The organism is Anaerobiospirillum sp. NML120511, from assembly GCF_023050955.1.
Classification (GTDB): domain Bacteria; phylum Pseudomonadota; class Gammaproteobacteria; order Enterobacterales; family Succinivibrionaceae; genus Anaerobiospirillum.
The window spans coordinates 1-115,343 of record NZ_JALKIK010000010.1; the positions used below are offsets into that span (position 1 = coordinate 1).

General features: G+C 53.3%; 52 protein-coding genes, 3 tRNA genes and 2 pseudogenes (1 of these 57 running past the window's edge). 24 read left to right on the forward strand and 33 right to left on the reverse strand.

Features of this window, described 5'->3' with window-relative positions:
- The 5 genes from MXE39_RS04405 to MXE39_RS04425 form a co-directional block, all read right to left on the reverse strand.
- Positions 1 to 5,026 (reverse strand): hypothetical protein (locus MXE39_RS04405; RefSeq protein ID WP_246977589.1); only part of this gene is annotated, 5,026 nt, incomplete at its 3' end.
- A 1,338-nt stretch (positions 5,027 to 6,364) separates the two neighbouring features.
- Positions 6,365 to 7,252, reverse strand: coding sequence for a hypothetical protein (locus tag MXE39_RS04410; RefSeq protein WP_246977588.1), 888 nt, complete (start codon positions 7,250 to 7,252; stop codon positions 6,365 to 6,367).
- 406 nt (positions 7,253 to 7,658) lie between these two features.
- A complete protein-coding gene (locus MXE39_RS04415; protein WP_246977587.1) occupies positions 7,659 to 8,558 on the reverse strand; it encodes a hypothetical protein in 900 nt (299 codons plus the stop codon).
- A 402-nt stretch (positions 8,559 to 8,960) separates the two neighbouring features.
- Entirely contained in the window at positions 8,961 to 9,692 is a 732-nt protein-coding gene (locus MXE39_RS04420; RefSeq protein WP_246977586.1) for an NAD-dependent deacylase, read from the reverse strand.
- A 205-nt stretch (positions 9,693 to 9,897) separates the two neighbouring features.
- The gene (locus MXE39_RS04425) at positions 9,898 to 11,259 is read right to left on the reverse strand and encodes a hypothetical protein (RefSeq protein WP_246977585.1); all 1,362 of its coding nucleotides are present in this window, start codon (positions 11,257 to 11,259) and stop codon (positions 9,898 to 9,900) included.
- Between the two features lie 686 nt (positions 11,260 to 11,945).
- Here MXE39_RS04425 and MXE39_RS04430 point away from each other — a divergent pair.
- The 4 genes from MXE39_RS04430 (at position 11,946) to MXE39_RS04445 (ending at position 18,109) form a co-directional block, all read left to right on the forward strand.
- A complete protein-coding gene (locus tag MXE39_RS04430; RefSeq protein WP_246977584.1) occupies positions 11,946 to 13,271 on the forward strand; it encodes a UDP-glucose/GDP-mannose dehydrogenase family protein in 1,326 nt (441 codons plus the stop codon).
- 175 nt (positions 13,272 to 13,446) lie between these two features.
- Positions 13,447 to 14,421 carry a UDP-glucuronic acid decarboxylase family protein gene (locus tag MXE39_RS04435; protein ID WP_246977583.1) on the forward strand — a complete coding sequence of 325 codons (975 nt, stop codon included), beginning with the start codon at positions 13,447 to 13,449 and terminating at the stop codon, positions 14,419 to 14,421.
- Between the two features lie 466 nt (positions 14,422 to 14,887).
- A complete protein-coding gene (locus MXE39_RS04440) occupies positions 14,888 to 16,147 on the forward strand; it encodes a glycosyltransferase (protein ID WP_246977582.1) in 1,260 nt (419 codons plus the stop codon).
- 15 nt (positions 16,148 to 16,162) lie between these two features.
- Positions 16,163 to 18,109, forward strand: a complete 1,947-nt coding sequence (locus tag MXE39_RS04445) for a hypothetical protein (protein WP_246977581.1) — start codon at positions 16,163 to 16,165, stop codon at positions 18,107 to 18,109.
- 241 nt (positions 18,110 to 18,350) lie between these two features.
- Here the strand turns inward: MXE39_RS04445 and MXE39_RS04450 are convergent, their stop codons facing one another.
- From MXE39_RS04450 to coaE, 15 genes and pseudogenes are all read right to left on the reverse strand, one after another.
- On the reverse strand, positions 18,351 to 25,742 hold the full coding sequence (locus MXE39_RS04450) for a hypothetical protein (protein ID WP_246977580.1): 7,392 nt from the start codon (positions 25,740 to 25,742) through the stop codon (positions 18,351 to 18,353).
- Positions 25,743 to 26,206: 464 nt separating this feature from the next.
- Positions 26,207 to 29,296 carry a hypothetical protein gene (locus tag MXE39_RS04455; RefSeq protein WP_246977579.1) on the reverse strand — a complete coding sequence of 1,030 codons (3,090 nt, stop codon included), beginning with the start codon at positions 29,294 to 29,296 and terminating at the stop codon, positions 26,207 to 26,209.
- A 2,115-nt stretch (positions 29,297 to 31,411) separates the two neighbouring features.
- Positions 31,412 to 32,308, reverse strand: coding sequence for a flagellin (locus MXE39_RS04460; protein ID WP_246977578.1), 897 nt, complete (start codon positions 32,306 to 32,308; stop codon positions 31,412 to 31,414).
- A 395-nt stretch (positions 32,309 to 32,703) separates the two neighbouring features.
- On the reverse strand, positions 32,704 to 33,639 hold the full coding sequence (locus MXE39_RS04465) for a flagellin (protein ID WP_246977577.1): 936 nt from the start codon (positions 33,637 to 33,639) through the stop codon (positions 32,704 to 32,706).
- 602 nt (positions 33,640 to 34,241) lie between these two features.
- Positions 34,242 to 35,462: a glycosyltransferase gene (locus tag MXE39_RS04470; RefSeq protein WP_246977576.1), complete on the reverse strand. Its 1,221-nt coding sequence runs from the start codon at positions 35,460 to 35,462 to the stop codon at positions 34,242 to 34,244.
- A gap of 105 nt (positions 35,463 to 35,567) precedes the next feature.
- Positions 35,568 to 36,773 carry a hypothetical protein gene (locus tag MXE39_RS04475; protein WP_246977575.1) on the reverse strand — a complete coding sequence of 402 codons (1,206 nt, stop codon included), beginning with the start codon at positions 36,771 to 36,773 and terminating at the stop codon, positions 35,568 to 35,570.
- A 370-nt stretch (positions 36,774 to 37,143) separates the two neighbouring features.
- The gene (locus tag MXE39_RS04480; RefSeq protein ID WP_246977574.1) at positions 37,144 to 38,364 is read right to left on the reverse strand and encodes a glycosyltransferase; all 1,221 of its coding nucleotides are present in this window, start codon (positions 38,362 to 38,364) and stop codon (positions 37,144 to 37,146) included.
- A 201-nt stretch (positions 38,365 to 38,565) separates the two neighbouring features.
- Positions 38,566 to 39,840, reverse strand: a complete 1,275-nt coding sequence (locus tag MXE39_RS13075; RefSeq protein WP_246977573.1) for a methyltransferase — start codon at positions 39,838 to 39,840, stop codon at positions 38,566 to 38,568.
- 350 nt (positions 39,841 to 40,190) lie between these two features.
- Positions 40,191 to 40,961 (reverse strand): annotated as a pseudogene (rsmA, locus tag MXE39_RS04490) (16S rRNA (adenine(1518)-N(6)/adenine(1519)-N(6))-dimethyltransferase RsmA); the annotation flags it as partial.
- Between the two features lie 260 nt (positions 40,962 to 41,221).
- On the reverse strand, positions 41,222 to 42,403 hold the full coding sequence (pdxA, locus tag MXE39_RS04495; protein ID WP_246977572.1) for a 4-hydroxythreonine-4-phosphate dehydrogenase PdxA: 1,182 nt from the start codon (positions 42,401 to 42,403) through the stop codon (positions 41,222 to 41,224).
- A gap of 711 nt (positions 42,404 to 43,114) precedes the next feature.
- Positions 43,115 to 44,479 carry a peptidylprolyl isomerase gene (locus tag MXE39_RS04500; RefSeq protein WP_246977571.1) on the reverse strand — a complete coding sequence of 455 codons (1,365 nt, stop codon included), beginning with the start codon at positions 44,477 to 44,479 and terminating at the stop codon, positions 43,115 to 43,117.
- A 725-nt stretch (positions 44,480 to 45,204) separates the two neighbouring features.
- A complete protein-coding gene (gene lptD, locus MXE39_RS04505) occupies positions 45,205 to 47,892 on the reverse strand; it encodes an LPS assembly protein LptD (RefSeq protein ID WP_246977570.1) in 2,688 nt (895 codons plus the stop codon).
- 1,663 nt (positions 47,893 to 49,555) lie between these two features.
- Positions 49,556 to 49,894, reverse strand: coding sequence for a DNA gyrase inhibitor YacG (gene yacG / locus MXE39_RS04510; RefSeq protein ID WP_348647466.1), 339 nt, complete (start codon positions 49,892 to 49,894; stop codon positions 49,556 to 49,558).
- The gene (zapD, locus tag MXE39_RS04515; protein ID WP_246977569.1) at positions 49,891 to 50,637 is read right to left on the reverse strand and encodes a cell division protein ZapD; all 747 of its coding nucleotides are present in this window, start codon (positions 50,635 to 50,637) and stop codon (positions 49,891 to 49,893) included. The genes yacG and zapD overlap by 4 nt, the downstream gene beginning before the upstream one ends.
- A 458-nt stretch (positions 50,638 to 51,095) precedes the next feature.
- Positions 51,096 to 51,968, reverse strand: coding sequence for a dephospho-CoA kinase (gene coaE, locus MXE39_RS04520; RefSeq protein ID WP_246977568.1), 873 nt, complete (start codon positions 51,966 to 51,968; stop codon positions 51,096 to 51,098).
- Positions 51,969 to 52,557: 589 nt separating this feature from the next.
- Here coaE and MXE39_RS04525 point away from each other — a divergent pair.
- From MXE39_RS04525 to MXE39_RS04535, 3 genes are all read left to right on the forward strand, one after another.
- A complete protein-coding gene (locus MXE39_RS04525; RefSeq protein WP_246977567.1) occupies positions 52,558 to 53,136 on the forward strand; it encodes a pullulanase in 579 nt (192 codons plus the stop codon).
- A 983-nt stretch (positions 53,137 to 54,119) separates the two neighbouring features.
- Positions 54,120 to 55,034: a site-specific tyrosine recombinase gene (locus tag MXE39_RS04530; protein WP_246977566.1), complete on the forward strand. Its 915-nt coding sequence runs from the start codon at positions 54,120 to 54,122 to the stop codon at positions 55,032 to 55,034.
- A gap of 619 nt (positions 55,035 to 55,653) precedes the next feature.
- Positions 55,654 to 56,568: a hypothetical protein gene (locus tag MXE39_RS04535; RefSeq protein ID WP_246977565.1), complete on the forward strand. Its 915-nt coding sequence runs from the start codon at positions 55,654 to 55,656 to the stop codon at positions 56,566 to 56,568.
- Positions 56,569 to 56,878: 310 nt separating this feature from the next.
- On the opposite strand, the gene MXE39_RS04540 is transcribed toward MXE39_RS04535, so the two are convergent.
- Complete coding sequence (locus MXE39_RS04540; protein ID WP_246977564.1) at positions 56,879 to 57,709, reverse strand: sulfite exporter TauE/SafE family protein; 831 nt, start codon at positions 57,707 to 57,709, stop codon at positions 56,879 to 56,881.
- 772 nt (positions 57,710 to 58,481) lie between these two features.
- On the opposite strand from MXE39_RS04540, the gene MXE39_RS04545 reads away from it, so the two are divergent.
- The 3 genes from MXE39_RS04545 (at position 58,482) to MXE39_RS04555 (ending at position 58,767) form a co-directional block, all read left to right on the forward strand.
- Positions 58,482 to 58,558: transfer RNA gene (locus MXE39_RS04545), tRNA-Arg, on the forward strand.
- A gap of 27 nt (positions 58,559 to 58,585) precedes the next feature.
- A tRNA-His gene (locus tag MXE39_RS04550) sits at positions 58,586 to 58,661 on the forward strand.
- A gap of 22 nt (positions 58,662 to 58,683) precedes the next feature.
- A tRNA-Leu gene (locus MXE39_RS04555) sits at positions 58,684 to 58,767 on the forward strand.
- Between the two features lie 146 nt (positions 58,768 to 58,913).
- Here MXE39_RS04555 and MXE39_RS04560 read toward each other — a convergent pair.
- The gene (locus tag MXE39_RS04560; RefSeq protein WP_246977563.1) at positions 58,914 to 59,156 is read right to left on the reverse strand and encodes a hypothetical protein; all 243 of its coding nucleotides are present in this window, start codon (positions 59,154 to 59,156) and stop codon (positions 58,914 to 58,916) included.
- A gap of 391 nt (positions 59,157 to 59,547) precedes the next feature.
- On the opposite strand from MXE39_RS04560, the gene MXE39_RS04565 reads away from it, so the two are divergent.
- The 4 genes from MXE39_RS04565 to MXE39_RS04580 all read left to right on the forward strand — a co-directional run bounded on the left by MXE39_RS04565 (position 59,548) and on the right by MXE39_RS04580 (position 67,062).
- Positions 59,548 to 60,540 (forward strand): flagellin, encoded by a 993-nt coding sequence (locus tag MXE39_RS04565; protein ID WP_246977562.1) that lies wholly within the window; start codon positions 59,548 to 59,550, stop codon positions 60,538 to 60,540.
- A 183-nt stretch (positions 60,541 to 60,723) separates the two neighbouring features.
- Entirely contained in the window at positions 60,724 to 61,650 is a 927-nt protein-coding gene (locus tag MXE39_RS04570; RefSeq protein WP_246977561.1) for a flagellin, read from the forward strand.
- Between the two features lie 242 nt (positions 61,651 to 61,892).
- Positions 61,893 to 62,276, forward strand: a complete 384-nt coding sequence (locus MXE39_RS04575; protein ID WP_247073813.1) for a hypothetical protein — start codon at positions 61,893 to 61,895, stop codon at positions 62,274 to 62,276.
- Complete coding sequence (locus MXE39_RS04580) at positions 62,269 to 67,062, forward strand: DEAD/DEAH box helicase (RefSeq protein WP_246977560.1); 4,794 nt, start codon at positions 62,269 to 62,271, stop codon at positions 67,060 to 67,062. The genes MXE39_RS04575 and MXE39_RS04580 overlap by 8 nt, the downstream gene beginning before the upstream one ends.
- Positions 67,063 to 67,250: 188 nt before the next feature.
- Here the strand turns inward: MXE39_RS04580 and MXE39_RS04585 are convergent, their stop codons facing one another.
- The 7 genes from MXE39_RS04585 to dacB all read right to left on the reverse strand — a co-directional run bounded on the left by MXE39_RS04585 (position 67,251) and on the right by dacB (position 90,664).
- Positions 67,251 to 71,429: a S6 family peptidase gene (locus tag MXE39_RS04585; RefSeq protein ID WP_246977559.1), complete on the reverse strand. Its 4,179-nt coding sequence runs from the start codon at positions 71,427 to 71,429 to the stop codon at positions 67,251 to 67,253.
- A gap of 546 nt (positions 71,430 to 71,975) precedes the next feature.
- On the reverse strand, positions 71,976 to 72,143 hold the full coding sequence (locus MXE39_RS04590) for a hypothetical protein (RefSeq protein WP_246977558.1): 168 nt from the start codon (positions 72,141 to 72,143) through the stop codon (positions 71,976 to 71,978).
- Positions 72,144 to 73,063: 920 nt separating this feature from the next.
- On the reverse strand, positions 73,064 to 77,269 hold the full coding sequence (locus tag MXE39_RS04595; protein ID WP_246977557.1) for a S6 family peptidase: 4,206 nt from the start codon (positions 77,267 to 77,269) through the stop codon (positions 73,064 to 73,066).
- A gap of 726 nt (positions 77,270 to 77,995) precedes the next feature.
- Positions 77,996 to 79,210, reverse strand: coding sequence for a pyridoxal phosphate-dependent aminotransferase (locus MXE39_RS04600; protein ID WP_246977556.1), 1,215 nt, complete (start codon positions 79,208 to 79,210; stop codon positions 77,996 to 77,998).
- Between the two features lie 760 nt (positions 79,211 to 79,970).
- Positions 79,971 to 84,110 carry a S6 family peptidase gene (locus MXE39_RS04605; RefSeq protein WP_246977555.1) on the reverse strand — a complete coding sequence of 1,380 codons (4,140 nt, stop codon included), beginning with the start codon at positions 84,108 to 84,110 and terminating at the stop codon, positions 79,971 to 79,973.
- 948 nt (positions 84,111 to 85,058) lie between these two features.
- Positions 85,059 to 87,701 (reverse strand): autotransporter domain-containing protein, encoded by a 2,643-nt coding sequence (locus MXE39_RS04610; protein WP_247073815.1) that lies wholly within the window; start codon positions 87,699 to 87,701, stop codon positions 85,059 to 85,061.
- A gap of 1,457 nt (positions 87,702 to 89,158) precedes the next feature.
- Positions 89,159 to 90,664, reverse strand: a complete 1,506-nt coding sequence (gene dacB, locus MXE39_RS04615; RefSeq protein WP_246977553.1) for a D-alanyl-D-alanine carboxypeptidase/D-alanyl-D-alanine-endopeptidase — start codon at positions 90,662 to 90,664, stop codon at positions 89,159 to 89,161.
- Positions 90,665 to 91,984: 1,320 nt separating this feature from the next.
- Here dacB and fabV point away from each other — a divergent pair.
- The 3 genes from fabV to MXE39_RS04630 all read left to right on the forward strand — a co-directional run bounded on the left by fabV (position 91,985) and on the right by MXE39_RS04630 (position 98,678).
- Positions 91,985 to 93,184 carry an enoyl-ACP reductase FabV gene (fabV, locus tag MXE39_RS04620; protein ID WP_246977552.1) on the forward strand — a complete coding sequence of 400 codons (1,200 nt, stop codon included), beginning with the start codon at positions 91,985 to 91,987 and terminating at the stop codon, positions 93,182 to 93,184.
- 339 nt (positions 93,185 to 93,523) lie between these two features.
- Complete coding sequence (gene folD, locus MXE39_RS04625) at positions 93,524 to 94,381, forward strand: bifunctional methylenetetrahydrofolate dehydrogenase/methenyltetrahydrofolate cyclohydrolase FolD (protein WP_246977551.1); 858 nt, start codon at positions 93,524 to 93,526, stop codon at positions 94,379 to 94,381.
- Positions 94,382 to 96,437: 2,056 nt separating this feature from the next.
- Entirely contained in the window at positions 96,438 to 98,678 is a 2,241-nt protein-coding gene (locus tag MXE39_RS04630) for a hypothetical protein (protein ID WP_246977550.1), read from the forward strand.
- Positions 98,679 to 99,906: 1,228 nt separating this feature from the next.
- Here MXE39_RS04630 and accC read toward each other — a convergent pair.
- From accC to aroQ, 3 genes and pseudogenes are all read right to left on the reverse strand, one after another.
- A pseudogene (accC, locus tag MXE39_RS04635) lies at positions 99,907 to 101,241 on the reverse strand (acetyl-CoA carboxylase biotin carboxylase subunit); the annotation flags it as partial.
- A 469-nt stretch (positions 101,242 to 101,710) separates the two neighbouring features.
- Positions 101,711 to 102,193, reverse strand: a complete 483-nt coding sequence (accB, locus tag MXE39_RS04640; protein ID WP_246977591.1) for an acetyl-CoA carboxylase biotin carboxyl carrier protein — start codon at positions 102,191 to 102,193, stop codon at positions 101,711 to 101,713.
- 1,212 nt (positions 102,194 to 103,405) lie between these two features.
- Complete coding sequence (gene aroQ / locus MXE39_RS04645) at positions 103,406 to 103,858, reverse strand: type II 3-dehydroquinate dehydratase (protein WP_246977549.1); 453 nt, start codon at positions 103,856 to 103,858, stop codon at positions 103,406 to 103,408.
- 1,449 nt (positions 103,859 to 105,307) lie between these two features.
- Between aroQ and glyA the strand changes: the two genes are divergently transcribed.
- The 7 genes from glyA to MXE39_RS04680 all read left to right on the forward strand — a co-directional run bounded on the left by glyA (position 105,308) and on the right by MXE39_RS04680 (position 114,563).
- A complete protein-coding gene (gene glyA, locus MXE39_RS04650) occupies positions 105,308 to 106,564 on the forward strand; it encodes a serine hydroxymethyltransferase (RefSeq protein WP_246977590.1) in 1,257 nt (418 codons plus the stop codon).
- 293 nt (positions 106,565 to 106,857) lie between these two features.
- On the forward strand, positions 106,858 to 108,759 hold the full coding sequence (gene ribD, locus MXE39_RS04655) for a bifunctional diaminohydroxyphosphoribosylaminopyrimidine deaminase/5-amino-6-(5-phosphoribosylamino)uracil reductase RibD (RefSeq protein ID WP_246977548.1): 1,902 nt from the start codon (positions 106,858 to 106,860) through the stop codon (positions 108,757 to 108,759).
- Between the two features lie 190 nt (positions 108,760 to 108,949).
- Entirely contained in the window at positions 108,950 to 109,609 is a 660-nt protein-coding gene (locus tag MXE39_RS04660) for a riboflavin synthase (RefSeq protein ID WP_246977547.1), read from the forward strand.
- Between the two features lie 427 nt (positions 109,610 to 110,036).
- Positions 110,037 to 110,513 carry a 6,7-dimethyl-8-ribityllumazine synthase gene (gene ribE / locus MXE39_RS04665; RefSeq protein WP_246977546.1) on the forward strand — a complete coding sequence of 159 codons (477 nt, stop codon included), beginning with the start codon at positions 110,037 to 110,039 and terminating at the stop codon, positions 110,511 to 110,513.
- 436 nt (positions 110,514 to 110,949) lie between these two features.
- On the forward strand, positions 110,950 to 111,387 hold the full coding sequence (gene nusB / locus MXE39_RS04670; protein ID WP_246977545.1) for a transcription antitermination factor NusB: 438 nt from the start codon (positions 110,950 to 110,952) through the stop codon (positions 111,385 to 111,387).
- Between the two features lie 582 nt (positions 111,388 to 111,969).
- Positions 111,970 to 113,082 carry a thiamine-phosphate kinase gene (gene thiL, locus MXE39_RS04675; protein ID WP_246977544.1) on the forward strand — a complete coding sequence of 371 codons (1,113 nt, stop codon included), beginning with the start codon at positions 111,970 to 111,972 and terminating at the stop codon, positions 113,080 to 113,082.
- Positions 113,083 to 113,804: 722 nt separating this feature from the next.
- Positions 113,805 to 114,563 carry an FKBP-type peptidyl-prolyl cis-trans isomerase gene (locus MXE39_RS04680; protein ID WP_246977543.1) on the forward strand — a complete coding sequence of 253 codons (759 nt, stop codon included), beginning with the start codon at positions 113,805 to 113,807 and terminating at the stop codon, positions 114,561 to 114,563.
- 753 nt (positions 114,564 to 115,316) lie between these two features.
- Here MXE39_RS04680 and pseI read toward each other — a convergent pair.
- Positions 115,317 to 115,343: the 3' end of a pseudaminic acid synthase gene (pseI, locus tag MXE39_RS04685; protein WP_246977542.1), read on the reverse strand. Its footprint extends 1,020 nt past the window's final position; only the last 27 of its 1,047 coding nucleotides appear in the window; the start codon falls outside the window, past its right edge — the gene reads right to left on this strand; its stop codon occupies positions 115,317 to 115,319.

Below are 115,343 nucleotides of genomic sequence, written 5' to 3' on the forward strand. Positions count from 1 at the left end.
TACGTACTACGTCCTCGAGGAACCCGTTGTAGGCCTTCTCGTAGGCTACATACTGAGGAGCCTCAGCAGTACCAGTATTTACGGCAACGAAGTTGCTCAGAGGGTTGGCCTGCTTGAACTCTTCAGTAGCATCAGCTGAGTAGGCGATGTTACCACCTTCAGCGCTAATCATAGGGCTGGCAGTGGCACCAAGCAGAACCTCAGTCTTTGCGCCATCAACGGCGTTGGCAACGTCATACCAGTTCTTGTCCTGAGCGGTGTAACCGATGAGGAAGTCTCTCATTGGCTCTGAAGCTGCGGTAAAGGCAGTATCAACGCGCTTGGTATCCAGCTTGAGGTTATATCCCTTCTCTTCAAGTGCCTTGCCGGCCTCGAGAGTGAAGTACATCAGACCATTGAGAGACTCAACGCGGATGTCATCCTTACCGGTCTCACCCAGAACGGTTACGTTCTTGGCGCTGCCTGGAACAGCAGTATCTGGCTGGCCCACAGTACCAGCCTTAGCACCGGCGGTGAACAGGGTGATGTTGCGGCTCTTGAGGAAGTCCTCACCGGCCAGAACAATCTTACCCTGCTGGGCCTTCTTGGCATCTGCTGAGGCAGGTGCGTAGATAGCAGCCTTTTCGCCTGCGAATTCAATAGCACCGTTGATAGCACCATTGCCAAGGGCAAGGATAGAACCGTTGCCGATGTACAGGTCAGCCATTTCAGTGGCATCAACCTTGTCGTTTGCGTCGGCATCGTAGCCATAGGCAAACTTGGAGCTGGCATCACGCAGAACAGCTACAGAGTCATCGAGGCGATTCTGACCATCGAGGATAATGCGGCTACCCTTGGCTGAAGCAATCTTGCCATCGATATAAAGAACGTTGGCTACGCCGTCCTTGGACAGAGAGCCGTCAGCATCCTGGTACTGAGCAACGAAGTTCTTAACAGTATCCAGGTTTACGGACTGACCAACACCAAGAGCAGCGTTCTGGCTGACAACAACGTCACCGCTGACAGTACCGGCATCGTTAGCATTGAGCAGGTTGAAAGTGCCTGCACCGAAAGCACCAACTGCAGCTACAGAGGTCTTCATGCCGTACTCAGGGTCTACAGCCATGATGCCGCCATTGAGGTCAACCATCTTGGCGTAGAGATAACCGGTGGAGCCGGACTCTACAACAGTCTTGCCGTCAGCAGCATATTCGTGCTCGGAACCAACACCCAGGTAGGACTCTGCACCCAGCTTGATTGCGCCATCAACATTCAGAACAGCGTTATCGAGAACCTCGACACCGTTGTCTACAGCCTTGGACACGTCAATGCCAAGCATGCTGCTTACAGTAGTAGTACCGTTCTTGAAGGTCAGGTCACTGTCCTTGCCGGAAGCGTTCATTAACAGGAAGTTGTTATTGTTACCTGCAAAGACAGTTTCACCAGCAAAGTTAACCTGAACATTTTGGGCGTTTACGCTGCCCTTGAACTCAGACAGTGCTTCTGCATTTGACAGAGTAAGGCCGGTTGCGCTCTTGGAGCCCTCAATATTCAGAGTGGTATCTGCAGAGGTCTTAACAGAGCCTGCAGTTACACCGCCCTTAACATTAAGAATACCGGAAGCTACCTGAACCTCGGTGTTTAAGCCCTTTGCAGAGATCTTGGCTACATCGGTAGTTACGTTTGCAGAACCGCCGGAGATGAGCAGGGTGGTGCCACGGGAATCACCGTTGCTCAGAATAACCTCACCGGCCTTGCCACCGTTATTCAGACCTAACATGCCGCTCTTATTAACGGTAATCTTAACTGCATCACCAGTAGCCTTATCGTAGGCAAAAGCACCGCCCTTGCAGTTGTTGAGGGTAGCTACACCAACGGTTACTGAGCCTTCTGCTGTCTCGAGACGGCCGACATTGCCGTTAACGGTACCATCAACGCCAGTGATAGTGGCATCCTTAAGGTCACCAACTACAAAGTCAGTGAAGTCCTTAAACTTGTTGAGCTCGGTAAATGCCAGAGTACCGCCGGAAGGGGTTACACCATCAATAGTGGCATTGCCAAGGGAGATAAAGCCGGTATCAATGGCTTCGTCTTTGCCAAGGAACTCTTTACGGATTGCCTTGAGCTGATCCAGAGTGAACTTGTCACCGCTGCCGAAGCCCAGCTTAAGGGTACCAAAGTCCTCAAGGGTAATTTTGTCAGTTACGAGATCGAGAGCAGAACCGCTGGAGGTATTGTCAGTAGTCTTGTAGTTAACCTTTACAGTCTTGCCATCTACAGAGCTATCGATAGAAGCGACAGCTCCCATAGCCTCTGCGCCAAAGGTCAGAGATGCGTTAGCACCAGATACTGTGGCAGCCTTAAGGCTTACACCATAGCTCTGAGGAACCGCTGCTTTGTCATTAGCAGAATCTGCTGAGCCGGTTACAGCTGCTTCATATGGAGTGTGCTTGCCTTCGATAACAAAGGCGCCTTCAATGTTGAGAGTTCCGTTAGTCTGATTAATCTCAGTAAAGGTAGCGGTTGAGCCACTGTTTAAGGTGATTGCACCTGAAGCCTGAGTCAGCTTGCTTCCTGTTACTTGAGCGCTGATAACGTTATAGTTAGCATCTAAAATTTCAGAGCCGATGCTGACCTGACCGTTAGCAACCTCAAGAGAGGTCTTGTTGTTGCCCCACTTGCCAGTAACAAAGTCGACCTTGGCCGTACCGTCGTTGAGCTTGAGGCTCATGTTGGTGTTGCCAGCAGTGGTTACTGAATAGTTGTTGCCATCAGCATCCTTTCCGATATCACCAAGCTGTAAGGAGGCGTTCTGACCAAGCTCAAGAACGGTGCCGTTCTTTTCGGTCAACAGCTCTTCGGTAACAATATAGTTACCTGAACCGAGCTTGACTGGCTGAGCAGTGCCTGAGTTATCAATGTTGTTAAGAGTAAGGCTGGTGGCAGAGATAGTGGAACCATTAACATCTAAAGCAGTGGTTACATCGTTGATAGTAAGGTTGTCTGCTTCAAGCTTGCCTGCACCTGTAAATGCAATCTTCTTGTAATCAGGAGATGTTCCAATATTTGAGGCCAGTAATTCAACATCACCTGAAAGTGACAGGGTTCCGCTTTCAGCAATGGATGTTTTTAACTTGTTTCCAGTACCAGTAATAAGCTTTACCTGGTCATTAGAAAGAACAAGGGTACCTCTCTTGTTAACAGTTATAGTGCTGTCCTTAGAGTTGCTGATAGTAAGATCACCGCTGGCAATTTTGCTCAGGTCTAAAGTAGCAGAAAGAAGCTTGTTAGGGGTAGATGCGCCAACAGTAACGGTACCGGAAGTTAAGGTCAGCTTTGAGCCCTGGTTGAAGATAAGGGCGGCTGCGGTTGAGTTAGTATTATCTGCCTTACCAACCTGTACTGTAGCACCTGATGAGTCACTTCCCAGAACCATGTCGATATTGCTGTTCCAGGTACCGTTATCAATATTAAGTGCTGCACCATCCTGGTCAAGGGTCAGCTTGCCGTTTGCAACACCCTGAGCAGTTGAGATGGTACCAGCCTGAGACAGAAGCTCGGCTTTGAGATCTTCGGTTCCCTTGTCATTTGCGTGCTTCTTGTTGATAGCGGCAAGATCACCAGCTGCGAGGGTAACGCTCTTTATGTTGGTATCCATGCCTAAATTCAAGGCAGAACTGGCCTGAATTGAAGTCTTTTCCAGTTTGTTCTTATTTACTGTTACAGTCTGACCGATTAAGGTACCAGCAGCAGCAAGATCATCATTTACAACAAACTTCTCGGACTTGATCTTGGCGCCAGCATCAAGACCTACAGTACCAACTGCAGAGGTACCAGCAAAGGTAAGTCCATCGGTACCGCCAATAACCATTGCGTCAGTGCCACCGACCTCAAGGGTGCCTGCTAAAGTCAGAGGAAGTTTGCCGGCAATGGCTTTAGCATGAGTAAGGTCGTCAGCATATACGGATGCATCGCCGCTAACCTTAATACCCTTACCGCCTGCACCTAAAGTAACATCCTTTAAGTCCTTGGCAAACTTCAGGGTACCCTTACCTGTTACTACCATGTCGGTAGCCAGGTCAAGAGTACCACCATTGATGGTAAAGACCTTCTCAACTGCAGTTTCACCAGACTTCCAGTCACCGGCGGCAAAGTTCAGGGTAAGCTTCTGGTCTGAGGCCTTGGTACTTGTTGTCTTAATGGTGCCAGAGTCCATCTTACCATTAACAATGTTGATAGTTGCTTTTACGCCTTTTGCATCAGCGGCGGAACCGCTATGGCCGGTTAAAATCTCACCGCCATCAATATTTAAGGTCGCTGCATTGATTACAATACCAGTTAAACTGTTAGCTCCAATATCAGGTTTTGTGCCAATGCTGCCGCTCTTATTCAGGTTAATGGTGCTATAGTTTGCAAGATTCTTGGTCTTAGCACCGTCGATACCATTACCGTCAAGAGCATAACCAACAACTGTATTAGAGTCAGTCTGAATCTTGGCAGCAATTGTGGCATCGGATTTACCAACGGTAATAGTCGGGGCCTGAATGATGGCATTGCCAGCAGCATCGCCGGACATAACAATGCTGCCAGCGTCCACTGTAATATTTTCTTTAGCTGTTAAAGTATGAGCCTTATTGGAGGCGCCACCAGTGATGCTAAGGCCTTGTGCTGCTGCTTTGGCATTAATAGTCAGATTTTTTACGGTGAAAGTAGTAGCAGCTTTACCGCCGGAAAACTTGTTTGCGGTAGAGTTTCCACTGGAAATTAACAGGTCGTAATCTCCAAAGTTTGCATCACCACTTACAGTGAGAGCATTATATTTACCGGCTGAACCGCTTGAGCTGCCATCGGCAACGATTTCAATCTGAGTAACATCAGCTTCAATTTGAGAGTCTTGCTTTAAAGGCTGAGCAGCAGCCTGAGCTTGGCCGGCGGCCAGGGCGGAGGTCAGGATGACGGCAGTTGCAAGGCCCTTTACGTAGGCGTTCTTGTAGATTGCACGATATTGAGCCATCAGGAATTTGATGGCGTTGTTAGAAAGTTTCATCTGTTTCGTATTGAGTTTGAAGTGCGTTCTGTCCCGGGCTCCGTGCGCAGGTCTTGCCTGTGCCGGAGTGGGCTGCTTCACTTCAGGGGCAGCCCTGTGGCAGGGGCGGCCGCAACCGTGTTTGGCTGGGCTGCTGCCTGCCGGAGGGATGGTTCATCTGGGTCTGTTGTTTAGCCGGATGAACCCTGCTGGACAGGATGACCATGGCCGGTGTACTGACGGCGTCTGGCCATTGTGTGTCGTGTGCTCACACGGTACCGTGATGCTTTTTTAGTGATATGAGGTGCCGGCATGGGACGCCAGCAGGCTTTGTTGTGCAGTTCGCTGCCAGCTTGCTCTGCCGGGCCAGATTCCGGACGCAATTCGGGACGTAGAGAGTCCTTGTTTTGTGTCGCGGGAGTGGTCTTGAGAGCTGTGACAAGCAGCCGTAACAGGGGCGGTCGGGACAGCCTGGTCCTGTGCTCGTGCTCGTAATCAAGCTTAATCTCAAGCTTAAGCTGGGGCAGAGCATGGGCAATACCTGCAAGGAGTCGCACGTGCTGCTTGGGCAGACGTGTTGGGCAGGCTGTTTTTTTAAGGGAGGTGTGCTCGTGCCTTATGTGTTGGGCAGAGCCGAGGTGACCGGTCAGCAGTGCTGGCTCACCAGGCGCAATCTGAGATGACTGGACCATGGTTGTGGGCCTTATGCTTGACTTGAGGCTGGAACTGACTTGGTGGGGTACGGTACTGAGTCGCAGGGGACTCGGTGTGAATGACTGCTGTTCATCGTGATGATGGGGCAGTACGGCGATGCCGGGAGGCATCTGACAACTACATATTAAGGCAGCCAGAAGATTACAGTTGCAAGGAGTCGTGGCTCATTGCTGGGGTATGCAGTTCCTTCCGGGCCTTATTATCCAGGACGGATATGAAGGGACAGAACATTAACGCAGACATTCGAAAACGGCCAGAAATGGCTTAAATATCGAATGCGTTCCGCGTATTCAGGAACGGCCGCACCGGTGGTTTCGCGAAAAAAAAAAAGCATACTTTATGCCAACTTACAGTTCATAAGTAAATATTTTTATTCTTAGGGGCTTTGTGTGCTATTTTCTGTTTTTACTTTATGGTTAGGTCAGAATGCAGTTTCATGCCTTAGGCACTGTTTTGATGCATTTTATGGCTATTTTAACAGTGATTATGTGATTTTGCACTGTTTTGTGTCTTGAGCTTTTCCTGTTCCTTGTGACTGGGGCAGTCATCTTCTCGGGTAATTATGCTTTACAAATTATGAAGTAAAGTTGTTTGGCAGGGCGGCGCGCAGCGCCGCCCTGTTTGAGGGGGCTGCTGTATGGGTGACTAAAATATTGACCAGCCGAGGTACTTTTTGACGCGGTTGCTTTTGATGGAGCCGCTCATATTAAAGTATTCCTCGAGGTCATTGGCGTAACAGCACATCCTGGTGGTGAAGCTGCCCTCGTTGTCAAACTTAATGTCCTCAAAACATGATTTGTCTGCAACCCTGCTGGCATAAGTGTAGCGCATCCATAAGTCCTCTCCCGCTTCGTACTTTGCCATGAATTCCTCATCGGTGAGCAACCAGTGCACTTTATCCTTGAGCATGTTTTTGACGGCTGAGCGGACAAGGCGGATATACCAGTCGGTGTAGCGCGCATAGAACTGCAGGGCATAATCATGAGCAACGCTGCACGAGTCAGGGTTGTCCTTGTCACAGTCAAGAATATTAATACATGGTCCGAGCCAGTAGTCGTCAAGTGGCCCATCAGTCTGCATAACAAATTTGTTAATCCATGGATTGAGGACGAATGTGCCCAGCGGGCTTTCAAACTCGGCTGGCTTTTTCAGGTAGCGTTCACATGCATTAGTAAGTATAGAGTTTTCAGCCACCTCACCCTTGGACTGACGTATCAGGAAGCAGTCGCCTTTTAAATATGACGGGGCATTTTCTGATGCCCGGCTCAAGACCATACGACAGGTGCGGTTGAGTTTAAAGGGATCTTCAGAGGCAGAGCCGTCAGATTTTCTGTCCACCTTCCAGTAAAGTGCAGGGCTCTGCTCCCATGTAATCAGCTCACCCTTATCATTTATCAGAGCGCCAAACCTGGCAGCGCCCTGATAAGTGTCCCTTGTTACAGGTTTACATTCATAAGCTTTTTCATCACCTAAGACAATAACGTCGGTCTCAAATGTCTCTTCTTCAAAGTAAGATTCAAGTTCACTGGACATAATCACTTTTCTCAATCATTTTGAACAGTTGCGGCATCATGCATAACAGCCTGGTCGGTCAGTACCTGGGTGCCTGACTTTAGATGTTGAGGCAGGTTTGCTGTTGAGCCAGGTCTACAGCTGAGCCAGGTCTGCATTTGGGTGCAGACACTGGAGGTTTGCTGTGGTTATCTGGGATGATTGCCCTTGGCGAATAGACCTGGCTCCACTGTAGTTAAAGGCCGGAAGAGGCTGCTGGACCTCTATCAGGTGCTGTTGGGGCGGCAGTCACTACGTGTGGGGCAGCGTGAGCCGCCGATAAGTCGGGGCAGCGTGAGCTGTCAGCCTGTGGCAGGTCCATTCTGGTTACATGCACCCTGGGAGAAAGGAGCATGAGGCATGGTGCAGGGATGGAAAGGGCGTCGCATTACCATTCGGTCAGTTTTTTAACACGGTTGGTTTTGAGCGAGGCGGTCATGGTGAAGTATCCATCGATATCAACAACTGAGCAGCAAAGCTTTGCAGTTACGTTACCTTGGCTGTCAAAAGAGAGCTCTTCAAACCATGTTTTGTCAAATACGCGGCTGGCATAAGTGCAATGCATCCATCCGCCGTCGTCGTTGTCAATCATCTCTCTGTATTGCTCATCTGTGACCAGCCAGTCCACCTCCTTCTTAAGCAGGTTCGGTATCGCTCTGGAGATCAGCCTGTAATGCCAGTTATAGTAGTTCCCGTAGAACTGCATGGCATAATCAAGCGCCATTTTGCATGACTCTGGGCTTTCAGGGTCACACTCAAGAACAGTAATACATGGGCCAAGATAAAACTCTTCTTTTGGCTCTTCAAGCTCCAGTACAAACTTTTCGACCCACGGGTTGAAACGGAAAGTACCAATTGGGCTTTCCATCTCGGCATGTTTGCCCTTGTAACGCTCTGTGGTCGAGACCAGCAGAGGGTTATCAGCCACAATGCCTTTTGACTCACGTATGCAGTAGGTGTTCTTAAACTCTTTTGGCACCTTCTTTTTGGCGCGGCTTACAACCATGCGATAGGTGACAAGAGTGTCATAACGGCGCTCATTGACCAGTCCGAATCTGCCGACTTCCTCTGGCCAGTACAGTACTGGTTTTCTGTGCCATGAGATGACCTGACCATGCTCGTCAATCATAGCTCCAAACTGGGAGTAACAGCCGACATCCTCAGGGTTATCAGGGTTGCGATACACTTCGACCGGATCATCTCCATAATCATATGTTTCACTTCTTATAAGAAAGACATCAGTCTCAAAGGTTTCATCTTCAAAGTACTTTTCAAAGACGCTGGTCATCAGGGAACTCCTTAATATGACGGGGCAGACAAGTTGTACTTATCATACCCGAATGCAGGTATTTCCCGCTGCTGGTGCTGCAGTGCAGCAGACAGTGGCAGGGTTAAATCTTGTATTTACTGCTGATGTGCTCATCAGCAGGTGATGAGATGGCATGGCTGACTCCATGGCCTGGTAATCGGACTTTGCTCCGAAGCCTGGCTCCGTACGGCCTGGCTATAACTTATGGCCAGGCGCTGCATGGCATGGTTTGGGCCGTGGCCATGGTTGGGTCCATGGCATGGTTTGGGCCGTGGCCATGGCTGGGTCCATGGCATGGTTGGGGCAGTGACCATGGTCATGGCTGGGGACGAACCCTGGACAGGCCGTTGGAGGGCCTTGGCGGACCATGCAATGGTGCGATCAGTTCAGGGTGTCGGGAAGGGCGTCGTGCTCTTTGAGATAGGCGACAAAGGCTGGCAGGGTGGTGCCGGCCTTGCCGTAGAAGGCTTTGTCAAACTGGGAGCGTACGGCGCTTGGTTCGAGGTTGAACTCAATGGTTGGCTTTCTCATGCGGTGGCAGATAGAAACGAAGCCGGCAGCCGGGTAGACCACGCCTGAAGTGCCTATGGAAATAAAGAGATCGCAGTCGAGCAGTACTGATTCAATGGTGTCCATCTGGTAAGGCATCTCACCGAACCACACAATGTCAGGGCGCATGGCCTTGCTGTTACAGTGCGGGCAGACGCTTTGCGTGGTGGAGCGCTCATGAAACTCAATGCGCTTGCCGCAGTGCTCGCAGAGCAGGCTGTTAAGCTGACCATGCATGTGGATGATGTTCTTGCTGCCGCCGCGCTCATGCAGGTCATCAATATTCTGGGTGATGAGGGTGAAATTGCCCCCGTTGGCGGTTACATATTGCTCAAGATCGGCAAGGGCCCTGTGTGCTGGATTAGGCTCTTTGGTCTTGAGGCTCTCACGCATATTGTTGTAGAAATCGTGTACCAGAGTTTTGTTGGCCTCAAAGCCCATGTAGGTAGCTACGTCCTCAACTCTGTGGTTCTCCCACAGGCCGTCTTCGCTGCGGAAAACAGGCACGCCTGACTCAGCTGAAATGCCGGCTCCGGTCAGCACGGCTATATTCCTGAATTGCATATATCCTCCTGATGAAAGTACGGCCCGGCTGTTGTCAGACTTGCTGACGGCAGCGGGCCGTTTGGGCCTGCAGCTCTGTGCTGCAGGCTTATGGTCACGGCCCAGTGCATGGTCCGGGCTGTGGCCAGTGGCCTGGCGTGCAGGCCTGCATGGCCGGTCAGCCAGGCGCTTTTGCGCGTGGCTGCGCCGGGCAGGTGGCTGGGAATTAGTACTGGGAGCCTACAATCCAGTGGGCCAGGGCGTAGATAGTGTTGCCGGTTGAGCCTGGGGCCAGGTATGGGGAGCTGTCGCTCTGGTAGGCGTTGGACAGGTCAATGTGGGTCCACTTCTGCTCAGGCTTTACAAAGAAGGACAGGAAAGCGGCAGCGGTTGAGGAGCCTGGGGCACCGTCACCGTGGCTGGTGTTGCAGATATCGGCGCGGCGGGCAGTGATGTAGCGCTTGTGGTATTCACGCATAGGGAGCATCCAGTACTCTTCACCTGTGTAGTCAAAGGCCTGCTGGAGCTGCTCATCAATGCGGTTTTCACGGCACAGTACGGCACACATGTCACGTCCTACGGCAATCTTGGCAGCACCGGTAAGGGTGGCAGCATCAAGCAGGAAGGATGGCTTCTTCTGACAGGCAAGCAGCAGGGCATCAGCCAGAATCAGACGGCCCTCGGCATCGGTATTACCAATCTCTACAGTTACATTGTTTGGATAGGTGATGATGTCACCTGGAACCATGGCATTGCCAGAGACCATGTTCTCAGCACATGGCATATAGCAGCGGATGTGCTTGCTGGTACCCATGGTGGCAGCAAGAGCGGTAGCGGCAGCACAGTAGACGAGGCCTGACTTGTCAGTGCGCATGGTCTCCATGAACTTGGAGCCCTTGAGGTCATAGCCGCCGGTATCAAATGCAATGCCCTTGCCCACCAGAGCAATGTCCACGCGATCCTCACTGGCACCAGGGCCTACATAGTCGATAACTGCAAGGCATGGCTCATGAACAGAACTCTTACCTACGGTCTGCAGACCACGGCAGTTGAGATCAAAGAGGCTGTCTCCCTTCTTGTAGAGCTCAAAGCTCATGGTGCCCGAACCGCCAAAGCGCTCAAAGGCACTATTGAGCTCCTTGAACAGGGTCTTGACCAGATCGGTGGTGTGGTACTGATTGTTGGAGCTGTTGGCAAAGATACGGCCAAGGGTAATGAACTCAACATCACGGCGTACAGAGTCGAGAATGGCATCATTAAGGTCAAAGGCTACAGACATGCCGCTGCGCTCCAGACCCTCAGAGTACATGCCAATAACAAACTGGGCAGCACGAATGGCATCGAGGTTCAGGCCATCAGCAGTATCTACAGTGACGCGTACCTTTTTTATGCCCAGAGAACCGACAGTGCGGCCAGCTTTCTGGAAGCAGCGTGCATCAGTGCTGTCCACAAAGACAAGATAGCCGCCAGCCTCAGGAACATAGCCGGTATTTTCCACGAAGGCATCTGAACTCTTGCCCTTTGCAAGGCGTACGTTTAAAAAGGATACATCAGCTTTAGCGCTGTTAACAATCTCAATCTTAATCATAGAAAAAACCTTATATCCAGGTGGAAAAAACGGCAGCCATGCCCTCATGGCGCCTGAGCGGCGCGGCCATGAGGGCTGGCCTGAAGCTCATCTGCATGCGCATCTGCCTGCACAGCAGGCGCTGCGGCACCTGATGGCGGGCCGTCATAGCGGCGGCTCACGTCACTGCATGGCAGCATGCACAGCAGCATGGCCTGCATAGGCTACCAGCCGGCCCCTTTGCCTTGTATTGAATTGCCTGGCCCGGTCAGTCCGGTCTTGCGGGCTGGACCGTTCGGTCAGGACCTGCATGGCTGGACGCCCGAGCAATGAGGGTTGCAAAGTGGTGGCCTGCATAGCTGCCGGGCATTAGGCCTGCAGGTGCGGGGCTGATATAATAGCGGTCGGTCAGCATTGACCTTATAATGCTGGCGGTCAGCATGCCTGTACAGCCGGGCTGTTTGCCTTGTGCCTCTGATCCTTGCGCTGAGCGCAGCTCAGCGAGCAAGGGGCAGTGCGCCCAGCGCTCTGGCGCTGTGTGCCATCCGGCACGCAGCGGCTGCTGGGGCACGGCGCGTGAGCGGTGCAGCTTCTATTGTAAGGCTGTTTGAGTCTGATCTTCAGAACAAATGTTTTCATCAGAGGGCTGTGATGTGCAGACAGTCTCTGATTTTTGAGTTTAGTCAAGTTTATTTGAGTTTTGTTTTATGAGAGTTGCAATTATTGGAACTGGTTATGTGGGCCTGCCAACAGGTGTGGGCCTTGCTGAGCTGGGTCATGAGGTTATCTGTATTGACCGTGAAATCAGCAAGATTGAAAAGCTCAAAGCCGGAGAGGTAACTCTTTATGAGGAGGGCCTTGAAGAGCTCCTGCAGAAAAATTACCAGGCAGGCACCATTTCCTTTACCACCTCCATGAAAGAAGGCATAGCCGGTGCATCCCTTGTAGTAATTGCTGTAGGCACCCCGCCTCATCCTGTAACTCATGAGGCCGATCTGCACTATCTGTACAGCGCCGCAACTGAACTTGCCCAGTGCCTGGATGGCTACACCGTGGTGGCCAACAAGTCCACCGTACCTGTAGGTACAGGCGACAGCGTGGAGTCCATCATCTCCAAGTCCCGTCCTGATGCCCAGTTTGATGTGGTATCCCTGCCAGAGTTCCTGCGTGAGGGCTATGCTGTCTACGATTTCTTCCATCCTGACCGCATTGTGGTAGGTGCCGATACCCAGCGTGCCCGTGATGTGATTGCCCAGCTCTATCAGCCTCTGCTTGAGCGCAGCCCTGATACCCGTGTGCACTATGTCTCCCGCCGCTCCAGTGAAACCATCAAGTACGCCTCCAATTCCTTCCTGGCCGTAAAGATTCACTTCATCAATGAAATGGCCGATTTCTGTGAAAAAGCCGGTGCCAATATTTATGAGGTGGCTGCCGGTATGGGTATGGACAGACGTATTGGTCCTGCTTTCTTAAACCCAGGTCCTGGCTTTGGCGGCTCCTGCTTCCCTAAGGACACCATGGCAATGGACTTCATGGCCCGTCAAAATGATGTGGACATGTCCCTGATTCATGCCACCATCGAGGGTAATAACCGCCGCTTCACCAAAATGGCCCAGCGCATTACTGACAGTATTCCATCATGTGAGGAGGATCCGGTAGTGGGTGTGCTTGGTCTTACTTTCAAAGAGGGCACCGACGACTGCCGTGTTTCCCCGGCCATGCAGATTCTCCAGCAGGTGCTCAAGGCCAATCACCGCATCAGACTGCAGGTCTTTGACCCAAAGGGCATGGAAAATGCCCGCTCTCTGTTTGGCAACAACCTATCCCGTGTGACCTTTATGGACAGTGCCCAGGACGTCGCCACCGGTGCTGACGTGCTGGCCGTGCTTACCGAGTGGCCGGAGTTTTCCAGACTCGACCTGCAGGCAGCCCACGCTGCCATGCGCCGTCATGAGCTGGTCGACTGCCGCAACATGCTCGATAAGGAGCATGCCCTTATGGCCGGCTTCAACTACCGTGGCGTAGGCCTCTAACCAGCCAGCCGCAGCCATGCCCTGTCCGGCATGGCCGGGCCGCGCCCGGCGCCTTGCCATACCGGGCCTGGCAGGCTGCCATGGGCCAGCAAGGGCGGATGGCCTTGCCCACGGCGCCGCCGAAGCAGCGCTGTGGGGGCTGTATGCAGTCAGTTATGATTTTGTGAGTATAGTGATGAGAATTCTTGTAACCGGCGGTTCGGGCTTTATTGGCTCCAATCTGGTACGTGTGCTGCTCTCTCAGGGCCACAGTGTTATCTGCCTTGATAACAATTACACCGGCCGTATGAGCAATATTGAGGAGCTGCTGGATAATCCGCGCTTCACCTTTATCAGGCATGATATCTGTAACCCTCTGATATCTTTACCTGAGCTCTGTCCTCAAAAAGGTGTTATTGACCAGATTTACAACCTTGCCTGTCCGGCCAGCCCTCCTGCCTATCAGGGAGCCCATGCTCTTGACACCACCCGTACCTGTACCATTGGTGTGTTCAATGTGCTTGAGCTTGCCGTAGCTCATAATGCCACCATCTTGCAGGCCTCAACCTCCGAGGTCTATGGTGACCCTCTGGTACGTCCTCAGCCTGAAAGCTACCGTGGTAATGTCAATACTCATGGCATTCGCGCCTGCTATGACGAGGGCAAGCGCTGCGCCGAAAGTATTTTCTTTGACTATGCCCGTATTTACGGACTGAAAATCAAGGTAATCCGTATCTTTAATACCTACGGTACCTTTATGGACCCTGATGATGGCCGTGTGGTCAGCAACTTTATCTGTCAGGCCCTGCAGGGCAAGGACATCACCATCTACGGTGACGGTCACCAGACCCGTTCATTCTGCTATGTCGATGACCTGGTCGCAGGTATGACAGCCACCATGAACTCCCCGGCCGACTTTACCGGTCCTGTGAACCTTGGTAACCCCAATGAGTTCACCATCAGGGAGCTGGCTGAAAAGGTTACAGCCCGTATCAAAAACGGCTCCCAGGTGGTCTACCACGACCTGCCTCAGGACGACCCGCAGTTCCGCTGCCCTGACATTACCCTTGCCAAAACCAGACTCAACTGGGCCCCTACCATCATGCTCGATGAGGGCCTTGAGCGCACCATCGAGTGGTTTGCCCGCTGCCTGAACATCAAGGCCAACTAATCCTCAAAGCTCAACAGCCCAGAACCATACTCATGCCGAGCGACGCTCATGCTGAACCATGCTCATGCAGCCCCGCATGAGCATGTCTTTACCAGGTTGAGCATTGCTCAGCCTGGTAAAGCCCGCATCACGGCAAGGCCATGCCCGCCACCCGGGCATTCCTGCCGGGGCCAATGGTCAATAAGCCTGGGCCATGCCCAGCATGGCCCAGCCGGACCAGCCGGGAGCGTTCATGTCCATGCCTGGCCAGGTCGGATTTATGGCTGGCCGTGTGCCCGGTTGGGGGGCTGGCTACGCGCTGGTGGGGCACGGCTGCCGCGCTGGTGCGGCGCTCTGCGCCATGGCTGCGGACCAGCCGGGGTGAGTTTGCCGGGGCTGGTGCCTGGTCTGTTGTGGAGCAGGGGCTTAGTGGGGAAAATTCGGGTAAAATGGGCATATTCTTAATCACTAACCGTAAGGACTGAACATGCCGCGTATACTCTGGATGTCTCCTTTCAGCCTGCATGACACTTCATCAGGTGCTGCAGTTAACTGCCGTCATATGCTCAAAAGTCTGTATGACAGGGGCTTTGAGGTATGGGCATGCTCTTCATTTATTTTTGATGCCAAAAATGGCGCTCAGGCCTTTGGCGATCTCAAAAAACTCCTTGATGAGGATGACCATGACGTCTTTGCCTTTGACGAAGACGGCATTCACTATGTCTATACCCGTACCGATGGTACCGATGAAGCCGACATGACCTTAATGGAATGTCAGCTCTTTTACCGTACCTTCTGCAGCTGTCTGTCTTCATTCAAGCCTGATGTGGTCATTGGTTTTGGTAACAGCCCTCTGGCCATGAACTGCTTTGCCGAAGCCCGTTCACGCTCCATCAGCACAGCTTACATGCTCTCCAACGGTACCTGGTCTACCTATCTCTTCCCTAATATCGATCTTATCCTCACTGATTCCTATGCCAATGCAAGGCTCTATGCTGAGCGTGATGAGATCAATACCGTGCCTGTAGGTGCTTTCTTTGATCTTGAGAGTATTGTCGCTGCCGAGCATCAGAGACGCTTTGTCACCATGGTCAATCCATCTGACTACAAGGGTGTTTCCATCTTTGCCCGTCTTGCCGAGATCTGCCGCAAGCGCATGCCTGAGGTCCAGTTCCTTACCGTTAATACCCATGAGCGTTTTACTGAGGTGGTAACCCGCCTGCACACCAAGGGCAATCCTGCCGAGCATCCCTACCATCAGGATGACTTCCCTAATGTCTTCATGGTAGAGCAGCAGGTAGACATGCGCTCTATCTACGCCATCAGCTCAGTAATGCTGGTACCCTCACTGTGGTTTGAGGCCTGGGGACGTACTGCCAGTGAGGCCGTGTTCAACAATATTCCTGTGATTGCAGCTAATACCGGCGGCCTTGCTGAGGCCATTGCCGGAGGCGGTGTATTGCTTGAAACCCCTGAACACTGCCGTGAGGACTACATGAGCCTGCCTGATGATGAGGAAATGGAGCCATGGCTCAATGCCCTTGAGGTACTGCTCAGAGAAAACTTTGATGCCGAGCTTGAGGCTGCCCGTGCCCGCCTGTCTCAGGAAAGTGCCGTCAACCGTCTGATTGAGGCTCTGCAGCCTCTGATTGAGCGCACCACCGCTGCCCGCAATCCTGGTAATTCCATGGTCAGCTCGCTCAATGCTCTGTCCAATGACGAGCTTACTGATATCAGCTTTGAGTGATTGCCGGGGGATTAAATGAACAAAATTCTGTGGATAAGCAGCTGCTGCGTACACGACCTTGCCAGTGAGTCCGCCCTGCAGGTGCGCAATATGATAAGTGAGCTTGCCGAGCGCAATGCCTCAGTAGTGTGCCTGAGCACTGATGTCAGAACCTCAGCTGACCTGCAGACAGTCCATCCGGCTGCCCGCAAGGAGCTGCAGTTTGCCCGCAACAAGGTCATGTTTGAAGAGGGTAAGGTCCAGTATGTCTATACCATGACAGCTCAGCACCGCCTTGCGCAGATGACCACCTATGAGCAAAGTCTTTTCTATAATGAAATGACTCCTGTTATCTGCGGCCTCAAGCCTGACGTAGTGGTAGTGTCCACCAGTGACATTCTCTCCATGGCCTGTCTCAACCTGGCCCGCAACAGCGGCATACCATGCGTCTTTGCTCTGCTTGAGCCTCCTGCTGAAGACTTCTCTTTACGCGATGTGGACCTGATTGTTTCCACCTCTCGCAGCCTGATTGACGATTTTGTCACCCCGGCAGGCCGCGAGGCTGTCTATCTTGGTCCTTTTGTCAGCTCCAATGGTCCTTTAATGGACTCCTACTTAAAGGCCCGCATTGAGCATGACAAGACAGTTATGGAAGCCCGTGAGCGTGCCGCTGCCTCCATTGAGTCCGTATTCCTGACTCAGGATGCCGCCAGCCGTGTCCACGAGGCTGCCCGTCAGACATCCTCATACTACAGCTCCATTCTCTCCTCCATACCGGAGCTCAAGGAGCTTAATGATTCCCTTGATAATCTGAGCGCCACAGTAAGCGCATCCCGCACCGCCTCAGCTGCAGGCGCAGCTGTGGCCGGTGCCGCCGGAGCCGCAGGCACGGCTGGCACCCAAGGCGCTGCCGCAGCAGGCTGCCCTGAGGGCATGCCGGTGCGTGACCGCGACGCCATCTTACGAGAGCGTGCTGCTGCCATTGAGGCAGCTGCCGCTCAGGCTCAGAGCGAGGTACCGCCAATTGACTGGAGCCGTGTGCCTTTCCCTGATGTCTCAGAACGCCGCTACATTGTCATGGTGTCTCCTAACCATGAGCATGGTCTGGGTATTTTCCTGGGCCTTGCCCGTGAGTGTCTTAAGGACAGCCGCTTTGAGGGTTACAAATTTGCTGTCTACGAGACTGAGGACAATCAGTTTGAGCTCTGTGCCCTTGATTACTACTTCAGGAACTCCTCAGGTCAGGCTTATGACAGAGAGCTAATTAACTCCATTGAAGTCATCAATGACAAGGACTTTAACGATCTCATGTCCATGACCCGTGTGCTGGTCATGCCTACCCTGTCCTATGTCTCCAACAGCTCAGTAGGTCTGCAGGCCCTGAGCCATGGTACAGCAGTGATTACCACAGGTCAGAATGTATTAAGAGAGCAGCTGCTGCAGGCAGGCCGCTATGTTGAAGTCGACCAGGAGCTTATCGACAATCTCCATCAGGCTCCGGATGAGAGTCAGATAAAGCCATGGGTAGAGGCCCTGTATGCCGAGCTTACCAGCCCGGTAGAGCCATGCCGCTACTGGGATGTCTTCAGTCAGACTGATTATTACTGCTGCGCCATGCGCCTTGCTCATGCCATGGCTCCGCTGCTGCGCCGCAGGGCCGGTAACAGCCCTCAGCTGATGCGCCGTGGTACCTTCTCCCTGCGTGCCATTATCCAGTCAGAAAACGAGGCCAAGAAGCGTGCCGCCCGTCTGGCAGCCCTCGTCTCTGCCAGCCTCTTAAGCCCTGCAGATGACGCCCCGGCCAACGACAGCGAAGACGCCATTATCCTGTCTCGTGAGCTCGATGCTGCCAGTGCTGCATCCTCCTACAGCTCACTGACTACCAGCCGCAGCATCAGCAGGTCCACGGCAGCCCAGCGCTCCATGACCGCCAGCGCCGCCGCCGTCGACGAGGACGACCTCGTCCTCAGCGCCGACGACTGACCCCTACACACAGCGCATAAGCGTCCTGTGCCGCCCCTCAGCCCTGCGACGGCCTCGCCGCCGCAGGGCTGCCAAGTCACTGTCCATTCCTGGACAAACTAAAAAAGCCACTGGCTCACGCCCGTGGCTTTTTGACTTTTGGGGACCGGTAAAAGCAGCCCCCGGTTTGACCGTTGCCAGGCCGACCAGGCTGCCTGGCTGGCCGCATAAGGCCAGCCGGGCATGGCCTTGCGGCTGGGCATCAGCTGGTGAAGCTGATGGCACTGCCGCAGAAAGGACAGACCTGCTCTGTGCCGGACAGGCGGTTATAGGCACCGTCACAGATAAAGGTCTCATGGCCGCAGCTGCAGCGGAACATGAAGGCATGGCCGTGGCGCAGCTGGTCAAGGCAGCGCAGCAGGACAGCTATCTGAGGCAGACGGTAGCGCCTGAATATGCCCATTTTTTCATTGTCATCAGCTCCCGGGATGAGGCTGCCCTTTGGGGCATTGCGCTCATCGCTGGCATCCCTGTCAGCAAGATGGCAGTACATGTCATGGACAGCAAGAGCCCATGGGATATTAATGGCTCCGCAGTGGCCGCGCTCTCTGTCCCTGGTCTGCTGGCTGCGCAGGGCATTAAGACGTGACTGGGCACTGACTGCTGAGCTTTTGAGCTTTTTGTGGCTCACCAGAGCATGGACACAAAGCGGCAGCCATTTAACAGCAGGAGTACGTCCTTTCGGGGCTATACCTGCAGCCAGGGCAGCAAGGCTACCATCAGGTCCGCCTGAGCTGCCCTGGCCGCCATCGCGGCTCAGGGCAGACCTGGCGCTGAGCATACTGAGCAGGTCCAGTCTGTTGAGGTCACGGTAGCGGTCGCAGCCGCCATAAGACTGCCGGCCGCCATTCCAGTCCCAGCTGCCCATATTGCTGGCAGCATGCTCATCATACTCACAGCTGCACAGATAATCATAAAGGGCCCTCATGGCAGGACGTCGTCTGTAGTCAGCAAGGGAATAAAGCCCCATACGATGACCATCAACCGTGGCCACATTGAGCACCTCAATAAGCTCCTCGAGCCCCTCAGAAAATCGCCCACCCTGATGCTGACCATCATCACCGCCACAGCCCCCGGCTGCCCCACAGCCACTGGCACTGCCAATAGCCATATGGCCAGCAGTGCCACTGCCCAGGCCATTGCCATGGCCATGGCTCTGGCCACGGCCTGATTTGGCGTCCTTGCCAGCACTGGAGGTCTTTATCGAAGGCTCACAGCAGGATTCTGAACCTGACCCTGAACCGCATTCTGCATCAGAGCTCTGGCACTGGTCACTGCGGCTGTCAGCATGTCCAGCAACCATGACATCTTCGGCAGTGCTGTCTGCAGGGCCTTGGTTCTTACTGGAGGCAGAGGATTGAGCTTTTGCTTTTCGGCCGCGCTTGCCAGTGCTCTTGCTGACTGTAGAGTTCGCAGCTGCAGCAGCTGCATCAGTGTCAACAGCTGCGGTCAGAACATCATCACCAGACTCAGCCGCAGTCTCTGTCTCATTAGCAGCATGGCTTGTCTTTACCTGGTCAGTATAGTCGTCGGCTGTAGCGCAGGCAGAGGTGCTTATTGCATCATGAGTGGCTTTTGAGGCTGCCCCGGCATCATCAACTGAAGTGGCATAAGAGCAGGCTTCAGTGGCTGCGACTTCGTCAGCATTAGTAGCTGGTTGCGCAACGGCAGCGGCGCCTTTGGCAGCAGCTGCATCAGCAACAGCATCAGGGCCATTGTCAGCACCAGTACCAGCATCAGCAGCTACGTGAGCACCATCATTGGAGCATCTTCCTGCAACAGGGGCAGCCGCGTCATGGATTGAGGCTGCATCAGCACCAGCATCAACCCCAGTTGCAGCACCTGAATCAGGGCCAGTACTGTCAGAGCTGTCTTGAGTATTGCCCTCGGGACAGAAGTCAGGTCCGGCATCATGGCCGGCATTGTCAGGGCCCGAGGCGGCATTACTGCCAGCATCAGCACTTGCATCAACCCCAGTTTCAGCATGTGAATCAGAGCCAGCACTGTCAGAACCATCATGAGTGCAGGCCTCTGAGCAGGAGTCAGCTCCTGCATCATGGCTGTCGGTGTCAGTGCTTTTTTCGCATGAAACACCGCCATGCTCATCAGTAGCTGGGTAGCTTGCAGAGGCTATGGAATCTGCATTTGCACTTGCTTTGGCAGAGGCTGCTTTAGTGTCCGAGACAGTTGCAGAGTCAGTTGGTGAAGCAGCATCGTAACCGGTGCCCGTGCTATTACTGATTTCGGTGTCCTTTGCCTCATGGTCCAGACCGCCGTTTTTGTTGCAGTTTCTGTTGCAGTGGCTGTTGCTTGTGCTGCTGGTAGCGCTTTTGCCCCTTGTCGGGCCATGGCTCTTGCTCTGTCGGTCAGTGTCATGCTCAGTGGTGCAGGCAGTGCTCGAGTGCTGCGGAGCCTGTACTTGCAGGTCAGGCAGGTCGTCAGTGGCGCTTACTGTGTTTAGGGTTACGGTTATGTGGCCATCCTCATTGCTGATCGATGCCATGGCAAGACCGCCTGCCCGTCTGAAGCTGTCAGCAAAGATCAGGCTCTGCATGCGCTCTGATTCTCCGCCCTCACAGGACAGTACATAACGCTCACTGTAGAGCAGGCCCTGATCACGGTGAAAGGCAAAGTACAGTCTGATCATGTTATCAAGGGCCATTTTGCTTACCGGATGAGTAAGCTCTGCACCCATACTGCGTCTCTGACCGCTGATGGTGTTATCAGCCAGAAGCTTCCTGAGCATGGAGCTGTCCATGTCCATGCTCATTGAGCTGCCACCGGTCCATGCAGCAGCATCTGCAGCGGCATCAGCGCCGCCGCATGTGCCAGTGCCGGAGCCGTAACCGGCCGTTTCATGGCTCCAGGCCTTATTGTGCGCATCGGCACTGTGAATAACCTGGCCTGACCAGCTGTGCTGCACCTGGCCGCAAGGCAGCTCACAGGCCAGCCGGGGCAGAAAGTAACTTACCTCCTCACTGGTCATGCCTTTCATGCTCAAGGCCAGAGCAAGCATCTGCAGCTCACGGGCATCAGACCTGCCATGACTGCAGGTACGTCCTGCCTTGCGGCTGTCATCAGCAACGCTGCTGCAGCCGCATGCATCTGCAGGCTGAGCTGAGGCATGCTGGCTCTTAAGCCTGTGCACGCCTGTGGCCTGACTGTCAGCATAGTCGGTCCCAGCTTTTTTCCATGTACCTGTGCTGTTAGCTGTAGCTGTACCCAAACCGGCATCAGAACCTGCAAATGTTCCAGCCACATTGCCATCAAATCCATGGCCTGCTGCGCAGCCTGAAGCTGCAGGAGCAGCTGAGCCAGCACAGCCATCCGGGGCTGCTGCGCTGTGAGCTGAGCAACTGGCAGCCTCAGTAATGGAACCAGAGAGCTGGGCATGGCTGTAAGCTCCCGTACGGGACCGGGAGCGGCTCTTTCGGCTCTTTATGGTTTGCCAGAATGTCATGGAGGTCAGACATTTGCCCTCAGCAAGATGATTGAGTCCTGCTGAGCTGGAGGTGTCCAGGGCCTGACTCGGGTGCCGGCTCTCGTCACTGTCAGCCGCAGCTGCAACACCATCGTTGTGGCCATAGCCATGGCTCAAGCTTTCAGGGGAGTAACTGAGCTCAGAGTCATTTGCGCAGTTCAGACCAGCATGAGCAAGCATGCTCTCATAGCTGGCTGCTTGAGCATTTATGTCAGAGGCTGGCCCTGCAGCTGTTGAGGCTGATGATGAGGCTGAGGCGGATGATGAAGCTTGAGCGTCTGATGAGGCTGATAGCGCACCTGATGTACCTGTGCTTTCAATCTCCCTTGTGGCGAGGCTGCGGTCATGAGCATGAGCTTTAGCCACAGCCTTTGCTTCGGTCGGGACAGGCGTGGCGGCCAGAGCAGCAGCCGGGACGGCACCTGGGCGGCGTACGCCCTTACGGGCGGCGCCGCCACCAGGGCCGAGATTGCCGGTTCTTACTGCGGCCGCACGGCGGGCTGACATGGAGGCTGTGCAGGCGCGCAGCATGCACTCAAGGGCATTATCAGGCTGGCTGAAGACACCATTGAGGTGGACTACATCACAGGTGGCCAGTGTGGCCTCCTCAAGGGCACTTTTGTATACCTTACGGGCTCTTTTATCATGCGGACCACCCTCAGTGCCCAGAGAGCTGTTAAATGCCCTTATCAGGGAGCTGATGATGAGCTGCTCATCACGGGCATTATCAATAAGCCCGGCCGCCCTGGCCGAGCAGCGCTCTGCCTTACCCCCTGCACCAGCACCGTTATCAACAGAGCTTTCAGCCGAATGACGGGTTCTGTGTCTGTCCGAACGGCCGCCAGGAATCTCATCCCACCAAAAGGTACCTTTGCTGCTGGCTATGGCAGGGCCACAGTCAGAGTCTGAGCCCTCATTACAGCCATAGACAGAGTCAGCTCCGGCAGTACAGTCAGTGTCTGTGCAAGCCGTACTGGATGAGCCTGACACATGCGCAGAGTCATTACCTTGGGAGCAGCAAGATTTCCCCTCGATCTCAACATCACCGTCCACTTCAATTTCACTGACGGAGTTGCCTCCCAAAGGACGCTCAGTTTCACTGTCTGCATGGTCATTATTTGCTGCAAGGAGAGCAGCGTTCTGGCTATGGTCATGATCCTGCACCTTGCCATGCTTATGGCCTTTTCCTTTGCTATTTGGCTTGCTGGTGTTACTGCTGATGGAGCTGCAGTCACTGCCTTCATGGTCGTCATTGCCAGAACGTCCAGTATTGCTGTCAGTGCTGTAACTGTCAGCCGGTTGAGTGGCCTTATCAGTCTCATTGCAGGCAACAGCCTGCTTGACCTGTTCCCTGGTAACAGCCCACGCATCCTGGCTGTCAGTACTGGAGCTACAGCCAGCATCAGTGCTGAGCTCGTCCTGCTGAGCACACAGTTCATCTCCCAGAATGGCTATGTTGCCCTCATTACACAGAAAGGACTTGTACAGGGCTCCGGCAGGAGCAATGCTCTGAGAGTACTGTGAGCTGTGCTGACCACTGCCGCTGCCTGCAAGGGCAGTATCAGCAGTGCAGGCAGCGGCACAGGCTGCAACTGCATCAGGCTGTGAGTATGCGTCAGCCTCGTTGCTGCTGCAGCTTGCATCACTGGCTTTGTCAGCAAGGCCCGCTGCATCATCAGCAGTGCTCTGTGCATGGTCATCGTTAATCAGGTCATAATCGCAGCTGCCTGGCAGTCTGGCTGGGCTCTTACGGCGGGCAGGGGCAGCTTGTTCTGGCGCAGCATTGCCGGCATTGCCGGTCTGGTCAGCAAGGGCACTGTCGGTATCGACTCCAGCTTCAACAATCCCGCCACAATCATCAGCATCAGTGCCATTACGCAGCTTACTGCTGCCGCTGCGGCCCGCAGCGCCGCAGCTTGAGCCTCCAGTGGCCTTTGCTGAGGGCTGGCCTGATTCAGGGTGGTAGTTATCTGTTTTGAGCTCATGGCGGCTTTGACGGGTATTAATCTCATGGAGCAGTGTCTCAAAGAGAGCTCTACGCTCAGGCAGGTGTCGGGCTGTGAGTATTCTGGTAAGCATGGTCTCCAGATATTCACTGGTCTCGACACCGAGGTCTGCCATGCTGTGCAAATTGCTCAGAGCGTATTGCGCAGCTGTGCTGCAGCTGTCGCTGGCGCCGCTGATGGCGGCGCCGCCGCTATGGAGCTGCCATTGAGGGCCTGGGGCCAGTTCACAGAGCCTGGCCAGATCACCTGAGCTTTCAAAGCTGGCTGCGTTGAGTACTGAGCGGTCAGAGAGCAGCTGATAGAGGGCTTCGCTCAGCTCTGGCCATGAGGCAAGATGATCACAGTGCTCCATAAGCACACGGGCAAGAGTGCCACAGCTTCCTGCCATCTTGAGCTCACTTTCACTGGCTGTACCATCTTCAAGGGCATCAACAGCCAGCTCCAGATGCTGCAGTGATCGGTGAATCATCAGAGAGTCGATATCGAGGCTGTAAAGACTGTCAGCTACGGCTCGCTCAGAGCCCTTAAAGATCTTACGGGTAGAATTTGGTCTTCCCGGGTCTGATGCCAGATGCTGCTCATAAGTAAGATACTTGCCACGGGCACCGCCCTGAGCTTCACCTGGGGGATCGCTGCAGGCAGCGCCATCCACCTGGCTGCTCTTATCTCCAGGCCTATCAGCATCAGCAGCTGGCTGTGCAGCCTCATCAGGGCTGCTCTCATCCAAGCGGCTCTCATGCTCAGCACAGTCTGCACTTTCTTCACTGCTGTCGTGGCCAGCATCGACGCTGATATTGTCGCTGTCGTCATCGACACTGATACTGTCGCTGCTGCCACTTACCTGATCTGCAGAACAGCTCTGCTTCTCATCCTGTGCCTGTGCCTGTTCCAGTGCAGTGGCTTCAGCATGGTCATGCACCTGTGCCTGCTCATGCTCAGGTTCATGTTCATGGCTGTCTGCGTCATGGGCATCCTGCGGCATGCTGGCAGATGGATGGTGGCCTTTGTCATCATCGTCATTAACAGGGGCAGGGTCAGCACCAGCAACGCCATCGCAGCTGTCGTCGAAGCCGTCGTTACTGCGGCCTTCAGGAGAGGAGCTGACCACACAATCGATGCTGGCACCGACACTGCTGTCGCAGCTGTTGCGGCTGGCTGTGACACTGTCGTCGTGTCTGTCGCTGCAGGCTAAGAGACAGTTTTCGCCGCTTACTGTCTGAGCTGAGATGCATGACTGTGCAGGGGCTGGTTCTTTTGCCAGTGCCAGTAACATTGCAATTGCCTTCTCCTGGACATCTGAAGGTATGGCAGTGGCCTTTGGGCCATTTGGCTTGCTGCTGGAGTGAAGGCTGGTTTTGGCCTTTGCGCCAGAGCTGGTCTTTTTAGCTTTTGAGCCAGACCTGGTTTTTGAGGCATTGGAGCCAGAGGTGGCGTCCGGGGCATTGGAGCAAGAGTGAGGCTTTCTGGCTTTGCGGCCTGACAGGGAATTTGGTGCCTTGCTGCTCGCATGCTCAGCACTACCAGAGTGGTCTTTGTAACCGCCGGTCTCGCTGCAGGATGCGCAGCCGGATGGTATGCCCCTGCTGGTGACAGCACTGGTAACGTAGTCTTGTGCCTCAGCATGGGCATTGGCATGGCCATGGACCATGGCCTGGGCCTGAGACCTGGATGGAGAGTTAGCCTTTGCCTTTGCTTTTGTTGTGGCCTTCTGCTTTGGCTGAGTCATGGTCTTGCTCTGTGAGCCCTTTAAGTTCTTTGAGGTCTTTGATGATGTGGCGGTCCTGGCATTTGCCTTTGGCTGGCTGCAGCGGGGACGCAGGTCATTGGAGGCGGCTAATGCATAAGCATGTGCTGGCTCTGCTGTCAGCTGCTGTTCGGCGTCATGGGTATGGGCTGCAGGGTTACGCTTTTCACAGAGTTCAAGGTAGCAGGCAAGAGACATTGGGATATCACTGTCGGCATCCGGGCGGATGGCTAAACGACCTTTGAGCCTGTTGCCCTTACGGTTCTTTTGATGACAAGTGATTTGTCCATCAGGCAGGAAAGTGGTCTGTGCAGATGAGTTGTGACCCTCTCCTGGTATGAAATGGTCCTCAATGAAATGCATGATGAATGTCTCCTGGGAGAGTGGTCAAAGGGAATCAAAAAGGTACAGGTACAGTTAAAAAAGGCACAGCTCGGCCCGGCTATCCATAAAAGGACAGGCCTGGTCTGGCTGCGCTCGACAAAGTACCAAGGATAAAAACTTAAGACAGGAGCAAAGGCCATTGCAGCTCTTTGCTCCCTTACTGGTGCTGTCAGAGACAGCGCTTATGTGTTTGTTTGACTGGGCAGTCATGCCGTCATGTGACTTGCATGACTGCCATACTTTTCAAAGCTATGTGCTTCAGAACTTAACTGACTTAGCAGTATCGGACCGCATTGGCTTACAGGGCTGTCATCAGCTGTTGACAGCTGTGACAGCCGCCTGCAGGCCAGCCGGCAGGGTCGCCTGCTGTGCATCTGTGCTGTCTGAGCCCTGAGGGTCTCATGACAGCAGCCTGGTTGCAGGGCCACGGCCGGCTTGCTGCGTCATGGCTTCAGGCTCTGACGCTTGCAGCAGGCAAGGTGCATTAAGGCTGCATAGTCGCTTACTGCACGGGCAGCCTCATCACGGCGCAGCTGTGATGGCAGGTCAAAGACCAGAGCACTGTGAGCAAGTCCTGTCAGCTCCTGATTGCTGACAGAGCTGAAGCTTGCAGACTCTCTGAGCTTTGCCATACGGGCATAGACCTGACCCTGAATGTTTGAGTAAACATTGCAGCAGCGCAGGGCACCTTCGTTCTGGAAGATTTCTGAGCTTTCAATAAATTTATGAGCTGACGGCCTTGCATGAGCACAGCCTGGCTTACGGCCATGGTGTTCACAGGCGGCAGCTACAGTTCCGTAGTGATTGCGTTTTTGCAGTACATCCAGCAGAGCCAGAGGTACTTTAGGGGCACGACAGGAAGTGCTGACTGACAGGTCAGCCAGTTCAGGCATCTCATTGCCTCGGGTAAGGCTAAGGCTGCCGGACTGACGGAGCTCAGACTGGCTGCTCACAATGCCCAGAGCTGAGTTCAAAGTCATGCCGGAGTGAGCAAGGTAATTATTCTGCAAGCCGCTGTTGCCACAGTCTGCAGGGGCTTTCTGGCCGACAGACTTTCCGGCAAGACCGGCTGTGTTCTTCTTGCGGCCACACCTTGCCTTGTCTTTGATTACAGGCATGCTCAGCACTGTGCTCAGTGAGCGGGTCAGTGGCGCAATACTGGTGGCACAGTCTGTGGTGTTCAGTCTTTCCAGAGCTGTTCTTAACTTTCCGGCATTGCGGCTGTGCAGAGTGGTTTTAATCAGGACGTCATGCAGTCTGGCTGCAGGCCTGAAAAACATGCCGGTAAACTCCCTGCGCTGCTCATTGGAGAATCTGAGCTTATGGCAGCTTGCCTGGGAAATCAGGGAAATACGCTTTCCACCCCCGGCAAAAGCAAAGCTGTCAAAGTCACTCTCTTTTTCACTGTCAAATTCACTTCCCAGATAAGCCTCTGAGCCATAATCACGTCCTGTATCTTTATAGTCGACACAGGCACTGTCGGCTGTAGAGCCTTTCTTACTACCGGGGTGCTTCTTACCGCCTGCAGCTGACTCACTGCCTGCAGAGCCACAATCGGTCGTCTCAACGGAGGCAGCCTTACGGCCCTTTTCCGAGCCACCTGCTGCACAGACAGCTCGGCTCTTGGCCTGAGACTGACAGTAGGCCAGAGCTTTCTGACTCTTCTTTTGGCTTTTCTGAGCTGAGCTGTCAGTATCCTGCAGCTCATGAGAATGAGCAGGTTCTACAGACTCAGCAGACTCATATGACTCAACTGAATCAAAAGACTGAGCAGACTGGTCAGCGGTGAGCTCCATGATGTGGGCCTCGCTTTGAGCTTCGCTGTGAGACAAGGCAGAAGTGCCTGCATTCTCACGGGTACTCTCGGTCTGCTGGCCCAGACCAGCTTGGCTGTCCATGTCCTTTACGATGCTGTTGCTGTCGCTGATGGTGTTGCGGGCAACTCCAGTAGCACCTGAGGTGAAAGCTGCAGGGGCCAAAGATACTAAGGTAGAGCTGTGCTTATCCTGAGCGGTGCTGGCCCCTGACTCGGTGTCCATAGCGGCAGTGGCTTCACTGCTGGTGCCGCTGGTACAGTCGGTGTTGTCAGTACAGTCAGTGTTGTCAGTACAGTCAGTACTGCAGGCCTTACCTTCAGGTCGTGAGGTGATGAAGAGACTCAGGCCATTATCTTTACTGAGGTGCTCCTCTTTGCTGTCGCTGCTGCCTGCATCTGCAGACCTGGTGCTGTCTTTTGCCGTGGCATTTTTCTTTTTGAACATAGTGCTGCGGGTACGTCCTGAACCCTTACTTCCATACAGTGAGCCAAAGCCATTGGAAAGGGCTGTCAGGTCAAAGGTGAGGCTGACAGGCTGGCTGTCCTCGAGGTCTGCTGTTCTGACGTTGCTGTTAAGGGCACTGAGGTGGACAGAGCTCTGGTTATCGGCTGTGCTCAGCTCTGTGCTGTTCTCAGTTTCAAAATTCTTACTGTTATCTGCAGTTTTTGCGATTACAGCAGCATGACGGAATTTGCCGTCGGAGAGCTGCAGTTCAGCTCTGTCAGCTGAGCTCTCTGTTGCGGCTCGGTATTTCATGACCATGGCAGAGCTTACTGACTTTACTTTGCGACCCTGTGAGAGCTGCTCAAGCATCATGGCTGAGGTTTTCAGCTTCTCATTACCGACATCGCGATCCAGGCCTGATGAACGGTTGCTGGAGATGAAGTCACGGGCAAAGCTGGCACTGAAATCCGTACGGCCACGGGCTGCTGCCGCACCTCCACATCCTCTGCCAACCGTGGCTTCAGATCGGGTAGAGGAGCCTTCTGAGCTAAGAGAGTAAGGGTCAAATCTGAAGCTGTATGCGTCAGTGTCAGAAGATCTGGTATTGATGTCAGTACCGAGTGAAGCAACAGCAAGGCTGAGCTCATCACTGTACTCTTCGGTAACTGCCCTCTCATCAGTCATGCTATCGGTGCTGCGCAGGGCAAGGTCAGTACCGGTGACAAAGAGTGAAGCCATTACATGGCGCAGGACCTGAGATTCAGGACAGGTACTTCCTGACCAGCGTCTGCCCAGTTCATGAAAGTACAGGGCTGAATGCAGGGCTGCACTTAAGGGCTTATGGTCAGCGTAATGTTCAGGGGAGCTGTCAGCATCGACAGCAGGGTAGACATCTTCAGCAGCATGGTCTGTTTCAACTGCTGCAGTACTGGCATGAGAAAGTCCACAGGTTTCAGGCAAATTGCAGCTCTTTGATGGAGTGGCGTCATGTTCAGCTCGGAACTGGCTGCTCTTTGATTTTGAGGTGGCAGCCTTGCGGATATTGCCCCTTGCTGCAGCTGAGGCTGCAACAGAGCGCTTGCCTTTGCCTGATGACTTGCCTGTCACGCGACACTGAGCGCCGCCAGTTCCCGGGGTATCAGTGGCATCAGTGGCATCCGATGCATCCGGGGCATCATCTGTTTCATCACAGTTACAGGAGCTTTTGCAGCATGCTGAGCCTGCGTAACTGTCAGCATTGTCCTTATCACTGTCAGCTGCGCTGTCACTCATAAGGATCGTTGCAACACTCTTGTCATTGCATATGTCATGGGGGACGCTATGCAGATCAGCCGGGCTCACTGTAAGGTCGGGTGCACTGCATGAGCACGGCACAGGGTGGGCAGCAATGCTGCGGGGATCAGGTACATCCTCTATGGGCTGAAACATGGCTTTTCCTTGAAATCTGTTTGACTGGTATTGGGAGCGGAACCTTTGGTCCTGACTGGTTAATGTTGACGGTTTGAGCTGCATCGTGGCTGTATGAGACAAGGCAGAGATTGTTCATCAGTTATGAGCGGCTCAGTTGTATGTGACGCAATGCTTAGTACCCAGACAGAACTGCATACTGTTATCTCAGTAAAACTGGGAGCCTGTTAGCGCTGTTCGCCATAGCAACGGCTGTACAAGGAGCGTGCTATTAGTTGCTGCGGATAGTGGTGCAGAAATGCCAGGTTGTTACCTGGCTTGCTGCATACTGTCATCTCAGTAAATCTTATGGCGTTTACAGTCCAGCCTGTACAGGCCGGCTTTGCTGATGTCTTGCTGTTGACTGCAAACGTATGCTTTTGAGGGCGAGTATATGCCTCCTGATATTGCTGGCTGACTGGCGCAGCATATGTGAGTAATGAGGAGGACGCAGTGGCTTGCTTGTTGTGGCGCATGCGTCCTGTATGTCTTTTCTGTTGTGGTGGCAGTGCGTTTGATATTTGTCTAATCACATGCAGCTGCAAAGGTTACTGTCATTGTCAGGGCTGCAGGCAGTGCCATGCAGCCCTGATCTTTCACTATTGTCTGCTTCATCAGGAGGTGGGCTCTTACGCCTTGTGCGGGCCCGTTATCTCCTGTGAAGCAGGAAAACTGGTTGTTACGTGGTTAAGGGATTCCCCGCCCCTCATACAGCCTCGGAGGTCTGCTGTCAGAGCAGCATGCCGAAAGTTGGTTTCAAGTGATGGCATGCCCAGGCGGAGGTTAACTGCAATGGAGGTGAATTCTACTGTTATCTTGCACTTTAACTGAAGGAACTACTGTTATCTTCGATTCACCAGGCAGCTGTACTGCTCTGAACGGATACCTGCATGGAGGTCCGTCAGGGCTGTATGGGTAGCTGAGCAACATGCTAAGGGAGAAAGCGTGCTCCTCTCAGCAGGAAAGCGCTTACATTTGCGGTAAGCAACCGTACCCACATGTCGTCTGCTGTCAGACTTAGCTGCCGTGGAGTGCATTCTAATGTCTCAGATCGGTCAAAAACGTGATCTGTCTCACTTTTCTGTCCACGGGTGCGACAAGCCATTTTGGCCGAAGATGCCAAAAAATCCTCTGAATCGTCCTGTTTTTTAGATTGATGAATTTGCTGCAGGTGGCATAGGTACGTCATATCTAGTGCTTTTACGCAAGAACAAAATCAGGCCGTTTTTTCCCTTAAAAAATACTTTTGGCATATACATCTTTTGTTCGGATTTGTGGGTCCAGTCACATTTTTTGCGACGCACACTTTGAGGGCACCCCTGTTAAATTCAAGTAAAGCAGGAAGTGCTTTTAGACAAAGTACATGTTTAAGCGATCTGAGTTTAAACGAACCAGATTACGGTTTTATTCATATGTCAAGGACATCCGGTGCGACAAAAAATGGTTGCCCGTGGCTAACATATGCGGTTTCCGGGGGTAATGGCACCAGCACGGCAGGGGTTGAAGCCAACAATGGTGGATCAGGATGAGTTAGTTTTGGAGATGAACAGGGAGTCGATGGGGCTGAGCATGATTTGATGGGGCTAAGCAGGATACGAGGGGGATGAGCAGGATTTGACAGGGGATTTTGCCATGTTCATACCGGTGGCCTAAGCGCAGGTACAGGCTAATGCCGCTGTCAGGATGTTGATATGGCAGGGATGGTGTTCAGATGAGAGGAGAACAGGGAGAGAGCAGAGCAGAGGAGTGCTATATCAAGTGTCTTGAGGGGTATCGGCGCAAAGCAGTATGCAAGCAATACAGGTGTACATGCGGACTGGTGAGGGCAGGTAAGACGTAAGGGCAAACGTTTCTGCAGGGACGCAAAAGCCCTCAAATCCTTGCGGAAATGAGGGCTTTTAAGCATGTGAGAGCTAAACTCTCTAAGCTGTCATGCGGCTGTTAGCCAAGCAGGGAGAGACCCAGCTGTGGACGGGTGTTAGCCTGCATGAGCATGGAGGTAGCAGCCTGCTGAATGATGGACTGCTGGGACAGATTTGCAGACTCTTCGGCAAAATCTGCGTCACGAATTCTGCTACGGGCATCAGCCTGGTTGGCAGAAACGTTAGCCTGGTTACGGATGGAGCTCTCCAAACGGTTTTGGATAGCGCCCAGGCCTGCACGTGCACTGTCAATCTGGCCGATCATCTTATCCATGGCGTCAATAACATTATCGATATCTGCACCATCGGTTAATTTCAACGAGCCGTTATCCCAGATTTTATTTAGAGTAATACCGGCATTACCTGCAATGTTTGAAAATTTAGCAGCGTCAACATTGAAACTGATGACATCGCCGCTGTTAGCGCCTACCTGCAGGGTTAATTTACCTTGAGCTGTTGCGTTTGCGCCGCCATAAATATCAGTATCCTTACCGCCACCGTCGAGTACTGTCTTGCCGCCGAACTTGGTCTGCTGGGCAATACGGTCGATTTCTGCCTTGAGTGCGTTAGCTTCCTTTGTGAGAGCTGCCTTATCATCAGCAGTGTTGGTTCCGTTACGTGCCTGAACAGCAAGAGTACGGATCTTCTGCAGCATGGATGAGGTCTCATCCATAGCGCCTTCAATGGTCTGAGCTAATGCCAGACCGTCAGAAGCATTTCGGTTACCCTGGTTGAGACCGTTGATCTGAGTTGTCAGTCTGCTGCTGATTTGTAAGCCGGCTGCGTCGTCCTTTGCAGAGTTAATTCTCAGACCTGAACTGAGTCTCTGGTATGTGGTAGTCAGCTGATTCTGTACATTGTTAAGATAGCGGCGGCCGTTAAGGCTGGAAACGTTTGTATTTACATAAACTGCCATGGTTAGTTCCTTTGACGTTAATGTTAGTGCATAGCCATTGCGTCATGGTCAAATCCACGGCTCAACCGGCTCTATGACTTGGTTAACGGCCGTACTTGTATGTAAGTACCTGGACAAATTTAATGCTTTACATATGCATTTTATTAAGCAAACTAGATACTGCGTAAACATTGACAAAGTGGCTTATTTAAGCCGTATTGTCTATCCTTAGACCATGTGGTAATGGCTGTGTAATAGTTTATAATAACCAAATCATTTTAGTTAGTGTGTGCATAATATGCTTGGGTTACCCCAAAACAGGTCAACTGGATAAAATGCAAAAGCCCTCAAATCCTTGCGGAAATGAGGGCTTTTAAGCATGTGAGAGCTAAGCTCTCTAAGCTGTCATGGGGCTGTTAGCCAAGCAGGGAGAGACCCAGCTGTGGACGGGTGTTGGCCTGCATGAGCATGGAGGTAGCAGCCTGCTGAATAATGGACTGCTGGGACAGATTGGCGGACTCTTCGGCAAAATCTGCGTCACGAATTCTGCTACGGGCATCAGCCTGGTTGGCAGAAACGTTAGCCTGGTTACGGATGGAACTCTCCAAACGGTTTTGGATTGCGCCTAGGCCTGCACGCTGGGAATCAATCTGACCGATTAAGTAGTCCATAGCCTTGATGGCGTTTGCTGCAGCACTGTTATTAGTTGCAGAGAAAGTTATCTTGTTGTTGGCATAGAAGTTACCAATCTTTATCTTGCCATTTGCACCTGCGCCATTACCTTGCTCAATCATCTTAGTGGCATCAGCAATTTTGGTAAATTTGGCGTTAGCAACTTCAAAGTCAATGGTATCGCCTTTATTTGCGCCAACCTGTAAGGTTAACTTACCTACTGAGCCTTCTGCATTTGCATAAATTCCAGAATCCTTACCACCATCAAGAATTTTGGCGCCACCGAAAGTGGTCTTTGCAGCAATGCGGTTGATTTCATCAACTAAAGCAGTAGCTTCTTTAGAGAGGGCGGCTTTGTCATCACCAGTGGTAGTGCCGTTATTGGCCTGAACTGCAAGAGTACGGATCTTCTGCAGCATGTTGGTGATTTCGTCCATAGCGCCTTCGGCGGTCTGAGCAAATGCAATACCGTCAGATGCATTGCGGTTGCCCTGGTTAAGACCGTTGACCTGGGTGGTGAGGCGGGAGCTGATCTGCAGGCCAGCTGCATCGTCCTTTGCAGAGTTAATTCTCAGACCTGAACTGAGTCTCTGGTATGTGGTAGTCAGCTGATTCTGTACATTGTTGAGATAACGGCGGCCGTTAAGGCTGGAAACGTTTGTATTTACGTAAACTGCCATAGAAAACACCTTTTGTTGACATCATTGCATAGGATTGGCCGCTTTGTTGTGGAGCGTTCTGGTCCAAGTCGGCTATGTTTGTATTAACGTCCGCGTATACATGTAATCAACGGGGCAGGTTAACTGCCCTGTATATGCAGTTAAGGTTTGCAAATAGATGTCGCAAAAAGCGCCTTTCGCAGGTGCTGATGCACGTGCGCATGCGGACTGGAGCGTAATATGTATTCAAAATACTATCCATCAATCCACGTTTCTGTACACGGTGGTAACAGCATAAACTCTCACAAACATAAAATAATTTAGAGAGTGACTATTCCTGGCAGATTTGGGCACTAATGTCTACTGCACAGGTACAAGATGCTATCTACAATTTGTTTTAGAAAGTAATATTTTCAGAGGGGGTCAAGATTTGAATATGGTTGATACATTGAAATGTGTGTGGGGGTATTCAGATCTGGTGGCGGGAGGGTGGTCAGGTTGACCTGGCGGGAGATAGCCGGAAGTAAAAAGGCCCCGCGCCGCGTGCACGGCGGCGGGGCTGGGCAGCGTAAGCTGCCGGCCGGCTGGCCGGGACTCAGCTTTGCTGAGGCCCGGGCTGGCGGTTAGATGAGGCTGCCGTTGCGCAGCAGCTGTGGGTTGTAGCCGGCGCGCAGGTCGAACAGTGGCTTTAAGGTGGCGGCAAGACGGTTGGCAGCATAGTTGATGTCGTAACGGGCAGCAACGTTGGCGCAGCGCTCAGCAATCTTGTCGTTGAGGATCATGTCAAAGCCCTTGATGAAGAAGGCCATTTCCTCATCGCTAAGGATGTGGGCATGGTTGTCCATAATGGTCTTTGGAGCCTCTACCAGAACACCGGCATCGCCAATAGACTCGCCAAAGCCGGTCTGGTTGGTGGCCAGCACTGGTACGCCGCGTACTACGGCTTCGCGGGCTACAGGCACAATGCCCTCAAAGGACAGGGATGGGGCTACCAGCATCTTTGACTGGTTGAGTACCTCATCAAGGGTGGTTGATGGAGGCAGTACCTCGATAATGGACAGATCCTTTTCGGTAAAGGCAGGCTTGGAACTGTTGCCCTTCTTTAACAGAGCGACCTGCTCCTTGAACTGGCCCTCAGTGGTCTCCAGAACAGTAAATGTGGTGCCCTTGAGCTCCTTGTTCTTGAGCTGAGCAAGACGGATAAAGACGCCAAGACCCTTCTCAAGACATGGATTGACCATAGTAATGCGCTTGCGATCCTTGTCCTCGGCAAGCTTCTCAGGAATGTTGACCGGAGTGAATGAGCCGGTAACTACTGAGTTGATCTTGTGGCTGTTGGCGTACAGGTTGGATACGGCTGAACTGTCGGTAACCACAATATCGATGTTAGGGAAGTTAAAGCGGGCCGGTACTGAATCAAGCAGGGTGTAGACAGTAGGCAGACCACGGCGGTGAGCCTCATCAAAGCACACCATGGAGAGCATGTCGCTGCCGCTGCCCATGACTACATCAGGACGGAAAGCGGAGATAATGGCGCAGAACTTGGCGTAGAAGTTACGCTGCTCCTGAGATGGCATCTCACCCAGGCGGCGGGATTTGGTTCTGATGTAGATGAAGTTGATGTCGTTATCGTTGAGGTTAAAGGAAGTGTCCTCACCCTTGAGCTTTTCTTCGAGATCGGTAAACAGAGAAGTACCGCTGTCCTGAAGGAAGTTCAGGGCGCTTAAGGCTACGATTTCAACGCCACGGGCCTTAAGAGATAACAGCATGTTGCGCATCTGGGTAGCAGATGGGTTAGACGTATCATGAACGCTTAATGGGCTGAGCCAGAGAAGTTTAGGCATTGTTCTTGTTCCTGCAAACTTTTGGTGAGCATGGTGCAGCCCGGGCTCAGGTGCGCTGCTGCGTGGCAGCTGCGTGCCTGAGTGGGCTGGATGCGTGCTGTTATGCTATTTGAGGTAGAAAAGTGGATGATCGCTGCCACGGCTGTTGTACAGCGGAGCCAGGGCATCAAGGGCACGCTGGGTGGCGCGCTCCAGGGAAAGCTGCTCGCGGGCCTTGTCAAACTGCTCGGAGTAGTCGCTCTTGAGGATTTCCTTCAGGGCGTCCATCCATGGTCTGATTTCTTCGTCAGTAGGGATGCTCCAGTGATCCTGACGGCAGTGCTCAGGAGCCTCAAGGCTGATGCCGCAGCCGGCCATGGCCTCGGCAAGACCACCTGAGGTGGAGCACAGTACAGGAATGCGGTTAAGAGCAGCCTCTGAGGTTACACGACCCCAGGACTCAAACCACAGGGATGGAGCAATCAGAGCTTTTGTTACCTTGAAGACAGGGCGCATGTCCTTCTGGGAACCGGCCATGTCCACATTAGGGAAATCAGCTGCAGTGTATGGATGCACATCAGGCTTGTCCTTTTCGTGCAGCAGGGTAACAGTCTGGGAGAAATTGCCACGGCTGTTGATAACCAGGAAGCGCAGATCAGGCATTTCGGTCTGACAGAGCTTGGCCATCTTGGCGAAAATTGGCAGGCCCTTGGCACCTACAGGATTGATGAAGGTGACATATTTAGGGTCACGTTCCGGGCTGATGAGGTTCTCGTGGTTGAGGAAAGCACCGGTAGGGGTAACGTTGATATGGTCACGGCGGGCATAGAGGTCAGCTGTGGCCTGGGAGTCGGTTACCACCAGATCATAGTAGGAGAAGGAGAAATTGCTGTGATTGCCATTGAGCAGCAGGTACACAGTCTTGATGCCACGGCGGCGGGCCTCAATGTTACAGGCCAGCGGAGCCATGCCCGGGCAGTAGCCGAAAATGATGTCCGGCTTGAACTCGTCAAGCACCTCAAGGAAGGTCTCGTAAAAGAGCTGACCCTCATCAAGGGTAAACTGCATTTCTGAGCGGTTGGCACAGCGGGTATAGACGTAGTGGATGCCGTTATCATCGAGGATAAAGGTCTTGTGATCATCCTCGGCAAGGCGCTTTTCCAGATCGCCAAACACCAGGGTACCCGACTTGTTGTCAAAGACAAAGGAAGCGCAGGACCATACTTCAAAGCCGATCTTTGCCAGTGCTTCGAGCATTACCTTGGCGTGAACAGAAGCTCCTGATGAAGTGTCGTGCAGGCTGTAGGGAGACAGCCAGAGAATTTTAGGCATAAAAAAATCCCTTTAAGACCTTAACTGCCTCACTTGTATGCGCCTTATTGTTAGGCGAGGGCCGTGGTGGCTGTCCTCGCGGGCGTCAAATGTGAGTGCAGTATTGCCTGTGTTGCAGCTGCTGTAGCGGCTGCTGCTGATTAAATAGTCAGCCTGTCAGGCAGGGACAGGCTCAGATAAAGCCCCCATGTGCGTTGCAGGGGCTGGCTGTAAACTGTTGGGCGCAAGCCATGCGCGGCACAGCAGGGCGCGCCATGCGCGCTGGCTCTGCCTGGCATGGCTGGCACAGCAAAGCCGGGCTGCGCTTTGCGCAGTCGCTGGCGCGGCGGGAGTTCGCGCAGCGGCAGTTCTGTCTGTAAGCGCTTTGAGCTTATGAGGAGAACTGGATGCTGTTGTTGAAGTGGATGCGGTCGCACATACGGCGTTCGTAGTATGGACGCAGAATCTCAATCAGGCGGTCCAGAGAGCGGTCAACTGCCAGCTCTTCCTGGGCCTTTTTGAGCTGCTCACTCCAGTCTTCCTTGAGCAGACGGTCCAGAGCCTCACACCATGGCCTGATTTCCTCATCATCAGGGATGGAGAAATTGTCGTTGACACAGTGGTCAGGAGGGGCGATGTGAATGCCGGCACCGGCTGTGGCCTCAGGCAGGCCGCCTGAGGTGGAGCTGAGCACAGGAATATTGTTGATAACAGCCTCAGTGGCTACACGGCCCCAGGACTCCCACCACAGTGACGGCGCTATCAGTACACGGGTTACGGCGTAGATAGGCTTCATGTTGTTGGTGGCCGGGGTCATGTCGACATTGTCAAAGTCGCGTGGCTTGAAAGGATGCTCGTCCTTATTGTCCTTGGTATGCAGGTACTGAATGTTCTCTGCAAAGTTGCCACGGCTGTTGACCACCAGAAAGCGCAGATCAGGGTGAGCCTTCTGGGCCCACAGAGCGATACGGGCAAAGATGCCCAGCCCCTTTTCAAAGCTTGGGTTGATAAAGGTTACATAGCTTGGATTTTCTCTTTTGGCTATGAAACGCTCAGGATCAAAGATCTCGCAGGCCGGAATCATGCGGATACGGTCACGGTTGCGGTAGAGCCTTTCTGATGCTTTGGAGTCAGTAAGGATAATGTCGGTATCAGGGAAGGCATAGTTGCCGTGATTGCCATTGAGCACAGGATAGACAGTGTAGATACCACGACGCTTTGCTTCGGCAAAACAGGTCATGGAAATCATGCCGGTACCAAAGGCCATGACAAAGTCAGGGCGGAAGCGGTCGAGCACCTCACAGTACACCTTGAAGAACAGCTCCATGTCATCAAGAGTCTGCTCATGCTCAAAGGTGGAGCGGCAGCGGGTATAGACGTAATGAATGCCATTGTCGTCCATTTCAAAAACAGACTTGCTGGAGTTCTTGAGCGTCTCCTGCAGATTGTTGAACAGACGGGCACCATCAGGTACGTCAAAGATAAAGGATGAGCACGACCATACCTCAAAACCACGTCTGACCAGACCCTCAAGAGTGGTCTTGCAGTGAATGGAAGCACCTGAGGAAATATCATGCAGACTGTATGGAGACATCCACAGAATTTTAGGCATAGCGAAGTCGTCCTTGCAAAAAGAAAAACAAGCGCAACAGTGCCGCGCTAAAGCACATCATACCAGAGCCTGAACACTCAGGCACGGCCATCAGGCCACCAGGCCCGTAAACATCACAGTGCCGCCATGGCCCGGTGGCGCCAGCGGCCAGCTGACGGCGTGGGCCGCAGGGTGGCCAGGGCCGTCAGGCCACTGGCAGGGTCAGTCTTTGCTGGCGCTGGCCTTAAAGACAGTGAATTTGGTGGAGCTGGCCAGGATCTCAACCTTGTCAAAGGCCTCGTTGAGAGGCTCTTCGTAGTGCAGACAGTTGTTGCCCACCAGATAGAGCACGCCATCGGCAGTCAGATGCTCGCGGGCATGAGCAATCATGTTGAGAGTCTGGGCTGTAGTACGACTGGCACCCTGGTGGAAAGGCGGATTGGTGGCAATGACCTTAAACTTGCCGCCTGGAATACTGATGCCTGCAGCCTCAAAGTCACCTGCCTCAGGGAGCATGTTGGCAGCCATGACCTTAATGTCCTGGCCGTTGCTGGCAGCATTGCGCTGGGCCGCGCGCAGGGCAGTGGCACTGATATCAGAGCACACAACTGAGGTCAGGCCTCGGGCGGCCAGTGACAGGCCAATAATGCCGCTACCGCAGCCCAGATCCAGTACCGGATCAGTTGGGGCAATGGTGCACTGAGGCAGTGACTGCAGCTTTGCGGTGCTCAGGTCAGGGGCCAGACCGGCAGGGCCGGCATCCTTGCCGCAGGCATTGAATGCCGCGCCGCTGGCTGAGCCGGCCTGGCCGGCTGCGTCAGCAGCGGCTGGCTCTGGCGGGGTAATGCTCAGGTCGCGGTGCATGGCGTTGAGCAGCATCAGGGTGCCGCCATCGAGCTCACCCTGGCTGAACAGGCCGTGGCTCTGCTCAAGCTCCAGGCCGCCATAGCTGACAGTGCGCAGGTTACCCGGGGAGGCAAAGCGCGCGCCCTCGTGTGGTACGGCTGAAAATACGGTGCATTTGCGGGCAGTATCGAGCTTGTAGCAGTCAGCCTTGCCCTTGACGAGGCTGTCGGCGCTCTTGCCACCCATGGAATTGGCGCCAATGAGCAGTATGGTGCCGCCCGGAGTCAGGTGGTCCTGCAGGGAGAAGAGCAGATTCTGGGACAGGCTCTTGGTCTTGTTTAAGAACAGTACCAGTACCTCAACAGGCTCAATGTGCTCCTTAAGGCGCTCATCTGCGCAGTCAGCAAAGATAAGATGCACATGCTTGCGGGTAATGCTCTCAAAGTCAGAGCGGCCCAGCTTTGCGCCCATCATGGCGCTCAGGCCCTGAGCTGTTTCAAAATTGTCAGTGACTACCCAGGCCTGCTCAGTGCCAATTAACTGAGGCAGTATCTGCATGGAGGTGATCTGTCCGGCAATGAGTACTTTCTTGTGCTCCCAGACAGCGCGGTTGCGCTCAAAAACCTCTACTAAAGGATCATCAGCTTTCACGTGCGGCCTCCACTTTATAAATCGGCGTTAATGTCATTGAAGTCAAAGTCTTCAAACTTCTTTGAGCGACGCTTGTCGCCCTTTTTGCGGCGGGCCGCAGCGGCTTTGGCTGCCTTGATGGAGCCCTGGCCCTCGCCGACAGTGGCGCCCTGGCTGTCGGTGCCGACGGTGCTGTCGGAGCTGGCTGCGCCAGCGGCATCGGCCGCTGCAGCAGCCGCTGCGGCTGCCTGGGCGTAGCTTTCAGGGCTGGTCTGAGCCAGCTTTTCAAGGCGGCGGCTGTGACGCTCGCTCTGGCTGCTCTCCAGCTCGCTTTCGAGTTCCTCAAGGGAGCGCTTGCTCTGCAGGGCCTTAGCCAGTCTGACAAAGACCTCAAGGGAGAGGTCCTCGGCACGGTCATCAAGATTGATGCCCATGGAGCTTAGCTCTTCGGCGCTGAACAGATTGCTCAGGGAATTACGTATGGTCTTGCGGCGGGCAGCAAAGGCTGTAGTGGTAATGCGGTTGAGGAAAGGTGACAGAGCACGCTCCTCAGGGCTCAAATCTTTTGGCAGCAGACGTACTACAGCTGACATGACCTTTGGCGGTGGCACAAAGGATGATGGCGGTACGGTCAGTACCGGGACCACACGGGCATGGAACTGGGCCATTACAGTAAGACGGCCATAGTCCTTGGAGCCAGGGCCTGCTGCAAGGCGCTCAACCACTTCCTTTTGCAGCATGAAGTGCATGTCAGAAATGTTGGCAAAGCTCAGCAGATGGAAAATCAGCGGGGAGGTGATGTTATAAGGCAGATTGCCAAAGACACGAATCTTCTGACCACCATTGAGCTCACCGAAGTTTACGCGCAGGGCATCAGCCTCAATGAGGTTGAGTCCCTGTAAAAACGGATGATGACGCAGTCTTTCGGCCAGATCACGGTCCAGTTCCACGGCAGTCAGGGCATGGGTACGCTCAAAGACCGGTCTGGTCAGCGCCGCATGGCCCGGGCCGATTTCAACTAAAAACTCACCTTCCTTAGGGTTGATGGCATCAACAATGGAATTGATGATGTGATCATTTACCAGGAAGTTCTGACCAAAGCGCTTGCGCGCTTTCATATTTGGTGGAGGAGGCAGGGCCATAAAAACTCGTCCGTCGCTGAAGGATAAACCACTGTGCTGCCCACGGCCCAAAGGCTGACACCTTAAGGGCCATAAAAAAGGCGCTGAGATCTTATCACAAAGTATTGCTCTGTCCGCCTCATATCTAAGCCATACACTCATGAGGACTGCATAAACAGGCGCTTCCCCGCCTCCCATCACCGCCGTCTGACGGCAGCGGCGTGGCAGCTGCAGCGGCGTAGCGGCGGCAGCGCGCACTACGCCACTGCGCCGCAGTTGCGTCAGCGGCCGCTGCGGCGGGCATTGGCAGCCATGTAAATGGCCAGGCTTACGGCGCTGAGCAGGGAACCTTTGTCGGCCTTGCCTGTGCCGGCAAGGTCCATGGCTGTGCCATGGTCCACTGAGGTGCGGATAAAGGGCAGGCCCAGAGTGGTGTTGTAGCCTGAATCAAAGCCTACGTATTTGAGTACTGGCAGACCCTGGTCGTGGTACATGGTCAGGATAGCGGCCGCATCATCAAGGTAGCGGGGCTGGAAAATGGTGTCTGCCGGCAGCGGGCCAATGAGCTTCATGCCCCGCTCGCGGCGCAGTGTTTCGAGTACAGGAATAACAGTATCGAGTTCCTCACGACCAAGGGTGCCGTCCTCTCCTGCGTGCGGGTTGATGCCGCAGACATAAATGGCAGGATCTTCAAAGCCCATGCGCTCCTTAAGGTCGTGGTGCAGGATAGTGATAATGCCGCTGAGCTTTTCTCTGGTGATGGCGGCACTGACCTCGGATAAAGGCAGATGGGTAGTGGCAAGAGCCACATTCATCTTTGAGCAGCCCAGCATCATAACCACTTCCTCACAGCCGCACTTTTCCTGCAGATATTCAGTGTGGCCGGTAAACTCACGTCCGGTGTGAGCAATAACGCTCTTGGAGATGGGGGCCGTAACCATGGCATCAAAAAGGCCGCTCTGACAGCCCTCAATGGCTCTGTCCAGGGTGGCAAGCACATAGTCAGCATTGGCTGGATCAAGCCTGCCAGCCACAGCAGGGGCACCCAGAGGCACATGCATACAGCTGATATGACCCACACCCTTAGCATCAGGACCGCTGGCGCGGCTGCAGCCAGGGTCAAAATCATGGAGCTCAAAATTGCTGCCCAGCAGCGCCATACGCTGCGCCAGCAGCTGCCTGTCACCAATAAGCACCAGCTCAACCCCGCAAGGCGCGTCCGCGCCTGCGGCCCCAACGCCAGCATAGCCAGACGCGCCGCCAGCGGCGCCACTGGCGCCAGCAGCGCCGATGGCGCCCGGTGCGCAGCGCGCCTGCAGGGCTATGCTGGCCGGGTTCTGACAGGTAAGGGCATACATGAGCTCAGGGCCGACACCGGCCGGCTCGCCAGTGGTCACGGCTATACGCAGTACAGATGAAGGTGAGGACGGGACATCAGCACTGTCCCTGAGAGCATGAGCCATAAGGGCCTCCTGAAATTAAACCAGAACACCGCTGCCACATAAGCCGGCGCCAGCACGGCATCGCCGTGCAGTGCCGCCGCCTCTGCAGGCAGGGCATGCCCTGCGCAGCCTGTGGGGCTGCGCGGGCCAATCCTGTCTATTATTAATATGCTCAGGCCAAAGGCAAGCACAGTCGTGCCCCTGCCCCTTTGCAGACAGTGCGTACCATTGCAGGGCAGCCCTGAGCCGGGTTTGCAGGCTGCTCAGGCAAGTGGCAGGCACTGACTTAAGGCATCCCGAAGTGAGGTGGCCGTAGCCACCGCTGCTCTCCGGATAGCAGCAGCGCCTGCCCGGACCCGGCAGCAGAGACATTCCTTGCGCACGAGTCCATGCAGCTGACACTGATGCAGATGCAGGAGCACAGCCCGACTGCCCAAGTTCAGCCCTGCATAGCTGCTGCCTTGAATGACCTGGCCAGCATGCTCGGGCCATGGCAGCACGGTCAGCCGGTCGAAAAGTATGGTGCCATGGCCATGGTCCAGTAGCAGCGCTTTGGACGGAGCGGAGTCTGGTGAAGCGGCGGCAGCGGCGGAGCGGAATAGTGGTAGCGGCGGAGCGAGGGGCGGCGGCGGAGCGGGATGGTGGTTGTGTGCGGGCACGGTGGGGGAACGGGGATAAAAAAAGCCCGGGCGGATGCCCGGGCTTTGGTCTAAACTCATAATTAAAAATCGGTTACTTTGCAGCGCTGTTGTCAGCGTTTTCGCTGTTGAAGCTCTGGTCGAGACCGGCTGCAATCAGCTCAGGATCGGTGACGCGCACAAAGGCGGCGCTGCGGATTTCGCGCTCCCATGCCTGAGCCTCTTCGGCAAAGAGACGGCGGTAGATAAGCTCACGGGCGCGCTGGCTGTAGGCCTCATCACTGTCCTTGTCTATCTTCTTGTTCTCAAGGTAGATAAGGTGCCAGCCAAAGGAAGACTTTACCGGCTGGGAAATCTGACCCTTGTTAAGGGCAACCAGGCCCTGGGCAAAGCCAGGATCATAGCGGCTTGCCGGGGCATAGCCGAGGTCACCGCCAAGGGAGGCAGAGCCGGAATCCTCAGAATACTTGCGGGCTGCAGCGGCAAAGGAAATGGAGCCGTTGAGAATATTGCGGCGCAGGGCCTGCAGCTCTTTTACCGCAGCTTCGTCAGAGAAGATAACTGAGGTGGTTAACAGAATGTGACGGGCCTTGTAGGTGGTAATTGGCTCAACGGCCTGGTTGCTCACATCAAAAAGCTTGAGCAGGTGCAGACCAAATGGTGAACGGAAAGGACCGAGCACATCACCCTCACGGGCCTTTAACAAGGCAGGGAGGAATGGAACCGGAACCTGGCTTTCAGGTACATAGCCAAGGTCACCGCCCTGAGAGGCAGCTGAACCCTGAGCATACTGGGCAGCCAGAGAGTTGAAGTCAGCACCGCTGCGGGCCTTGGCCTTGATGGAGTTGGCAAGGGCAGTAGCACGGTTGACCTGACTGAAATCGGCACGGGCATCCAGTGGAACTACGATCTGAGCCAGATGGTAGCTTGGTTCAATGGAGCCAATCTCACGCAGGGTCTTGGCCAGCAGGTTAACTTCGGCATCGGAAATACGGACGCGGCGTCTTACCTGGTTGTTGCGTACTTCACTGATGATGAGCTCATCGGCATACATCTGACGGGCAGTGGCCTCATCTACATTGCCAAAGCTCTTGAGAATACCGGCAACTGTGGTATTGGCACGCAGAGCAGCCTGCTCAAGGGCAGTGTTGATCTGGGTGTCAGTAAGGTTAAGACCAAACTGCTTGCCCTGCTGCAGGATGATGGAGCGGGTAATAAGCTGCTCCAGAGCGGCACGGCGGGCATTGATCTTGTCTACCTTGGCGCCTCTCTGCCTGAAGCCCTGCTCAACTTCGGCCTGAGCGGCGTTGAGCTCACTTTCGAGCACGATATCAGAGTTTACCACTGCGGCTGTGTTGTCCAGAGCCTTGACGTTTGCCGAGGCAGTGGAGAACCATACGCCCACAGAAAGGGCTGCCATGGTGGCCAGGATTGCTTTGTTAATCTTGCTTAATACCATCTTGGAAAGTCTCTAAACCTGCACTGGGTATGAGTGTTGTGGCCCCTGATAATAGCATAAAGCGTCTTTGTGACAAATTGTCACTGACCACCATCAGCTGCCGCGCGCACCTGGCTGGCCAGCGCCCCAGGCCACAGGCCTGCAGCACAGCGCCTCGGGCGCATGCTCTGTGCAGCACAGCTGCGCGGCATTTTTGTTGTCATCAGGGAAGAGCACAGGGGCAAAGGTGGTGAGAGGCAGCGGGCTGACAGTGGCCTTGCTGCCATGCAAAAAAAGTACAGGATACAGTGTTCAGGTCAGGCAGCGTAACCATGACCTGCAGCTGGATAAATCTTTATGTCAGCATTACAGCGACAATGGACACAGCCCGTGGGCTGTGGCTTTTCCGACAGCAAATTTGACAGCACAAAATGAAAATAGTTCAAAAAACACTGAGTTTTTGAGCATTGCCATCTGTTCTGGCCGGCAGCACGGCGCTGCCAGCTGCCGACTGCCGGGCGGCGCGACGCCTTGCCAGGCAAAGGCTGAGACGAGCGCTAAGGCCAGCCATGATAATAGGGGGCAATACACAGCCTTTACTTAGGCTGTGTCCGAGAATGGTAGACAACTGGCCGGGACGCCAGGCAGGCAGCAGGCCCAGGCACCGCAAAGCGGGGCCTGGGCCTGGGGAGGCCTCGGAGCGTCGGCCCTGAGCGCAGGCCTCGGAGCTTCGGCTCTGAGGGCGGCTACTGGTTGAGATTGGTCGGATCGAAGCTGTTGAGCAGGCGGGTATTGGTGAAGTCATCTGAGCTGTCGCCGGTGACGCTTATGGCACCTACACCCTTGAACTCAAACTGCACGCCCACGCGGTGGTCGCGCTGCTCTTCAAGTGAGTCCCAGTCACAGGAATTGTAGTTTTCGTAAATAAAGGCCATGGACCAGCAGCAGTCTTCGTATTTGAGAGCCACCTTGGTGTCGATACTGGTGTCCTGGGCGAGATCATGGTAGGTGGCAAAGGTCATGCTGAAGCGGTCGCTAAGTGGCAGACCGGTCACTATACCCAGCTGGCCAAGGTCAATGGTCTCATTGGCAAAGGAGCGGTTGGCATCGCGGGCAAAGCGGTAGCTTACCTGCATGAGCAAACCGTTTTCATCCTTGTAGCGCATCATGCCTGTCCATGCGGCCAGCTCATTGGTCTCATTGGTATAGGTAGCTGAGGCATGAGTGGTCATACCCGGTACAGGATTGGCGTCAAAGAAGAATGACAGAGGACTGCGCGGGTAGAGGTTTGCCGGGTCATTAGGGTTTAAGGTGACACGGGTAGGTACAAAGGAATAGGTCTGTGATACACCAAAGCGCATCATTTCGCGGTCATGGGCATCAAGAAGACGTGAGCTCAGACCAAAGGTAATGCTGTTGATATCGGCAATACGATCCTTACCTGTGTAGTGAGAACTGGAGAAGTTGGAGTAGTAATCACTCATGCGGTTGGTAGTATCGTACAGGGCGATATTGTTCTGATCCGTGTAAGGGATGAACTGGTACTGAATCTCAGGCTCAAGAGTCTGGGTATGGCGCAGGTCGATGACCTTACGCTCCAGAGTGGTCTTTGCGCGCAGCTGTACCATGTACAGGGCACGGGTTACCTCTTTGTCCAGGGTATTAAAGCCCAGTTCGTGCCTGTAGTAATCAGGCATGTTATCAAGGCTGTCCTGAGAGTAATGGGTAAAGAAGCCCTTGGCACGGGCTGTAAGTGAGGTACCGCGCTGGTTGAAGAACTGATAGTTGAAATCAGGCTCAAAGTGGTAACGGTAGGCCTCAAAGCGTCCTGAGTTCTCCACATCGGAGGTGGAGGCAAATTTGGTAAGCGAGCCGCTCAGATCATAGGTCAGGGCACCGACTGTGTCGGTGTACTCGGCCTGAAGATCAGGGAGCATGGCAAAAGGACGGTAGTGAATCAGGCTCTCTGGCAGCAGGCGCTGGTAGTTGCGCACTTCTGTATTGATGACAAATTCAGGTCTGTTATAGCTCAGTTTGAGCGACTGCTTGAGATGGTCATCAGTGACGGTGGTGCCTGACGGTCCAATGTCATTGATATAGTCGTAGTCCTGGTTACGGACCTTCTGGTAGTCAATGCTCAGCTGCAGATCGCGGTCCATGAACCATGAGGTGTGGTCCCAGCGCAGGAAGTAGCGATAGTCGTTATCAAAATTGTCAGACAGTTCCCAGCTGTTGTCCTGAGGCAGATAATCAAGAGTAAAGGAGCCCCATGAGTCCTCAACCGGCATGTAGCGGAACTCTGAGGACAGCAGGACACCACGCTTGGTCATCAGACGTGGAGTGAGGGTAAAGTCGTAGTTGGGCGCGATATTGAGATAAATCGGCTGCTGGTAATCAAAGCCGTTGTCCGAGCTGATGGAAAAGCTCGGGTATAACAGACCGCTCTTGCGTTTGCTGGTTATAGGGAAGTTCAGATATGGCAGATACATTACAGGCACGTCCTTAATATAAAGGACATTGCCCCAGGCGCTGCCAAAGGACTCATCCTGAGCAAGTTTGACCTTGTCAGACTGGAAGTACCATGAGGTATTGTCTACAGGACAGGTGCTGAACTGCAGACTGGTAATTTCCGAAGTGCGGCTGGAATTGTCTACGGTAATAGACTCAGCTCTGCCACGGGCCACTGAACCGTTGAACTGGAAGCTGGCATCTGTAAAGGTGGAAACGCTGGTGGTCAGATCACTTTGCAGTGAGCCAGTGCTGTTAATGGTCAGCTCCGGGCCCTGAATAATGAGATTGCCACTGGTGCTTACCCTGGCGTTGGCGCGGTCATAGACAGCCTCATCGGCTCTTACTGTCTTGTCGCCCTGGGTAATGATGACATCGCCTGAGTAGGAGACCAGATTGCCAATGCTTCCGGTTACCTCATTGGCAGTGATTTCCACTGGGGTGGTGCGCACATCAAAGTTAAGAGGCTCACGATAAGGGGGAATGCCGTAATAGCAGGAAAGATCACGGTCCTGTACCGGCATGAAAGGAGCGGCGCGCCATGGATTCTTCTTGAGACTGGTCAGAAGACGCAGCGGGAAGGTGGAGGAAGAAGCCAGATGACGGTTGGCCAGGTACTGCTCGGTGGTGACATTATTGACCATGGTGGTATAGGCCACACCGGCAAAGAGACTGACATTGTTCAGACGACGCTGCTTTTCAACAGGAATGACATTCCTGTTACGTGAGGTACCGGACACAGCTACAGTACGGGCAGGCTGTGCGGCGCTGACCACGCCGCCGCTGGCGCCAGTGCCGGCTGCAGCGGCCCTGCCGGTAAGTTCTGAATTATCCTGGGCAAGGGAGTAGCCTGGTGCATATAGCAGACAGGTAACCGCTGCTGTAAGAGCGCTTAATCTGATCTTTGAAGATGTCTGGTGCTTCACAAAAGAGGTCCTTGCTGTAGATTTCTTTCTTTCTCATTATCGGCCCGCACACCGCCACCAGGCATGAGCTGCGCTCACGCCTGCAGGACGACTGCGCCATGCGGGCAGGCAGGCCTGCATGCATGCCCGTGCAGGCAAAAATGGCTGTCAGGATGCGATTTGCAGATAAAGACGGCTATATCCAGTCCGCCCAGGATCCTGAATTTTATCACAATGCCCTGTTATGGCTACCTGCATTCGTATCCTTGCTGCCAGTAAAACGCATCAGGCCACCACCGCAGCCCTGCTCACAGCCCCAGCCCGCCTGCCGTACACACGCCCTGCGCGCTCTGCGCAGCCGCCATCGGCCCGGGCACGCCGCCACAGCAGCCGTGCCCGGGCTGCTGGCGCAGTCAGGTCAGCACCGAAATTCCCAGCATCCTGGCCCTGGGAATAGCCAGGTGTATCTGGGCGTGCATCCAGCCCGGCCTGGCCTGCCAGGCATGCAAGGAGCATCACGGCCCTTGCAGCCAGCAGGGCTGACCTGGCGGCTTGCTTATGGATGCATGCAGTACAAGGATTCCAGATCCATAGCCCTGAGGCATGACCTTACAGCCATGGCACATAGCCAGACCCTGGCAGCAGAGCAAGGTCGGCAGCCATAGTCCCGTTGCTGCCAACTGTCTGTAGCTGTCAGGAGCAGGCTCAGGGCATAAATACCTTTTCCAGACTCAAGTAGTCCTGATGGCCCTGGCCTGTGAAGTTCAGGCTGGGCCATATTGAGATCCGTTTTTCTGAGTTTATGAGCATAAGGGCCAAAACTTATGACTTACACAGCGCACCATCAGGCAGCATTGAGGAGTCCTGCATGGCTGGTAAAAGGAGTACCTTAATGCCTGTGTGCCACAGGCATGGCATTACCCACGACGCTCATGGATATCAATCAGGTGAGATTCGATCAGGACCGATCTCGGGCACAAGACCTTAACAACACCCAGGCAGCTCCATGCATGCAAAACCATGCTCAATCCTCCACGCCCATGGCAATAGCCCACGTACTCATGCCTCAGTTATGGCCAATGGCGCTCATTGCCGGCCGTGCAGCACGGTGCCGCTGTTACCCTTGCCCGGGCTTTGGCTGTGCATGTAACTGTTGCCGGAGATGCCCTGTAGTCGCAGCTGTGGCGGCGGCTGGTGCTGAGGATATCAAAGGGGGCATACACATACAGGGACTGTAGCTGACTTGCCGGTGCTGACCAGCATCGAGGGCTGAGTAACTGTTATTGCTTTTGGAAAGCGTGCCTTGGGATTGCCTGTCTTTTAAAGTTTGTCTACTGACGGCGGCAGGCCAGTGGGCTGCTGTGCTTAAGCACAGTAATGTCCCCGCATTGCTCAGTACCTGGATTGCACAGAGGCGTTGAGTCCCAGACTGTGGTGAGCAGGTCGTGGTCTTGCTTTTCATGTCCGCATGGCGTTCTGTCGAGGATCAGGGCCACCTGTACCACTGACTGTGAGCGTGTGGCGGCCAGCTTAATGGGGTTCATGGGCCTGGGCTCAGGATTTTGCCGGGCTGAGCTGCCTGCAGCTGTCCTGGTCCATGGCTGGGACTGGGCCCATGGCCTGGGGCATGGAGCATTTTGTGGGGAGCAGAAATGCAAAAGGGCGCGGCGCGCCCTTTGATGTGTCAGTTCTGCTCAGGTATGTTTCTGAGCGGCAGGTTGGGATCGCTTAGCAGATCCGCATCCTCGTCAATGTTGATGTCGTTGCCGGCTACTGTTCTTTCCTCGTTTGCCCAGGCTCCCAGATCGAGCATCTTGCAGCGCTCGGAGCAAAATGGGCGGAAAGGATTGGCTGTTGAGTAGACTACTGGCTTTTTGCAGTATGGGCAGGCCACGGTAAGTGGCTTGTCGCTGCTCTGGCCTTCGGCAGCCTGGCTTTGGGCCGGGCCATCGGCCTGGCCGGAGCATGCTTCTTTTTCTATTTCGTCGTAGGTGCCTGGTGGCAGCAGGTCTTTGAGGCTCAAATTATCCCACCTCTTACATAGGCAAGTTCAAAGGTAATGTCGCCTACCTGTGCCCCTTTGGTGTATGGCAGGAAGCGTACGTTTATATTGGACTGAAAGCCGCTTACCACAGGGTAGCCGCGTACATGGCGCGGATACTTGATTTCGATGAGCTCACATGGCTCTGAGGTTTCCTGCATGAAGCCGTTGACGGCTACGCGGGACTGATAGTCCGAGCACAGACGCCACTGATTTAAGATGCAGGTGATAGGAATACGGATGCAGTCAAGCTCCTTGAGCCACTTGGTGGCTGTTTCCATCTTCTCTTCACGGTCAAGATTGGCCCAGAAAGTAAAGAGCGGGGTATCAAAGCAGTTGATACCTGAAGGGGTCAGAAAACGTGGCTTGATGCTTTCGATAATAGGGTCGTTCTGCAATACGGTGCGCTGACGGGTAAAGGTATTGAGCGCACGGTGAGACTGGTTGATCTGCTCGAGCAGTTCATCAACCAGCTTTTCATCAGCGTCAGGATAACTGTGCCAGATACGCAGTTTCTGGGTGATACGGTCAAGATCCTTGCCAATATCAATTTTCAGGGCACCGGAACCGTCAACCAGGTCGATAAAGTCGATAAGTCCACGCAGCAGACTGAAAGTATCAGAATTGCTGTTTAAGTTCGCACTTTCCTGCACGCGGTTAAATATGGCCTCGAACTTGAGATAAGTTCGGGCTTTAGAACTTAAGGGAAAATCGTAAACAAACATGGTTGATCTATCGTTAATCCTGGGCTGAATGAAGCCAGTTGTACATATCAGACAGCTACTTCAGACAGTTTGCGGGCAGGCGAATGGTCAGGTTATATGTAAACCGCTGCAGAAAGTGCGGTGCCGGCCAGTAATCACAAAACAGCTATGAGCAGGTTATCAGCGCCACATGCAGCGCAACAGTGTGGCTCCATGGCTGGTGTCAGCCTGAACTTTCAATGTCAGACCGGAACTGCCGGAGCACGGGTCAGCTTTGCTGACAATGCAAACCGTTTATTTGCAGACATCGTGCCGCAATGCATTAGAGCCGGCGTCAACCATAGAGCAGGCCATATCAGGGAGGCAAAGGCTCAGGATTGAAAAGTGGGCAAAACAGGTGATTATCTGTCATCTGCCGGGGCTGCAAACGGTTTTAAGCAGGGGTGTATTTTTCTTGATACAGCCTGTGGAAAGATTTTTCAGGACATACTCTGAGACAATTTCAGATACCTGATATGTAAGTTTAACACGTGATGACGCTTTTCAGCTATGCTTAAAACGTCAGTCTCAATGATATCGTCAGCATGTTCGCGCTTATAAGTGCGGCTGAGCTGCCTGTCAATGATATTGCGTGCTGTCTGCTCAGAGCAGCCGTCGCGGCTGATGATACGTGCAATCTGGGTGCTCACGGCCGAGTCCACAACCAGAATCCTGTCTACCATATCCTCAAGGTGGTTTTCAAAAAGCAGCGGTATATCGAGGATGATATATGGGGGTACTTCCCTGTTATCAAGCACCAGGGACGCATCAAGAGGCTCACTGAGTGCCACCTTGCCCTCATCACAGTGGCTGTCACTGATAAGCAGACCATCACTGTCCCTGATTTCCCCATTTTCATCTGCGCCAGCACCGGCTGCTGTCGCAGCAGCGTCGGCGGCCGCCTGGCCTGCTCGCGCAGCCTGGGCAGCCTGAGCGGCGGCATGACGGCGCTGCTCTTCCTGAGCCACAAAGGACAGATAGTCCTCAGGCAGGCCCTCACCACGGGCACAGCGATCGCACAGCTCAAGGGTACGGTCATGAATCGCCGGATGGGTGATGGAACACAGTATGGCCAGCTTTTCCTTGTCAGCAAAAACCAGCTCACGCATGGCAGCGCGGTTGAGATTCCCATCGTCCATTATCAGATGAGAGCCCATGCGCTGAGCTATCTGCTCCAGTGCCGGGGAGCCTGGCTTGACCACCTCACGGGCAATCATGTCGCTGTCGATGATTATGACACCGTAAACGCCAAACAGGCGGCTGATAAAGCTCTTGCCGCAGGCAATATTGCCTGTAAGTCCAATCTTCAACATAAGTAAACTCCTGAGAACCTCTGCACGAGGTCCGGCACAGCGTATTTTCACCTGTCCGGCATTGCGGTCAACCAGGTCCCCGACAGCATCACAGCCACCCGGTCAGGCTCAGGCAAGCCCGTCTCAGGCGTGCCAGGCTTTGCCCTCCAGCCTTCCTGCCTTCCAGCCAGCCTGCCGCTGGCCCTGTCACTTTCAGTATTAAGGCCGGACCGGTTGCGGTGCTGCAGCCTTGCGCAGCACGTCCGGTCAGGACAGTAATGGCTTTGCACGGGCAGCTGCAGGTGTGGCGGCAGCTGCCGGGCAGCAGGTATCTGCATCCTTAAGTATGATTGATTTATCAGGGGCTGAGGGCTGCCCGTGGGGGCCCGTGGACGGTCCTTTGGGGCCGGTGCTCTGTCGGTTAATGGCTGACAATCTTATCAGTACTGAGCTTTAGTGTATATGTGCTTGTGATGCCTGCACATTTTGATTACCGGATATTTTGAGTTCCCAAAGATATCGGAAAAAGATGGGCCTGGTGTTAAAATGTGTGCAAACGGAAACAACGTTAATTAAGCAGCATGTCAGCGACCCTGCATGGAGCTGCATAGTGGATAGTTATTTGGGTGTGAAATTGAACAGATTCAAGAAGATGCTTTTACTGCTGTCAACTCCGCTGGCCGCACTGGCTATGAGTGCCTGCCAGAGTAATGAAGAATCAGCATCAGCCGATGTCACAACCGGCACCGGGCATCCGGAAGTTTTCCAGGGACGTGATATCTACCTGCGTGGTGAGATGAATGACTACGGCGTCCAGAGGTCCTACCGCCTGAGAAAGTTCGATGAGAACAGGTACTGCACAGTAGCTCCGCTGCGCTCAGACTGGAGTCCATACCGATTTAAGTTTGCCGATGAGGACTGGAGCAAGGGGACCAACTTTGGCTATAACAGCCCACCAGGTGTACTGCGTGAAGGTTCAGGCCCGGCCCGCCTCAATGGCAAGTCACGCTTTGAGGAGCTGCGCTACGAGCCGTCAGCAGACGGCATTTACCGTTTCTGCATTGTTATTGAAAACAAGGTTCCTTACGCCACCGTAACCCGTCTTGAAAATGGCAAACTCACCACCATGGATGAGGTCATCAGAAGGGAAGTAGCTGCCCAGTTCAGCATCCCTGAAAACGACGAATAGGCCTCGGCACAGGCCAAGGCCGCGGCCCTGGCACAGGCCGCAGCACCAGGCCCACGGCCTGCCTGCAGGCAACTGCCCAGCCATGCAGCCACGGCCCACAATCCTGTAATCAGGAACCACAAAAGCAGCTCCCTCGGGAGCTGTTATTTTATGGGCACCCCATGCCGTCCGATCAGGCATGACAGTCCAGACCTGATAACCTGTGCCAGCCATGCTGCAGCCTGCCAGGTAATGCAGCGCCCTGTCCGTCTGGACAGGCCTGCAATGAGCTCAGCCGGACCGGCTGTGCAGCCATGCGACAGGAAGACAGTCCAGTGGTCACCTGTACTGTCTGCTGCATGGCAATGGTCTTTCCAGTCAGCAGAGATTATTCAATGTGTAAGCGGCTGGTTGCCCTGGTAATGGCTGGTACTGACATTGATGCTCCTGATGACAGCAGACAGTCGCGAGCATGACAACTGGACAACATGACACATGAGCAGCAGGACAAAAGGCCAGCAGTATTGCAGTACGGCAGGACAGGATCAGTGCTCTCTGACAGGCGTGCATGCATGCACGCATGCATAAATGCATGCGTCTTTAAGCAGGCGACTCCCTGAGCTCGGATGCAGGGGATGCTGGCAAGCAGCAGGCTAAAGTCACACGGGAAAATATGCCCGGCTCAGCTGTCAGGAAAGGCAGTGAAAATGCGCAGCATCCCTGAGTCTCAACTCTGCTGCACAGGGGCGCAAAATACAGGCAGCCGTTGGCTGCCTGCTTGTGCTCAATTACACGAAAGGCCTGGCCAGACTGACAGCCTGCACGCCAGAGGGCAGCTATGCAGGCATGCATGCAGCAGAGTCAGCCTGGCAGCACCTTATATGGCCAGGTCGACGGGCTTGCAAAGATGTACTGTGCGGACTTCGCTGATGGCGCAGCATGCCGTCTTGGACGGTTGCCATGTGTTTACCCAATACGATGGAATCGGATGATAAAGATGAGGGATGAAAATGAGTAATGAGCGCAATATGCTGCTGGCTTCCTTTGCTGATTACCTGATTCTGGAAAAGGGTGTTTCAGAGAACTCACGCCTTGCCTACTGCAGCGACATTAACCGGTTTACTGAGTATCTGTGTGTCAACAGGATTTCCCTGACCGGTTTTACCAGTGATGATTTGCGCGCCTATTTTGAAAGCCGCTCCAGTGAGGGTGTAACCGGCCAGTCCATATTGCGCTTTTACTCATCCATTAACTGCTTTGTCCGCTTTGAGCGTCTTGAGGGCCTGCGTGAAGATGACCCCATGATTGAGCTTGAAAGACCAAAGAGCCGCCGTGACCTGCCTAAGGTAATGTCTGAGGAGACTGTGGTTGCCTTTCTGGAGGCTCCAGACCTTGGCTGCCATACCGGTCTGCGCGACCGGGCCATGTTTGAGCTGCTCTATGCCACCGGCATGCGCGTCAGTGAGCTGTGTAATCTCAAGTTTGAGGACATGCATCTTAGCGAACGCTATATGCTCATCAAGGGTAAGGGTGACCGCCAGCGCGTCATTCCCATCACTGATGCCGCCTGCTACTGGGTGGAGAAGTACCTGCGTCTGCGCCGTCCGGAAAAGGATCCTGACTCGCTCTCACCTTACGTCTTTTTGTCCAACAAAAGCCCTGATGGCGCCAAGCCCATGAGCCGCATTGCCTTCTGGTATCGCGTCAAATCCTATGCCAGCCAGATAGGCATAAGCTCATCACCATCGCCGCACACTTTCCGTCATGCCTTTGCTACTCACATGCTCAATCATGACGCCGACCTGCGCTCACTGCAGATGATGCTGGGCCACTCATCGCTGACCACTACCCAGATCTACACCCACGTGGCTCTGGCCCGCATGCACGAGGTCTACGACAAGACCCATCCAAAGGCCTGATGCACACAACAGCCATGACAGCGCAGCCCCGCCAGCGCAACCCAGCCGGCGCAGCAATGGCTGCGCTGTACCAGCTGCCCCATCCACAGATCAGTCTCCACGAAACATCAGTCAGGGCCGCATCGTACGTACAGCTGCACGGACCAGTTCATCCAGCAGTCAGCCTGCAGCATTAAAAATAGCCCGAAAATCTGGCAGTTGCTCTGTCATGGCTGAGGCGGCGGTCAGTAACTGTACAGCCCGCAAAAAGCAGGATTCTCAGAGGCCTGTCTGGCTCATGTTGAGGCAGGTTATATCAGGTCAGATAACAGGAAAAATCCCGGGAGTGTGTTCCCGGACTTATGGCCCGCTTTGAGGATGTGTGATGAGTTGGTGCAGGCAGTGTAAAGGACGGATGTAACTGGCTTTAAGAGTATGTATGGAACTTTGACAGTGATACCTGGCCCGTTGTGTGCTTGCCAGTACCTCAGGGCATGTTCTGCTCGCACAGACAGTCTGATTTCTATCTGATAAAATGGCCAGATAAGGCTGGCCTCAGTTACAAGATCTGTCTGAGCCTGTAAAGGGTATAAATTCTGCCACAGGGCAGGGGTTCGCTTTTGGAAGTGGAGAAAGCAGGGTGCAGTTAGGTTACCGTTCTGTTTCATTCGATTTGCACGGCAATGAATATGTTGCGCTGCAGGGAGCCAATGACAAGTTTCTGGCTTTGCAGGGTCCGGTCAAGACCAACAAGTCCCGCATTACCCGTCAGTTTAAGAGCACCCAGATCTTTCACGACCTGGCCCCTAACAACATTCTCGAGGGCATCTCTCTCAAGTCCAACAATGAGTACACCTCAGCTGTTTTTGGCTATGAGAATGTAGGTGAGTTCAAGAACTTCCTGTCTGTAATCGATCCCCACCTGCAGTACGCCAATGGCAAGAAGCTTGGTCGTGCCATCGCTCTTCTGCACCAGGACACCCTGACCGGTCCGGAAAAGGACAAGGCCGAGCAGCGTCGTGACGTTATTCATGACAAGCTCACTGCCTACCTGACCAAGGGCCCTCGTTTCAATCACGAAACTCCAATTCTTTCTGCCATTATTGACCGTATTGACGGCCTTGCTGACTACAAGCTCACCCGCCGCTACGGTGGTCTGCGCCTTGATAATGTCTTCCTGACCAGCTCAGGCAATGTCATCTTAAAGCCAAGTGCTTCCTGGGGCTTTGGTGACGCCATTGAGGACCTGGTACTCTTTGAGTGTGAAGACGCCGGCCAGATGCCTTGCGTTGTAGCTGGTGTAATCGACGGCTACTTTGGCGGTGTCAATGTTCCGGCCAATTTCTGGGTAGGCTTTGCTGTCTACAGCGCCATTTATGCCCTGACCCGTTGCTCAGAGCATGCCCGTCGCTCACGCGCCGAGCAGGAGCGCATGGTGGCCCAGTCCCGTCGTATTCTCAACGACTTTGAAAACTTCAGCCGCCCAATCCCACGCTGGTACCGTTCCAACATAGTAAAGAAGGCCCGCGCCGAAGTCCGCCGCCTCGGCATGTAGGTCAGATGGCGATGCCGTCCCGCCTCCAGCCAGCCGACCGGCCCGAGCCTGAAGGCTCAGGCCGGTCCTATAAGCAAAACGCCCTGATGAGTGATCATCAGGGCGTTTTGCGTAATTGGGCCTCTCACTTAACCCCATGTCCGGCTGACCCGGTCACAAGGTCAGGAACCGGGCTGTGCTGCAGGGCCACAATTAGGGGATGCAGCCTCAGGGCATTTCGCGCCCTTGCCTGCAGCGCTCCACCTGCTGCAGCAGCCGCAGCAGAGGCAGGGCAGGCACGCAAGGAACGCCGTGGCTGCCGGCCAGGCTGTTATGACAGGCCAGAGATGAGCATGCGTACGGATACGAGGAACATGGCCACAGCGAAGATACGCTTTAAAGTGGCAGGAGATACACCTTTACCGATCTTTACACCCAGTGGGGCAGTGATAATGGACATTGGGATAACGCAGGCTACGGCCAGCAGGCTGACATAGCCTATGGTGAAAACTGGGGCATTATCAGGGGTTACACCGGTAAAGAAGAGCACCAGAGCTCCCGGGATACCTACAAAGAGGGATACGGCAGAGGAAGTGCCTACTGAGCGGTGAGGCTTTTCGGAACAGGCATTGAGCACAGGAACAGTAAGGGTACCGCCACCTACACCAAGCATTACTGACAGAAAGGAAATACAGAAGGCTATGATGCGCTGACCGAGCTTGCCTGGCAGGGAGTCAAACATAGGCTTGGCTTTGGCACGGAAGAAGGTGTTGAGGCTGTTGAGCAGCATCATGGAGCCAAAGAGGATTACCAGCCACTTGCCGCCATAGAAAGATGAAATCAGGGAACCGGTGAGCACACCAATAATCAGGCCTGGAGCCCAGGTTTTGATGGTCTCCATATTGGTGTTGCCATTGCGGTACTGGGCAAGGGCTGCAGTAATGGAGGTAGGGATCATACAGGTAAGGGAAGTACCTGTAGCCAGCATCATGGCCACTGAAGGATCGACGTGAAAGGCCGAAGTAAAGATGTAGTAAAAGACAGGTACGAAGATAATGCCGCCGCCAATGCCCAGCAATCCGGCAAGAAAGCCACCAGCCAGGCCGCAGACCGCCAGTATTGCCACGGTAGAGATAAGCTCACTCCATTCAAGTCCAAACATGATTAACCTCGATAAAAGCTGGCAGCCCCATCATCCACTCCCAGTAAATCTCAATCCCACAAAACAAAGACCAAAGCCCCATAGCCCGGTCCATAAGTTGAGCAGCCCGGCAGTGTCAGTATGCTGCAGAGAAAACAACAGGCGCATTATGCGCCACTGCACTTATTAGTCAAATGATCTTGTCGGTCATGCTCCGTGCCGGAGCTGATTGCAGCCTCCATGTGCGGGCCGAGACCAGAAAGACTCTCTGCTCCACCAGTGGCTGAGCCCCATAGATAAGGGGAACAGGCAGCCCCCACATTCAGACAGTACCCGGTTTTGAGTAATGCGCATGAGCTGGACAGCAGTCATCAGGTCAACTCAAAGGGGACAGGGAGCCAGGCTTTGATCTCAAGGGCGGCTGTTTGATTGTGCTCAGAGCAATTGCCTTGCAGTGCCAATATACTGGAAATGCAGAAAGCATCAGGCGTGCTCCTCGGTCGAGCACGCCGCCAGCTGCTTTATCGGCAGACGGCCGGGGCATGATCTGCATGGCATCGCCTCTAACGAAAAAAGTATGGGGCCGGGAGTACAGTCCGAAAATCAGGACAGGGGCAATGTGGGGGCAATGTGTCTGCAGGCCCGATAGAAGCGGCTTTTGGGGCTGTTCAGGGGCCTGATTGTAAAATCTGGAAAAACTTTGAATTAAAGTGTTGACAAGGAATTTTGAAGTCTATATTATATGCACCCGTTGAGACATCACAGCAAGCAATTGCAGTGATAAACCTGCAGGGCGTCCTTAGCTCAGTTGGATAGAGCAACAGCCTTCTAAGCTGTGGGGCGAAGGTTCGACTCCTTCAGGACGCGCCAAGCGTCAACAGATTGATTTAATCTCTGGTGGCTGTAGCTCAGTTGGTAGAGTCCCGGATTGTGATTCCGGTTGTCGTGGGTTCGAGCCCCATCAGCCACCCCAGTGATTAAATTAGTCCCACTCTGCGGGAGTGGTGAAATTGGTAGACACACAAGATTTAGGTTCTTGCGCCTTAGGTGTAAGGGTTCGAGTCCCTTCTCCCGCACCATCCTAAAGCAAGAAATTCGGCAACCTTATGGTTGCTTTTTTTTCGTCTGAAGAAAATACATACATCGTGTATGTAAATAAAATCCTCATCCAGAACGCCTTATTCAGGCCATTTCACAACCACCTCCCTCCAGGGCGGCAAGCCCGTTAACTCATCTCCATCATGAGCCAGATGCTCACCTCTCCAGGCCCAGCGCCATATCTCATATCTCCCAATCCCAATACCTGGGCCATCACCACATCACTACCTCCCAATCCTGATACCTGGGCCATCACCACATCACTACCCCCCAATCCTAATGCCTGGGCTATCACCACATCGCTACCTCCAGGTGCCTGCCTCCACATCATCCAGATCTGAAAACCCTGTGATTCAGAATATGAAGTCATAATCGTGCACATGCACGGCCTATGCTGCAGCGTTCACTTCGTGTATGAAAGATAAGCCATTCATTTACGACCTATTCGCGCCAGGAAAGCACCTGTTATCGTTTTGCCAGTCTTTTAACCCCCGGCCAGCTCCACGGTCACAATAATGACGGGTGGTTGGATAAGAGGCCTGACTCTGTGACAGTGTGTAGGGGGGCACGGCGTGAGCGTACGTCGATATGAAGCTTATATATATGAGATTTTAAAAGCAGTTTAGTAGCGCATGTGTTAATTCATGTGCTTGTGGCACGTACATTGCTGATGGTGAATATATACAGGATCATGTCCCAACGTGACTATGCAATAAAACACCAGGTTAGCGGCCGTCAAAGGCCATAAAGGGAGATCGGATATGGCTCTTTACGTCAACACGAACGTCAGCTCCATCAATGCCCAGCGCAAGCTGAGCAATGCCACTCTGAGCTTAAATACCTCATACCAGAGACTGTCCTCAGGCCTGAGAATCAACTCAGCCAAGGACGACGCTGCCGGTCTGCAGATCTCCGACCGTCTGACCTCCCAGATTAACGGCCTCAACCAGGGCAACCGCAACACCAATGACGGTATCGCCCTTGCCCAGACCATCGAAGGCGCCTTGGACGAAACCACCAACATGCTCCAGCGCATCCGCGTGCTGGCTGTCCAGTCCGCCAACGGCACCAACTCTGCTTCTGACCGCAAGGCCCTCCAAGAGGAAGTCACCCAGCTCTCCCAGGAAATCAACCGTATCGCCCGCCAGACCACCTTTGCAGGTGCTACCGTAATTAATGGTGGTCGAGTTTCTGATAAGAATGGTGCTGATGCTTATCTCAATAATAAGACAAGTCTTATTCCTAGTGCTGGTAGCGCAAATGCTGGAAAGATTGTCTTCCAAGTCGGTGCTAACGCTAACGATACCCTTACTTTAAATTGGGATAAGGCATTTACAATGTCTGGACTGGCCGCAATGGCAGGTCTTGGTGCAGCTGTAAAAATTAATAATGCCCCTGTTAATGCTCAAAAGGGTATTGTTATAGACGGTAATGCTAATTCTGAAGTCCGTTGGACTATTTCTGCTGCATCATTGGCAACAGCTACTCTTGCTAACATTGATTCTGTTATCCAGGCCGTAGACTCACGTCGTGCTGAGCTTGGTGCTCTCCAAAATCGTATGGAAAGTACCATTCGTAACCAGGCTTCCATTTCTGAAAATGAGGCTGATGCCCGCAGCAGAATTCGTGACACAGACTTCGCCTCTGAGACCGCTGCTCTGACACAGAACAACATCATTCAGCAGGCTTCTCAGACTGTTTTAGCCCAGGCTAACCAGCGTCCTACCATCGCTCTGAGCCTGTTAGGTCAGTAATACAGATTTCTTCTCCCTTTATCATCAAGGCGGGTTTATCCCGCCTTTTTGCATTTATGCATATTTAAATTCGTGGCACAGGCATTGCAGCCTGACAGGTAGAATTATGCTCATGTCATGGACATGATTGATGATAAGAGAAGATTAGCAGTGGCCGAACAGGGCCATACAGGGAGATAGAATATGGCTCTTTACGTCAACACGAACGTCAGCTCCATCAATGCCCAGCGCAAGCTGAGCAATGCCACTCTGAGCTTAAATACCTCATACCAGAGACTGTCCTCAGGCCTGAGAATCAACTCAGCCAAGGACGACGCTGCCGGTCTGCAGATCTCCGACCGCCTGACCTCCCAGATTAACGGCCTCAACCAGGGCAACCGCAACACCAATGACGGCATCGCCCTTGCCCAGACCATCGAAGGCGCTCTGGACGAAACCACCAACATGCTCCAGCGCATCCGCGTGCTGGCAGTCCAGTCCGCTAACGGCACCAACTCTGAAGCAGACAGAAAAGCACTTCAGGAAGAAGTAACTCAGCTTTCCCAGGAAATCACCCGTATTGCAAATCAGACCACTTTCGCCGGTCAGGAAATCCTGCTTGGTAAGGATAAAGGCCTGATTCCAACAGACGGCAAGCTCACCTTCCAGGTAGGTGCCAACGCCGGCAACACCCTGACATTAGACTGGACTGAACCATTTACTTTAAGTGGCATCGCTGACCAGGCTGCGATTAAGTCAGCTGATCAGACCGATCAAAATGCAAAGTATGGCCTCATGAAAGATGCCAAAAATGGCAATGCAATCCGCTACACAATTTCTACTGCTTCCAGAGCAACTTATGCTTTAGAGCACATCGACAAACTGATTCAGGCAGTTGATTCCAAGCGTGCTGGACTGGGTGCTTTACAAAACAGAATGGAGAGTACCATTCGCAATCAGGCTAACATCTCTGAAAACCAGGCCGATGCCCGCAGCAGAATTCGTGACACAGACTTCGCCTCTGAGACCGCTGCTCTTACTCAGAACAACATTATTCAGCAGGCCTCACAGACTGTTCTTGCACAGGCTAACCAGCGTCCTACCATCGCACTGAGCCTGTTAGGCGGTTAACAGATTTCATTGTCTTTTATCATCGAGGCGGGGTTATCCCGCCTTTTTTGTTTGTGGATTGTGCCTGTCTGCTGGGATGCCTGCCTTGCTGCCTGTATGACTGCTTGCATGGATGGCTGTCTGCCTGCCTGCTTGCCTGGCTGTCTGCACGATTGGCTGCTTGCTGGTTTGCAAGTTGTGCTGTTGTTTGACTGAGTGTGGCCTTGTTTTGTTGAGATTTGTCGGGGCTGGTCTGTCAGGAGATGATGGTTGGGCGGGGGTGGCTGGGCTTTGGTGTTTTGCAGCTGAATTTTTGGACTGTACAGGGTAAAATGACGGATTGTCTGTCGTTTGGGGCGGGGTTTTTCTTCTGGTGGGGCTGTGTTTTTTTTGTGGCCGGACTGGATGACTGTCACTTTGCTGCTGGCGATGGACGTGGAGAGGGCTTGTGGTTTCTGGATGCGCTCCGGGAGCTGTCGGTGGTTTCTTTCCTTATTCTTTCTTTTCTTTCTTTGTTTTGTTTGGGTTTTGGGGCTGTTTTGTGTCCGGGGAGTGATTTGTCTCTGGTGAGGCATGGGGCCCGGGGCCCGGTCCTGGATGAAACGCTCGGTCAGAGCTTGACAGCTGTTGCAGGTGATTATGGCTAAAAACAAGTACGGAACTACATGGTGGGGTCAGAAGTGGCTGGATTCCCTTACCGGTATTGATAATGCCAACCGTATTCCGCGCGGTCTTACCTATGCCCGCAATGACTCGGTTTTCAATCTCAAGGTCGATCCTGACAAGGCTATGATTTCTGCCTTTGTGGTGGGCAAGTACTGCCCTTACTACAAGGTCGAACTCAAGTTTGAGCGCGTCAAGGCCGAAAAGACCCGTCAGTTCATGGATGCCGCCGCCCGCGACCTCTCCGTGGTCTCGGGCCTTGCCAACCGCAAGCTGGCTCCGCGTCTTTTTGACATTGCCACCGAACTTGGTATCAAGCTCTTCCCAACCTCATGGCATGACGTGTCCATGACCTGTACCTGCCCGGATTTTGCTGTACCGTGCAAACACATTGCCGCCGTAATTTACGTGGTCAGTGAGTTTATCGATACCAATCCTGTCATGTACTTCAACCTGCTGGGTATCGACATTATCGAAGAGCTTGAGAGCCGCGACATTTTCGCCGCGCATGAAGAGGCCCTTGAGACTCCGGCTCAGGTACTGTGCTTCCGTGACGCCCTGCTGCTGCCAAAGGACATTGTCAGCCGCGCCCGTGAAAACGACTACGAGCTTATTCTCACCCCGGTAAGCCCTAATGATGCCGAGGTGCTTTATCTTGACGATAATCTGCTGTCCTATGAGGATCGTGATACCGTTTTTGATGTTTCTCTGCGCAACAGAATCAATGACATCCGTCGTCGTGAAAATGCCCGTGATGCTCTGCTGGCCACCCGTGATGAAAGCCGTGAGGTGCTCGATCACTGTGTAGCCATTGCTCAGGAAAAGCGCGAGGAGTATGAGGAGCTCGAAAAGAACTGCGGTGCCCTGCCTAAGACCCGAGGCCGTCAGTCAGCCCGCAACAAGGCAATACTGTCCTTGCTTGAGGATACCCGCAACGAACTTGAGGCTCTGACCGACAAGGAAAAGCAGGCCCGTGCCCGCTTTATCAAGGCCGATGCTGACCTGAAGATCAACGAAAAGGAAATTGAAGAGCTCCAGGAGCAGACTGAAGTTGAAATGAAAGACTATCAGTCGCGCATCAACCGCCTGCTGCGCTATGGCTATGATCCTGATGAGGCAGAGACCAGCTTTTCTGACATCAAAGTGCTCAATGCCGATGGCAGCGACGGCAAGCTTAACTTCAGCATTATCGACAGTGCCGATGCTGACGAAGCAGCCATTGACGATGAAGATGCGGTCGATGCTGTTATTGCCCAGGACGAGACTGGCATTGACGTGCGCCGTTATCAGGGCAGTCTGCATGATCTCGAGCGCATGACCTACGAGGCCATACCTGACATGGGCGATTCCATTCTGGCCCTGTATGGTCAGTCTCCAGCCGGCTTTACCCATGGCAACCTGCGTGAACTCATTAACCGCACCCTGGAGCGTGCCCAGAAGATGGCTGAGGGCCAGCTGCGCGATGTCAGCGAACGCACCATGTTCAGCATCAATCACGACCACCATCCTTTCATCAAGGACAAGCTCTTTGATAGCTGGTGCGCAGCTACCAGCCAGCCTGCAGACAATTTCTCCCGTGACCCGATCAGCTCCCACGGCTATTTCTCGCGCTCACCTTTCTTCTTTATGAGCCGTCGTGGTCTGCTCGAGCTCAATGATGTCACCTGTGTGGTGATCAAGGGTCGCAAGGGCAATACTCTGTCCACCATGCATGTGCTGCCGCCTGACAACAGCATTGTCGCATCTGCAGGCGAGCTGACTGCGGCCGTGCTCAAGCATGCCTCAGGTAAGGAGCTGGCTATCGAGGACAGTGAGAACAGCGGTCTTTTCAATATCTTCTCAGGCTATGTAAAAAACACCGAGATGCTGCGCAGCCTGACTGCTGACGTAAACATACTCTATTCTCTGTGGTTTATTGCCACCAGTCTGGTTAAAAACAGGGCCATTGCGCCTCGTCTTATTGTCAATTACGACAATGATCTGCAGGCTCTGTGGTATCCGGCTACCTGCTCTGAGGAAATCAGGTCTCTGGTGACCCAGGTAGGTCTTGCTCTGCAGGGCTTTGAGCAGTTTATCTACAACCGTCTTGACCGTCAGTACTACATGGATCCGCTCTTCCTTGGTGAAATGGTACTGGTGCCTTTTATTCAGTCCTACATCAGCTGGGCTTTTACCCAGGAGACCAGAACCAATCTCAGTCTGCCTGAGCTCAGAGTTATCCTGGGAGCCGAGTCTGTAGACAGCGACAGCAATGACCTTGAGACCCGCAGCCTGCGTCTGCGTCTTGAGAGCTATCTGTCCACACCAAATCACTCTCAGAACCGCTTTACTCCTGTGCTGCGTTTTGTTGATATTTCTGATCTTTCTCCTTTCAGCGACAGCGTCTTTACTCACCTTATTGAGGAAGTACGCATGCAGTCCATGAAAGAAAGGGAGATTCAGGAAGATCTGCTGCTTGAGTATGCCCGCAAAAATCTCGATAAGTCCATGGTGCGTCCTGGTATGACAGATGAGGAGATAATGCATCTGTTCTACGGCGATGATGACAGTGACCAGGAATACTACGAGGACGATGATCTGGGCTCTGATTCGCTCTTTGGCAACTGCGATGGCATTGGTATGGAGTTTGGCTTCATGAACCTGCCTGATGAGGTGGTAAACGCCCTGCATCAGTCAGGCTGCAGCCATGTATTAGACGACACCGGCTTTGTCTCCCTGCATAATGTAGTTGAGATTGAGGCTTTTAAGTCCATACGTCAGGAATGTCTGCGTACCTTAAGCCGTCTGAGCGTTCAGGCTCCAGAGCTTGAGGGTCTTTACACTAACAAGTTCAATGTCGAGATTCTGCCTCTGACCCGTGTCTATCAAACTGTATGCTCAGCCCGCAATGTGCTGGCTCTGATGGGCGTCAGACTGGTCATGCCAAAGCATCTTATGAACATGCTCATGCCTAAAAAGGCCCTGCACATGTCTCTGCCTGATGGCAAGATCAATGAGTCTCAGGGCTTTATGAGCATGTGCGAGCTCATTAACTTTGACTGGTCCATTGCTGTAGGCGATCACTCTCTTAGTGACAAAGAGTTCAGGATTCTCATGGCCAATGCCGGCAAGGTAGTGCGCTTCAAGAACTCCTTTATCTACGCTGATCCTGAAATGTTGCGCAAGCTTGATGAAAGCTATCGCCAAAAGGCGCGTGAGCTGCAGCGTCAGGAGCTGCTCAGCGCTCTGCTGACCGGAACCATTGATGACACTGAAGTCATGTATTCAGCTCAGCTGCGTGAGGCTCTTGATCATATGCTCAGGGATCAGGAGGTGGCTCTGCCTGAGGGCATTAAGGCTACCCTGCGTCCATATCAGTTACGCGGCTATGAGTGGCTGCTGCGCAACGCCCGTATTGGTCTTGGTTCTATCCTTGCCGATGACATGGGTCTTGGTAAGACTCTGCAGGTCATCTCTGCCTTGTTCAAGCTCAAGGAGGAGGGCAAGATCACAACTGAGCGTCCGGCTCTGGTTATTGTTCCTACTTCGCTTATTACCAACTGGGTACGTGAAGTGGCCCACTTTGCCCCTGAGATGACAGTGCATGTCTTCTATGGCCAGACTGATCTTGTAGTGGGTGATACTGACATCATTCTGACCTCCTACGGTACTGCCCGTTCCCGTATCAGCAAGCTCAAGAAGCATGAATACAGCATGGTGGTCATTGACGAGGCCCAGGCCATTAAGAGCATGACCACAGCACTGAGAAAGGCGCTTCGTGATCTGGTGGCAGACAATTTCATTGCCATGTCCGGTACTCCTGTTGAGAACAGACTGCTTGAGTACTACTCCATTCTTGACTTCGTCAACCGTGGTGCTTTTGGCTCGGTATCGTACTTCAACAACCGTTTTGCTGCTCCAATTGAGCGCAACCATGACCATGAGGCCATTAACGACTTTAAGAAGCTCACCGCTCCTTTTATCATGCGCCGCCTCAAGTCTGACAAGAACATTATTTCTGATCTGCCGGAAAAGATTACCTCTGATCAGTACTGTGCTCTGACTCCATTCCAGGCAAGTCTGTACCAGGTATGTCTTAACGATGCCATGGACAAGCTAAGACGTCTTGAGGATGACCATATCACTGAGCAGGTTGAGAAGGACAGAATGCGCAGTGCTATCATCCTGGGCATGATTCAGGGACTCAAGGCTATCTGTAACTCACCTGCTCAGTATCAGCCCAAGGGCAATCACGACCCGGCAGATTCTGGCAAGGTTCAGCGTCTTATTGAGCTGCTCGATGAGATTATGGATGCCCGTGGCAAGGTGCTTATCTTTACCCAGTCAGTAATCATGGGCAATATGCTGCGGACCATTATTTCCGAGCACTTCGGGCGTGAGGTCAACTTCTTCCATGGTGGCCTGAGCCGTACGGCCCGTAATGAAATTGTCGATAAGTTCCAGAACGATCCGTCCGACCGTATCCTGCTGCTCTCGCTGCGTGCTGCCGGTACGGGCCTTAACCTTACCGAGGCCAATTACGTCATTCACTTTGACCTCTGGTGGAACCCGGCCGTGGAAAATCAGGCTACTGACCGTGCCTACCGTATTGGCCAGAAGAAGAATGTTCAGGTCTACAGATTTATCTGTGCCAACACCTTCGAGGAGCGTATCAACGACATGATCAGCTCCAAGCGTGATCTGGCTGACCTGTCCGTGGTTACAGGCGAGACCTGGATTGGCAATATGTCCAACGCTGAGATCTCCAGTCTCTTCAGGCTCTCGGAATAATACATTCAGCCCATGGCCGTGCCGTTCGGCCCGGCCTGGTCCTGGCACGGGCCAATGTCCGGGCACAAAAAAGCCTGCAGGTGTAAGCCTGCAGGCTTTTTTTATCGGGCCAGGATCGGGGCGCCAGCGGCGGCACGGTCCTGGGCCTGGCGCGGCCACGGCCATGGCTGGGGCCATGGTCCGGGCGGTTAGAAGTGCCAGCGGATACGGGCGTTGGCGTTGAGGCCGTGAGCGCCGTCGGTGGTGGCAGAGGCACCCAGGCCCAGATCGACTGTAATGTCGGCTGCAAGGCGCTTGCTTACCGAGCCGTTGAGGCTGAAGCTGGTCTCGTGTTCGCCTGGAATCTCATAGGAGATATAGCCCTCAGCGCTGGTCAGGTTTACGCCGACCTTGTCATTGGAGTTCCAGACATTGTTGCGGGCCGTGGCCTGCAGCATATAGCCCCAGGACTCATGGGCGCCCTCAAGCTCTACGCCAACACCAAGGTCCAGGGTTACCTGGTTCATGGAGTCACGCTTGATAAAGTCGGACTCGCTCTTGTTGACACGGTTAAAGCCCAGGTCAGCCAGGATCATTGGCTTGATGCTGTACTCACCCTTCTTGAAGTGATACTTGAAGTAGTTGCTGCTCATGAGCATGAAGCTGCGCTCATCAAAGGTCTGTTCGCCCAGTGAAACCTCAGGAGTCATGCTGCGGTCATTCACGAGATAACCGCCGGTGAGATAGCTCTGCAGCTCAAAGCCGTTTTTCTGCTCGAGGGACATATAGCCGGTGAGGCTGTACATCATACCCTCATCGCTGGCTCCCTCATCGGTATTGTCCACACTGGTGACGCTGAAGGCACCGCCCAGCACCATGCGGCCTCTCTCAACCTCCAGCACGCGGTCAAAACCAAGATTGGAGCTGACTACGCGCTCCTTGCGGGTGCCGTCCTTTTGCAGTCCGGTGCTGATATCAACGAACATGCTGTCGTTGAGGATCTGCTCGTCTGTCTTTCTGGACATTGCCATGGCGCTGGCGGCATCACCTGCGGCGGCCACAGGAGTGTAGGTGGCAGTGGCAGAGCGTACCGGGCGGCGTAAGGAAGCCAGACGTGAGTCAATGGCTCCGCGTACTGGCGCAATGACAGTGCTCTTTTTGAGAGTCCTGGCTGCAGCCTGCTTCATGTTATCAGTGCGCTCAACAATGGCGGCCAGGGCCTGGGCGCCGGCCTGAGGATCCTTGTTGCTCAGGGCATCCTTAAGGGCTACTTCCTGATACTTATTAGGACTTTTCTCATTGTGAGTAATGATGGCACTGATGATTTGCTCAGCACGTGGATTGGTGCTGGTCTGCAGGAATTGGTGCAGAGCAGGTGGCATGTCTACAGGGCCATTGCCATTGCCATCCTCTCCGCCCTCAGGACCGGCATCTGGATCAGTATCCGGCCTGTTGTCAGGGTTGAGATCCTTGAAGGTGAAGAAAATCTGATTACCCTCGCTGCGGGTATCAACGTCAATATCCTCACCGCCGCTGGTAAAGGAGATGTCCTTGTTAAGACGCTCGTCCTTGAGCTCACCTGCGCGCAGCAGCACCTGCTCCTCATTAAAGGAGACATTGGTCAGGGACAGATAGTCATTGGAGAAATCTGCCTTGATATGGGCTGTTGGCTCCAGGGTAAGTGAGGTGACATCAAGGCCCACCCACTCACTGGCACGTGAGTTGACATGGCCAGGATTCAGGTCACCCATGAACAGTTCATTGTTCACAGTGATATTGGCATCAGCTCTCTGAGTGCCGGCCGTGGTCAGATTGTCGATATATATTTTGCCGCTGGCATCAGAGCGCAGATTGCTGTCCAGAGTCCAGTGATGGACGTAGATAGAGCCATTGTTAAAGGCGTTCAGGGCACCCTGAGCAATGTAATCAGGCACGTAGAGCATGCCCTCTGACACATGGACATTCTGCACAGACATTTTGGAGTCAGTGCTGACGCTGATGAGATTCTTATTGGTATTGCCGGTGACAAAGATATCGCCCAGTACCAGCTCGGACTTGCCTGAAACCTTGATACCCTCATCCATGATGCGGGTAACCGAGCTACTGTTCAGGCTCTTGAAGGTAGAGCCGTCCTTGAGGTCAAAGCTTGCTGAGAAGCTTTGCATGGTGCTGGTGAAATGGCTGTTAGAGGCCTTAATGCGGCCTTCATAGTAGATAGTGTCATCAGCCTGGGATTTGCCCTGGTGGAGCTGCTGACGGAAATCAAAGCCATTACCGGCAGCAGTAACATTGTCACCCTGGAAGTAGTCACGGAATACAGCAGTATCGCCACCAAACTGAATATTGGAGTTTACGGCATCGATATTACCCAGGATACGGCTGTTACGGCCTACACCAATCTCAGCATTTTCAAGCTTGAGGGTACCGAACTGATAGGTACGGGTTTCCCAGTCAGGCTGCTGCAGGGAGTTAGGCTGATTGTCATTCTTGTAGTGACTGTTGAAGCGGTCATTGGCCTCTTTGTCAAAACTGGTGACATGGTTCATCCAGTAAGGATCGCAGATTACACCCGGGGTGTGGCACTTCTGCTTGCCCTGAATGGCATGACGTGTTGGCAGGCCCTGCATGGTGACACGGGCATTCTTGACTGTCATGTCACCATGAATGCTCATGCCGCCATCAAGAATGAGATGGCGCTTTTCAAATTTGTCTGCTGAGCTGGCCTCGCTGTCAAATTTGACATTGACATTAAGGCCCTCGGTGAAGCGGCCGTGGTAGGCATACTTCCAGGTAGGCAGCGTCAGGTCCAGATCAGCTCTGGTATTGGCCGTATTGGTAACTACAGTACCGGCATCGGATGCGGCAATACGCTGGAACTTCTGGGAGTGACCATTGAGATCGAGAGTACCGCCCCTGGTAGTAAAATAGATGTTGTTAAATTTATCGTCTTTCTTCAGGGCGTCCTGGTGTCTGAGCTTGATGGTGGCAAGACCGCTGGCCATGTAGATCTGGTTGAAAGACTGTTGAGCCACCAGCTCCACGGTGCCATTGCCCACCTTGAGATTATTGCCCTGGCTTTCATTGACAATAAGGGTGCCCTCGCCCACCTTGTGCAGGTTGTCGTTTGGATCGCCCTTAATGCTCCAGTTAACTTTAGTGCCCTTGCCAATGTCGATGCCGGCACCACGGTAGGTGAAGTTGGAGCCCTCAACTGTGTAGTTCTTGTTCTCATCAAAGACGAGACCGCCCACACCCAGATCAAGATTTTTCTGCAGGGTGATAAGACCGCCGCCGGTAAAGGTCATGTCCCTGTGGCGGTCAATGGTCTTTTGAGCTCCCGCAAGAGTGTACTCTCTGTCGGTAGTTGCCGAGAACAGCAGATTGCCCTGATTTAACAGCACCTTGTGGGTGTAGCGATCCTTGAACTTCTGTACAGAAGCCGGATGCCACTTGCTGTAAATCATGTAGTTGACGCCGCTGCTGCCGCCGCCAATACCGAGGAGCACACCTGCAATAACCCACTTTTGCAGCTTGTTATCCCACAGCAGTACAGCCGATCCGCTGTCACCGCCGGTGGTTTCGTTATAGAAATCAAAAAGCTTTACAAAATTTGCACGATCTCCGCCCGGGTTCCATGAATTTAACTTGTATATGGAACCGCTTAGCAGCTCAGAGCGATAGTCTGCTGATTTAAATTCAGTCTTTTTGCCCTTATAGGTGGTGTACAGAACACCGGCACCGGCTCGATAGGCCAGCACCATCTTCTTACCGTTGTAGACAACACCGTATCTGTCCAGGAACTCCTGATTGTTCAGGGTTACATCTACGGCATCGGTATATCCGGGAGTTTCAACTACATATTTGTTAAGTCTGACAATGGCAAAGTCATCATGAATGGCGGCCTCATCAGGCTTGGTATTGTAATCTGGCTTATAGATTGGGCGCTCGTGCATGCCATAGCTGCTGATACCCCAGAAAGGCTCACCAACGTCTTTTTTCCAGGCACCCCACTTTTTGTTGTGGGCAGCAGTAACGGCAAAGCCGCCACCTACATAGGTGGTAGGGCCGGTATTGGAAACAGGACGGAAATCAGGGAAGGGTACATTAGGCAGCTCGAGCATGTTGCCATTCTTGTCCATGATGGACAGACCGGTAGCACCGGGTACGAACATGCCCTTGTTCTGGCCAAAATCAAGGTAGTCACGGAACCAGAATTTGTCCAGATGCAGGTTATTGGCAGATACCTCAACGCTCACGCCCAGCACAACAGGAGGTATGACTGCAGGAAGGATGGCCGGAACAATAGCAGGCAGAATAGATTTGCGGGCCTTTAAGCTGCGCTCGTATTCAGGAGCGACAAAAGGCCTGGTGCTGGTGCTCTTTAGCATGGTACTGACTCAATAACCGTAGTGATATGGTCTGCCTGCATACACGGCTACTCCTTACCGCATAAGCCCGAATGTGCACGCCCACGCCGCAGCGCCCGGCAGACGCCGCGCCACAGCCGCGCCACGACATGGCGCCGCCAGGCTGCAGCGCAACCATGGCCGCAGCGCCAGTTTATGGCGCTGACAGGTCGGCACATTCAGTCTGGCAGACCAGACTTTCATAAGTGATATGGTCCACCTTTCCAATGCGGCTACTCCTTACCGCATCAGTCCGAGCTACCCAGGCCGCAGCTGCAGAACAACAGGCTGAAAAATGGGCGCATTCAGAGAAGTGGACGAAACTGTAATATTTTATCTGAATCTATGGCACGTCGTAAAATCGACAGTATTTATTTAAATCCTGTTTTCTCAATGTTGCCAGATATGACTAATATATGTTTACTAATGTGTGACAGGCCCTTTGAACAGGCATATATATCTAGTTTGACACTCTGATCTGACCGAAAATGCACTGAAGCAGTCAGGCGCAGATCTGGCTTTTTACAGTCACAGCGGAAGAAAAAGAATGTTTAAAAAATGACGAATTTTTTCTTTCCCAGTCATTTTTTTGGCCGCTTCAGCCCCTGGTAATGCCAGGAACTGCCAGGAAAACCGGCTCAACAGCGCATGAGCCGGCAACAAACCTGGCGCCGTCTGCCAGGACTCTGGATTCACGTAGGCTGTATGCCTTGAAGCTGTATGCCTGGAGGCAGGATGCATGGAAGCTGGACCATGCGCATGAACTGAAGCAGGGGGCCTGGTGAGACATGACCACTCACCGCCGCAGTCAGCTCCTGGGCTTATCAGGTCATGCCCAAGGTAAATTGTTGAAGCCATCTTGTTGAAGCCATGTAAGACCTGTCTGGTGACCCAGTGCAAAGGTCTGAGCATGATATGCCTGCACCATGGAGTGCTCTCTGGCATGAACTGCGACAGTGTCAGGCGTGTTCATGTACGTCGTGGGGCCGTCTTGCAGGCTTTGCTTTGCGGGCTACACCTTGCAAGCTACGCCTCTGCACTGTGCTGTGTTCAGACTGAATCCTGGACACCAGTCCATGCCCTGTACCACTCAATCTCACCATCCCTGTCCCCGTCTCAATATCAGATTAGCCCGATGTTCTGCACAGTCAGAGTAAATTGCAGCACTGGGCCTGTCAGCCTGGGCATCTCTGGGCCTGCCAATGTTCATACGAATGCGGAGGTGCCAGTGCAGCGCATGTGGCAGCGCCTGCGCAAGAGCTTGCGCATGCACCTGTTCCATTGTCAGAGCCGTCGTTTTCATCTGCTCCTGTGCCATTGACTGTACCTGGGGCGGTGCTGTTACGACACCTGCACCTGAGTTTGCGCCGGGAGCGGCTCCTGTTTATACAGCTCCGCCTGGGGCTGTGCCCGTGCTGGTGTCAGTTGCTGTTCAAATGCCTCTTTCAGTAGTTGTGAGCTTATACATAAGCAAAGGGCTGATGCTGTCGGTGCAGATGACGGCAGCGGGGGATGGGGCGATGGTCAGATGGGTTGTTGATGCCAGGATCGGGATGTGAAAAAGCCCTGCAGGGGCAGGGCTTTTTGGGGAGGCATCCCGTATGGGCGGCTTTTGTTTAGAAGTGCCAGCGTATGCGGGCATTGGCGTTGAAGCCCAGGGCACCGTCGGTGCTGGCGTCAGCGCCAAGACCGAGGTCCATGGTGACGTCAGCGGCCAGGCGCTTGCTCAGTGAGCCGTGTACTGAGAAGGAGGTGCTGTGCTGGTCAGGGATCTCGTAGGAGATATAGCCATGGGCATTTCTCAGGTTGATGCCTACAGTGTCATCTGAGTTCCAGACATTGTGACGTACTGTGCCCTGCAGCAGATAGCCGTAGGACTCGTGAGTGCCCTCAAGCTCAATGCCGGCACCCAGATCAAGGCTGATCTTAGACATGTCATCACGCTTCATAAAATCAGATTCGCTGCTGCCAACTCTGTTAAAGCCCAGATCCATCAGTACCATTGGCCTTATGGTTACAGGACCATGGTCCATGCGGTACTTGAAGTAATTGCTGCTCATCAGCAGGAAGCTGCGCTCATCAAAGTTCTGTTCACCAAGGGCAATCTCAGGGGTGAAGCTGCGGTCATTGACCATATATCCGGCAGTCAGATAGCTCTGCAGTTCAAAGCCCTCAGGCTGCTCCCAGGACAGATAGCCGGTCAGACCGTACATAGTGCCATCGTCTTTGGCATTGTAGTCAGTATTGTCTATGCTGCTCAGGTTCAAAGCGCCGCCGATCACCATACGGCCATTTTCTATTTTAAGAATACGGTCAAAGCCCACATTGGAGCTGATCACGCGCTCTTTGCGATCTCCGTCCTTCTGATAGCCGGTGCTGACATCGACAAAAACACTGTCGTTGAGCATCTGCTCATCACGCTTTTTGGACATGGCGCTCAGATTAGCGGCCTTGCCTGTTGCCGCTACTGGAGTATAGGCGGCAGTAGCAACACGCGCTGAGCGGCGCAGAGAGGCCAGACGTGAGTCTACGGCAGTACGCACCGGAGAGATAATGGTGCGGGCATCCAGAGTCTTTGCGGTACTGGTGTACATGTCATCAGTACGTTTGACAATGGCTGCCAGTGCCTGAGCACCGCGCTGAGGATCAGGATTGGACAGGGCATCCTTGATGGCCACTTCCTGGTACTTGTTCTTACCATTTTCATTGTGTGTAATGATTGAGGCCAGAATCTCTGGGGCACGTGGATTGGTATTTCCCTCTAGGAAAGCGTCAATTGCAGGGCTTGCAGGCAGCACAGGACCGCCATTGCCACCGCCCTGGCCGCTGCCATTGCCTCCGCCCTGGCCGCCGCCATTGCCAGAGTCATCGCCAGTGCCTCCAGATCCGGAGTCACCGTTGCCACCGTTGCCGGAGCCGTTACCGCCGTTACCGCCGTTGCCAGAGCTGTTATCGTTGAAAGCAAAGAGGATCTGGTTGCCGTCTTTGCGGCTGCTGACTGTGATGTCCTTGCCGCCGGTGGTGAATTTGATTTCCTGGTTGCTGCGCTCGTCGATAAGGTCGGCAGCGCGAATCAGGATGTTTTCATTATTGAAAGTCACATTTCTCAATGACAGATAGTCATTGGAGAAATCTGCCTTGATAGCTGCAGCAGGTCTTAAGGTAAGCTCCTGAACATCAAGGCCAACCCACTGGCCAGATGATGCACCTGGACGGCCGGGATTGACATCGTTCATGTTGAGCTCATCCTGAACGATTATGTTAGCCTTGGCTGACTGGGAGCCCTCGACATTGAGCTTTTCAATGTCGATACGGCCGGTTTTATCCGAGATGAGATTGCTGCTGTCCAGGGTCCACTGCTTTAGGTATATCTTTCCGTTGTTAAAGGCCTTTATGGCACCCTCAACAACATAATCAGGAACATAAAGCTCAGCGTCATCAACTAAAAGATTTTGGAAAGAAACTTTTGATCCTGTTTCAAAGCTGAAGAGATTTTTGTTTTTGGAACCAGAAACGACCACATCTCCAAGGATCAGCTTTGAGGTGGCGTCTACCTTGATGCCCTGGTCAAGAATGTGGGTAACGCTGCCGGTGTTCAGGCTTTCAAAGGAGGAGTTGTTCTTAAGGTCAAAACTGGCAGAAAACTCCTTCATGGTGCTGGTGAACTGACTGTCACTGGCCCTGATATTACCATTGAAGGTAATAGTGTCATCAGCGCGGGCAGTACCGTAATGGAGCTGCTGACGGAAGTCAAAGCCCAGACCATTGGCTGTGATGTTTTCACCGTAAAAGCCGTCGCGGAAGACAGGGTGATCTCCGCCGAAGTTAACCTTTGAGCCTGTAGCCTCAATATTGCCAATTACTGTGGCATTACGTCCTACATTAAGGCTGGAGTTCTCCAGGGTGAGCTTTTCAAATCTGTAGGTACGCTGCTCCCAGTCAGGCTGATCAAGGGAGTTTCTTTCGTTATTGGTCTTGTAGTGGGACTTGAACCTGTCATTGGCAGCCTTCTCCTCGCCTCTGACGTAGTCAACCCAGTATGGTTTACAGGTAGGGAATGGATAAGGGCAGCTGTCACGGCCCAGTACGGCATGTCGGGTAGGAGTGCCCTGCATGGTCAGCATGGCATTTTTGATACTTACCTGACCGAATATGTCCATGCCGCCATCAAGGATCAGATGCTTCTTTTCAAAGCGCTCGGATTCCGCCAGAGGTTTGTCATTTTTGACATTGACGTTCAGGCCTTTTGTGAACTGACCATGATAGGCATATTTCCAGTCAGGCAGAGTCAGGTCGATATTGGCGCGGGTACCTGCAGTATTGGTAATAACTGTGCCGGAATCAGAAGCAGCTATGCGCTGGAAGGTCTGGTCATTGCCGTTAACATCCAGGGTTCCGCCACGTCGGGTAAAGTAGATATTGTTGAAATTGCCGGACTTATTGAGGGCATCCCTGTTACGCAGCTTTACTGTAGCAAGGCCGCTGGCCATGTAAATCTGATTGAAGGAGTGCTGAGCGACCAGCTCGACTGTGCCGTCACCCACCTTGAGATTATTGCCCTGGGCAACATTGACAATCATGGTGCCACGGCCAATCTTATGCAGGCTGTCAGAAGGATTGCCCTGAATGTTCCACTCAACTGTAGAACCATGGCCAATATCTACACCGGCGCCCCTGAAGTTAAATCCGGTACCTTCAACCTTGTAGTTGTTGCCCTCATCAAAGATAAAGCCGCCAATACCCAGATCAAGATTCTTCTGCAGAGTAATAAAACCGCCGCCCCTGAAGAGCAGATCCTGCTTCCGGGTGAACTTATGCTGAGAACCGGCAAGCTCATACTGATCGTCGGCAGTAGTAGAGAAAAGCAGAGTACCGCCGCTTAAGGCTACATTGTGGGTAAACCTGTTCTTAATCTCATCGACCTTGCCCTGGTGCCAGCGGTTATAGACCTTGACATTAACTCCATTAAGATTGGCCATGCCCAGCAGGGTACCGGCTAAAACCCACTCCCCACGTTCATTGTCCCAAAGAAGGCCGCCTGAGCCGCTGTCGCCTTCGGTAGTGTGATTTTCAAAACTGAACAGGTTCTGAAAAACGGTCTGATTAGGGCCATTATTCCACTGATAGAGAACGTAAATCGAGCCTGATCTCAGTTCAGGTCTGTAAGATACATCTTTGAATGTTTTGCCGCCGCCAGCTGTTTTAACATTCAGCCAGCCAGAGCCGGCGCGATACATTAATATGCGCTTCTGGCCGTTAACCATCACTCCATAACGGTCGAGCTTCTGAGCATCGCTTAAGGAGTAGTCAACACCATGTCTGATTCCTGGAGTTTCGACTACGAACTTGTTCAGACGGGTTACAACAAAATCTGCATTGGCAGCATAGTCCTGCAGGCTGTATTTGGAAATGCCCCAGGACGGTGACTGGCTTGCTGTATGCCAGCTGCCGTTTGATAGCCTGTTATGAGTGGCAGTAACCATATAGGCACCGCCAATGGAGGTTACAGGTCCTTCATTGGAATAGGCATCAAAGTCAGGAAAAGGAACGTCAGGCAACACCAGGTCATTGCCGTTTTTGCCAGGAATGACCAGTCCGGTGGCTCCAGGTTTGAAAATACCCTCATTCTGGGCAAAATCCAGATAGTCTCGGAACCAGTGGTTGGCGATATTCATGTGGTTTGCTGAAACATCAGAAACAGCAAAAAGCAGTACCGGAGTAACTGCTACAGGCAGCAGTACCGGATATAACAGGGCTGGTTTTCTGTACTGACGCTTAACTACCGGATCGTCAGTTAATATTTTGCTTGAACTGTGTTGCATAGTTTATTTCAGCACGTGTGTACGATGATGCTCTCAGGCGGCCCTGGACTTAAAAGGCCGTTTTCAATCGACAGTGCGATTGAATTAAGGTGTTCTGGACAAACGTCTGCATTCTATCGCATGCAACAGCACAAACTGGCTGACAGGGTAAATATTGTCTGCAGTATCTATTTTAAAGCCTTGATAGATGTGATTTTTTACCAGTATGAAAACATTGTCGTCAGCAAAAATCAGCTTATCTATCATGTTGGTTGCGTACATGACATCTGATAATATTTTTCACCATATTGATACTATGCGTAACAATCAAAAAAGCCCTGGCATTACGATGCGCAGGGCTTTTTAAATGACTGTAAGCTTTTATCTGCCCGTGAAGCTCAAAAGCTTGGGGTTTGAGGCAGAGCAATGCACTTATTTAGTGAAATAAATATAAAGTATCACTTGTATGACAGGTTTTTGATCATTTAGTGCTCACTGTCTATTGGAATCCCTGAGCAAAGTTGGCTGACGAATGTGACCTCCCTGGGCAAATGACTGTAACCTCCAGGGGCAAAGGAGTTCAATGTCCATGGATGACTGGGCCTGCTGATCCAGCTCCTGTCGAGGCTATTGCTAAAGCTGCCAGCCTGGGACAGATAGCGCACAGCTTCCGACAGCTGTGCATGCCTGGGGCAAAGGAGTTCAATGCCCCGGGATGGTGGCGTCAGGGGCCGGGAGACCAGATGCTTACTGGTGGTAGGTCTTGAGGAAGTGCTCCAGACGGTTGCAGGCATCATCAATGATGTCTACGTCCGGCAGGAAGACTACACGGAAATGATCGGGGGCTATCCAGTTAAAGCCAGTGCCCTGGACCACGAGCAGCTTTTCCTGACGCAGCAGGTCAAGGCAGAACTTCTGATCGTCCTTGATGTTGTAGCGCTTGATGTCAATCTTAGGGAACATGTACAGGGCGCCATGAGGCTTTTTGACTGAAATGCCCGGAATGGCACTCAGGCGTTCATACATGGCCTCGCGTTGACGGTGCAGTCGGCCGCCTGGCACAATGAGCTCATTAATACTCTGATAGCCGCCCAGAGAGGTCTGAATGGCATGCTGCAGAGGGACATTGGCGCACAGACGCATGGCCATCATCATGCGAATGCCTTCGATATAGCCACGCATCTTGGCCTTGGGACCGGTGAGGATCATCCAGCCCTGACGAAAGCCGCAGGCACGGTAGGTCTTGGACAGTCCATTGTAGGTAACGACAGGCACATCATCACACAGGGTACAGATACTGCGATGAGCATAGTCATCGTAGAGAATCTTGTCGTAGATCTCGTCTGAGAAAATCATGAGCTCATGCTCACGGCACAGCTCAATAAGAGCCTGCAGGAACTCAGTGGAGTAGACAGAGCCGGTAGGGTTGTTAGGGTTGATGATTACAATGCCACGGGTACGTGGGGTAATCTTGCGGCGGATGTCATCAAGGTCAGGGAACCAGTCAGACTCTTCATCGCACACATAGTGCACGGCATGACCGCCGGCCAGGGTAATGGCGGCAGTCCACAGCGGGTAGTCAGGGGCCGGGACAAGAATCTCGTCGCCATTGTTGAGAAGAGCGTTCATTGAGGTGGTAATGAGCTCGGAAACGCCATTGCCAATGTAGACGTCCTCAACGTCGGCGTTCTTCAGGCCCTTTTGCTGATAGTACTGAGCAATGGCCTTTCTTGCCGAGAAAATACCGTTGGACTCACAGTATCCCTGAGAGTTGGACAGGTTGCGGACCACGTCGCGTACCACCTCTTCAGGCGCCTCAAAGCCAAAGGTGGCCAGATTGCCTATATTGAGTTTGAGTATGCGTACGCCTTCCTCTTCCATCTGGCAGGCTTCCTGATGGATACGGCCTCGTATGTCGTAGCATACATGGTCCAGTTTGTGTGATTTTTCAATCGGTTTCATTGAATTTCCCAGCTGCTGCCCTGATGCTGCCGGCACGTGCTCCTTGTGCTGTTGCGGCAGCCTGCAGGCTGGCACAGTGCACAGGCGATGAACTGACAGATACAGGCAGGCTCACTCGGGCCTCCCGTTAAAGGTAAAAACACGAAGTCTCAGATTCTGTCCTGTACAGGTACCGGGCTTTGTGCCTCAGGCTGCCTGAAATGCCGTGAAACATCACTTTCAGAATCACTGACAGCAGCGGCGTCCGTAAGCTGCGGGCGCCATCAGCAAAACAAAATTACTGCGGCTCCAGTCACGGTGATTGTAGCACGCACAGATCATGTCAAATCAGATAAATCCCTTAAGTGTCAGCACATGCCCATTTTGTCCTTAATCGATGCACCTCAGTCTGAGCACATTGCCGCATGAGGTGTAGCAGCTCCGTGTAGACCGCCTTTCATCACAGATGGAAGCTGATTTCCACATTCGGAGGCATGTGATTACAGGTGGAAGCTGATTTCCACATTCGGGTGCATGCGATTACAGGTGTAGGCTGCTTTCCACTGTCAGGAGCTCACTTCAGGTGCGAGTCTTTCATCACAGCAGGGGCATACACGCTTCAGGTGGGGGAGTTTTATCAAGAAATAAACTTAAAAGTTTTAGAAAGTAAAAAAAAGCCTGCAGGCACAGGCCGGCAGGCTTTAGTCGGAGTATTTAGGGACAGGAGCTTATGCTTTTGCTTGAGCTTGTGCTCCTGTCCTTAAATTCTTAAGTCAAGCAATTAGAAGTGCCAGCGCAGACGGACATTACCGTTGACGCCCATTGCACCGCTGGTGTTGGCTGAGGCACCCAGACCCAGATCAAGAGTCATGTCTGGTCTGATGCGCTTGCTCAGATTGCCATTGAGGTTGAAGGTAGTGTCGTCATTCTCAGGAATGTCGTAGGTGATGTAACCGTCGGCATTTCTCAGGTTCACGCCTACAGTCTCATCAGAGGTGTAGACATTGTGACGGGCAGTAGCCTGAATGAGGTAGCCAAAGGACTCGTGGTAACCCTCAAACTCGACACCCACACCGAGATCTACAGTGGTCTGATTGAGGCCGTCACGCTTGAGGTAATCAGACTCGGAGCTGCCTACATGGTTCCAGCCGAAGTCAGCCAGAATCATAGGACGGATGCTGTATTCACCGCTCTTGATGTGGTACTTGAAGTAGTTGGAGCTCATCAGCATGAAGCTGTCTTCGTTGAACTTCTGCTCACCAAGATTAATCTCAGGGATGTAGCTGCGGTCATTATCAAGGAAACCGGCAGTCAGGTAGCTCTGCATCTCAAAGCCTTCCTTCTGCTCATAGGAGAAGTAGCCGGTAAGAGAGTACATAAGACCATCATCCTTGGCGCCGGTATCGGTGTTATCCACCTTGGTAAGGCTCATGGCACCACCCAGAACATAGCGGCTCTGATCCTGACGGAATACGCGGTCATAACCGAGGTTGGTGCTGATGGTCTGGTCCTTACGGGTGCCATCCTTCTGATAGCTGCCGCTTACGTCAACAAAGACGCTGTTGTTGAGAACCTGATCCTGGCTTGCACGGGCCATCTCCTGCAGGGAGCTTGCAGCGCCAATGGCAGCTACTGGAGTGTATGAGGCAGTAGCGGCACGGGCAGAGCGGCGCAGGGAGGCCAGACGTGAGTCAATGGCGGTACGGACTGGAGCTACCAGAGTGCTCTGAGACAGAGTACGGGCGGTAGCGCTCTTCATGTCCTCGGTGCGCTCAACAATGGACTCAAGTGCTGCAGCACCCTGATCGGCATCTTCCATGCTCAGTGCGTCGACAATGGCAACTTCCTGGAAGCTCTTACCACCGGACTCATTGTGAGAGATGATGGACTTGATTTCCTCAGCAGCCTCAGGGTCTTTGGTGGTCTCCATGAAGCGGGCCATTACCGGGCTGTCAGCCATACGGAAGGAGCTCATGGTTGGCGCACCAGGACCTGCCATACGGAAGGCAAAGCCTCTGTAGGTGCGAGCCTGTGGCTGGCTGGCAGCCTGAGCCTTGTTTTCAAAGCTGAAAGTAATCTTGTTATCAGCAATATTGCTCTTTACTGAAACAGCCTTGCCATTGGTATTAAATGCAATAGCCTTGTTATCACGCTGATCGTTAAGAGCGGTTGAGCGGATAAGGGTATGCTCCTTATTAAAGGTACTGTTGTTCAGCGACAGGTATTCATTAGAGAATGAAGCCTTGATTGATGACTGAGGCTGTAAGGTCAGGCCGCCTACATCAAGACCAATCCACTCGCTGGCACCGGCACCTGGACGGTTAGGGTTGAGGTCAGTCATGTTTAACTCATTGGCGATGGAAATATTGGCAGCTGCCTTTTGAGTGCCGGATGAGTTAAGGTTCTTGATGGTAATAAGACTTGAGTTGTCGGTTACCAGATTGTTATTAAGATTCCAGTTGTCGACATAAATGAAGCCATGTCTGGCTGCAGTCAGGGTGCCTTTTGCTACGTCATCAGGAAGGTACAGAAGACCTTCAGCTACATTTACGTTCTGAACAGAAAGCTTTGAGTCGCTGCTAACCTGAATGAGGTCTTTACGGTCGTTACCCTCAACAACAATGTCTCCAAGAATAAGAGAAGAGTTGTTCTTCAGGTTAATGCCCTTGTCTAGCAGAACAGTTGTGCTCTTTAAGTCCTTGCTCTCGAAGGTAGAGTTGTTAAAGTCAAAGCTGGCAGAGAAGTTCTTCATGTAGCTGGTGAACTGGGAGTTCTCAGCCTTTATGTTACCCTCGAAGTGAATGGTCTCATCAGCAACTGAGCTGCCGCCTACCAGACTTTGCTGGAAATCAAAGTTGTTACCGCCTGTAGTAACGTTATTGCCGGAGTGCTCATCTCTGAAAACAGTTAATGGGCCACCGAACTGTACATTTGAGCCTTTGGCGTCAATATCGCCGACTACCCAGCTGTTTCTACCTACACCTACAGAAGCGTTGTCAAGCTTGAGAGTTGCAAACTTGTAGGTACGTGTAGCCCAGTCATTCTGTGCCAGATCACTAACCTGATTGTTATTGCGGTACTGGGTACCAAACTTTTCGTTAGCAGCTTTTTCACTTTCCTGGATATATGGAATCCAGTAAGGGTCACACAGGTTTCCTGGGAATGGACAGGACTTACGTCCCAGCACAGCGTGGTTCTCAGGCATGCCCTGCATGGTCAGCTGAGCGTTCTTAACTGATACATCGCCCTTGATGTCCATACCACCGTCGAGAACGAGGTGACGCTTGTTGAACTTGTCATCATCGCTGGCAGTAGTGTCATACTCAACCTTGACATTGAGATTGTCCTTGAACTGGCCATGGTAAGCGTACTTCCACTCAGGGAGGGCAAAGGAAAGACTGGCTCGATTTGAAGCCCTGTTGCTTACTACAGCACCAAAATCAGAGGCAGCAATACGCTGGAAAGTCTGATCATTACCGTTAATGTCCAGTTCGCCACCACGGCTGGTAAAGTAGACGCCATTGAACCTGTCGTCTTTGTTGAGGCCGTCTTTGTTGCTAAGTTTTACCTTAGAGGCGCCACTTGCCAGATATATCTGGTTAAAGGCTTTAGGTGTGTTGAGTTCTACAGTACCGTTGCCGGTCTTGAGGTTATTGCCCTGAGCTACATTAACACGCAGGGTACCCTCACCAATCTTGTGGAGGACATCATCTGGATGTCCCTTAATATTCCAGTCAACAACAGAGCCCTTGCCAATATCGACACCTGCCCCACGGAACTTGAACTCTTCACCAGTTACCTTGTAGTTGTTGTTTTCATCGAAAATCAGGCCGGCAATACCCATATTAAGATCACTGGTAAGGGTAACTGTACCGCCGTTCTTAAATGAGAGGTCCTTCTTTTCGCCAAACTCCACTGTATTGCCATTAAGGCTGTATGCCTTGTTGGAGGTAAGGCTGAGGTTTCCCTGACTAAGGTCTACAGAGTGGGTGAACTTCTCTTTAATAGCATTGACCTTGTCCTGATTCCACTTGCTGTAGATAAAGTAAGTTCTGCCACTGGAACCGCCACCGATTCCTAAAAGAGTGCCCAGCGCAACCCACTTTTTATCATAGTTATCCCAGACAAGTGCTACCGATCCACTGTCACCAGCAGTGGTCTCGTTATGAAAACTCATAAGGTTAGTGAACATTGTACGGTTGTTGCCTGGTGCCCAGTCATACAGGGTGTAGATTGAGCCGCCTCGGAGTTCTGGCTTGTATGCAACGTCCTTGAATGACTTCTTTCCTTTGCCATCGGTGATCTCAAGGTAGCCTGAACCTGTGCGGTATACCAGAACCTGCTTCTTGCCGTTGTAATTGATGCCGTAGCGATCCAGGAACTGCTGATTGTTCAGACTGGTATCAACACCTGAGCTTACACCCTGGGTTTCAACAACAAACTTGTTGAGACGGGTTACGGCAAAGTCATCATGGGACATGTAGTCCTGAAGATAATACTTGCTCTTTCCCCACTCAGGCTCCAGCGCATTCTTCTGCCAGTGACCGTTTTTTCTGTTGTGAGCAGCTGTAATCATGTACGCACCGCCAATAGAGGTGGCAGATCCATGATTGGTCACAACATCAAAATCAGGAAATGGAACATAAGGTAAAGGTGTCTGGTTACCTTCCTTGTCTGTAAGAGTAAGGCCTAAAGCGCCAGGAGCAAAGATACCTTTGTTCTGACCAAAATCGAGGTAGTCACGGAACCAGTGCTTTGAGGTGTTGACGTGCATGGCCATTGCATCGCCGGCAAGGCACATTAACAGTGGAGGAAGAACTGCGGGAAGCAGGGAAGGCAGGAGGGACTTTCGGCTGGATCTATTGAACTTGTTACTGTTACTTAAACGGGCATCGCCGCTGGTGTTTTTTGTCGATTTCATTGTGTATTTTTTCCTGTGGTGTATTGGTGTGGCCACAGCAATCAAAGGCCCGCAAATCGATATAAGCATGTGAGACTGATTTGCGCCTGGCCTCAGGCCATACTGTATAAATTTAAACTATTGTAGCGTAAATTTTTTATGCTTTGTTTATGCGGGAATAGTAATTAAGTCAAACGGTAAAATAAATCATAGATACTACTAATATCTAGAATGCACGGTTTTATGTGCGTTGTAGCAATGAATGGCACATGTAAATAATGTGTAAATAATTCCCTTGAAAATGCTGTTCTTGCCAGGCACTCATCACTTCTCATGGCGGTGTGCACACACGACTAAATATTGAGCTAGATGATGTCTTCAAAAATATCAAAAAATTTTGAACTTTTTTGGTGCATAACTTTGGCATGGATACATCAGTCAGGTGAAGTTCAGTTGATGTGAGAAGGCCGCTCTTTGATAAACAAGCAGTGCAGCATGAGCAGGTCGTGCCTTGAGAGCGTGATCCTGGGGATGTGAAATAAAGTGGCAGGCGGGCGCCGCAAGTGATGGGGTATATGGTGCGGGCGCCGCAAGTGATGGGGTATATGGTGCGGGCGCCGCAAGTGATGGGGCATGTGAGGCGGGCGCCGCAAGTGATGGAGTGTGTGGGGCGGGCGCCGCAAGTGATGGGGGATGTGGGGCGGGCGCCGCAAGTGAGGGAGTATGTGGGGCGGGCGCCGCAAGTGGTGGGGTGTGTGGGGCGGGCGCCGCAAGTTATGCAGTGATTGGGGGCGTGCGTATTTGACGATGCGATGTTATAAGAGGTGCTTGCGCCGTCCGTGACTGTGGTCTTCGCTCGTGTGGGCGGGGGCGGGCAGTGACTGAGGCGGGTTGCAGCGGCAGCTGCAAAGCGCAAGCCCCGCAGGGGGCGGGGCTTGTGGCGGCTGCGCCCAGGTGGCGCAGGCGGGGTTAGAAGTGCCAGCGGATGCGGCCGTTGCCGTGGACGCCAAGGGCGCCCTCAGAGGTGATGGAGCCACCAATGCCCAGGTCGAGGGTGACATCAGGCAGCAGGCGCTTGCTCAGCGCACCGTTGACGGAGAAGATGGCGTCCTGATCCTCTGGAATGTCATATGACATGTAGCCGTTGGCGTTAATGAGATTAATGCCTACGGTGTTATCTGAGGTCCAGACGTTGGTCTTGGCAGTTGCCTGGAGCATATAGCCTACAGATTCGTAGCTGCCCTCGAGTTCAATACCCACACCAAGATCCAGTACAGCCTGAGAGAGGCTGTCTCTTTTAAGCCAGGTGGACTCGCTCTTGCCTATACGGTGCCATCCTAAATCAGCAAGAAGCATAGGTCGAATGCTGTATTTGCCCTTTTGGAAATGATATTTGAGGTAGTTACTGCTCATAAACAGTACACTGCGTTCATCAAACCTCTGTTCACCAATAGCCACTTGTGGAGTAAAACTGCGATCGTTGAACAGGTAGCCTGCAGTCAGATAAGTCTGATACTCAAAGCCACGGTTCTGCTCGAATGACAGGTATCCGGTGATGCCATACATCATGGCGTCATCAGAGGACAGTTCGTCGGAATTGTCGATTTTGGTGAAGTTAACTGCAGCACCTGTAACCATACGTCCGCCATCGACCTTCCAGACGCGGTCATAACCTATATTGGAGCTGAAAGTCTGTTCCTTGCGATCATCATCCTTGAGCAGACTGCCGCTGACATCAACAAAGATACTCTGATTGAGGATGTTATCAGTGCTGACACGGGACAGTTCAGTGACAGCCTCGCCACGTCCCGAAGCTGCAACTGGTGTATAGGAGGCTGTTGAGGAGCGGGCGCTACGACGCAGGGAGGCAAGTCTGGTATCGATAGCACGACGTACCGGCGCAACTATTTTGCTCTGATTGAGAGTACGGGCTGCTTCAAGCTTTATCTGCTCAGTACGCTGGGCGATTGCGTGCAGAGCCTCAGCACCGGCATGAGAGTCATTCATGGTCAGGGCGTCCTGAATGGCCACCTCCTGGAATAACAGATCGCCGTTCTTGTTATGCTCAATAACGGACTGCAGCTCATTGCGGTCAGCAGTAGCATTGCCCTGTTCAAAGAAGTCCTCAATTACATCTTCCTTATTCTCCTGAATTTCCTGTTGGGTAGGCGCATCATCAGGGCCGCTGTCAGGGTGGTCCGGGGTGCCGGCATCAGGACTGTCAGGAGTGCCGCTGTCAGGGGGAGTGACGCCACCGTCAGGCTGATCCGGAGCTGGATCAGGCTTTGGAGGCGGAGCAGGCATGACCATGTTGGTAAAGGTCAGAATAACTCTGTTGTCTTTAATCTCAGTTTCAATGTCGACGGCGATGCCGTGAGTGTCGTACTCCACGTCCTTGATGGCGCGCTTGTCAATGAGCTTGCCTGCACGAATGAGAGTGCCTGGTCTGTTGAATTTGACATTGTTTACTGACAGGAAGTCATTGGAGAAGTGCGCCTTTACATGTACGTCTTTTTCCAGGGTCAAAGTGCCGGTGACATCAAGACCTACCCACTTGCCGGCGATAGGGACAATGGTATTGGGGTCCAGGTCATTCATGGAGAGCGAGTTATTGACTGTGATATTGCCAATAGCGCGCTGAGCTCCAGAGGTGGTCAGGTTATTAACTATGATGTTGCCGTTGCTGGCAGTGACCAGGTTGGTGTTCTTGAGATTCCAGTTGTTTACAGTGATGGTACTCCAGCGATCGGCATGCAGGGTGCCATGGGCCACATTATCAGGCACATGAAGACGGCCATAGACCACGTGAACGTCCTGAACGCTCAGGCGGGAGTCATTGCTGATGCTGATAAGTCCCGGATTCCGGTTGGCAACTACTTTGATATTGCCCAGCTTAGCATTGGAGTGGTCTTTGAGCTTGATACCCTCTGGCAGAACAACGGTCAGACCTGTCTTGTCATGATTGATAAAAATGGAGTTTTTCAGGTCAAAACTGGCCTGAAAGGAGCTCATATAGCTTTCGACAGTGGAGTCTTCTGCCTTGATATGGCCCTTGAAGTGAACCTCCTCGTCAAAGCGGGAATTGCCCTGAACCAGATGCTGCTTACGGTCAGGATGAGGCTTGTCGTGAAAAACAGGCACATCACCGCCAAATCTGACGTGAGAGTTTTTGATATCGAGTGTGCCCTCAAGCCATGCATTACGTCCCACGCTGAGATTTGAATTGCGCAGGGTCATCTTTTCAAAGCGAAAGCCACGCTCGGTCCATAGAGCATCGTCAAAGTCGCCATTGAAATGATCGGCCCAGCCCTGCATGGTTACCTGAGCATTCTTAACGAAGATCTCGCCCTCGGCAGCATGCATGCCGCCGTCCATGATGAGATGACGGTTGTTGAATTTCTCGAAGTCTGTTGCCTCAGTGTCATACTCAAGTCTGAAGCCGGTTTTGCCTGTGTAGTCATCATGAATCATTAACTTCGAGTCAATATGACTGAAGTTGTACTCAGGCTTACCATTGGGACTGGTAGATAAGGAAGGGCCGGCTGGGGCACTGAAACGGTATGAGGACAGAGCTGTTGCTTCTGATGTTACAGCCATAGCTTCGCCAGCCATGCACATAAACAGAGGCGCAAGGGCGGCTGAAAGGAGTGTCGGCACAGGTGAGCATGATGCTCTGTGTTTATTATCGCGCCGGTCCGACTGGGCAGTTTGCTTTTTAGAATTCGTTTGCATGGCTGTGTCCTTATGGTTGCGGCAATAAGGGCACGACTGACAAAGGCAGATATTATTTGTGCAGTCGGCATATTGCAGATCGCAATGCACGGATTCTGCGGTCAGAAGTTACTTTAATACATTGTATCTAACTAACGGAATATTTCCGGATACATTTGGGAAAAACTAAGTAAGATCAGGGCGATGCGGATGCGCTTTTGCAGTATCTAGTGTGCTTAAAGTTTCAGTTGCAAAGTTACAGCGCAAAGCACTAAGTGCACGGATGCACATGCGATTATTACGGTAAGGAACCCGGTAACATGTGCCATGGCACAGAAGTTCAGTCCACCAGGGGCTTATTGAGCTATGTGCACAATTTTATGTATGAGAAAAAATTGCACTGTTTATGGTTAAGGCTTGATGTGATCCCATATAAATCAGTCTTGCATAGTGATTAAATTTACATATTTGAGTGTATAAAGATTGTTGTAAGTGAATCTGGGATCCTGAAAAACACTGACGCCATCACTTTTGCACATTACAGGCCAGATCATCAATGTAATACATGCAGTAGATAAACCAGTGGCGCTAAGGCACGCGGGAACCGCACCTGGTGCAGCCTTTTGATTATTTTGGTGCAAGGGAAATTACGCAATAAACACGGTTTTTTGACAAAAAACAGCAAATTTTCAGCGATTTTTGTACTTTTGCGCCATTTTTCGACATTTTTCCGGAAAAGACAAAACTTTTGACAGGTCCGCGCAATGCCATTGGCGCATAGTGTGAGCAGCCGGGTGAGGCATGAAAGTACTGTGGTCAGCGGACAGGTCTATGAGCTGTGTGAAGCACATGCGATGGGACATAAATTTATCTGAGAGCATGGAGCATGATGCTCATGACAACAATGACAGGACGTATCAGGAGCTGCCATGCACGTGACGACAGACAGGCACAGTGTTTTGCCTGGTTTGGCCAGGTGGTGATGGCTGGTGCTCTTTGCAGAAGGATTAAGGTGAGTTGCCCGGGACAGGTATTTGCTCAATAGAGACTATTGGGCTGGAGTAACGGGCGGGGCGTCAGCCGGGTGCAGTAGCTTGCAGCCTTTCTCTGAGACATGCAGCCTTGCAGCTGATGAGGTGGGAGATGCAGGGAGGCAGAAATGACAAGCCCCCTGCAGTGAGGGGGCCTGGAGAATACTTCACACCATGGGCATGAACCTTTGATGTGGATAAGGTGAATATATAGAAGTTGAGGTTAACTGGTGTAAGAGCGGCTGGCCAGGCACGGTGGCCTGCGGCACAGGCCTGGCTGGCGCGGGGCTGCGCTGGCGCTGTCGCCGGGGCGCATTACGCCTTGCGTCAGCGGAAGTCGCGGCCCATTACGTCCTCATCGTAAATGTGCTCAATGATGTAGCGCTCGTATGAGTAGTGAGGTGAAGGACTGCGGCGGTATTTAACCAGGTCGCGGGTACGCTCTGAATAGGTGATGGAATTGGTGAACATCACGAAAGGTACACGGTTACCGCTCTTGGTAATTACGAAGCCTGCCAGGTTGGATACATTCTGCAGGGTGCCGGTCTTGGCTATTACATGGCCCTTTAACGGAGCGTTAAAGGTTGAGGCACGCCACTGCAGTGTTCCTGACTTGCCTGAAACAGGCATCAGCTCGATGATACCGAGCTTGTCATTGTGCTTGTTGATGTAATCGAGGATCTCAAGCATGGTGGCCGGGCTCATCAGATTGTGAGGAGACAGACCGGAGCCGTCAACGATGTAGGAGTTGCCCAGATCGATTTTGGCGTACTGATTGAGAATGGAGCGCATGGCGCGATTGGCGCGGTAGTAGGTAGCAGGCAGATTGAAGTATTCGGCAGCTACATTCTTGGCAATGGTATCAGCGTACAGATTGTTGGACTTCTGCAGCATGTACTCAACCAGCTCACGCATCTTTGGCGAGTTGCGCTGAGCAATGGTCACCATGTTGGCAACAGGGGTACGGGTAATCTCAATACCGTCACGCACCTTGATATTCAGGCGGCGCATGATGGTGGCAGTCCAGTCCTTGCCCCAGCGCTCGGCATCGGAAATGGCCAGAGAAAGAGGCCATGGTCTGAGCTTGCGTGGATCGGAGCTGGCCGGAATACAGCCGGTCAGATGGTACTTGTTGTCGATAAAGAGATTGGCCTCAAGAATACAGTCGCCGCCGTAATGCCCCTCTTCTACTGCTACTACATCAGATTGCAGCTCAATAGGGACGCCTGATGGTACCAGTGGTGAGGCATGGGTGCCAGGACCATCGGACTTGAGCTGAGCGAAGGTACAGTTGCGGTTGATGATAATAGGGGCTGATGGGGCGGTAAAACATGAAGGCAGGTCGTCCCAGGACCAGCCATTGGCACGCGATGGACCACCAAAGCGGCTGACATCAAGCAGTACCTTGCCATTGATACGGCGTACGCCATGCTTTTGCAAAATGGAGAGCAGGCTCTGGTAGTGATCAACGCGCATGGTCGGATCGCCGGTAAAGCGTACAACCACGTCGGAATTAAGGGTGCCTGAGCTGTCTACGACCAGCTTGTCATTGTTCATGACATTGCGGTTGACCTCAAGACGGGTAATCAGCTCGTAATCACCGCCCAGAAAAATCATGGCTGCCAGAGCTGTGACCATTTTCTGGGTAGAGGCAGGATGGAAGAAGAGTTCCTGATTTATGCCGTGGATCTTGCCTTGAGGGCTAAAGCGGTAGGCAATTCCAATCTGGGATCCTTCAAGCGGGGTTGATGTGGCCGGGATGGCCTGGGCTGTCTGAGTGCCGACTGAAAGGGTAAGGGCACAGAGGCATGAAATCAAAAACTTGCGCAACATAAGAATCTCTTCAGCATAAAAGCAGGAGGGGCCATAAATGATATGGAAAAACCATGAACTGGCAGGGGCAGGCAGCTGGATAATCTGTCTGACAAAATCTCAATTATAGCGGTAAAAACGGCACTGTTAGCTTTTGCTCACTAAAAACACCGTAATGAAACCGGGTGGGAAAAACTCATTGCTGACCGGTTAAATACACGCTGCCTGAGGGCAGATTCAGGGGGACACACAGCATACCATTTGCACCACATAAGCAGATAAATACTCCGTAACTGATACTCCATCAGTTCTGTTTACGCACTGCCTGAAAAAGGGTCAGAGCACGTAATCCATGCCCATACTTATGCCCTGATCCTGGCGTGAGGTCAATAGCTGACCGGCCAGACTGAACAAATTATCCGTAAACAGCAAGGTTATGACCCGGCAATGCCCTGCAAAGTTCACTGCCAGGGCAGACTTTGTACTTTTATTTTCACCATGGTGCAAAACCCCGGCTCCAACACATTCATACTCCCATCAAACGTCAGTAAATTTTTCATCCACCAGTCAGGGGCTGCTGGCCAGGTCTCCACAGCAGCCTTGCAGCCTTGCAGCCTTGCTGCCTTGCTGCTTTGCAGCCAGGAGCGCGAGGACAGCCGGGACAGCCATGGCTGCATGGGCAGCCGTGGTCACCATGATGGCGCCGGTCATCCTGGTGCGTCCCGGCATGACCTGGCATGGTGGCCATGCATGACCTTGTATGGTGGCCATGCATGACATGGCCCGAACCATGACAGTCAGGCAGGTGCTTAGTCTTACCTGGGGGCATGACTCGCCATGATGTGGCGAGCCATGCCATGGCCAGCAGTGCCTTGCCTGGTCATGTCACAGGCCATCACGTAAGGGCTTCAGGCTGAGCCAGTGGGGTGAGGAGCATTCACAGGGGGCAGATTGCAGATGTCAGATTGCAGATGCCTGATATATGCGCTTTGGTGGCGGTGAGGGAGCAAAAATATTCTTTATCGTCAGTGGTGCTTGTCTTATAATTGATCGTTTCAGGGTTTCGGAGTAGACGTTTGTCGTCGCTCTGACGGGACAGCGGCCGTTGCGGCCGTATCAGTCCTGAAAGGTACCGGTGCTGACAATTGTGCGACCTTTTGATGTCTGCCTTTTCTTTCAGCCTCTGATGCGGTCATCAGACCGTGGAGAGTACCTGGGCCCGCCGTGCTTAAGGGCACCAGAATTTTGTGATCAGCAACAGTATGGCCTGCTTTTGATATTGGAAAGCGACTCAGACCAGCATGATGGCTGGCGGCCCTGCTGAAAAGCTTTGAGGTATTTATGGTTATTGAGCCAAAAGTTCGTGGTTTTATTTGTGTAACTACTCATCCTGAGGGCTGTAAGGCCAACGTCAAGCAGCAGATTGACTACGTCAAGTCCCAGCCTAAGGTAGAGAACGGCCCTAAGAAGGTACTGGTTATCGGTGCTTCCACCGGTTACGGTCTGGCTTCACGTATTAATGCCGCTTTTGGCTCCGGTGCCGCTACCATCGGCGTTTTCTTTGAAAAGCCTGGTACCGAAAAGCGCCCAGGCAGCGCCGGCTGGTACAACTCCGCCGCCTTCACCGAGTTTGCCAAGGCCGAAGGTCTGTATGCCCGTAACATCAATGGCGACGCTTTCTCTGATGAGTGCCGTGCCAAGGCCATCGAGATGATTAAGGCTGACCTTGGTCAGGTTGACCTCGTGGTCTACTCCCTGGCCTCCCCGGTACGCAAGCTGCCATCTACCGGTGAAGTAGTACGCTCCTGCCTCAAGCCAATTGGCAAGCCATACGTTTCTACCGCTATCGACACCAACAAGGACACCATCATCGAGGCCACCGTTGAGCCTGCTACCGAAGAGGAAGTTCAGAACACTGTTACCGTAATGGGCGGTCAGGACTGGGAACTGTGGATGAAGGCTCTGAGCGAGGCCGGTGTTCTGGCCCAGGGCTGCAAGACCGTAGCCTACAGCTATATCGGTACTGAGATCACCTGGCCAATCTACTGGCACGGTGCTCTGGGCAAGGCCAAGGAAGACCTTGACCGTGCAGCCAGCGCTATTCGCAGCTCACTTGAGTCTGTAGGTGGCGATGCCCGCGTAGCAGTTCTCAAGTCTGTAGTTACCCAGGCCTCTGCTGCTATCCCTGTAATGCCTTTATACATTGCCCTTTCTTTCCGCGTAATGCGTGAGCAGGGCATCCACGAGAGTGTTATTGAGCACATCACCCGCATGTTCAACAGCGCTCTGTACGGCATGCAGGCTCCTGAGCTCGACGCTGAGGGCCGTATCCGCATGGACAGCTGGGAGCTGCGTGACAGTGTTCAGCTCAAGTGCAAGGATCTGTGGGCCAAGGTTACTACCGAGAATCTCAAGGAAATCACCGATTACGAAGAGTACAAGCACGAGTTCCTGCAGCTGTTTGGCTTCGAGGTTGACGGCGTAGATTACAAGGCTGACGTAAACCCTGTTGCTGACTTCGACTGCGTCAACCTTTGCTAATTAATCAAGAGTGCCGGGGCTGGCATCGCCGCCCTGGCCACATGGCTGCAGCTGTGTCAGCATGAGCTGACGCAGCTGTACCCCCATTAACGGGGCCTGTTCTCATAACCGAGGACGGGCCCCTGTTCTTTTCCGGGCTCGCCCGGTCAGCCAGCCAGGACCGAATGGACTGGGCCCGGCCCGGCCAGCCAGTCGGGCAAGGCCAGGCAGGCCAGGGCATGCCTGCTGGCTGGAGGTTAATTGCAGGCTGATCTTTTGGTGAAAGGCTGGTTTATGGAAGCTGGTGGACTATAATGTTGCTTTGTTTGACCTGCCCATGCGAAAGGGGACGAATTTTTCATGACAGCACAGATTATTGATGGCAAGGCAGTTGCCGCTCAGTTACGTTCAGGCCTGAAAGATCAGGTAGCCGCCCAGGTATCCGCCGGTAAGCGTGCTCCTGGTCTGGCTGTAATTCTGGTGGGCGCTGATCCTGCTTCACAGGTTTATGTACGCAATAAGCGCAAGGCCTGTGATGAGGTAGGTATTAAGAGCTTCTCCTATGACCTGCCAGCCACCACTACTCAGGCTGAGCTCGAGGCTCTGATTGATGAGTGCAACAAAAATGTGGAAATTGACGGTATCCTGGTACAGTTCCCACTGCCAGAGGGCCTTGATGAGCGTCGTGTAATCGAGAAGATCAGCTCCACCAAGGACGTTGACGGCTTCCACCCATACAATGTGGGCCGCCTTGCTCAGCGCATTCCTCAGCTGCGTGCCTGCACCCCTAAGGGCGTTATGACTCTGTTAAAGAGCATCAATGCCGACCTGCTGGGTATCAACGCCGTCATCGTAGGCGCCTCCAACCTGGTAGGCCGTCCTATGGCTCTGGAGCTGCTGCTTGAGGGTGCTACCGTAACCGTAACCCACCGCTTCACCAAAAATCTTGAGAGCTTTGTCCGTCAGGCCGACCTGCTGATCGTTGCCTGTGGCAAGCCAAAGCTCGTTCCTGGTGAATGGGTCAAGGAAGGCGCCATTGTTATCGACGTTGGTATTAACCGCCTTGATGACGGCTCCTTATGCGGTGACGTAGGTTACGAAGAGGCTGCCAAGCGCGCCGGCTTCATTACCCCTGTTCCAGGCGGTGTAGGCCCAATGACCGTAGCTACCCTTATGGAAAACACCATCCAGGCCTACCTCGAGCACCTCAAGGCCTGACAGCCACTGCCGCCACAGTCACTGGCATGATCAGTGGCCGGCCGGCAAGCCGGCCAGCATGGCTGCCCGGGCTGGCTTGCTTGCGCAGTGCCCAAAAGAAAACCCCGTCTCAGTTATCTGATGCGGGGTTTTCTTTTGCCTGCAAAGCAAGGGGCAGGGTGCTGGGCATAAGGCAGCCGCCCTCGCAGCCATGGCAAGCAGCCGTCGGCTCAGCCGGAACCAGAGTGTCAGGCCGTGCATGCATGCATGCATGCATGCATGCATGCATGCTGCAGCAGCAGCAGTGGCTGTGCTGTCGGCATGGACCGGTTATTCGATAAGGGACTATATAAATGCGTATTTTGGTATATTTCAATGCGAGAAAATGGCCTTATGAGATAACATGCATCGTAACGTGACAGTGGTCTTTTGCAGCCTGTTTCCAGAGCTCCTGCAGGCTGTTTGTATAGCAGTTACTGCCGGGCAGCTGGTATGCTGCAGCCCTGGATACAGGGGCTTTGAGGCAGGGGCCATGGCTTTAGCCGCAGGTCATTGCACATGAGCGCTGCCTGAGCGAAAAACGTACTCATATGCCAGGTGCTTATGTAGCCATATGTGCAAAAATGGAGCAGCGATTTGGCCTGTTCAGGCCATGTATCCCTATTTTGGGCTTTTGTACTTATCCAGGTCCTGTCCTTAATTTATAATGGTTGAATTTATCAGCAGTTTTGGTGCAGCTCGTATCTTGCATTTGCAGGACTAAGCCATGAGGATTCAGACCTCATACTTCACACCGCAGGCTTGATGGCTAAGCCTAAGCCTAAGCCTGAACCTTCAGACCTCAGATCTCATACTTGAGACTTAATTATGGTCGCGGGCTGAGAGGCTCCTGAGGACAGGCGGTGATTTTATTTTCTCATGCCCGCCATACGGTCTGTTATTTGCGTGTTTCACAGTAGAACCGCTTTTGACAAAGCTGGATTAAACGGCCGCTGCAGGCTCAAAGGGCCCTTTGATGAACGGGCTTAAAGCTGTCATGCCCACGCTGTTATGCCGCTGGTGATTGAGCTGCAGGCAGACCATATCAGGACATCCAAAGGCAGATAAGATTTACAGTTTTATTACAAAGCATAGTACTTCGGGCATCATGGCCCTTCCAGTTGGAAGGGCATGGTGCCCGCTGTCCTGTACTTAACCCTTACCTGTGTATGCGATGAACACATGCACTGAATTTCAGGCCCAAAATTTAATAAACAGCTTCCCGCTGCTGCTCGATGAGCGCTGCCCTGTCAGAGTTTGAGCAATGGCAATTGACGCACTCATAGCCGTGCACCAGAGGTACGAACACACTCAAATGAACTTCTGTGCCGGTGATACTGCTCTGAGGCCGGACTCTGCTGCAACAGAGCCTGTCGGGCAGTGTGCTGTATGCTGACACGGCCGCCCGGGCTACACTGGCCGTACTGGCCGCCTGGCATCCTGATGGTGGCGGACTGGTTTGTCTTTTGTATCAGTTTTATCAGTCATCGACCTCTGACCACGTGCTTGATAACTATGACAGTGCATGACACAAGTGATAATCAGTGTTTCAGTATTTAGCATTGTCTGTTGTACTGGCTTTTATGCTTTACCAATAAATCGGACGCTGGCCATACAGTAATTACTGTCAGAACAGACTGCAGTGCCAGTGGTAAGTTGCCGATAACTCTTATATTCAGCAGCTCATATGCCCACGGCATGCCCGGTCGTCAAGACCGCGCAATGCTCAGGCAGTGACTGCATGCGGCGCTGAGCGGCGCGCAGGCACTGCCTGCATGAGGCGCTGCGCTCAGGCATGTAAGTCCAGTCAGCGCCTGCAGGGCGCTGTCGGCATGAGGTGACTGCTGTTTTCCCTGAATTCATTTTCCCGTCTTTGAGCATCCTGCCGCTGGCGGCGCCGTGAGGGCGCGCAGCGGCTGTGATGCTGATGACAGCAGTGCCCGCAGGGCACGACTACATTGTCTGATGTCTGATGACCCCGGTGTGGTCACGGGCATGGCTCCATCCTGTTTCAGAGTGCATTCTAGAAGGCATATAGATGATCTTACTTTTCCTTAGTGTATGGGCAATCGTCATTGCTCTAAATGAGGTGCTCTTTGCCGCTCAGCCTTTCTCGCTGACCAGCATTGCTGCTGCCATGCCTCATACACTGATGTTTTCTGTTGTGCTCTCAGCGGCCGTATTCATAGCCAAAAAGCGCATTATCGATGCCGTGCACAAAGGACGGCCCATCGACAAACGCTTTGTTGCCGAGCTGACGCCTCAGGTGGGGCATGAGCTAAATAACATGCGGCGCAAGCTCGAAGCCATGGATGATAAGGCCGGTGGCGGACACGGTAAAAAGCTCAAGGGTAAAACCAAGGGGCGAAACTTCCCCAATGACAGTGAAATGGCCCGGGCCAGCAAAGAGCAGCTGGCAAAGGATAAAAAACAGTTTGAGCGCATGGTAGAAAACGCTCAGGCCAAGGAGCTCAAAGAGCAGAAAGACAAAGCCAAAGCTCAGGCTCAGGCAGAGACTGTAAAGAAGAATCAGGAAATACAGGCAGCCAGGAATGCCCAGAATGCTGCTCAGGAGCAGCAGGGCAATTCAGTAGTAGGCGATCCTAACGATTTCGTAAAAGAAGCCCATGCTCAGATGATGGAGCAGGCCCAGACCCGTGCGGAGGCTGAACAGCGCCGCCGTAAGGGAGACGGGACCGACGCAAACTCTTCCCGTCGTGGCGGCGACATGGCTCAGCGCCGTGCTCAGCTGGCCCGCGAAAAGGAAATGCAAAAGACCCGTCGTGAGGCTCAGATTAAGGCCCTGGGAGCTATCTCTCAGGAGGAAAAGGCGGCTGTCGATGCCCGCAGAGCCCGTGCCGAGGCCCGTGCTCAGGCTGAAGCGACTGCCAGAGCCGAGGCCGCTGCCCGTGCCGAGCAGGCCCGTATGGAGGCAGCCCGTGCCGAGGCTGCAGCGCGTGCTGAAGCTGAGGCCAAGGCCCGTGCTCAGGCTCAGGCCCAGGCCCGAGCCGAAGCTGAAGCCCGTGAAAAGGCTGAGGCTGAAAAGCGTGCCATGGCCAAGGTCAGGGAGCTGGCTGCCGCCAAGGAAAAGGCTGCTGCCGCTGCCCGTGCCAAGGTCGAAGAGGAAAACCGCGCCAAGGCTGCCGCTGCTGCCCGGGCCCAGAAAATGGCTGCTTCCAGCCGCTTTGGCGGTCGCAGTCAAAGTCCAGGTGCTGCCGCTGCTTATGCCTATGGTAATAGCCAGCGTAACAATATGGATCTGGAGATCCTGCAGGCTCAGGCCCGCAAGCATGTCCAGATTGATCCTCATGCCAGCGTGCGCGGACCAAAAAATGAGGGCGGCATCGATTATCTTGATCCAATTGATCTGCCAAAGGGCGGGCTGGATACCTCTTCGCTTAAGACTCATCAGATGCCTAAGCGCGGGGCAGGGCTCGATACTTCGGCTCTCAAGAAAGCCCGTCTGTCAGCGCAGAAGGAGGGCAAGGTTCAGGCCGGCGGTGCAGGTGGACGCATGCTCAGTTCACATGCCGACTCAGCTACGGTAAACCCTGGTCGTGGCGGTTCTGCTGGTGCTGCCATGTCAGCCCAGTCTGCAGCTGACGCCATGAACACCACCTTAAACAATGACAGCTCCATGCAAAGAGGCAAAGCCCATACGCAGGAGTTTTCCAGCTATCAGGCAAATACCCGTGCCCGCGCTCTGGCCCGTGCCCAGGCTCCAAAGTCACAGGGCGGCCCTCAGGGGTCTCATGGCGGACATGGTGGTCAGGGAGCAGCTCAGAGCCAGCCTCAGTCTGCCCTGCAGCAGGGTAAGGCTCAGAGCTCCCGTAACGCTCTGGGAGCAAGAGGACCAATCGGTCTTGGCACAGCCATGCCGGCTCCGCCATCTCAGATGGGCGGAGGAACCATGGTAAGTCCGGGCATGGGCGGTCCACGCAAGGTAGTTACTACCGGCAGCAATGTGATGGCTACCCCGTCACGTGACACCATGCCTAAGGTGCACAGCCAGGACCCAATGGCCAACATTCAGACCGCTCCAGTAATGAAGTCACGTCAGAATGTATCCGCCCAGAAGCGTGATAACCTGCTCAAGCCTGAAGTGCAGTTTGTAAACAACGGCGCACCCGGCATGCAGGGCAATCAGGTATCTGCAACCACAGACCTGATTCACGCCAAGGCCAATGCCAATACCTATATGAAGATGCAGAGCCAGATGGGCGGTCGTCGTGCCAGAACCCGTCCGAGCGACATGCTCAAATCTAACGAGGTGGTCTAACCACCAGCGCAGAGCCCGTCACTTGACGGGCTTTGCTGTTTCTGGCCCCCACAGTTTCAACAGCACTGCCTGTGGCAGCCACCCTGCCAGCGGCCGTCTCCCCGCCAGCGACCGCTGCTCTGACTGTGGCAGTTTATCCCGGCCAGCGGCAGAGCAGCTGCGCTGCAGCGCAGTGGCAAATGCATCCCGGCCAGCAACAAGGGCCGCATAGGCTCTCCAGAGCGCGCTGCAGCCCTTTAGCGGCCTTTTATGCTCACAGACATGTCCCAGTCGTTTGAGGCGCTGTATGAGCAGCTGCAGGGCCATTACGCGCATTGGGTTCAGGCGTGGCCATAGCTGGTATTAAGGACAGGCAGTTCACTCCATGGTCATGGGCGTTTACTGCTCAGCGCGCTGTATGTATATCTGGGACGCTGTCTTTGCCGTTGCTGATGGATGGCGAGTTGAAGTGGATTGCAGTGCGGCAGGCCAGGTGTTGGCAGTTTGCCCGGATGGGATGGATGGATGGATGGTTGGATGGTTGGATGGATTGGATGGGATTTGAGGGCCTGGGGTGTAGGGAGATGTGATTGGCTGGACGTGATTTTTTGATAAAGAAATACGTGTTACTCGGTCAAGGGGCCAGTAAAAAAGCGCCCGGAGGCGCTTTTTTGTGGTTCGGCCGGCTGCCTGATATGTTAGGCAGCCTGCTGGTCTCTGTTGTGGTCAGAGCTTATTTTTTAGCACGGGTCTTTTTAGCCTCTGGCTTGGCAGCAGATGCGGCCTTGGTGCGGCAGCATCTTTTTGTTGCTGGCTTGTCAGCTGGTGCTTCGGCATTTGGGGAGGCCTTGGCGTTGCTCTTTACAGCAGTCTTGGCCGGGGTGGCCTTTGCTGGAGCAGCCTTGTCAGCAGTTTTGGCTGGAGACTTTGTGCTCTTCTTTGCAGAGCTGGTTGCAGCCCTGGCTGGGGCCTTGTCAGCAGCAGCGGCTTTGGTGGCGGCTGACTTTGCTGTGGAGGAGGTGGCCTTGCTGGCAGTGGCCTTGCTGGCAGTGGCCTTGCCTGATGCAGTCTTTGCAGCTGGCTTGGCTGCAGCTTTGGCTGCGGCAGGCTTTGCAGTCTTCGCTGTTGTTTTGGAGTCAGCCCTGGCTGGGGCCTTGGCAGGAGCCCTTGCAGGGGTGGTACGGGCCAGAGAGCGGGCAGGCTCTGCCGGATCCTTACCTGGAGCTGCAGGGCTTGGGCTGTTACCTTCAAGCTTTTCCTCGAGGTAGTGAATGGATACACCACCACGGATCTCGTTCTCGTCGGTGAGCAGATCCATGTGCAGAGGAATGTTGGTCTTAATGCCTTCGATGATCATTTCATCAAGGGCTTCACAGGCACGGGCCATTGCCAGTTCACGGGTGTCATCGTGAACAATGAGCTTGCCAATCAGGGAGTCGTAGTGAGGTGGCACTACATAGGACTCGTAAATGTGGGAGTCCCAGCGTACGCCTGGACCGCCAGGGATGTGCAGACGCTTGATAAGGCCTGGGCTTGGAATAAAGGTCTTAGGATCCTCAGCGTTGATACGGCACTCAAAGGCGTGGCCCCTGAGCTTGATATCGGACTGCTGGAAGGACAGCGGTTCACCTGCGCATACGGAAATCATCTCACGTACCAGATCGATACCGGTGATCATTTCAGTAATTGGGTGCTCTACCTGAATACGGGTGTTAACTTCGATGAAGAAGAACTGACCGTTTTCATAGAGGAACTCGAAGGTGCCGGCGCCACGGTAGCCAATGTCAATACAGGCCTTGACGCAGGACATACCAATGGTCTCACGCTCCTTCTGGGTAATGAATGGAGCTGGAGCCTCTTCAAGAACCTTCTGGTTGCGGCGCTGCATGGAGCAGTCACGCTCACCCAGGTAGCAGGCATGGCCACGTCCGTCGGAGATAACCTGAATCTCGATGTGACGAGGGTTCTCAAGGAACTTCTCCATGTAAACGGCAGGGTTGTTGAAGAACATGTCAGCTTCACGGCGGGTGAGGCTGATGGCCTCGGCCAGTTCCTCTTCACGGCGTACTACACGCATGCCACGGCCACCACCGCCACCGGCGGCCTTGATGATAATTGGGTAGCCAATCTTGCGGGCAATCTTCTTGTTATCCTCAAGATTCTCGCCCAGAGCGCCCTCTGAACCTGGTACGCAAGGTACGCCGGCCTTGATCATTGCTCGCTTGGCGGAAACCTTGTCGCCCAGAAGGCGGATAGTATCGGCATTAGGGCCGATGAAAATGAAACCTGACTTTTCCACCATCTCGGCAAAGTCGGCATTCTCTGACAGGAAGCCGTAGCCTGGGTGAATGGCTGAAGCACCGGTGGCCTCAGCAGCAGCAATAATGCGAGGGATGTTCAGGTAGGAGTCTTTGGCGGAGGCCGGACCGATACAGATAGACTCATCGGCCAGCTTAACATGCATGAGATCGCGGTCTGCGCTGGAGTGTACGGCAACAGTCTTCAGACCGAGCTGACGACAGGCGCGAAGTACACGTAAGGCAATTTCGCCACGGTTGGCAATAAGCACCTTTTCAATTTGCATATTAACTGATATTCCCGAAAAAAGTGGTAACCAGGCAGTTGTAAGGCCGGCGGAGCCTTTATTTTCCCTTATTTCCCGTATTATTTCTTCACACTGTGCCTGAAACAGACTTTGCTGTACTGGCACCATATGCTCTGTGAGCGTCGCGCCATATGGCGCTGCAGACTCTGTGGGTACCGTGTGCCGCCGGGGCACCGTGGGTGAAGCGTATGGAAACTCAGGAGGGGATGTGGCCTGGCAGGGACCTGCTTTGCTTACTGCCTCAGCATGGGCTTAGAGATTGAGCTTAAGTCAGAAGGGCAGTGCAGGACTTATGATCTGCTCAGGCCCGGCTGCAGGTCTGTGCCTGAGCCGGGCCTGTCTGCAGGCGACCGGTACTGTTACCTGGGCCGCTGCAGGCTGCCTCAGTCATGGTAAACAGGGCAGCGTAAGTGCAGTAGCCTGCGTAAGCGCATTTGCAGCAGGTAGTTTATTCAAATTCAAAGATTGGCTGATCGAACTCAACTGTGGTGCCGTTTTCGACCAGAATCTTCTTGATGGTGCCGGAACGGTCAGCTGGGATCTGATTGATCATCTTCATGGCTTCCACGATGCACAGGGTATCACCCTCCTTGACTGTGGAGCCAACATCAACAAATGGGGCGCTGGTAGGGCTGGCAGCACGGTAGAAGGTGCCAACCATGGTAGAACGCATGATCTTGGAATCATCAACGGCTGGTGCGGCTGCAGGAGCGGCTGCTGGAGCAGCGGCAACTGGAGCTGGAGCAGCATGTGCGGCAGCGGCGACCGGAGCTGCAGGAGCAGCGGCGGCAACGACTGTCTGTACGGCAGGTGCAACCACAGTAGACTGGCGGGAGATACGGAGCTCTTCCTCACCCTGCTTTAAATTGATTTCAGCGACATCGGAATTGGATACGAGGTCAATCAATTTAGCGATCTTGTGAATGTCAATTTGCATTTAGATTCCCAAATAAAACACGCAAGGATATATGAATGGAGCGGGCTTTCATTGAGGGTACCTGTCCCTGATGAGTCTGTGCCCGGCATCATATAGCTCGCTTTTAAAATGTAGCCACTGCCTTCCATGAATCCGGTGAATGATGTCTCTCACCGTACTTTCACTTTCTCCACATGGGCTCATCTGTCAGCACATCAGGCATTGGCCTGATGCGGCATGTCCGGCGCACAGGCGAAGGGGGATCGCCCTTCTTTGCAGTCATACACGGCTCTGTCATGCTGAGCGGCCTTAGTGGCCGTCAAAACTGTCGGGCTGTTCCTGACTGGAGCAGGCCGTGGCATATCTGACATGGACATTGAACATGCTGTGAGCATCTTCGGTGGCTGGCATGGAGAAAGATGGCATTTTAATCCCAAATTTTTCCCTTGCAAGCCTGAAGTTAACATTTTTCAGACAAAATGACTGCAGCCCCGGCTGATATGCAGGGCGCAGAGGCATCTGGCCTGAAATGCAAATGGAGGAAGAAACAGCAACTATGTTTGTTCTCATGACCGGGGCAGGCAAAGCCTCACAGGCTCTGCATTCAGTTTGCTGCCGCACTGCAGTCATGGACGTCTGCAGATCTGGTCAGAGAGTAAAGCATCATGTGCTTTGGGTGCCGCATACCAGTGAGCTAAAACCCGTCAGGCTGCGGTGTTGATGAAATGCAGACAGCGCCATGGAAAGTCCCGGTGGCGGCGACTGCGCAAAAAAGTACTGAAAGCTGCTGTTCAGCATTACGCTGACACAGCGCATAAGCAGCATCACGACCAAAGGGACATTGCCCCTTCATGCGCACACAGCCTGGCTTTGCCAGGCTCTTCCATGCGGTACGGCACTGCCGTGCGGCACGGCACCACGTACCGTCAGGCAGTTTTTGCTGCATGCATCAGGGCCTGTTTCCGTGACAGGTGCTGATGCTCGAAATCTTGTTAAGAGAGGATAAAGGTGTTTTTTTTGCTGCCGCTGTCAGTGAATGCTGCCGTCAGATTAATTGAGGACAGCCTGTTTTTCAGGCATCACGATGATGGAGTCACTGATATCGTCAGAACTGTGTCATCGGCGATGCTGATGCAGTTGCGGTGCTGTCGTACCAGCATCTGCATTGGCAGTGCTGTCACAGCTGCATTGCATTTGTATCTGCATCTGCAGTCGCAGTTATGCTTGTTATTTGCTCTGAGTCCTGAGCCATGAAACGGCCTTTTGCAGGGCAAAGTCATAACCGTCAAGACCAAAGCCCACGATCACACCCATGGCTTTGGCCGACAGGTAAGAATGATGGCGGAACTGCTCTCTTGCATGGACATTGGAAATATGAATCTCGATAAATGGTATGGCCACAGAGCTCAGTGCATCGAGAAGCGCAACACTGGTGTGGGTATAGGCACCGGCATTAATCAGGATAAAGTCGGTATTGCCATATGCCTGCTGAATCCTGTCTACCAGGGCGCCTTCGCTGTTGGACTGAAAGTGCTCCAGATCCACATCAAGTGAGCCGGCGCGCTCGGCAAGACGGTCAACGACAGTCTCAAGAGTATCGCTGCCATAAATGCCTGGTTCACGAATACCAAGAAAGTTCAGATTTGGTCCGTTTACGACCAGGATTTTTGGGCGTGCCACAAAACTTCTCCAGCTGACAAAATTTCGCTAATTTTACCAATAAAAGCCCCATAATTCTCAAAAATTATCAGTTTTGAGCGATTTTTCACCCAATTCGAGGCCGAAATATTTGATCTTTATCACTTATGTCCGCCAGATTGTGGTTATCTAGGGACAGTCAGGATCAGTACCCTGGGTAAGATATGCTCAAAATCAGTCCTGAAAAGCCCTGTCATAGACAGATTCAGGGCCAAAATGCATGCCTTGCATGCCATTTTTGTTCTGATGCCCCGCTGATGGCGCTCAGTGCGCTCCTGGCAGGCATGCTCAGGGAGCTGCAGCCAGCGGGCTCAGGCAAGTGCATGGGCGCCAGGGCCATGAATTGGTGTCTGGGCCATGGATTGGTGCATGGGCCATGAATTGGGCGCTCGCGCCATGAATGGGCCGGAATGCATACAGACCAGGTGTCGCCCGTTGAGGCTGTGGCTGATTGTGCAGCCTGTGATGGTGGCAGGGGCTGGATAGGTTTTTGACGGGGGACGGGACAAAAAGTGCGCTGCATATAGCAGATAGTGTGAACCTCAACACGTTTCTGGACAAAGTATGTGCCTGTTGTGCTTTGGAGCTCACAGTACTGAGTGTGCGCTCTTGCATTTTGTGCTGATTCAATATTGTTCACTGGTCAATGGAGGGGCATTTGAAGGCCGGGGCTGTACCGATGGCATGCTCTGTCCATTTAAAAGAGATAAAAAGTAGCCATCAGCCGGGCTTTTTTGGCCCTGTTTGTCTGGTAATTTGGGACTTTGTGCTAAAATATGTGTCCCTGAATTGTTCAAGATTTATCAGCAGCTTCATGCGGCTGCCTTATTCTTTTGCAGGTACAGAGTTACCCTGTGCAATGCCTGCACCTCCGGTCATCCTGACCTTAGTCTTTTTCTCGTTTTTTCAGCCTTTTCTCCAGCTTTTCACTGTATGATTGCCACTTTTTTCATTATTCGGCACAAAAATCATCCAGCGCAGAGGCTATGGCTGTTTGATTATTATCACCAGGGGCCCGACAGGGCCGCCGCCCCGCACAGCGCACAGGCGTTATGTACACTGCGCAAGGCGCGGTGCACACTGCGCGCAGCGCGGCTCTGCCAGGAGCAGCCTGCAGTGGCGCACGCAGTGCAGCAGCGCAGCTGATGCTGCGATGCCGGGTGGCTGATAACAGATTACTTTTGCCCGCAGGATCACTTGCGGGTGTTACTGGACGGCTGATGACCACGGTCATCGTTCATTCACAGTTATGCCTCAGTCCGGGGCGAAGTCGCACTGTAGGGGCGGCGTACGGTCAGGGCTGGTCATGACGCTCAATCAGGAGATGTCCTGTACGGCTGTATTCAAGCTGTAAGATGGGCAGCCCATTTTTTCCGGGCGGCCCGGATTTTTGCAGCGCGGTGCCCGGTCAGGCAAATTAACCGCTTTATGATGATTAACTCTTCCAAGTCCATTGCTCAATACGATCCAGAACTCTTCAGTGCCATGTCTGCCGAAGACGCACGTCAGGAAGATCATATCGAGCTTATCGCTTCTGAGAATTATGCCAGCCTCTGTGTCATGGAGGCTCAGGGATCCCAGCTGACCAACAAGTACGCTGAGGGCTACCCAGGCAAGCGTTACTATGGTGGTTGTGAGTACGTTGATGAGGTTGAGCGTCTGGCCATTGAGCGCGCCTGCAAGCTCTTCAAGTGCGAATACGCCAATGTTCAGCCACACGCCGGTTCTCAGGCCAACTGTGCCGCCTACATGGCTCTGTGCAATCCAGGTGACACCATTTTAGGTCTGTCTCTGGCTGCCGGTGGTCACCTGACCCACGGTGCTTCCGTATCCTTCTCCGGTAAGGTTTACAACGCTGTTCAGTACGGTGTAAACGAGGCCGGTGAGCTCGACTACGAAGCTATCCGTGCTCAGGCCCTCGAGGTTAAGCCAAAGGTTATCGTTTCCGGCTTCTCTGCCTACTCCGGCATTGTTGACTGGAAGAAGATGCGTGAGATCGCCGACGAGGTTGGCGCCTATCTCATCGCTGACATGGCCCACGTTGCCGGTCTGGTTGCTGCAGGTCTGTACCCAAGCCCAATTGACTATGCTCACGTAGTAACCTCCACCACCCACAAGACCCTGGGCGGTCCACGTTCAGGTCTGATCCTGTCCAACTGCCACGACGAGAATATCTACAAGAAGCTCAACTCCGCTATCTTCCCAGGCTCCCAGGGCGGTCCTTTAATGCACGTTATCGCTGCCAAGGCCGTAGTATTCAAGGAGGCCATGGAGCCATGGTTCGTTGAGTCCCAGAAGCAGGTTCTGACTAACGCCAGAATCATGTGCGACATCATCAAGAGCCGTGGCTACAAGATTGTTTCCGGCGGTACTCAGAATCACCTCTTCCTGCTCGACTTCATCGGCCTTGAGATGACCGGTAAGGACGCTGAGGCTGCTCTGGGCAAGGCTAACATCACCGTAAACAAGAACTCCGTTCCAGGTGACCCACGCAGCCCGTTCATCACCTCCGGTCTGCGTATCGGTACTCCAGCTGTTACCCGTCGTGGCTTCAAGGATGAGGAAGTACGCGAGCTGGCCAACATCATCTGTGACGTTCTGGACAACTGGCAGGATGAGTCTGTAATCGAGAGCTGCCGTGCCCGCGTCAAGGCCTTATGTGACCGTTTCCCTGTTTACAAGGACTAAGTCACACCAGCAGGCAGGTCATCACTTGTTAGTGGCTGCCTGATGCAGCCTGGGCGGGCATGATGCCTGCCTCAGGCTGCCGCATGCGACTGCAGGCAGGACTTAGGACTGCTGCAGGGCGCAACAGAATACATAAGGCAGTCTCAAGCGAAACTGCCTGTGCCCTGGCACAGTGCCCAGAGGCATATTTTTTGATGAGCTGTCTCAAAAGCATCAGAGCAATTTGGGGCAGCTCATTGTTTTTTGGGATAAGATAGCCTTTTATATGTTTGTTCTTCAGTGAGGTAGCGGTTATGGCCAGGGAAAAACACAGCGATTATTACTATTTGAAAATGGCACTGGCAGAGGCCAAGAAGGGTCGTTATACCACTTCGCCTAATCCGGCCGTAGGCTGTGTTATTGTCCGCAACAACAAAATTCTGGGTATGGGCTTTCACCATTGTGCAGGTCAGCCTCATGCTGAGGTCATGGCTCTGCGTGCCGCCGGTTTTGATGTTGAGGGTGCCACCTGCTACGTAACCCTGGAGCCGTGCTCTCACCATGGGCGCACTCCACCATGTGCTCAGGCCCTTATCGATGCCCGTGTCAAAAAGGTGGTCATAGGTTCTACCGATCCTGATCCGCGTGTGAGCGGTAAGGGCATACGCATGCTGCTGGATGCCAATATTCAGGTAGTGGTGGCCACAGGCAGGCTAAACAAGGAATGCATCAAGCTCAACCGCGCATTCTTCAAGTCCATTACCACCGGACGACCATTTACCATTCTCAAGTACGGCATGAGCCTTGATGGCCGTGTGGCTCTGTCTACCAATGAGTCCAAGTGGATTACCAATGACAGGTGCCGTGCTGATGTCCAGCGTCTGCGTCTGTGGTCTGATGCCGTTATTACCTCCTACAAGACCGTGCTTACCGATAACCCGAAGCTCAATGTGCGTCTTGAGGATCTGCCTATCAAGCTGCTGACAGGTCTGGATACCACTTTAATCAGACAGCCGGTCAAGGTCATTATCGACAGCAAGGGCACGCTCATGCCAAACAGACAGCTGTACGATCTTGATCCTTATGCCATTTTCTCCACAGGTGAGAATTTCATTGTGGTGGGCAGCACCGAGCTTACTGTCGCAGCCATCAGTGATAAGAACAAGGCCAAACCTGAGCGCAAAAAGTCCTCTGACAAGAAGAGCGACAAGGAAGCTGCAAAGGAGGCAGCCGCAGCTGCAGCGGCCGCACCGGCAGCCAGCTCAGCCGGACGTGCTGCAGGCCGTGCTGCTACCCGTGGCGCCATAACCACAGCCGACCAGGGTAATGCCAGTCAGACCGCCGCCGCCTTTGCTGTTGAGGCCGGTTCCCGTGACCTCAAGGATTTGAGCAGGGCCGGTACCTCACTGGGCGCAGGCATACTGGAAAGGGATGATGATGAGACCATGCCTGGTCATGACAGTCCTATAGGATGCTTTACCATGGCTGAGCTGCGTGAGCTTAACTCCCGCAGCAGGTCAGGCAGGGGATCAGGCCGTGGCCGCAAGGGATCTGATGATCAGAAGGTAAGCGTCTCTTGCCTCAAGGGCCGCACTCTGTCCATCATTCCTGAGCGTCCTGACCATTCAGCCATAGCAAAGGCCGCAGATGCAGCCAGGACCGCCGACGCCGCCAGAGCCGCCGACGCTGCCATGAAGGCTGACGGAGCCGCCACCGGATCAGTTGACAGCGCTGCAGGCACCGGCAGGCTGCCAGCCTCAAGGGATGAGGCTCAGGCTGAAGTCTTAAAGCTGATCACAAACAGCTGGCAGATCAACAGAGACAAAGTAGTGGCCCAGGGCAGCAACTTCGTGGTAGAAAAGTGGTCTGACCGCGTCTACGTGGTAGCTGTTCCATTTGATCTGGGTACTGATGGCAAGGCTCACGCTTCAGTAAGTGCCGTGCTTGATTTCCTTGGCAGCCGTGACATTCGTGTAGCCATGGTTGAGGCCGGCTCAACCCTGGGCTCAGCTTTCCTGGAGCACGGTCTTATCGATGAATGCTACTGCTACATGAGCCCTATGATTCTCGGTCTTGAGGCCAAGAGTGCCTTTGCCATTCACGAGCCGTCACGCCTTGCCGAAGCTCTGCGCTTCAAGAAGTGCAAGGTCAAGACCTTCAAGAGCAACATTGGCCTGGTGCTGAGCAAGCCTGTAACCCGCGCCCATCGCATCTGATTACAGGCCCGGCCCCGCCATCTGCCAGCCCGCCCTGCCCTTGAGGCAGCCCGGTTGGCCGGGGCGGACGGCATATGCGGGCAGCCAGGCCGGGCCGGGCAGCAGGCTGCTCCGGCAGCGGCAGCTGGCTATGATGCCGGGGACAGGGCGGTCAGCAGGAATATTTTAAGAAAGACTAAAGGTACAGTTCATGTTTACAGGTATTGTCGAAAGCAAGGGTGTACTGCGCAGCATTGAGCGCAATGGCAAGGGCTCTCACATTGTGGTGGGCACTGATCCGGCCTTTTTAAAGGACAGAGTACGTCTTGGTGACTCCATTGCCACTAATGGTGTCTGTCTAACTGCTACAGCTTTGCATGAGGATGCCTACGAGGCTGATCTGTCCTTTGAGAGTGTCAATCTTACCTGCTTTGGTTTTTATACCCCGGGCACTGAGCTCAATCTTGAGCTGGCCTGTACTCCTCATACCCGTCTGGGCGGTCACATCATGCAGGGCCATGTCGACGGCATAGGTACTGTGCTGGAAAACTACCGTGTTGATGAGGCCATCAATGTCTGGATTCAGGCCCCGGCAAGCCTTAAACATTACATTGCCATGAAAGGCTCCATTGCAGTCGATGGCATTTCCCTGACCGTAAATGAGGTCAGAGACACTGACTTCCGTCTGACCCTCATTCCTCACACCCAGCATGAGGTGGCTACCTCATTCCGTCCAGGCTCAAAGGTCAACCTCGAAGTGGACGTGCTGGCCCGTTATCTGGAGCGTCTGCTGCTTATCAATAATGGCGGTGAAAAGAAAGCCGATGGCGGTGTGACCCTCGAGAGCCTGCAGAAAAACGGATTCTTCTAAGAGCAAGTATGCGACCACGCTGCATCCGCTGCAGTCGCAGTCTGGCTGCAGCCTGCAGTAGCAGCCCGGCTGCAACCTGCAGCCAGGCATGCTCCAGCCTGCGCCTTGCCTGGCCATGCAAGGACTGCGCGGCGCCAGGACAGAGGCGCGGCTTATGCGCATTGGGTGATGCGGGCAATTTTTGCTATACTATCTGGCTAAATTTGGCGGCTTTATGCGCTTTTCCGCCGTTTTTAAGGCTTTGCAGCATGCAATGCTTAAAAGTGCATTAATTTATGGACGCTGTGCGTCTGCGTATTTTCAAGTTGCTCATTCACACTTAAGGCCTGCCCGGTCAGGCAGTCACGGCCATCAGCTGGTGATTTTCTGTTTACTGAATGCCGGGGCTGATAATCACGGTGAGAAATGAGACAGTGGAGTTTTTTAGATGTCTGTTAATTTCATTGAAGGCATTAAGCCTTGCCAGGACGCCCGCTTTGGCATCGTGGTTTCACGTTTCAACAGCTTTATCTGTGAAAGACTGGTTGAGGGTGCTATCGACTCTTTAAAGAGAGACGGTCTGGTTCCTGAAGAGAACATCACTGTAGTACGTGTTCCAGGTGCCATTGAGATTCCTCTGGCTCTGGATGCCATGGCCGCCAGCGGCAAGTACGATGCCCTCATCGCCCTGGGCTGCGTAATCCGTGGTGCCACCTACCACTTTGAGGTAGTAGCCAACGAGTGTGCCAAGGGCATCACCCAGGTTACCCTGAACCGTCAGGTCATTATTTCCAATGGCGTTCTGACCACCAACACTCTGGACGAGGCTGTTCAGCGTGCCGGTTCCAAGGCCGGTAATAAGGGCAGTGAGGCCGCCGCCGCCGCCCTGGAGATGGTCAACGTAATGCGTCAGTTAAAGAGCTGATTGTAAAGACAGCAATCAGGTGGCAAAGGGCTACCGCCGCATGCTGCAGCCGCATGCTGCAGCCGGAGCTGACAGAGTCAGTCTGAATGCGTCCGTCTGACTGTGTCGTTCTGACTGCGTCAGGCTGATGGCCTGACGGTGTAAGCTCCACCTGCCTTTGTGCCCCTCAAGCTCAGGACTGAGCCTGAGGCCCAAGGCCTGCAACAGCTTGCCCGGGCTGCAAATCAAACACGGCGGGGCACAGGGCCGCATGATTTGTACTGCGGCCGTATTTGAGCAACTTTTCCTTTCCATTTCATGACCATGTGAGCGCAACAGCTCCATCAAGGCAGGACCGGTCAGACTGACCATGGTCCACGGGCTGCCACGCCTTATCTGCTGTGGGCAGCTTCAGGGCGTTCTATCTGTTGCGTATCAGTCATACTTTGAGGTTTATATGGATCAGACTGAGGGTGCAGTAACCCCGGCAATGCGCCACAAGGCTCGTCACTTTGCCCTGCAGGCAATTTATCAGTGGCAGCTGACCGGCTTATCAGCCCACACCATTGAGCAGCAGTTTCTGGAAGACCAGCCAGTACAGGGCGCTGATCTCGATTACATGCACGATTTAATTCAGGGTATTATCGCCAACTGCGATTACCTTGACTCAGTATTTGAGCCTTTCCTGTCCCGTCCTTTAAAGGATCTGGACCAGGTGGACAAGGCAATTCTGCGTTTAGGCACTTTTGAGCTCAAATACCGTCAGGAAGTACCTTTCAAGGTGGTAATCAATGAGGCCATCATGCTGGCCAAGTCCTTTGCCGAGCAAGACAGCCACAAGTTCGTCAACGGCGTACTGGACAAGGTAGTCAAGTCTATCCGTCAGACCGACTGACCGGCCCCGCCATGCCCACAGGTCCTGCTGAACTGACCTGTATACAGTGCAACCATCAAAGATTAGGCCCATTTACTGGGTCTAATTTTTTTCCGGCTCCGGCCATTGCCATCAACCTGGCGGTGCCCAGCATAGCTGCGCAAGGCGCGGAGCGGCGCCATGCCAGGTCATGGCCGGGCAGGGCCCAGGCTGTGCACAGCCTTGCGCCGGCGGGCCGCAGGCATGAGGTGCATGCAGCTGGCTGGATGCGTCCGGAGCCGATTCAGGCGGGGCTGGTGCGGCTTTAGGAACATGTCGTCCTGGAGGGCAGCGCGGCCATGGCATTGAAGTACTGGGGCGGCTAAAGTAAGATAGCCATGAGCAGCTGTGTTATGGAGAGAAGCACGCTGCAGGTCTACTGATCTTTGTGCAGGGTCGGGATGGCCTGAAATGAACGAAAAATATTGGTTCTGAGACTGTCTGTATTGATGCAGCCAGGGCTCAGCTGTGGACTGAAATTCCGGAGCAGATCCTGCAGCCGGTCAGGCATGAGGGGAGTATCCGTGCCTGGATACCTTAACAGTGTTCTAAAGGGTAGAAACAATGGCTAATGATGAGTTTTCTTTTATTCACCAGTATTTTTCCCGCCTTAATCCAGGTTTTGCCCGTGAGGCAGAAAAGATGGGGCTGGTGCTGGGCATTGGTGATGATGCTGCACTCATTAAGATGGACGGCACCTATGCCATTACTACTGATACCCTGGTAGAAAACGTTCACTTCTTTACCAATTTCAATCCACGCCTGCTCGGTGCCCGTACCCTTGAGGTTAATTTCTCCGACCTCTATGCCATGGGTGCTCAGCCACAGTTTGTTACCCTTTCACTTGATATCCCTGACCGCTACGTTGACTTTGACGAGTTCTGGGGGCCTTTCTCCGAGGGCCTTGAGGCCTGTCTGGCAAGCCACAATACCGTGCTGGTTGGCGGCAATGTTACCCACGTAACTCAGCGTAATGCCCCTCTGACCATTTCCGTGACCGCCTTTGGCAAAAGCTTTGAAGAGGGACGCAGCCTGCGCCGCAACACTGCAAAGCCAGGCGACATCATTGCTGTTACTGGCACTCTGGGCTCCAACGGTCTGTACGTCAAGGCAATGTATAACAATTCAGTGCGCAACATGGACACTGATGCCCGCCGCCGTTTTGAAGAGCATGCCTTTGGCTACGACCCACGCATGTCTCTTTTTGTCAGGGAGCTCATCAAGTTCTCCAACTGCGCTATCGACGTTTCCGATGGCCTGCTTGGAGACATGAGTCATGTACTGGTTCAGTCACGTGCCCGTGCGCTGCTTAATTATGAAAGCCTGCCTCTTGACCCTGTAGCCTCATCACTGCTCAGTGACTTCAAGATGTCAGCCAAGGCTCTGCTCAAGCTGGCTTTAAGCAGCGGCGGCGATTACAACATTCTCTTTACCTGCTCACCAAAAGATTTTGAAGCTCTGACAAAGCACTGTGCCCAGATCCCTGAGCTCAAGGGCTTCAGAGTAACCGCCATTGGCGAGGTGGTAGAGCTGCGTGATGACGATGTCTATAACGACAACTCCCTGGCCACTGACGGCGGCCTGATTACTATCGTCAATAACAAGTGTCAGGAAGTGGCCCTGAAGCTGGGCACCGGCTCCTTCAACCACTTCATTGCCAACTCAGGACTGTCCTGACCAGTCCTTTGCCCGGCTCAGCCTGCCTTACGGCACGGCTGGCCGACCGGCCGGCTGGCCAGGGCCTTACCGTGGCCAGCGCCAGGGCGCAGCCCCGGCATCCCCACCGGCCCGATTCTGCATTGCAAGTCACTGCAGGTCGGGCCGGTGGCTATTTTGGGGACTGGCATTGCTGCCATATTCACCTGTTAGACAGGCTGACTTCTCCACATGTTAGACAGGATGAGTTCTCCACATGTTGGGCAGGCTGAGTTCTCCACATGTTGGACAGGCTGACCTGTCCAACAGGCAATGGAATAATGAATATTATTCGTATTTGTTTCTGGACGGGGGCCAGGTGCATATCTTGTGATCCAGTTGGGCATCAGGGCCCGTAAGTCCCGGCGTGGCCCTTGATAAAGTTACGTACTTGCTAAGATAAATCTAAGATCTGACTGCTAAGATTATGTCCACTTAGCGGATATTATTGGTCTTATTTATGGCCTATATGCAGTGATTTGGCGTATAATCATCGATTTTGTCCTGAGCAATTATGCCGGACACGCAGATTTATGCGGTTATAACCGTAATTTTTCAGTTATTGCTCACCGCTTTTGAAGGTGTTTTGCTGGAATAAGAAACTGCCGTTCTGACAGGGGAGTAAGGCCCTGATCAGGCCTTGAGGGGCCTGCAGCTGCTCCGCTTTTCAGAAAACACTTAACGACGTGGATATTTTTAAGAATATGAAGAAGAATTATTTAGCTCTGTCATTATTAGCTGCTGCCACCATTCTGGTAACCGCCTGTGGCGGCGACGACAAGGCACAGGGCGCCGCATCTGTCACCATCACCAAGGACAGCCCATTTGAGCAGAAGGCCTCCTATGCTGTAGGCGCTTCCGTAGGCAAGTACATCTCCACCATCGAGAAGGATCAGTCAGAAATCGTTGGCAAGTTTGACCACGACCTCGTAATAAAGGGTTTCATGGATGCTCTGAGCAACCAGATCACCCTCGAGGAAAAGGACATGGCTGATACTCTGATGGCCCTGGACGAGAAGCTGCGTACCGGTATCGAGAACCGTCAGAAGGCTGAGGCTGAGGAAAACTTAAAGGCCGGCACTGCCTTCCTGGCTGAGAATGCCAAGAAAGAGGGCGTAAAGACCACTGAGTCCGGTCTGCAGTACAAGATCCTCACTGCCGGTAACGGTAAGGTTCCTACCCTGCAGGACACTGTAATGGTCCGCTATAAGGGCACCACCATTGACGGTCAGGTATTTGATGAGCAGAAGGAGCCTATCGCTCTGCCTCTGGCCAACATCATCCCAGGCTGGACCGAGGGTCTTCAGTTAATGAAGGAAGGCACCAAGGCCATGCTGTACATCCCATCTGACCTTGCTTACGGTGACATGGGTGCTGGCGACAAGATCAAGCCAAACTCCACTCTCGTATTCGAGATCGAGCTGGTCGAGGTAGTTGACGACAAGAAGGCTGACAAGAAGTAATTTTTCTTCTGTCATACTTAAAGGAAAGGCAGCCGCATGGCTGCCTTTCCTTTTTTCAGCACCTGCAACCCCGTCCGGGCTAAAGGCGAAACCCGCCAGCCCTCATCCCAAAGCCCGGCCGCAATCGCCGCAGAACCGGCTGCAGAGGCACACACTGCGCATACGCCGGGCCGCTGCAACGCGTCCGTGAGTCATGAACAATCACGCTCTGCAATCGCCCTGGGCCGCCGACAAAAAAAACTCCCTGTAATAGCCTCATTGCCCGCTGCTAAAGCACCTCCCGAGCCACTGCCAAAGCACCGCCTGGAATCTTTTCCAGGGAAATGTCTGAGGATAGTCAAAGGCTGATTCGTTAATGCTCGAAAGTGACTACTGGCTTTGACAGGTCGCATTCTGGTCGTATGACCTGCAGCATCATGTTCATCCTGCAATCTGTCAGGCTAAAAAGTATTTCTGGCCGGTGAATATGCTGTCGGGTAAAGTTGCTTAACTAAAATATTTTGAAGAGTATCCTGTGATGTCGTGTGGCCAGGGCAGGCACATCAGGCCAGGGCAAGCACATATGGCCGGGCTGGCTCTGGCCGTGGTCGTGGCAGTGATGCACAAATGTATAAGGCAGCCCTGAGGGCTGCCTTATACATTTGTGGCTTACCATGCCAGTTCTCTGGTCTGCTGCCTGGAGGGCAGCAGAGAGCTTGGGGCAGGGCGGGCCGCGCTGCTGCGCAGCCGCAGTTTGCTGCGGCGGGGCGCGGGTTATAAGATGAGGTCGGCTGCGTTCAG

Bases quoted from the DNA above. Each gene is read 5' to 3' on its own strand.
- MXE39_RS04410 (WP_246977588.1), bottom strand. From the start codon at position 7,252: ATGTCCAGTGAACTTGAATCTTACTTTGAAGAAGAGACATTTGAGACC.
- MXE39_RS04415 (WP_246977587.1), bottom strand. From the start codon at position 8,558: ATGACCAGCGTCTTTGAAAAGTACTTTGAAGATGAAACCTTTGAGACT.
- MXE39_RS04420 (WP_246977586.1), bottom strand. From the start codon at position 9,692: ATGCAATTCAGGAATATAGCCGTGCTGACCGGAGCCGGCATTTCAGCT.
- MXE39_RS04425 (WP_246977585.1), bottom strand. From the start codon at position 11,259: ATGATTAAGATTGAGATTGTTAACAGCGCTAAAGCTGATGTATCCTTT.
- MXE39_RS04430 (WP_246977584.1), top strand. From the start codon at position 11,946: ATGAGAGTTGCAATTATTGGAACTGGTTATGTGGGCCTGCCAACAGGT.
- MXE39_RS04435 (WP_246977583.1), top strand. From the start codon at position 13,447: ATGAGAATTCTTGTAACCGGCGGTTCGGGCTTTATTGGCTCCAATCTG.
- MXE39_RS04440 (WP_246977582.1), top strand. From the start codon at position 14,888: ATGCCGCGTATACTCTGGATGTCTCCTTTCAGCCTGCATGACACTTCA.
- MXE39_RS04445 (WP_246977581.1), top strand. From the start codon at position 16,163: ATGAACAAAATTCTGTGGATAAGCAGCTGCTGCGTACACGACCTTGCC.
- MXE39_RS04450 (WP_246977580.1), bottom strand. From the start codon at position 25,742: ATGCATTTCATTGAGGACCATTTCATACCAGGAGAGGGTCACAACTCA.
- MXE39_RS04455 (WP_246977579.1), bottom strand. From the start codon at position 29,296: ATGAGTGACAGCGCAGCTGACAGTGATAAGGACAATGCTGACAGTTAC.
- MXE39_RS04460 (WP_246977578.1), bottom strand. From the start codon at position 32,308: ATGGCAGTTTATGTAAATACAAACGTTTCCAGCCTTAACGGCCGCCGC.
- MXE39_RS04465 (WP_246977577.1), bottom strand. From the start codon at position 33,639: ATGGCAGTTTACGTAAATACAAACGTTTCCAGCCTTAACGGCCGCCGT.
- MXE39_RS04470 (WP_246977576.1), bottom strand. From the start codon at position 35,462: ATGCCTAAACTTCTCTGGCTCAGCCCATTAAGCGTTCATGATACGTCT.
- MXE39_RS04475 (WP_246977575.1), bottom strand. From the start codon at position 36,773: ATGCCTAAAATTCTCTGGCTGTCTCCCTACAGCCTGCACGACACTTCA.
- MXE39_RS04480 (WP_246977574.1), bottom strand. From the start codon at position 38,364: ATGCCTAAAATTCTGTGGATGTCTCCATACAGTCTGCATGATATTTCC.
- pdxA (WP_246977572.1), bottom strand. From the start codon at position 42,403: ATGGCTCATGCTCTCAGGGACAGTGCTGATGTCCCGTCCTCACCTTCA.
- MXE39_RS04500 (WP_246977571.1), bottom strand. From the start codon at position 44,479: ATGGTATTAAGCAAGATTAACAAAGCAATCCTGGCCACCATGGCAGCC.
- zapD (WP_246977569.1), bottom strand. From the start codon at position 50,637: ATGTTTGTTTACGATTTTCCCTTAAGTTCTAAAGCCCGAACTTATCTC.
- coaE (WP_246977568.1), bottom strand. From the start codon at position 51,968: ATGTTGAAGATTGGACTTACAGGCAATATTGCCTGCGGCAAGAGCTTT.
- MXE39_RS04530 (WP_246977566.1), top strand. From the start codon at position 54,120: ATGAAAATGAGTAATGAGCGCAATATGCTGCTGGCTTCCTTTGCTGAT.
- MXE39_RS04540 (WP_246977564.1), bottom strand. From the start codon at position 57,709: ATGTTTGGACTTGAATGGAGTGAGCTTATCTCTACCGTGGCAATACTG.
- MXE39_RS04560 (WP_246977563.1), bottom strand. From the start codon at position 59,156: ATGACTTCATATTCTGAATCACAGGGTTTTCAGATCTGGATGATGTGG.
- MXE39_RS04565 (WP_246977562.1), top strand. From the start codon at position 59,548: ATGGCTCTTTACGTCAACACGAACGTCAGCTCCATCAATGCCCAGCGC.
- MXE39_RS04570 (WP_246977561.1), top strand. From the start codon at position 60,724: ATGGCTCTTTACGTCAACACGAACGTCAGCTCCATCAATGCCCAGCGC.
- MXE39_RS04575 (WP_247073813.1), top strand. From the start codon at position 61,893: ATGATGGTTGGGCGGGGGTGGCTGGGCTTTGGTGTTTTGCAGCTGAAT.
- MXE39_RS04580 (WP_246977560.1), top strand. From the start codon at position 62,269: ATGGCTAAAAACAAGTACGGAACTACATGGTGGGGTCAGAAGTGGCTG.
- MXE39_RS04585 (WP_246977559.1), bottom strand. From the start codon at position 71,429: ATGCTAAAGAGCACCAGCACCAGGCCTTTTGTCGCTCCTGAATACGAG.
- MXE39_RS04595 (WP_246977557.1), bottom strand. From the start codon at position 77,269: ATGCAACACAGTTCAAGCAAAATATTAACTGACGATCCGGTAGTTAAG.
- MXE39_RS04600 (WP_246977556.1), bottom strand. From the start codon at position 79,210: ATGAAACCGATTGAAAAATCACACAAACTGGACCATGTATGCTACGAC.
- MXE39_RS04605 (WP_246977555.1), bottom strand. From the start codon at position 84,110: ATGAAATCGACAAAAAACACCAGCGGCGATGCCCGTTTAAGTAACAGT.
- MXE39_RS04610 (WP_247073815.1), bottom strand. From the start codon at position 87,701: ATGGCTGGCGAAGCTATGGCTGTAACATCAGAAGCAACAGCTCTGTCC.
- dacB (WP_246977553.1), bottom strand. From the start codon at position 90,664: ATGTTGCGCAAGTTTTTGATTTCATGCCTCTGTGCCCTTACCCTTTCA.
- fabV (WP_246977552.1), top strand. From the start codon at position 91,985: ATGGTTATTGAGCCAAAAGTTCGTGGTTTTATTTGTGTAACTACTCAT.
- folD (WP_246977551.1), top strand. From the start codon at position 93,524: ATGACAGCACAGATTATTGATGGCAAGGCAGTTGCCGCTCAGTTACGT.
- MXE39_RS04630 (WP_246977550.1), top strand. From the start codon at position 96,438: ATGATCTTACTTTTCCTTAGTGTATGGGCAATCGTCATTGCTCTAAAT.
- glyA (WP_246977590.1), top strand. From the start codon at position 105,308: ATGATTAACTCTTCCAAGTCCATTGCTCAATACGATCCAGAACTCTTC.
- ribD (WP_246977548.1), top strand. From the start codon at position 106,858: ATGGCCAGGGAAAAACACAGCGATTATTACTATTTGAAAATGGCACTG.
- MXE39_RS04660 (WP_246977547.1), top strand. From the start codon at position 108,950: ATGTTTACAGGTATTGTCGAAAGCAAGGGTGTACTGCGCAGCATTGAG.
- ribE (WP_246977546.1), top strand. From the start codon at position 110,037: ATGTCTGTTAATTTCATTGAAGGCATTAAGCCTTGCCAGGACGCCCGC.
- nusB (WP_246977545.1), top strand. From the start codon at position 110,950: ATGGATCAGACTGAGGGTGCAGTAACCCCGGCAATGCGCCACAAGGCT.
- thiL (WP_246977544.1), top strand. From the start codon at position 111,970: ATGGCTAATGATGAGTTTTCTTTTATTCACCAGTATTTTTCCCGCCTT.
- MXE39_RS04680 (WP_246977543.1), top strand. From the start codon at position 113,805: ATGAAGAAGAATTATTTAGCTCTGTCATTATTAGCTGCTGCCACCATT.